We start from the raw sequence: 114,450 nt of genomic DNA, 5'->3' as shown, positions 1-114,450 counted from the left end.
CGCGGGGATCGTGCCACGCTCGAGGCATGCCTGGCCGAGGATCCGTTCAAGATCCACGACCTTGCGGATTACGAGATCGTCGAATTCGAGCCATCCATCGCGGCGCCAGGCCTGGAAGGACTGCTGGAATAAGCCGCTGTCCCCCACTACCCACCCCAACGCTTTGCATGCTAATTTGGATGGTCCGCTGCCTGGGGTCCCGGGCAGTTCCCAACCGAGGTCGTCGACCGCCTGCCGCCGCGCTCGCGTGGCCAGGCATCATGGACTGTCAGGAGAAGTCGCAGTGTCCACTTCAGGTTTCGAAGCCCGCCTTTCCTCCAACCCGCTCGATGCCACTCTGCGCAACGAGATTCTTGCCAACCCGGGCTTCGGCCGCTACTTCACCGATCACATGGTACATGTACGCTGGACCAGGTCGGACGGCTGGCAGCGCGGCGAGATTCGCCCCTACGGGCCGCTGCTGATCGACCCGGCCTCGCCGGTGCTGCATTACGGTCAGGAGATCTTCGAGGGCATCAAGGCCTATCGTCACGCCGACGGTTCGGTCTGGACCTTCCGCCCGGAGAAGAACGCCGCTCGATTCCGCGCCTCCGCCCGCCGCCTGGCGCTGCCGGAACTCGACGACGAGACGTTCCTCGGATCGCTCAAGACGCTGGTCGCGCAGGATGTCGCCTGGGTGCCGACCCCGCAGAGCGACGCCGAAGAGTGCAGTCTCTACCTGCGCCCGTTCATGATCGGCAACGGCAAGTCGCTGGGCGTCAAGCCGGCCGCCGAGGTCGACTACTACCTGATCGCCTCGCCGGCGGCCTCCTACTTCAAGGGTGGCGGCAAGCCGATCTCGATCTGGCTCTCCCAGCATTACAACCGCGCCGCGCCCGGCGGTACCGGCTTCGCCAAGTGCGGTGGCAACTACGCCGCTTCGCTACTGGCCCAGGCCGAGGCCGAGAGCCACGGCTGCGACCAGGTCGCCTTCCTCGACGCGGCGGAAAACAAGTGGATCGAAGAGCTGGGCGGCATGAACCTGTTCTTCGTCTACCGCGATGGCCGCCTGGTGACCCCGGCGCTGACCGGCACCATTCTCGAAGGCGTCACCCGTGACTCCATTCTGGAGCTGACCCGCGATGCCGGCCTGACGCCGGAAGAGCGCCCCATCAGCATCGACGAGTGGCGCGACGGCGTCGCCAGCGGCGAGATCGTCGAGGTCTTCGCCTGCGGCACGGCCGCCGTCATCACCCAGATCGGCGAGCTGGTGACCGAGAGCGACCGGATCGTCACGCCGCCAGTCGAGGGCGAGGCGATCAGCGCCAGACTGCGCAAGCGACTGCTGGATATCCAGTACGGTCGTAGCGAAGACAGCCGCGGCTGGCTGATGCGATTGGCCTGATGCGGGTGACCCGATTTCGTCCTAAGCTGCTGTAGGAACTGGATCGATCGCCGGTCCCGAAACGACCGCCCACCGGCGGTCGTTTCGTCTCGAGGCTCTCGAAGAACCTCGCACGAGACGACCCACTCACGAATTAAGGATGACGCAATGAAACCCGTGATGATCATTACCGGTGCCGGTCGTGGCATCGGCGCTGCCACCGCGATCATGGCCGCCCAGAAGGGCTATGCCGTCGCCGTGAACTACCGCAGCGACAAGGCCTCCGCCGACAAGGTGGTTGCCGAGATCGAATCCGACGGTGGCCGCGCCATCGCGATTCAGGCCGACGTCGTCGACGAAGCGGCGATCGTCGCCATGTTCGAGACCGTCGACCGCGAGCTGGGCCGGGTCGACGTACTGGTCAACAACGCCGGCGTGGTCGACCAGATCAGTCGTGTCGACGAGATGAGCTTCGAACGCGTCGACCGGATGATGAAGATCAACGTGGTCGGGCCGTTCATCTGCGCCCGCGAAGCGATCAAGCGCATGTCGACCCAGAGTGGCGGCAAGGGCGGCGCGATCATCAACGTCGGCTCCGCCGCCTCGCACCTCGGTGGGGCCGGCGAGTACGTCGACTACGCCGCCTCCAAGGGTGCCATCGACACCATGACCGAGGGGCTGGCAAAGGAAGTCGCCGGTGAAGGCATCCGCGTCAACACCGTCCGACCCGGCGTGATCCGCACCACCATCCATGCCAGCGGCGGCAACCCGGACAAGCCCGACGTGGCCGGCTCGGTGATCCCGATGGGCCGCATCGGCGAGCCGGAGGAGATCGCCAACGGCATCCTGTGGCTGGCCGAGGCCGGATTCACCACTGGGGCATTCGTCGACATCGACGGCGGCGTCTAGTCCTCCATCGATTGGCTGCGCGTCGCCCAGGCGGCGTTGAATCCAGCTTCGCGATGCTCATTGAAGAACCCTCAACTGCGCTCGCTTAGCTGGATTCGCCTTGCTTGGGGCTAGCTCGCTCAATCGCTCAGGTGTTGGGTCGTAGATCAAATAATTAGATACAATGCCCATCGCAGCTCGTAGCCGGGATTGTCTTTTCTCCCAGCTCCCAGACGCGAAGCGCCGCTCTTGCCGCTGACAGCTCCCCGAAGGGAATCATGACCAAAGTCGACTTCTACATCCTGCCCGACACCACGCTGGAAGCGCGGTTGAGCTTCGCCTGTCGACTGGCGGAGACGATCTATCGCAAGGGTTATCAGCTGCATATCCATACCCAGGACGAAACCATGGCCCGCGAGCTCGACGAGCTGCTGTGGACGTTCCGCGAGGAGAGCTACGTCCCGCATCGCGTCGCGGGGGACGCCATGGAGCCGCCTCCGCCGGTGACGATCGGCTGGGAAACCGTGCCGGAACCGGGCGTGCAGGCGATGCTCAATCTGAACGACGAGATTCCCGAGTGGTTCTCGCGGCTGGAGCGCGTCGCCGAGATCATCAACCAGCATCAGGACGTGCTGCGTACCAAGCGCGCCTGCTGGAAGACCTACAAGGATCGGGGGTATCGGGTCGAGGCACACAAGCTCTGACCCGAGGCAACGGCTGATGCCCTGCCCTCGTATCCGACACGCCGGCCTGACTCCGCGGCCATCGACAAGGTATAATCCCCGCCATTTTTCGCTACGCGGCATTTCGCCGTGCCGCGTGTCGTCATCACCGATTCGAGCCCGATAGCCGCCATGGACAAGACGTACCAACCCGATCAGATCGAAACCCGCTGGTATGAACGCTGGGAAGCCGACAACCGTTTCGCGCCGAGCGGCGAAGGCGAGCCCTTCTCGATCATGATCCCGCCGCCCAACGTGACCGGCAGCCTGCACATGGGCCACGCTTTCCAGGACACGATCATGGACACGCTGGTGCGCTGGAAGCGGATGCGCGGCAACAACACGCTGTGGCAAGTGGGAACCGATCACGCCGGCATCGCCACCCAGATGCTGGTGGAGCGCAAGGTCGCGGCCGAGGAAGGCAAGAGCCGCCACGATCTCGGTCGCGACGCGTTCACTGCCAAGATCTGGGAGTGGAAGGAGGAGTCCGGCGGCCATATCACCCGCCAGCTGCGGCGCATGGGCGCCAGCGTCGACTGGAGCCGCGAGCGCTTCACCATGGACGACGGCTTCTACCAGGCGGTACAGGAAGTGTTCGTGCGGCTGTTCGACGAGGGCCTGATCTATCGTGGCAAGCGCCTGGTCAACTGGGACCCGACGCTGCACACCGCAATCTCCGACCTCGAAGTGGAGAACCGCGAGCAGCAGGGCCAGTTCTGGCACTTCCGCTACCCGCTGGCCGACGGCGTCACCACCGCCGACGGCAAGGAGTACCTGGTCGTCGCCACCACGCGCCCGGAGACGCTGCTCGGCGATACCGGCGTGGCGGTCAATCCGGAAGATCCGCGCTACGCCTCGCTGATCGGCAAGTTCATCGAACTGCCGCTGGTCGGCCGCCGGATTCCGGTGATCGCCGACGAGCACGCCGACATGGAGAAAGGCTCGGGCTGCGTCAAGATCACCCCGGCCCACGACTTCAACGACTATGAAGTCGGCAAGCGCCACGACCACGCGCTGATCAACGTCTTCTCGCAAGACGCGACCATTCTCGAGCGCGCCGAAGCCTTCGACCTGCAGGGCCGGGCGCTGCCGCATGTCGACGTCACGCTGCCCGCCGCGTACGCCGGACTGGATCGCTACGTCGCGCGCGAGCGGATCGTTGCCGACATGGACGCCGCCGGCCTGCTCGAACGGGTCGAGACGGTCACCAACACCCTCCCCTACGGCGACCGCTCCGGCGACGTCATCGAGCCGCTGCTGACGGATCAATGGTTCGTCGCGGTCGAGAAGCTGGCCAAGCCGGCGATCGAGGCGGTCGAAAATGGCGATATCGAGTTCGTGCCCAAGAACTACGAGAACATGTACTTCGCCTGGATGCGCGACCTGCAGGACTGGTGCATCTCCCGCCAGCTGTGGTGGGGCCACCGCATTCCCGCCTGGTACGACGCCGACGGCAACGTATTCGTCGCCCGCACCGAGCAGGAAGCCCGCGACAAGTACGGGATCGCCGCCGACGTCACGCTGACCCAGGACGACGACGTGCTCGACACCTGGTTCAGCTCCGGACTGTGGACCTTCGGCACGTTGGGCTGGCCCGAGAAGACATCGGAACTCGAGACCTTCCACCCCACCAGCGTGTTGGTCACCGGCTTCGACATCATCTTCTTCTGGGTCGCGCGGATGATCATGCTGACCGGGCACTTCACCGGCGAGGTCCCGTTCAGGACCGTCTACGTCCACGGCCTGGTACGCGATGCCCAGGGTCAGAAGATGTCGAAATCCAAGGGCAACGTGCTCGACCCGATCGATCTGATCGACGGGATCGAACTGGAAGCCTTGGTGGCCAAGCGTACGGGCAACATGATGCAGCCGCAGAAGGCGCGCGCGATCGAGAAAGCCACTCGCAGCGAATTCCCGGAAGGCATCGAGGCCCACGGCACCGACGCCCTGCGTTACACCTTCCTGTCGCTGGCGACTACCGGGCGTGACATCAAGTTCGACATGGGCCGCCTCGATGGCTACCGCAACTTCTGCAACAAGCTGTGGAACGCCTCGCGCTACGTGCTGATGAACGCCGAAGACCAGGATGTCGGTCTGGGGGGAGAAAGCGTCGAGCTGTCCTTGGCCGATCGCTGGGTCATTTCACGTCTGCAGCAGACCGAAACCCAGGTCACCAGGGCACTCGAAGAGTATCGCTTCGACCACGCTTCCCAGGCGCTCTACGACTTCGTCTGGAATGAGTACTGCGACTGGTATCTGGAGCTCTCCAAGCCGGTACTGTGGGACGAAAACGCCTCGACGGAGGCCAAGCGCGGCACCCGTCGCACGCTGGTTCGCGTGCTAGAGGTGATTTTACGTCTGGCCCATCCGATGATGCCGTTCGTGTCCGAGGAGATCTGGCAGCGCGTCGCGCCGCTGGCCGGAACCTGGTCGAGGGAAGGCGACAGCCTGATGACACAGCCGTGGCCGGAAGCGGATGCATCACGCATCGACGAGCAGTCGATTCGCGACATCGAGTGGCTCAAGGGCGTGATCGTCGCGGTCCGTAACATCCGCGCCGAGATGAACATCGCTCCCGGCAAGCCGCTGGATGCCCTGCTGACCAAGGGCGCCGCCGGCGATCGCGAGCGTCTCGACGCCAACCGCCTGTTCCTGTCCAAACTCGCCAAGCTCGAGAGCGTGACCTGGCTCGACGATCCGGACCAGGCGCCGCTGTCGGCGACGCAACTGGTCGGTGACATGGAGGTGCTGGTACCGATGGCCGACCTGATCGACAAGGAGGCCGAGCTTGCGCGCCTCGCCAAGGAGATCGACAAGCAGGACAAGCTGATCGCTGGCATCGAGAAGAAGCTTGGTAATGAAAGCTTTACCGCCAAGGCGCCTGAGGCAGTGGTCGAGAAGGAACGCGGCAAGCTCAAGGATTACCTGGCAGCACGCCAGCACCTGGTCGAGCAGCGCAACAAGATCGCCGAGCTCGGCAGCTAGGTTCTTCCGATCTCGCGACTCTGCAAGACTTCGACGCCGGCCCTTTTCGAGGGCCGGCGTCGTTTCGTTCAGAGCGATGACCAGCACAGAGCCGGCACCAGAGAATTGGAATTAGTTTAGAAACACTGTTCCTTATTCTTGGCTTAAATTATAATGCCGAAAACTCACATCGAGTCTTCGACATGGATATTCGCCGAATCCTCTTCTACAACCTGCTCGCACTCGTGCTCGTCATCAGTTGGTGGCTCCCGACCGTACTGTTCTGGACCCGACTGGACGACGATGTGTTTTTTTTCTTCAACCAGTTCATCGGGCCCGTTTATCCACACTGGACGGAAGTTCTGGCGGTTCTCAACACGCGAGCATTCGACAAGATCATGTTCGGCGTGCTGCTGGGAATACTGTGCATGGCCATGCTTCGCGACCGGAATGGCGGTTGGCCGAAGTGGTTGGCCATTGGCCTGGTCATGTCGGCCACTGCCGCGACGCTCGGCGCGCTATTGCACGAGCATCTGTTGATGGTGCGCCCCAGCCCGACATTGTGGCACGGCCAAGTCAACCTTCTGAGCGATTACACCTCGCTGCACGCCAAGGATTCGGCATCCGACAGTTTCCCGAGCGATCACGGACTGATGGCAATGGTCTTCGCCAGCTTTATGCTGCGCTTCGCCGACCGACTGACTGCAGCGCTGGCCGTCACGCTGACGGGGTTGGTAACGCTGCCGCGAATCATGGTTGGGGCGCACTGGGTCAGCGACGTCTACCTGGGATCGCTGGCGATCGCCCTGGTGGTCTTGCCATGGGTACTTTGCAATGCCTGGATCGTGCGGTTGATCAGCGGCATGGCGTCGGTGTTCGACACTATCTATCGGCGCTTTCGTCCGAGCCATTACTGAGGAGTTCGTCATGACATCGACGCGGATGGATCTCAAACGCATCATCGCCTTCAACCTGACCGGGCTGCTCCTGCTGCTGAGCTGGGCACTGCCCCACGGGCTGCCCTGGACCGACCTGGACGACAGGATATTCTGGGCCTTCAACCAGTGGATCACGCCGGAAAACGGGCTATGGGACAATCTACTGGCACTGCTCAACACGCGCTTCTTCGATGCCGCGTCTTTCGGCGTCATGGGGGTGTTGTTCACCATCGCCATGCGCCGGGATCCGCGTCCCGACCGCCTGCGTCGCTGGTTTGGCATCGGCGTGACGATGCTGCTGACCGCCGGCGTCATCGCGATCGTGACCAACAAGGCCATCACCTATGGGCACCCCAGCCCGACACGATTCTTCGAGCATGCCGCTCGCCTGACGGATATCGTCTCGATACCCACCAAGGATTCGGCGTCGAACAGTTTCCCCGGTGACCATGGGCTGATGTTGATGATCTTCGCCGGATTCATGCTGCGCTTTGCCGATCGCCGCACCGCCGGCTGGAGTATTGCCTTCGTGCTGCTGCTGAGCGCACCTCGGATCATGGTCGGAGCGCACTGGTTCAGCGATGTCTACATGGGCGCGCTCAGCATTGCTCTGCTTGCCCTGCCGTGGGTTCTGTGCACGCCGGTAGCGACCACCATGACGACGCTGGTCCAGCGCGGGCTGTCGCGACTGCCATTGAACCGCTGACCTGAGCCGGTGGCGCTCCATCACCGTGTCCTGAAGAAAAGCGTCCATCCGAGGATCCGGCCACGGTTTCATTCAGCCGCGGTCCGCCTCCAGCGCCCGCTCGACCCCCTGGGCAAGGCGCTGCGAATTTCGCGATGTCGCGGCATCGGCGTGCCCTTCGGCCACCACTTGATCGCGTCCAGCGGATTTGGCGGCGTAGAGTCGCCGATCGGCCAGTTCGATCAGGTCCCGCAGATGCAATCCCTCCTCGGAGGTAGCGATTCCCATCGATAGCGTCACCGACAGTTCGATGCTGTCGAGCCGACAGGGATAACGCGCCAATCGATCACGAATACGCATGGCGGCTGCGATGCCCTGGCTTTTGCCTGCACCGGGCAACAGCATCAGAAATTCCTCTCCGCCGACTCGCCCGACGCTGTCGTCACTGCGCAGCGACTCTCGCAGCAGGCCGGCCAAGTGGCGAAGTACGGCATCGCCGGCTGAGTGCCCGTGGTTATCGTTGATCTCCTTGAAGCGGTCGGCATCCACCAGCGCCACAGCAAATTCACGGTTAGCCTTCCAGTAGATGGAGGCCCGTTCGAAGATCGCACGTCGATTGAGCACCCGCGTCAGCGAGTCGTGCATGGCATCACGTCGGTAGCGATGCTCATGGTGGTCGGTGATCGCCAGCATGCGCAGGATGACGATGCACAGCATGACGAAGACCAGCCCGAGTCCCAGGTCGGCAAGAAACGTGTCCACGCCCGAAACACTCTGGGTCACGCCATGCAGCGGGGGCAAATGGAGGACGCCGAGAGAGAGCGTGACGAGACAGCCGGTCGCGACGATCTTGGTGCGACGCCGTAGGTCGGCAAGCATCATTTCGACTTCGGCAAACAGGAGGAAGTAGACCAGACTGGCCTGATTGGCGGTGATGACGACGCCGACCACAACGACGAAGACGAGAAAGACGCAAAGCTTGACTGCCAGCGCGGTCGCCACGAACAGCCGACGATGCAGAACCAGCGCCACTACGTAGCCTGCAAGGCAGATCAGGTTGAGCCAACCAAGAATCGGGCGACCGACGAGAAACAACACGGGAGCGAGCATCAACTGCACACATAGCGCCAGCAGATAGATTTCGGCCATGATTTCGAAGCTGCGCCGACGCTCCGCCGGGAGGGAATCGGGTGCCTCGGTGCCTTTCCGCCAAAGAGAGAAGAACTGGCTCCGCATTTGCGACTCGTTGCTGTGCTTGGGTAAGACCCTTTTACGGGAACTCCGCTCGGGCCAGCGCCAGAGGAAACGTTAGTCCCACTGGCAAGGTTCGATATCAACAGAGACTCGACTCAAGTATCACCGTTTTCGACGAGAGAGGACATTGTCAGAATCGCCATTGCTCGTGTAGTCCCGCGCTTACAAAGCAATACCAATATCCTCGCGCCACGAATCTCGCGCAAGTTCTGTTAGCCTATGCTCGCCGGTAAGGCACTGGAACCTTGGACAATACGGAACCCTTTATGCGCTTCCTGCAAAACGACGATCTGGGAAAGCTTCTACTACGTCTGTGCGTCGGCATCCTGATACTGCTGCATGGCGTCAGCAAGCTGATGGATCCGACCAGCCTCAATGGCATCGCCCATCAGCTGTCGGGGATGGGGCTGCCCTCCTTCATCGCCTACGGGGTCCTGGTGGGCGAGATCGTCGCGCCGCTGATGGCGATCGTCGGCTGGCAAGCGCGCATTGGCGGGCTACTGATGGCAGTCAACATGATCGTGGCGCTGATACTGGTCCACACCTCGCAGCTGTGGACGCTGAACAGCCAGGGGGGATGGACGCTGGAACTGCAGGGCATGTTCCTGTTCGGCGCCCTGGCGATCATGTTCTTGGGAAGCGGACGCATGGCGGCCCGCCCGGACTAGGCAGCGGTTCAGGCCCCCAGCGCCGACAGGCGCCGGTCCAGCAGCTCGGGGAAGCGCTTGAACCAGCGCTGGTTGAGTGGCGAGGGGTGTGGAAGCGGCGCGAGGGTGAAGCGTCTGGACTCGCCGGTCGATAGCGTCAGCTCCGTGACGCAGGTCGCGGTGAAGCGATCCTCCCGGGACCAGAAGGCCTCCAGCCCATCGCGAATCTCGCGCGACTGGCCGATCCCGAACCAGTGGAATGCTTCCCGTCCGAGCGTGATGACATGCTCGCCGGACCACTGCTGCGTCAGCAGTGCCGCTATCAGCGGCTGGAACCGCCGCTTCACCGCCATCGGCCAGGCCTTGTTGCCCAGCGGCTTGTAGGGGACGGTGTTAATCCAGTAAAGATCCTCCCCCACCTCCAGCGAAGCGTCGAAATCCGGCATCGGCCGTCCATGCCGGTGCCGGTAGAGCGCCTCACGGACCTTCTGCCCACCGGCACCGACGAACGGCAGCCCCATCTCGACCTCTCGCTTGCCGGGGTCGCGCCCGAAGACGGCCAGCCTCGCCTGCCTGGGCCCCAGGCCGACGATTGGCGCCAGAGGATCGCGGTCGTACTGGCGATAAACCTCCCGATCCAGCCGCTCGAGCTCGGCCGCCTCGCGGCGCATGGCGTGTTCGATATCGGCGGGTATCGATCGTGTTGCCTGGCTCATGATGGCTCCTGAAGCGTCCGGCCGCTGCGACGGGGAGCCGTGGCTGCCGGGGATCGCCGCGATATCAGTTCCATGGCGCGTTGAGTACCAGTACCCCCGCGTTGAGATAGGCGGCGAAGCTCACCCATACCAGGTAGGGCACCAACAAGCCGGCGGCGAAGCGTGAATAGCGGGAGAACGTCACGATCGTCCACACGATCAACCCCCACAGCAGCAGCAGGTCCAGCAGCCCGATCAGCATCCAGTGCGCGGCGAAGAACAGCCACGACCACAGGCCGTTGGCGACGAGCTGGAGGACGAATGGCGCCACGGCAGACCGACGTGCACCGGCCGGTGCCGCCAACGTCACTTTCGTCGCCGCGACCGCCATCATCAGGTAGAGCAGCGTCCAGGCCGCCGGAAACAGCCAGTCCGGTGGCGTCAGGGGCGGCTTGGCGAGCGCAGCGTACCACTCGCCGGGCGGCGCCAGGATGCCGCTGCTGGCAGCGATCGCCACCAGCAGCAGCCAGCCGAGGAAGATGCGTGTCGAGCGATTCACGGCGTCACCAGCTGCCGCTGTTTTCCATCGAAGCCCAGGGCTCCTTCGGGGCTTGCGCCTCGCCTTTCTGGAGCAGTTCGATCGAAATGCCGTCGGGGGAGCGGACGAACGCCATGTGCCCGTCTCGTGGCGGCCGGTTGATGGCCACGCCACCCGCCTGCAGCTTCTCGCAGAGTGCGTAGATATCATCGACCCGATAGGCCAGATGGCCGAAATTGCGACCGCCGGTGTAGGTTTCCGGATCCCAGTTGTAGGTCAGTTCGACCATCGGCGATTGCTCGGTCTTGGCGCGCGGCGTGTCGTTGGGCGTGGCCAGGAAGACCAGCGTAAAACGCCCCTTCTCGCTCTCCTTGCGTGATACTTCCTGCAGGCCCAGCAAGTCGCAGTAGAAATGCAGTGACGCGTCGAGATCGGCGACGCGAACCATCGTATGCAGGTATTCCATGAATTTGTTCCTGATTCGTCAGTGTGTTGGACCATCCAATGGTAGACCACCAGCGCCGATCGGTGAATGACGCCCCCTCGCCACGTTCGAGTCGACGTGGCAGCCAACCTCGCACAAACTGCGACGTTCGGCAGCTCCCTTCACTCACGAACGCCCCGACAAGGAGATCGTATGGACTCCGTTACCCAAGCCTGCCTGGGCGCCGCCATCGGCGGTGTGGTCATGCCTCGACTCGGCCGGCGCGCGCTGTTGATCGGGGCCGCCCTCGGGACCCTGCCGGATCTCGACGTGTTGATCGATTACGGAGACGCCGTTGCCGACTACACCCGCCATCGCGGCTTCAGCCACTCGCTGATCGTGCTGACCGGTGTCGCGACGCTTTGCGCCGGGCTCGCCGCGCGATGGTCACGCACGCGCGATCTCGCCTCATTCTGGCACTGGTGGTGGCTGTTCACCCTCTGCCTGGCGACCCACCCGTTACTCGATGCCTTCACGACCTATGGCACCCAGTTGCTGTGGCCGATCCCGCTGCGGCCGGTCAGCTGGCATACGCTGTTCATCATCGACCCGCTCTACACGCTGCCCCTGCTGATCGGGGTGATCGTCTTCGCCATACGCCCCGCTGCCCGTCGGCTCCTGGCCGCGCTACTGGGAGTCTCGTGTCTTTACATCGGTTTCAGCCTGGGTGCCCAGGCGTTCGTCGAGCAACGGCTCGCGCCCTTCCTGGCCCAGCGGGGCATGAGCAACGACCCCATCCTGGTTCAACCGGCCCCCCTCACCACCCTGCTGTGGCGCGTCACCGTCATTCATGACGGTGCGGCCTACGAAGGCTGGGTCAGCCTGCTGGACGGCGACAGCCCGCCGACGCTGGCACCCTGGCCACTGGGCGACGAATGGCAAGAGGCCGCACAGCGGACACGGGATGGCCGGCGCCTGGCCTGGTTCAGCGGCCCGTTCCTGCGTTATGAAATCCGCCGGGAGGCGGGAAGGGAGAGACTGCTGGCCACCGATATCCGCCTGGGCGTGCCGGGAACCCACCCCTTCACCTTCTCGATTGCCGAACGCGGTGATGACGGCAAGTGGCGGCCCATGGCCAGCGAGCGCTCGAGTTCGGGCCGGCCGGAACGGGCCGTCATGCAACGTCTGCTGGCGCGAATCACCTCGCCGCGAGTGGAGCCGATCACCGCCCCCGAGTGAAACGAGAACCGCCCGCTATCATCGATAACGGGCGGCTCTCCTCGACACAGGAAAGCGCGATCCGACGATCAGAAATGCGAGTCGACGTAGTGGCCGATCGCCTGCCTGGCTTCGGTCAGCGACTGCTGCTTGCGCTCGTCGCCCATGTTCAGGCCCTCGGCGTAGATGGCGTCGACGTCCTTGATGCCGATCAGGGCCAGCATGTGCCTGAGGTGGGGCGTCTGCGAGTCCATCTCGGTGCCGGCGTACATGCCACCGCGAGCCGCCAGAATCAGCCCCGACTTGCCCTCCAGCAGGCCTACCGGGCCATTGGCAGTGTACTGGAAGGTCCTGCCGGCGCGCAGGATGCGGTCGAACCATGACTTGAGCTGGCTCGGAATGCCCAGGTTGTAGAGCGGCACCGCCAGCACCAGGAGATCGCAGGCATCGATCTCGGACAGCAACTCGTCCGACACCTCGGCCAACTGCCGCTGCTCGTCACTGCGCTCGGCAGGATCGGTCATCCAGCTCGCCATCTCGGCACCGGTCAGGTGGGGCAGCGGCTGCTCGACCACGTTGCGCTCGGTCAACTCGACGTCACGCCCCTGCAAGGCAGCCTTGAACGATTCCGCCAGCGCCCGGGACTGGCCACCCTCGCCGAAGATGGAACTGGTGATGAGAAGAACACGTCGTGTCATGAAGCCGTCTCCAATGCTGAAGTCATACCCAACCAAGATGCCGTCGATGACCGGCAAGCGTTGCTGGGATTATTCATTGCACTCCATGAAATGAAAATCGCTAAAAATAGCATTGAGCGTTCGATAATTTCGTTCGTTGTCGCCGCATGACCCTGGTCGCTCAGCGGCTGGCCTCGACACCCTGCCCGCACCCCTGGAACTCGCGCTCCCCGTAACGCAGCGTCACCCTGACCGGCCATGGCTGGCCGCTCATGTCATCGAAACAGGCGCCGGCGCGCAGATCGAGCTCCATGGGATACCGGCCGCTGTCGCTGACCAGGATCATGCGCGCATCGCCGCCGTTCTTCACCGAGGCGACACGATAATCGAACGCATCGGTGGCCTGGCCGTAATCGGATACCAGCGTCAGCGAATGGCTGTTGCGGTCGAGGGACACGTTCCAGCCGGGCTCGTTGCCGCTGGCGTAGAAGATGGTGTCCGGATGCGCTTTGCGGGTCGTCGTCTGGCGCTCGCTGGCCAGCGTGCAGACCAGCCGGCCGTTGTCGCTCTCGACACGGGCATCGCGCCCCTGACGCCAGAACGAGACCCCGCCGAGTTCGTAGCGGGAGCCGGAGCCCACCACGGCGCTCGGCAGTTCCGTCTCGCCCAGGGCGGTCCACAATCGCAGTCGGCTGTCGTCGGGCGTGGTGGTGACCAGATCCTGGGACGGCGTGCAGCGCCAGGCGGTGAACGTCTCGCCGCCATCGGCGAAGAAGGCACTCGGCATCAGCGGCGACTTGAGCGCAGCCAGGCCCGAGGGCGCGGTGGGCTTCATCTCCTGGTGCTGCCCGCCGCCGGCACACGCCGTCAGCAGGAGCGAAGCGGCCGGCAACGCCAGCCAGCGGAGCGATGAGCGATAACGACCGAGGAAGGCGCGGCGGTCTTTGCCAGCCTGAAGCGCGTTGGACATGAGCAAGGTTCCCGAGAGGTGTCTGGACACGAAGAGAGTGTTTACCAAAGGGCTGCACTCGACAATGCGGCGTTGAAATTGACCTCACCGAACTTCAGTTCAGAACGTCCGCAGGACGGCCCGAAGGGCGAGCGGTGCGAGTCAAATACTCATTTACGCCCTGTAAATTCCGCTTTCTCGTCCAATTTCGCCTTGCCTTGTCTTCGTTCGCCTGTTTTGTAAACACCCTCGGATAGCCGTCATAAAAAAAGCGCCGCGAGGTCGTCTCGCGGCGCAACGTCCAGCCTAACATGCCAGGCGTACCGGCGGGCCAGACCATGAACCCGTTCATCCCTCGACACTCGCCTCAGGCGTAGCGCTGCCTCAGCTCCCGGGCCGCCTCGACCATGTTGGCCAGCGCCGGTTCCACCTCGGCCCAGCCGCGCGTCTTGAGGCCGCAGTCCGGATTGACCCAGAGTCGCTCGGGCGGAATCTTCTCCGCTGCCTTGGCCATCAGATCGACCATCCAGGCGCGCTCGGGGATGTTCGGCGAGTGAATGTCGTAGACCCCGGGTCCGATCTCGTTGGGGTAGTCGAAGTGCTGGAACGCATCCAGCAACTCCATGTCGGAGCGCGAGGTCTCGATGGTGATGACATCGGCATCCATGGCCGCGATGGCGCCAATGATGTCGTTGAACTCGGCGTAGCACATGTGGGTGTGGATCTGGGTCTCGTCGGCGGCCACGGCAGCGCTCAACTGGAAGCACTCCACCGCCCAGTCGAGATACGCCTGCCACTCGGCCTGGCGCAGCGGCAGCCCCTCCCGCAGTGCCGGCTCGTCGATCTGAATGATCGCGATACCCGCCCGCTCGAGATCGGCGACCTCGTCGCGCAGCGCCAGCGCGATCTGACGGCAGGTCTTGGCGCGCGGCTGATCGTCGCGCACGAACGACCACTGCAGAATGGTGACCGGACCGGTCAACATGCCCTTCATCGGCTTGTCGGTGAGCGACTGGGCATATTCGCTCCAGCGCACCGTCATCGCCTCCGGCCGCTCCACGTCGCCGAAGATCACCGGCGGCTTGACGCAGCGTGAGCCGTAGCTCTGCACCCAGCCGTTCTGGGTAAAGGCAAAGCCGTCGAGCTGCTCGCCGAAGTACTCGACCATGTCGTTACGCTCGGCCTCGCCGTGCACCGGCACATCGAGCCCCAACTGCGCCTGGCGCTCGACGACCAGCGCGATCTCCTCTCGCATGCGGGCTTCGTAGTCGGCCACGTCGAGGATGCCCTTCTTGAAGTCACGGCGTGCCGCACGGATCTCCTGCGTCTGCGGGAAGGAACCGATCGTCGTCGTCGGGAACAGCGGCAGGGCGAGGCGCTCTCGCTGGGCGGTGGCACGTATCGGGTAGACGTTGGCACGGCGCGTGTCCGCGGCGCCCACCCTGGCCAGACGCTCGGCGACCCGGAGCTTGTGGATACGCCGCGACTCCCGGCGCGCCGACAGGGCCCGGCTGGCGTCCTCGATGCGCTGGCGATCCGTTTCCGTTTCGGTACCGTCGAGCACGTGGGCAAGTGTCACCACCTCGTCGAGCTTCTGCCGCGCGAACGCCAGCCAGCTCTTCAGCTCGGGATCGAGCCTGGTTTCGTTGTCCAGGTCGACGGGGACATGGAGCAGCGAGCAGCTCGGCGCCAGCCACAGGCGGTCGCCCAGACGTGCCTTGGCATCCTCGAGCTCGCCGGCAAGTCGGGCCAGATCGGCGCGCCAGATGTTGCGGCCGTCGATGGCACCAACGGAGAGCACCTTGTAGGGCGGTAGCCGGTCGAGCACCGCGGTCAGTTGCTGCGGCGCCCGCACCACATCCACATGCAGCCCCTCGACCGGTAGCGAAACGGCCAACCCCAGATTGTCGCCGAGACCACCGAAGTAGCTTGCCACCAGCAGCTTGACCGGCGTCGACTGCAGCTTGTTGTAAGCCGACTCGAAAGCGCCCTGCCACTCGCCCGGCAGGTCCTGAACCAGCGCCGGCTCGTCGAGTTGCACCCATTCGACGCCCGCGCTTGCCAGGCGACCCAGGATCTCGTCGTAGGTCGCGACGAGATCATCGAGCAGCGAGAGACGCTCGAGCCCATCGCTCTTGGCCTTGGATAACCACAGCCAGGTGACGGGACCCGTCAGCGCCACCTTGACGGGATACCCTTCGGCCCTGGCTTCGGCGACCTCCTCGAATAGCCGCTCGCTGGCGATACGGAACGTCTGCCCCTGGTATAGCTCCGGCACAAGGTAGTGGTAGTTGGTATCGAAATACTTGGTCATCTCGCACGCCGCCGCCGGCTCGCCACTGGGCGCGCGTCCACGCGCCATCCGGAAACTGGTGTCGAGATCGACCTCACCATCGATGCGACCGAAGCGTGGCGGAACGGCGCCGATCAGCACGGAAACGTTGAGCACCTGATCATAGAAGGCGAAGTCGCCCACCGTCACGACGTCTAGGCCCGCATCGATCTGGTCCTGCCAGTGCGTCCTGCGCAGACGCGCACCTTCCTGTTCGAGTCCATCGCGGTCGAGCTCGCCTTTCCAGTAGGCTTCGACGGCTTTCTTCAGTTCGCGATGAGCACCGATTCGCGGGTAGCCCAAGGCATGCACCAGGGTGGTCATGTGTAGGGTCTCTCAGAGTTTAGCGGTTAGAATGACGAAGGTCAGCTTGACTGGCAGTGTCTCCGGCAACGCATCCTGAATCAAACGCGTTTACCTAATCCTCAACGTGAGCAAAATTCATAGCATGCTCGAACTTCGCCACCTCCGTACGCTGATCGCCCTGCGCGATACCGGTTCCCTGGTCGAAGCGGCGGAACGCGTCCACCTGACCCAATCGGCGCTCTCCCATCAGATCAAGGATCTGGAGTCGCGTCTCGGCATGCCGCTGTTCACGCGCAAGACGCGTCCGGTGTCGTTCACGCGTGCCGGAGAGCGTCTGTTGACGCTGGCCGAACAGGTTCTGCCTCAATTGCGTCTGGCGGAGCGGGATCTGGCTCGGCTGGCGGGTCATGAACAGGGACGCCTTCACATGGCGATCGAGTGCCATAGCTGCTTTCAATGGCTGATGCCGACCGTCGACCACTTTCGCGATCACTGGCCGGAAGTGGAGGTAGACATCCCCAGCGGCCAGAATTTCGACCTGCTGCCCGGCCTGACCCGCGAAGTCCTCGACCTGGTCATCACCGACAATCCCGAGCCGCTTCCGGGTGTGCACTATGCGCCGCTGTTTCGCTACGAGGGCCTGCTGGCCGTGGCCAAACAGCATTCCTTGGCGACCCGAAGCTGGGTCGAACCATCGGACCTGATCGAGGAAACGCTCATCGTCTACCCGGTGGACCATTCCCGGCTGGACGTCTTCACCCAGTTTCTCGACCCGGTCAGCGTGCGTCCGAGGGAAATTCGCAGCGCGGAGCTCACGGTGATGATGATGCAGTTGGTGGCCAGCGGACGGGGCGTGTGCGCCCTGCCCAATTGGGCGCTGACGGAATATCTGGAGCGCGATTACGTCAAGGCACTGCCGCTGGGCAAGGAAGGCGTATGGAGCACGCTATACGCGGCGGTCCGTGAGGAGAATCTGTCGCTACCGTGGATGGAGGACTTCATTCGCACCGCAAGAGATACGTCGTTTGCGGTACTTAGCGGCATCAAGCCAGCAGGCTCGACGGAACCCGCATGAACGAAGCTCCGCGACACGGGATTGAAAGGCGTGTCGTCGCTCTGTCTTCAGGACAATTCCTCGTCGAAGGTCAGCGGGTGAATCGCTTCTCTCCCATGCAGCGGTAGCAGCAGGCTGAACCGGGCGCCCCCCAGGCGGGCGCTGCGATCGACCACGACGTTCCCGCCGTGCCAGGCCATGATCTTCTGCACGATGGAAAGCCCTAGGCCGTATCCGCCGGAGCGGCGAGTTCGACTGTCGTCCAGTCGGGCGAATGGCTTGAAGATGGCGATACGCTTCTCTTCCGGCACGCCAGGACCATCATCCTCGACATCGATCCGGACAGCTCTCGGCTCGCGATGGACCGTCACCATGACCCGACTCTCGGCATGGCGGCAGGCATTGGCGACCAGATTCTGCACTGCGCGCTGCAAGTAGCGCGGTTCCGCTTCGACCTCGAGCTCCTCGCCATCGGCAACGCCGAGTTCAAGATGCGGATGCAATGGACTCAGCGTGTCCAGCACTCGCCAGGCGACCGCCCGGCACTCCATGCTCTCCGTCTTGAGCGTGACGCCTTGCGCATTCTCGCTGTCGAGCTTGGCATAGGTGAGGATTTCGTCGATCAACCGATCGAGTTCGGAAATATCCTCGTCGATCCCCGACAGCTGGCGCTGGGCGCTTTCATCCTTGCTGAGATCCTCGAGCATCTGGGCCGCAAAGCGAATACGGGCTACCGGCGTACGCAACTCGTGGGAAACGGCGCGAATCATCTCCTGCTGACTGCGCAGTAACGACTGCACTTGCGCGGCCATGCCATTGAGCGCCATGCCCAGACGGCCAACGAAATCGTTGCTGTCGACCCGCACCCGCGAGTTGAGATGCCCGGCCGCAATCCGCGTCGCGGCACGCTCCAGCCTTCCCACACGGCCCTCGACGCCCCATACGATGAGATAGATAGCCCCGGCCAGGGTCGAGAGCACCATGATCAGCAGCGCCAGCGCCAGCGACAGCGGCATCGATTCGAAACTGGGCAGAGGGCCGATTCGCAACCAGCGATCCGGCCCGACCCTGGCGTGAATGTAAAGCGCGCTGAGTCCTGTTTCGAGACGCACCACGACCTCGCCGGCGTCGAGTCGCGTCGCCTGGATGGGATCGACATCCGTCGGTGGCTCGGTATAGAGACCGAGCGGCACGTGGAACTGTCGTTTGACCCGCCCGAAGCGTCGAGCCTGGATCTCCTCCGTCTCGCCGCTCAGCCAACTCCGCAGCACCTCGGTGATGCCGCGAAGCTGCATCTCGTTGAGACTATTGATGCGTGCCGCCAGCACCCATTTGGAGTGCGGCAGTTGATAGAGAGAGCGCCAGCCTTTATCGGTCGACTCGATGACGGGGCGATTCTCGCGCAAGCGAGCCCGTTCGAAGTAATTGAGCGAAAGGTCCTCTAGCTTGAAAAGCCCTAAAGGCATGCCCAGCGTCGATGCCATCGATGCCAGCCAGTCGTCCCGCTGCGACAGCGGTTGGCGGGAGACGAGATCGGAAAGCAGCGCCAGCGGGCCGCTGACAAGATTTTCTCGGTAGTGCTCCTGGCGCACCTTGTCGACCATCAGGAAGCCGAAAAGGACCAACGCGAAGGTGATGACCAGTGCCGCCAGCAACGACACGTAGAACCGAAAGAAAGTGCTGTCGGTAAAGGAACGACGCATGTTGAATCTCGTGCGGCAATCGGCTTCGTGGATGGCCAGAAAGGCTAGTGTCGCCCGTCCCTCGGAAGAGACGGGAGCCTTCTGCAGGAGGCGATCGATGCCCGAGGCGCAGGAGACGAGGTCCCGCGCTCAGCCAGCGTTCCGGAAATCGGCCTTTCGCCCCCGCGTGGCGTGGAAAGCCGAGGCACGACAGTGCTGATCGCGACAGCCCGGGAACCGGCCGAGATCACGGCGCGGGGGGACTAGAGCGGACACCGTTGTCGGTTCGCTTCAGCTATCTCTCACGAACAGATACCCTTTGCTCCGCACGGTCTTGATACGGTGAGGGTGATTGGGGTCGTCACCGATCTTGGGGCGAATACGCGAAACCCGCACATCGATGGAACGATCCTGTCCATCGTATTTGATGCCGCGCAACTGGGAAAATATCTCTTCGCGAGTCAGCACGCGGCCGGCATTGTCGGCCAGCAACCAGAGCAGATCGAACTCGGCGCTGGTGAGATCGACGCGCTCTTCCTCCAGCCAGGCTTCGCGAGTGGCACTGTCGATGACCAGATTGTCGAACGTCAGGCGTGTCGCCCCACTGGAGGAGACCAGACTGTCGGCGCGGCGCATCAACGCCCTCATGCGCGCCAGCAGGACCCTGGGCTGAACCGGCTTGGGCACGTAGTCGTCGGCCCCCATCTCCAGGCCAAGGACCTGATCCATGTCGTCGGTGCGTGCCGTCAGCATCAGAATGGGGCCGGCATAGTGCGGACGCGCCCGCCGGCAGATGGACAGGCCATCCTCGCCGGGCAACATCAGATCGAGGATCACCATGTCCGGCTGCTCCTCGACGATACGCTCCACGCCATGCGCGCCATCATGCTCCAGCCCGACCTGGAATCCGTTCGCCTCCAGATACTCACGCGTCAGATGTGCCAGACGCTCGTCGTCTTCGATGATCAATACGCGATCTTGATGTGCAGTGCTGTCCAAGCTGTCATCCATCCCTTTGAGTTGGCCTCGATACCCTGCATACCACGGTGTTCATTTATTATTTGGCAATCGACGGCGTCCAATGACTCGATAAGTCAAACGAATATCACGCACCGTAACTGCATTAGTGTTCTGCGATACGATAACTGACGCTACGCTGAAATAAAGCAGATGGCGAATCAAACAGCATCATACCCGAATTATTCCCTTTGTAACCCGGTATCGTCAGCATGCAAACCTATGTAGGCCACATCCCGGTGCATTCGCAACCCAATGGAGGAGAAAAAGATGGCGGACGAGCCCTTTTCCGGCGAATCCTCAATCACAACCGCCACGTTGCAGATCGCCGCCGCCGTTATCGTCGATCAACATCAGCGGATCCTCTTGGTACGCAAACGCGGCAGCCGTTGGTTCATGCTAGCCGGCGGCAAGCTCGACGCTGGAGAGACGCCGGAACAGGCCTTGCGACGGGAAATTCGTGAAGAGCTAGGCGTCCAGGCTACGGACGCCGAGCTGATCGGAGAGGCCACGACGGTGGCCGCCAATGAAGCCGATCATCGGGTCCACGCCCATCTGTTCTGGACCGCAATCCAGGGTCAAGCTGGCGCACACGCCGAAATCGCAGAGATCCGCTGGGTCGACTGCGACGAAGCCGTGACACTACCGCTGGCTCCGCTGCTACGCAGCAAGGTACTAGCGATCGTGCGCTCTCGACTTGGCCTCGAACCTGCCTGTGCCTAATAAGCCAGACGCCCATAGAGTTCAGCGAACGGCCGCATCACATGGTTCCGATAGGCAAGCCGTTCCTGCAATCGTCGATACCAGGCTTCGACGTTAGGCAACCGCGGGCGCGGGATCTCGAGTTCAAAGTAACGATAAAGGGTGGTCCCGGCGGGAATGTCTGCCACCCCCAAAGCCTCGCCGCTCAGGAAGGGTCGGGTGACCAGTTGGCGATCCAGAATGCGGTAAAGGCGGTCGCACTTCATTAGTGCGCGTTCGATAGCCTTGGCGTCACGCTGAGCGGCAGGCGTACGATAGAAGCCCCAGAATACGCCGGTGAAGAAGGCGGGCTCCAGTTCGGAAAGCGACCAGTCCAACCAGCGGTCGACCGCCGACTGCTCGGCCGGTGTGGTGCGCAGGAAGGCGCTGTCGCCATGCTCGGCGGCCAAGTAGCGCAAGATCGCGTGTGTCTCCCAGACGACGGTCTCACCGTCACGAATGACCGGAATGCGGCCATTGGGATTCATCGCCAGGAACGCCTCGTCATCCAGGCCACCGGCGTCGCCGCCAGCCGGCCGATGCCGATAGTCGAGTCCTAGCTCGTCAGCGAGCCATAGCACCTTCTGTACGTTGTAGGAGGTGCGTCTACCCCAGATGGTCAGCACTGTTCGGCTCTCCTGCCCCTGCCATTGAATTCAGCGGCTCAGGTCAACGTCGCGCGTCTGACCTTTACCGAGCTCGATCTGCTTGATGATGATCGGGCTACGCGAGTTGCCGCCAGGCAGCAGCACGCTGCCGGCGACATAAAACACCCCAGCAGGCACGCCCCTGACGACGAAATAGCCGTTTTCGTTCGTCTTGGCATAGTGGCTGTATTCACGAGCGCGCGGATCCGCCGGTTCGATCTTGCGCCCAGAAAGCGCCACATCTGCCGCTTCAGCCGCATAACGTGTCGCCGGCGCCACGGACACCGTCTCACCGGAACCGACCAGAATCTGGCCATCCGTCGTTTTATAGGTCAAACGTCCCTGAACCGCTGAGGTTCCGGTTTTCTCGAGCCTGGCATATTCGTCGGCCGGAAAGGGAACCTGGCGCTTCACCACTGCCTCGTCACTGCCTGAGCGATCGAAGATATCGGGCATCTGAAACGAACCCGTCGATAGACTTTCACAACCCGCCAGCGTCAGTATCAGCAGCACCAACGCACCTACCCGAAGATTCCCCACCACCATCGATTGTCTCCCTGAATGTTGACCACCGACATCGGCCACAATGCCGACCGCACCGTCCCCCGCCGATTTTCGCGAATAACGATGATGGCTGTCGACATCGCCGCCCTTCAGGGCTAGCCACCGCCTACCGGGGGCCCATTTTGAATCAGTATGGCTCAAATCAAGCGTCGGGCGGGCCCACGATCATCTGACTGCCGCGTATCTGGATGTCGAACCGTCCCAGAAAGCTCATGCCGAGCAATACCACATCGTCACCGATACCCGCATGGATCGAACCGGGCACCTGCCGGGCGGTCAATCCTCCCAGTCTCACGCTCTCCAGCGTGGTCAGGTTGCCGCTGACCCGGCCGTTGGCCGTGGTGAACATCACCTCCGGCCCGGGTTCGATCTGCAGTGTGCGAGCGAGAGAGCGCGAGAGCGAGACGTAGGTGGCACCGGTATCGATCAGGAACGTCACTGCCTTGCCATCGACCTCCCCCGGGGCCACGAAATGCCCCTGCGCATTGCGCTCCAGCGTGACCGGCTTCTGATCCATGAACACCGCGGTCGCCAGTTCCGCATTGGGATGGCTACGCCGCTGTTCCACCCCACGAAACCACCAGCCCGCCAACAGCAGGAGCAGTACCCAGAACAGCACCATCATGCCGATGCCGGTGCGACGGACACCCCGAGAGTCGTCACCCATCGCGATGGGCCGGCGCCTGCAGCCGGATCGCCCCGTGCCAGGGCGCGTCCGGCGACAGCGTCCGCCCTCGCTGGAGCACGCGGAGACACCCCTCGCGGATCAACTCGCGCGAACAGGCGCGTATCGGCGCCATCAGCGGACGCCAGTCGTCATCCAACTGACGCGCGACCTCGGAGGGGCAGAAAGTCTTGGCCGGCCCACGCGCTTCGGCCAGCGCCAGGATCGCGCGACGCAGCGTCGCCGGATCGGTTGACGACGCCATGGCGGCTCAGAGCAGGTCCGGGTTGAGGGTGTAGATCCCGGTCACGCTGGATTCGGCCAGCACATGACCCGCCATCGCCTCGCGCACCTGTCCACCCGTGAACTCCCCTGCCAGTCCCAGCGTGGGAATGTCCAGCGCGAACAGGCTGAACGTATAGCGATGGACGATCTCGTCGTTCCAAGGCGGACAGGGGCCGTCGTAGCCACCATAGACGCCTGCCATGTCAGGGTCGTCGGCCAGGAATCCGGTATAGCCGTTGATGCCGCTGATACCCTTGGCGGTCTGCCCCGGCGACTTCCCCCTGGGCACCACGCCATCGGCCATCTCGCCCTCCTCCAGCAGATTGACCTCCGCCGGAATGTCGACCAGCACCCAATGGTAGAAATCGACCCGCGGCAGATCCGCCGGTAACGTCTTACCTTCCTGATTGACGTCGTCCGCGACACCGGGCACGTCGGGGTCGGTCACCAGCACCACAAAGCTCCGCGTCTCCGACGGCGCATCCAGCCAGCGCACTTCCGGGTTACGATTATCGCTGAGGCGTATGTGCTGCTCCGGGTCCGGAACGGCGAAAGCGAAGGTTGCCGGGATCGGCTTGCCTTCCTCGATACCCTTGATGGTCAAACGCATGGGCTACTCCTCTCGATCGAAAAACAGGGTCGGGTGACAACGAACGCCTTGTCAGTCTCGATGACAAGCGCATCCGCGAGAGATATCGACAACCTTAGGTGTCTCCGGGGGTTTTGTCATGACCAGAGCAGAGCGCTGCATGGAGCGAGGCGGTTAGCGGCAGAACGAGACACCCCGCATGCCGAGATGGAAATGGTTGGCATGGGCGGCGTTGTAGTCCGGGCCCAGGGTGGTTCCGAAGTAGTGGCAGGCGCCCTCCTGGGCGTCCTCGAGAAATCGGCCACGCTCGTCACCGTCCCGCCAATCGTCGAGCACGCTGATACTATGTCCATCCTCGAGCCCGAAGGCGGCGACATCCAGCGCCGACGCCGTGGCATGCTCGCTTCGCCTCGCGTTCTCCCGGTGATAGATGTTGCGACAGGCGAAGGAGCCATAGTGCCGGACGCTAGCGACCCGCTTGCCGAAGATCCGCTGTGACAGCGGCTGCAACTCGTGCTGCTCGTACAGGGTCCAGGCCAGTGCCAGGGAGCAACTGGCGACGAAACTGGCATTGAAGCTGACCTGGGTGTGGACCACGCGCACGACGTTCTCCAGCGGGCAGTCGGCGGCTGGTGTGTAGTCCGCGAGGGGGACGTAACGAATGTCGGGGGCGGTGTCGAGTGCATTCAGGCAAGCGTCGCGATCACCGGATAGCGCTTTAAGCTTCCAGCGCGTGACTGGCGTCACGGGATCGCTGACGACCAGTGGCGCCAGAGGATTCCATTCCCGCGGGATTTGCCAGATCCCTTTATCGAGAGCGACGCCCAGCGCGATCAGCAAGATAAGGAAGAGAGTGGCCGGAGACGGTTTCATGGACCTCGCGAATCGAAAAAGGGATTCATCGTCGGGCGGCAGTGCTCCAGCGGCACGACTGTCGTCGTTCGGCGACGTGCATTGCACCAGGATTCACACTTACCTACCAAATCACTGCTGTTCGATCATAGTCATCTATTCTAAGCTTAGTTAACTTGTCTAAGCTTAGTGACTTGTCGGACCGCAATGGAGTGCGTTGCTGGCGAGGCTCATCATGGCAGTGCATGTCGTCAGGGAGGACAACGATGCCAGGCTGCGCCAGACACCAAGACGTCTGCGGACGCTGCGACGCGCCGCTGGATTTCGATTTCACCATGCCATTCCAATCGCTCGTCGATATCGATGAGCGCCGCATCTACGGCTACGAGGTTCTGGTCAGAGGTCCCAAGGGAGAGCCCGCCGTATCCGTGCTGGCGAGAATCGACGACAGGACACGTTATCGTTTCGATCAGGCTTGTCGCGTCAAGACGATCGAAATCGCTCACCGGGTGGATGCCCCGGAGCGCACTGTCGATCAATTTTCTTCCCGATGCCGTCTACGAACCCGAAACCTGTATCCAGACGACGCTGGCAGCTGCCGAGCGCGTCGGATGGCCGGTCAGTTGGCTGTGTTTCGGGATCGTCGAGAGCGAGAGCGTTACGAATCGGCTCCACCTGCGAACGATCGTGGCCAGTTAGCGTGCCATGGGCATGAAAACGGCACTTGACGATTTCGGCACCAGGCATACCAACCTGGAGCTCCTGACCGATATCTCGCCCGACATGCTGAAAATCGATCGCCAGTTGGTCAGCAGCATCGATGCCTCGCCCCGAAAGCAGATAATCATCAGCCACATCGTCGCTTTGGCACGGCATCTGCTGGCGAAGACCTTGGAAGAAGCTCGCTGGCTCTACCGGCACGATATTGCAAGGCCGCAGGGATACTGGCTTGCCCGACCGGCCGCGGAACGACTACCCGTCTGCCCGGGCCCGCGCTTCGCGCTGATCAAGGGCCGGTACTAGCGACCGCATGACGTTCGGCAACTCTCCCCTCCGTACGAACTCACGGTATCCTGGCTTATGGTTGCATCGAAAAAGCGATTGTCACGACAGACCGTGGAAAGTCCCTCCACCCCGGATGGACTGGATACGCTGAATATCGCGGCACTGATCTACCGGCTCGACAGTGGCGTCCCGTTATTGGTCGAAGCCAATGAAACGGCGAAACGCCAGTTGCGCCTGGACGGGCGCTTCCCCATGGCCGATCCCTGGCAGTGGCTCGATGCCGGACGGTATCCGGCCGTCGGTCGCGACCATCCTGCCCTGCTGAGTGTCGCCTCGACCACTTCGCGTCAATGGCACAGCTTCCACATCCGCCAGTACCAGCAACCGCTGCTGGCCGTGAAGCTCAAGGTTTCCTCGCTGGAGGCGACTGGCGATACCGAGACGACGCGCCACGTGTTGATCGCCATCGGCGAGGTCGCTCCCGACGATGCCAAGCCGGAGCTGCTGGCTCAACACCAGCCTCAACTGCGCCAGGTCTTCGACAACCTGCCCATGGGCGTCTGCATGATCGACGCGGGCGGGTATCTGCGTCAGGTCAATCGCGCCTTCTGCAAGTTCTTCGGCTACGCGGAGAGCGACCTACTCAACGCCCATTTTCGCAAACTGCTGCCTCCCAAAAGCCGGCAGGCAGCCGAAAAGCGCCATGCCGCCAGCTTTCCCAATGCCTTGAACCTGCGCCGCTCGTTGGAGGTTCAGCTTCACGACGGCTCCACGCGAACCGTGATTCTCGAGGATACGATCAGCCGTGACGAGCAGGGCAATCCCCAGCGAATCGTCTTTCTGGTCGATATCACCCAACGGCGCGACGTCGAGCGTCGACTGGAGGAAAAAAACCGTCGCCTCGAATATCTGGCGACGCGCGACGACCTGACGGGCCTGCACAACCGCCGCATGGGCAGGGAGTTGCTCGAGCGAGCACTGGAGCGCGGCAAGCGGCTTGGCGACAAGGTCGCCGTCGCGATGCTGGACCTGGATCATTTCAAGGCGATCAACGATCGCTACGGTCACGCCGTCGGCGATACGGTGCTGAAGGAGTTCAGCCATTTCGTGGTCGGCGCGCTGCGCTCGAGCGACACGCTGATTCGCTGGGGTGGAGAAGAATTTCTAATGATCCTGCCGGGCATCGACCGCTTGTCGGCACAGACGACGGTGAACCGTGTGCTGGCACAACTGCGACATCGTGCCTTGAGCTCGCTGGAGCTGCGCCTCAGCTTCTCCGCCGGTGTTGGCGAGCACCGCCACCAGACGTCCAAGGGGCTGCTGGAGGAGGTCGATCTGGCGCTCTATCAGGCCAAGTCCGCGGGTCGCGGCTGCGTCGCCATCGTACCGGTCCCGGCCTCTCGATCGGGACGGTGTCTCAATCAGGCGTTCTCGTCGCTGTAGTAAGGCGACCGGCTCCTGGCCGGCCGCCCTTTTCTCAGAAGATCGCCCGCACGGCGAGAAACAGCACTGTCGGGGCCAGCAGGATGCCGAGTCCCGTGTAGAAAGTCGCGGTCATCGCGCCGTAGGGGACCAGGCGCGCATCGGTGGCAGCCAGGCCCGCCGCCACGCCACTGGTGGTCCCGATCAGGCCGCCGAAAATCATCGCCGAGCGCGGATTGTCCAGGCCGATCAATCTGGCGGTCAATGGTGTCGCGATCATGGTGAGAATCGATTTCACCAGACCGGCGGCAATCGACAGCGCGATCACTTCCGAACTCGCTCCCAGGGTGGCACCGGTCACCGGTCCGACGATGTAGGTCACCGCTCCGGCCGCAATGGTGGTGATATCCACCGGGTCGGTGTAGCCGAAGCCGATCGCCACTGCCGCCCCGGCGACGAACGACACCAGGACACCGAGGAACAGCGCGATCACGCCGCGTAATCCGGCTTTCTTGATCTCCTGGAAACGCACGCCATAGGCGGTCGCAATGATGGCCAGGTCCCGCAGCATGCCGCCGCCCATCAGACCGAGGCCGGAAAACAGCGTCACGTCGGAGAGCCCCTTGCTGCCGCCAGTGGACACGCCACCGACATACGCCAGCGCCAGGCCAATGATGATCGCGATCGCCGAGCCGTGCAGACGGCCGGCAGTCAGATGCCGGCTCAACCAGTAGGCGACGTACATGGTCAGGCCGACCACCGCAAACGCGGCGATCAGGTGGTATTTGTCGACCAGGGAGACGATGGAATCGTTCATGTCGGCATCCTCTCTCAATGGCCACTAGGGGTTGTCGTGGCCGACTCGAGCGGGCTCGCGTCGTCGACTTTCTTGCCGGTCAGCACCGGGACCAGCGCCAGTCCCAGCACCACCGCGAGGACACCGGCGAGAATCGCCACCATGCCGCCACTGAAGGCCGCGGCCACGTTCTGGCTCGCCGCCATGGCGACGACGATGGGAATGTACATCGCGTTCCAGAAGTTGATGCCACTTTCGGTCGTTTCCGGCAGCTTGCCGCGATCCTTGAGATATCCGGTCACGAAGATCAGTAGCAGCATGGCGATACCCACGCCACCCAGGTTGGCGTCGATGCCCAGCAACTGGCCGAGTACGTCGCCGATGATTAGCCCGGCCAGCATGCAACCGGCCAGGAGTGCTACACCGTAAATCACCATCGTTATCACCTCATGGGGCGTTATTATAGAAAATGGTCATGATCAGCCCGGCTATCGGAGCTTGGCGTGTGTCGGGACAGCCACTCACGGCGTGGCTGCCCTGCCGCGTTACCCACGCGGCAGGGGACAACAGTGAAGCGGCAGGCTACTTGCCGACCGTTTCGGCACTGCGGTAGATATCGGCGTAGCGGTCGCGCAGCGCATTCTTCTGCACCTTGCCCATGACGTTGCGTGGAAGGCTGTCGATGAAGAACACGCGCTTGGGCTGCTTGTAGCGCGCCACCTTGTCCTCGAGCGCCGCCAGCACCTGGGATTCGTCAAGCGACTCGCCGGGTTTCAGTACCACCGCGGCGGTCACTCCCTCGCCAAGATCGGGATGGGCCACGCCGATGACGGCCGACTCGGCGACCTGTGGTATCTCGTCGATCCACTGCTCGATCTCCTTCGGATAGACGTTGTAGCCGCCGGAAATCACCAGGTCCTTGTCGCGCCCGACGATATGCAGGTAGCCGTCCGCATCGATCAGTCCGAGATCGCCGGTGATGAAGAAACCGTCGTCGCGAAATTCGGCGGCAGTCTTTTCCGGCATTCGCCAATACCCCTGGAAGACGTTCGGGCCGCGAACCTCCACCAGCCCCGTCTCCCCGGCCGCCAGTGCCTTGCCGCTCTCGCGATCCGTGATGCGGACCTCGCTACCCGGCAGCGCGAAACCGACCGTGCCCGGACGACGTTCGCCGTCGTAGGGGTTGGAAGTGTTCATGTTGGTCTCGGTCATGCCGTAGCGTTCGAGAATGGCATGGCCGGTTCGCTCGGAGAATTCGCGATGGGTTTCCGCCAGTAGCGGCGCGGAACCGGAGACGAACAGCCGCATGTTCGCGGTTGTCGTCCTGTCCAGGCGCGGGCTGGCGAGCAGGCGGGTGTAGAATGTCGGCACACCCATCAAAGCCGTCGCTCGCGGCATCAGGTCCAGCAGTTGTTCGGCGTCGAGCTTGGGCAGGAAGGTCATCGACGCACCCACGGTCAGGACGATGTTGCAGGCCACGAACAGTCCGTGGATATGGAAGATGGGCAGTGCATGCAACAGATGGTCGTCGGCGGTAAAGCGCCAGGTCTGTGCCAGCGCCTGACTGTTGGCCGCCAGATTGCCATGGCTGAGCATGGCGCCCTTGGAACGCCCGGTAGTGCCGGAGGTGTAAAGAATCGACGCGAGCTCGTCGGCTTCGAGTTCGGCAACGCGTGTCTCCTCCCCGGCGCTCTCCACCCGATCCATCAGAGAACCGTCGGCCCCGCTGCCCAGGCTCTCGACGGCCGCCACACCACAGCGCTGCGCCAGGCTCCGGGCGGTCTCGACGTCGGCCGGACAACAAACATATAGCCGGGGCTCGGCGTCGCTCAGGAAGTACTCGACTTCGGCCTCGGTGTAGGCGGTGTTGAGCGGCAGATAGACCGCCCCCGTCTGCAGGCAGGCCAGATAGAGCATGATCGCCTGCGGGCTCTTGTCGACCTGGACGACGACCCGGTCGCCCCGCTCGACGCCCGTGTCGCGCAACACTCTCGCCATCCGCCGCGACGTGGACAGCACGTCGCGATAGCGATACGTCTCGCCACTCGGCGTGTCGATCAGCACCTTGTCCGGATCGTGCTCGAAGTTGCCCAAGAACTGCAGATACAAGTTGTGATTCATTCCACCTCTCCTGCTTTGAAAACGCCACCGATCAGGCATCGGTGCGGGAGCCATGACGGCAACGTGAGCGCCCCTGCTTGGCATCGCGACGAATGTCGCTGGTACAGACCACCGTACCCTCGCGGCTGAACGCTTCATGGTTCTGCTCGATCCGGTCGAGCTCATAGAGATAGTTGACCATCAGGCCGTGGGACTGACGGCGGCCATTTTCGGACGTATCGCCGGGCCAGTTGAGCCGATGCAGACTGGCGCCATTGCCCAGATGAAAACGGGCGACCGGATCCAGCGGCAGGCCGTTGTCGCGCTTGGCATCGATCAGGTAGTGCGCCGCCAGGCCGCGTACCTCGGGCGTGAGCTTGTCGCGCAGCTTGGCGTTCTCGACCCAGCCGCCTGCATCGAGGCCGCCGGCGACCTCGTCGGTCAGCTGGCAGGCGCCGCTTTCGCGCTCGGCCGCCAGCCACTTGGCGAAACCGGGGACCGGTGACAGAGTCACGAACTTCTCCAGATTGGGCAGTTCACGCTTGAGCTCCTGAACCACCTGCTTGATCAGGAAGTTGCCGAACGAGATACCCCGCAAGCCGGCCTGACAGTTGCTGATGCTGTAGAACGCCGCGGTATCGGCCTCTTCCGGGCGTACTTCGTCGCCCCCTTCGAGAATCGTCTGGATGCTGTTGGGAATGCCCTTGCACAGCGCCACCTCGACGAAGATCAGCGGCTCGTCTCCCGTGGCCGGGTGAAAGAAGGCGTAGCAGTGACGATCTTCCGGATCCAGACGGCGGCGCAGGTCCGACCAGTCGCCGATGGCATGGACGGCCTCGTAGTGAATGATCTTCTCGAGTACTGCCGCGGGCGTGTTCCAGTCGATACTCTCGAGGACCAGAAAACCGCGATTGAACCAGGAGGCGAAAAGGTGCTCGAAGTCGGAATCCAGCGGCGCCAGCTCGGGATGGGGCTTGAGACAGCGCAACAGGTCCGCACGCATCTTGACCAGTTCGTAAGTGCCGCCGGGGCACAAGTTCAATCGGCGTAGCAGATGTTGACGTCGCGGCTCGCAGGCAGAGAACAGCCGCTGCAGGCTGGCGTTGTCTCCCGTGTCGCGATAAGCGGCATAGGCTTGGTGGATGGCATCGGGCTCGGCGGCGTAGCGCTCCCCCAGCAGTTGGAAAAAGGCGACGCGATCGCTGTCGCCCAGCGAGGCGTAGCGCTCCAGTGCCTCTTGGGCGATCAGGATCTGGGAGGCTTCCCCGCCAGGGTGCATCAAGGTCTCGCACACCGAGGTCAATCTCGCCAGACTGCTCGGCTTGCCACTGCCCTCGCCACCGAAGAGATGCTGGCCTCGGGTTCGGCGGCCAATACTGGAGAGAAGATCCTGCAGAAAATTCATGTTGACGTTCATGCCGGCCCTCTCGGATCTGAGGCTGAAGCTTCCACCGATGTCGCACGGCGTCACCGGTGAGCGTGAACGGAGCGAGGCAGTTGGTCGGGGAACCATCGATATAACGCGAACTGGAAATCGACAGTTAACATACATGTCATCGCTCTGTTATATATAACAGTTATGCCCTCACAGACCGGGTGTCAATATAGGAGAAAGTCTAATATGGCCCGCATCCCGCATGCCCAGCGGCTTCGCGACCTGCTCGAGGATGCCATCGTCGACGGTCATTACGCGCCGGGGGACAAACTGGACCCGGAAGCCTTGGCAAGGGAGTACGACTGCTCGCGCACCCCGATTCGCGAAGCGCTGCAGCAACTGGCGGCATCGGGCATGGTGCGCGTTCTGCCGAAACGCGGCACCTTCGTCGCTCAATTGAGCGTGACCGAACTGGTCGAGCGATTCGAGGTGATGGCAGAACTGGAAGGCATGTGCGCTCGTCTGGCGGCCCGCCGCGCGACCCCCGAGGAACTGGCGGCGCTGCACCGTGCCCAGGCAGCCTGCCGGGCGTGCATGAGGTCAGGAGACGCCGACGGTTACTATTACGAAAACGGCATCTTTCATCATCTGATCTACGAGGCCAGCCACAACGACTTCCTGACCCAAGAGGCGGCACGCCTGCATGCCATTCTGAAGCCCTATCGTCGTCTGCAACTGCACGCCCGCCACCGCCTCGCCACCAGCTTCGACGAGCACGAGGCCATCGTGGCGGCGCTGGAGCGCGGTGAAGCCGACGCTGCCGAGGCAGCGATCAAGGCCCATGTGCAGGTTCAAGGGGAACGGTTCAACGACCTGGTCGCGTCAATGCAGCGCCTGCAGGTCAGACGCCGCGAGGGCTAGCGAGTCGCGTGGCAGGATGGCCGACGACGCGCCTCGCGCCGGATGCCTCGAGCTGGCGGGCCGGGCCCGGTACGAGCCCGAGCGATTCAGAACAGCAGGGTCACGAGCAGCGCCGCACCGCCGACGATCAGGGCCGTGACCACGGCCAGGCTGACCAGCGCGTTGAGCCATCGGTCGATCCTGGACTCGGCAGGCGGCATCCCGCGGCGAGTGGCGCCGTGGCGCGATTGTCGTGAAGACTTCAAGGCCGGTGGCATGGATGAGCTCCGCAATGCTTCATCGTCCTATTGAATGCTTTATCGTCCTATTAACGGCGGCATGGAGAGGAAATCCAGTCATAAATTAAGCCGTTTCACGATTTTTCTCCATCTGCCCCAGCGCCGCTCGACCTCCGCCTCGCTCGTGCCAGCCGCCCTCATCCCCTGACGAAAACGGCCCCGATCCTTGCAGACCGGGGCCGGGACTTCCCACGCCGATGATCAACGCGGGTTGATGCGGCGGTTCTTGATGTCGGGGGCACGCCGATAGCGATCTTCTTCTCCCAGTTCCTCGGCCTCGAAGGCGTCGGCACCCACCGGAGTATCGCTATGGCGTCGATAGAGCGCGGTCAGCATGGCCTTGCGATCGGCGCGCAGCTCTTTCAACGTCACGAATATCATCCCGTAGAGGATGAACGTGAACGGCAACGCCGCCAATACCGAGGCCGACTGCAGCCCTTTCAGTCCGTTCTCGCCACCGGCGGAGAGCAATGTCAGGCAGATCGCCGCGATCAACACCCCCCAAATGATGCGCTTTACCAGCGGCGGGTTGAGCGAGCCGTTGTCAGTCATCTGAGAAACGATGTAGGTCGCCGAGTCCGCCGACGTCACCAGGAAGATGAAGATCAGACAGAGTGCAACGATCGACAACACATTCGAGAACGGCATCAGATCGAACATCTGAAACAGCGCGGAAGTGATGTTGTCCGCCGTAGCCTGGGCAAGCCCTGCGTCGCTGTTCATCTCCATCTGAAGGGCGGCGCCACCGAAGACACCGATCCAAAGGCAAGCCAACAACGGAGGCACGACGAGTACCCCGAAAACGTACTGCTTGATGGTTCGGCCACGCGAGATTCGCGCCACGAAAGTCCCCACGAACGGCGACCAGGCGATGACCCAGGCCCAGTAGAAGATGGTCCAGTTCGATGCCCACTGACTGTCATCGTAGGGTGACATTCGTAGACTCATGCCGATGAAGTTCTGCAGATAGTCGCCGATACCCAGCGTGATGGTCTCGAGAATCGCGATGGTCGGTCCCGTGAACAGGATGTAGAACATCAACGCAAAGCAGATGATCAAGTTGAGGTTGGACAGGTTCTTGATGCCCTTGTCCAGACCCGAGGTGGCCGAGAGCATGTAGCAGACAAACATCGCCCCCATGATGATGAACTGCCACATCATGTTTTCCGGCACGTCGAATACCGAATGCAGGCCGCCGTTGATCTGCAGTACCGCCAGACCGATGGAGGTCGCCACCCCCATCACCGTTGCGACGACCGCGAAGATATCGAGGACCGGCCCGAGGCGGCGTAGCTTCGGACGTTTCGCGGTGACCGACGACAGCACGTTGGAGACCATGCCCGCCTGCCCCTTGCGAAACTGGTAGTAGGCGATGATCAGACCGACGACCGAGAACGCCGCCCACTGGTGAATACCCCAGTTGAAAAAGGCGTACTGAATCGCATAACGCGCCGATTCGGCGGATTCCGGTTCCACATCGCCATAGGGCGGCGTCATGTAGTGCGTCATGGGCTCAGCCATGCCGTAGAACACCAGGCCAACCCCGAACCCAGCCGCCAGCAGCATGCTCACCCAGGAAAAGAAACCATAGGTTGGCTTGCTGTCTTGCGGCCCCAGGCGAATCTTCCCGTATTTACTGAATGCCAGACCCACCAGAAAGATGACGAACCCGAACACGGAGATCAGATAGAACCACCCGAAGTAGCGTGTGGTCGCCCCCAGTGCCGCGTTGGCGATATTCCCGAACCCTGCCGGAAAGATGGCACCTACGGCCACGATCGCTGCGATCACCACCGCCGAGACGATGAATACGCCTTGCTTACCGAGTTTGGGCATGTCGTCCCCTTTTGTTTGTGCTGATTTCCTTTGACGTCAATAGTATAGACGACGACACCACTTTCTGCGGAAGCCCCCCTATCGCCCGCGCCATTCGGGATGGGTGAGAGATTACCCCCCCTCGTGTTCCTGCGTAAGACTTCGTTAAGCCCTCACTCTTCAATCTGGCCCCCATCATCTTGCCGGAGGGCTATCGATGTCGGGTTTACCTGCCTCAGCGGCGAATACCATCTGGCGTGAAAGTCGCGACAATCGGGAGCGAGCCACGCTAGAGAGCTTCATTACCGACACCTACCGGCAGCAGCATGGCGCCTCGATCGCCCAGTTCGCGCCCCGGCTCTACGGTGCTATGTTCCGCAATCTTGGGCGGGATGCCGACGACGTTGCCAGTCACGAGGGTTTTAGCCATGCGCTGGTCTGATCGCCGCATCCTGATCACCGGCGCCAGCGGCGGTATCGGACGGGAACTGGTGACACTGCTGGCACAGCGCGGCGCGCGGCTGCTGATCGTGGGGCGTAATGCCAGCGTGATGAAAGAACTGACAGCGCTGGAGCCAGAGCGCATTCGTGCGCTGTCCGCCGACCTGACGACGCGCGAGGATCGTCGCCGAGTGCTCGAGGCTGCAGACGACGTGCGTATCGACATGCTGATCAACGCAGCCGGGGTGAATCACTTCGGTCTGTTCGACGAGCAGTCCCCAGCGGCGATCTCGTCGATGGTTGACCTCAACGTGACAGCAACCCTGTTGCTCACTCAAGCGCTGCTACCGCGACTGCTGCACGAGAACAGCGCCTGGATCGTCAACCTCGGCTCCGCCTTCGGCGCCATCGGTCACCCCGGCTACACCGCCTACTGCACGACCAAATTCGCCCTGCGCGGATTCAGCCAGGCGCTACGTCGGGAACTGGCCGATACGCCGGTCCATGTGCTCCACATCTCGCCCCGGGCCACCCGCACCGGCATGAACAGCGACCGAGCCAATGCCCTCAATACCGCGCAGGGCAACCACGTGGACGAACCTGCCCGCGTCGCGGCGAGCGTGATTCGCGGCATCGAGACACGTGCTCGTGATCGACAGCTCGGTTGGCCGGAGTGCCTGTTGGTCAGGTTGAACGGGATTCTGCCCGGAATCGTCGACCGCGCGCTCAAGAAGCGGCTTCCGACGATCCAGCAGCATGCGCGTCGTCCTTCCCCATCGTCTTGATTCGCATATGGAGATCACCATGACAGCACACCGCGCCTTGAAGGCCCTGGCCGCTGCGCCACGCCCCGGCCGAGAGACGGCCGATGCCGGGCGTCATCAGGACATTCAGGCCCTGCTGGCAGATATCTAGACGCACACCTCGTTAGAACGTTCGAGGAACCCAGAGACAGAGTGGAGACCGACAGCGAGTATCGGTTGCATTCATCGCAACAGCCCTCATGATGGAGATCATGAGGGCGCTAACGAGCGTCCATCCATTTCCTGACGGGAACGCTCATGTCACGACTTGCCGATACTCCTCTCTCGGTGCTGGATCTGGCGCCGATCACGCGCGACGGCACGGCGGCGGAGACTTTCCGCCGCAGCGTCGACCTGGCCCAGCAGACCGAGCGTCTGGGCTACAACCGCTACTGGCTGGCCGAGCACCACAACATCGACGGGATCGCCAGCGCGGCGACCAGCGTGCTGATCGGCCACATCGCCGGGGCGACCTCGACCATGCGCATCGGCAGCGGCGGGATCATGCTGCCCAACCATCCGCCGCTGGCGATCGCCGAGCAGTTCGGCACGCTGGCGACGCTCTACCCGGATCGCATCGACCTCGGCCTCGGCCGTGCGCCGGGCTCCGACGGCATCACCATGCAGGCGATGCGTCGCGACCCCCGCGCCGGAGTCAACGATTTTCCCGATCGCCTCGACGAACTCCGCCGCTACCTGGGCGACACCGTGCCCGGCCAGCGGGTACGGGCAATTCCCGGTGAAGGCACCCATGTGCCGATCTGGCTGCTCGGCTCCAGCGGCTACAGTGCCCAGCTCGCGGCCAGACTGGGGCTGCCGTTCGCCTTCGCCGGTCAGTTTGCCCCCGGTTACATGATCGAGGCGCTGCATCTCTACCGTGAAGGCTTCCAGCCAGGCGTGCTCGACAAGCCCCACGCGATGATCGGCATCCCGCTGATCGCCGCCGACACCGACGAGCATGCACGCTTTCTCGCCACCACCCAGCAGCAGAAGTTCCTCAACCTGATTCGCGGCAAGAGCACGCGGACCCAGCCGCCGGTGGAGAACCTCGACTGGTCGCCCCAGGAACGGGCCATGGTGGCCCAGAACCTGGGTGCCGCGGTGGTCGGCGGGCCGGAGAGCGTGCGACAGCAACTTGACGAGCTGCTGGAGCAGACCGGCGCCGACGAGATCATGGTCAACACCGACTGTTTTGATCACGCCGACCGGGTGAAATCCTACGAGATTCTGGCGGATGTCTGGAGGAAGGCGTAACCGACCCACGCCGTGACTCGCGGCTTTAAAACGCTCGACCCACTCCTCGTTACAGAGGACATCTCTGGTCAGGGCGACGCGACGGCGTCTTCAAGACAGCGCTGAGCGGAGGGCGCCAAGCCGGGTCGCGCAACATGGATGTCCGTACGCACCGACCCTAAGCGCAGGCGCTTTCCGCTCAGGAATTCGCGGTCTTGCGACGCCAGTAGAGGGGGAGCGGCAAGGGGGCGAGCGTTAAGCCCCCTCGTCAATCAACGACGAGGATGGCTGATTCACGGTCAGTGATACGGTCCTCGACCGGTAATCAGCCAGCCCCTTTACCAACAAAAAAACACCCGGCACATGGCCGGGTGTTTTCATTTCGAGACAGCGGTGAGAAGTCAGTCCAAGGGCTATCAACCCAGACGCTTGGCCAGCAGGCCTTCCAGCTTCTTCTGGTCAGCGGCGAAGGTGCGGATACCCTCGGCCAGCTTCTCGGTCGCCATGGCGTCCTCGTTGTGCTCCCACCGGAACTGCGCTTCGCCGATCGGGTCGAGACGCTGGGTGCCGCTGCCCTGGTCGGTGATCTTGCGCGTCACTTCCCCGTCCGTCGAGGCCAGCTCCTCGAGCAGCGCCGGCGAGATGGTGAGGCGATTGCAGCCGGCCAGCGCCCGGATCTGGTCGGTGTTACGGAAGCTGGCACCCATGACCACGGTGTCGTAGCCGTACTGGCTGGCGTAGTCGCACACACCGCGCACGAACTTGACGCCCGGGTCCTCGTCCGGCGCGTAGGACTCGGTGCCGGTGGCCTTCTTGTACCAGTCGGTGACGCGACCGACGAAGGGCGAGATCAGATAGACACCGGCCTCGAAGCAGGCCCGGGCCTGGGCGTCGGAGAACAGCAGCGTCAGGTTACAGTTGATGCCTTCCTTCTCGAGCTTTTCGGCGGCGCGAATGCCTTCCCAGGTGGAGGCCAGCTTGATCAGCACCCGATCCTTGGAGACACCCTGCTTCTCGTAGAGGTCGATCAGGTGATGGGCCTTGTCGATGCTCGCCTTCTCATCGAACGAGAGCTTGGCCGCCACCTCGGTAGAGACCCGTCCGGGCACCAGCTTGGTGATCTCGGTGCCGATGGCCACCGACAGGCGATCCACGGCCTCCTCGACGCGGGCATCGACGTCGCTGACATCGGACTTGACCGCCGCCAGTGTCTCGTCGATCAGGGCCTGATAGCCCTCGAGATCGAAGGCCTTGAGGATCAGCGATGGGTTGGTGGTCGCGTCATGCGGCTGGTAGCGACGAATGGCATCCAGGTCGCCGGTATCGGCAACCACCATGGAAAGCTGTTTGAGAGAGTCGAGTTGCTGTGTCATGAATCGCTCCATCGTTGTGGCGTGTGATTGCATCCCGTCGCAATCCTGATTCTGAAAGCATAACACCGATGTGTGGCCGTCGCCGTGCCCCACGCCGTGTTTCCGGTCGTCGATGATCAGGGTCGCTCCTGGTCGGACAGGATGCCCGCGAGGTGGAATTCCAGCGAAGAATCACCGCCCAGGTCCTGTCTTCATGAGGGGGAAATGCGATGATTTCAATGCCCCCCCCCTCATGGAATGGAGGGACTCAGGCGATCCCGTACTCCCGGCTCAGCGCTTCGCGATAGCGCCGATAGATGCCATCGTAGCAGGCGACCGCTTCCGGCCTTGGCCGGGTCAGTGTCCCTTCGTCCAGCCGCACCCAATCCCGGCAGAGCTTGTCCAGAGCCACCTCGGACTCGCGGTCATCGCACCAGCGCGCCTGAATGGCGCCCCCGAAAGCCGCGGCCTCGGTGACTTCTGGACAAACCACTTCGAGATCGAGCACATCGGCGACGATCTGACGCCAGACCGGACTTTTCGCGCCACCACCGACGAGACGAATCTGGGTCGCCTGACTCGCCAGCGGGCCGAGCAGCTCGAGGCCGTAGCGCAACCCGAACGTGGCACTCTCGACCGCCGCGCGACACAGGTTTTCCGGCGTCGTATTGAAGCTGGTCATGCCGCTCATGCTTGCCTGCGCCTGCGGCAGCGCCGGCACCCGCTCGCCGCTGAAGAACGGCAGCAGCGTGATGCCACCCGCGCCCGGTTCCGCCTTGGCCACGGCGCGGTTGAAACCGTCGATGTCGAGCCCGACCAGTTCCCGCAACGTCGTCGTGGCCGAGGTCACGTTCATGGTGCAGATCAGCGGCAACCAGCCGCCATGACTGGCACAGAAGTTCGCCACCATGGCGTTGTCCGGCACCACCGGTTCGCCGGCATGAACGGCGATGGTGCCCGACGTGCCGAGACTGATCGTGACCCGGCCCGGCTCGATGTTGCCAGTCCCGATGGCGCCCATCATATTGTCGCCACCGCCACTGGAGACGATGACGTCGTCGCTGAGGCCCAGTTCACGGGCCAGCGTCGGTCGCACCTTGCCCACCGCCTCGCGGGAGTCGATCAGCCTGGGCAGCACGCTGTCGAAGTCGAGCTCCGGGGCGATGAGTTCGAACGCATCGCGCCGCCAGGTGCGCGCCCGGGTGTCGAAGTAGCCGGTACCGGAGGCATCGCCGGGTTCGGCCACGCGCTCGCCGGTCAGCCAGAAGTTGAGGTAGTCGTGGGGCAGCAGCAGCGTGGCGATCCGGCGATAGGCCTGCGGATGGGTCTCGCGCAGCCAGGCGATCTTGGAGGCGGTGTAGCCGGTCTGCAGCACCAGCCCCAGCTTGTCGATGCAACCCTGCTCGCCGCCGAGCCGATCGATCAGCCGTTCGTTCCACTCCGCGGTCTCGGTGTCGTTCCAGAGCTTGGCCGGGTGCACCGGTACGCCATCGCCATCCAGTGCCACCATGCCGTGCTGCTGTCCGGAGATACCGATCGCACGGATGGTCTCGGCACCGATGCCGGCATCCTTCAACGCCTCGTCGAGCGCGCCGCGGAATGCCTCGGTCCACTCCTCGACACGCTGCTCCCGCCGTCCGTGGTCGCCCTGCTCCAGCTTGTGGGATCGCGAGGCTTCGCCGACGATACGACCGTCGGTGCCATCGACCACCACCACCTTGGTGCTCTGGGTGCCACAATCCACACCGATATACATCACATCCATCCCTTGATCAGTTCCGTCGAGACCGGCGCCAGCGCCGGCCTTATCCTGTCGGCTGCCGAGGTCAATTGGCGACCAGATGCTCGACGCAGGCCCGTGCACCATCGCGGTAGAGACGATCCAGCGCATCGAGATAAGCCGAGCGGAACCGCTCGTCATCGGCCAGATCTCCGAACAACTGACGATTCTCGATGAAGGCGGTCGGTTCGTCGCGGTTGCGCTTGGCGATCGCCATCAACTCGTCCTTGAGGCGATCGACCACCGTGATCGGCTCGCCCTGTTCGTCGGCTCCCTCGGCATAACGCGCCCAGCTCGCGACGACCGCCGCGCTGCGATGGATCTCCCCTCCCTGGGCCAGTTGCTCCCGAATCACCGGCAGCAGCCACTTGGGAATGCGATCGGAACTTTCGGCGCACAGCCGCGCCAGGGTGTCCTTGATCTCCGGATTGGCGAAGCGCGCGATCAGGGTGTGCTTGTAGTCGTCGAGATCGACCCCCGGCACCGGCCGCAGGGTCGGCGTACCCTCGCGGTTCATGTAATCGAGCAAAAAATCGACGAACAGCGGGTCCTGGCATACTTCATGCGCGTAGCGATAGCCGGCCAGGTAGCCGAAGTAGGTCAGCGCCTGATGGCTGGCGTTGAGCAGGCGCAGCTTCATCAGTTCGTAGGGCATGACGTCTTCGACCAGTTGCACGCCAACCTGGTCGTAGGCCGGACGGCCAGCGTTGAAATGGTCCTCCAGCACCCACTGGGTGAAGGGCTCGCAGACCACCGGCCAGCGATCCTCGACACCGAAACGGCTTCCGATCTCCTCGATGTCCGCTTCGGTGGTCACCGGCGTGATGCGATCGACCATCGAATTGGGGAAATGGACGTTGGCATCGATCCAGTCGCCCAGTTCCACGTCCCGCGCTCGGGCATAAGCCACGAACATCTTGTGCGCGACTTCACCGTTGCCCTGAATGTTGTCGCAGGACATCACCGTGAACGGCTCGACGCCACGCTCGCGACGTCGGGCCAGCGCTTCGACCACGATCCCGAAAGTGGTCCTGGGCGTCTTCGGCGAGGCCAGGTCGTGCTCGACATCGGAGTTGCCGAGATCGAACTCGCCGGTGACGTGGTGGAAGTTGTAGCCGCCTTCGGTCACTGTCAGCGAGACGATGCGAATCTTCGGATCCGCCAGCAGCTCCAGGGTGCCTTCGATATCGTCCGGCGCGTAGCGATAGTCGATGATCGAACCGATGATCCGCGCCTGGTACTCGCCCTCGGGGTGCTTGATCACCAGGGTATAGAGATGATCCTGGGCGGAGAGCGCCGCCTGCATACGACGATCGCCGGGCATGACCCCGACGCCGACGATTCCCCAATCCAGCGCCTCGCCCCGATTCATGAGGTCATCGAGATACATCGCCTGGTGGGCGCGATGGAAGCCGCCGACACCGAAGTGCACGATGCCAGGCGTGACCTGGCCCCGGTCGTAGGATGGCTTGGCGACGCTGCTATCGAGCTGATCGAGCGCCGCCGAATTCAACGATGCCATAACGTTTCTCCTGAAAAAGTCACTGCCGCGGGTGATCTCCCGAGCACGCCACGGTATCGGTCAGGCTTCCGCGGCCGAAGACGCCGCCGTCGGCTCGCGGGCGATGGCCAGCTCGCTCTCGTTGTCGAACAGATGCAGCTTGTCGCTGTCGCAGGTCAGCGTCAGCGTGTCGCCGAGTTGCACCTTCCGATGGCCCGGGAGCTGGGCCGAGACGGCGTGTTCGCCCACGCTGAGTTGCACCATGGTCACCGCGCCCAGCGTCTCGACGACATCCACCGTGCCCTCGATGCGATTGGTCGCGGCCGCATCGCTCAGGCGAAGATGTTCCGGGCGGATACCGGCCCAGACGTCCGCCGCGCCCCGCGACGCCATGGCGGCACGATGGGCAGCGTCGAGGGACAGCCGATAGCCATCGCCACTCACGACACCATCGACATGCTTGGCGGGCAGGAAGTTCATCGAGGGATTGCCGATGAATCCAGCCACGAAACGGTTGGCCGGAAACTCATAGAGATTGATCGGCGTGTCGATTTGCTGGATCTTGCCATCCTTCATCACCACGATGCGTTCGCCCATGGTCATTGCCTCGACCTGGTCGTGGGTAACGTAGAAGGTAGTGACGTTGAGACGCTTGTGCAGCTTGACGATCTCGGCACGCATGTCGACGCGCAACTTGGCATCCAGGTTGGAGAGCGGCTCGTCCATCAGGAAGACCTGCGGATCGCGCACGATCGCCCTGCCCAGCGCGACACGCTGGCGTTGCCCGCCGGAGAGTTCACGTGGCTTGCGCTCGAGCAGATGCTGGATGCCCAGCGTCTGGGCGGCCTCGTCGATCTTCTGCTTGATCTCCTCGGCGGGGCGTTTTTTCAACCGCAGGCTGAACGCCATGTTCTCGGCCACGCTCATGTGCGGGTAGAGCGCGTAGCTCTGAAACACCATCGCGATGTCGCGCTCCTTGGGCGGCACCTGACTGACGTCTCGGCCGCTGATCAGGATTTCGCCTTCGGTGTTGCGCTCGAGCCCAGCGATCATGCGCATGGTAGTCGACTTGCCACAACCCGAAGGCCCCACCAGGACCACGAACTCGCCGTCACGCGTGACCAGATTGAAGTTATCGACGGCGTTGCTGCTGCTGGCGCCCTTGATTTGCGAACCATAGTTCTTGGCGACGTTCTTGAGTTCGACGATAGCCATGTCGTTAACCCTCTAGATGAAATCCGTTACCAGCACGATCGCCGGTCATTTGACGGCGCCGAAAGTCAGGCCTCTGACCATCTGGCGTTGCGTGAACCAGCCGAGCACGATAATCGGCGCTATCGCCAGCACGGAGGCGGCGGACATCTTGGCCCAGAACAGCCCCTCGGCACTCTTGAACGAGGCGATGTAGACCGCCAGCGTCGCCGCGCGGTGGTCGGTCATGGTGATGCTCCAGAACGACTCGTTCCAAGCCAGAATCAGCGCCAGCAGCCCCGTCGAGGCCAGCCCGGGAAGCGCCAGCGGCAACACCACCTTGAACAGGGTCTGCATGATGCTGGCACCGTCGATGTCGGCGGCCTCGACGATGTCCTTGGGAATGTCGCGGAAGTAGGAGTAGACCATCCATACGATGATCGGCAGGTTCATGGCGGTGAACAGCAGCGTCAGCCCCAACGCGTTGTCCAGCAGCCCGACCGCGCTGTAGACCAGGTAGATCGGAATCAGCACGCCCACCGCCGGAATGAACTTGGTCGAGACCATCCATACCAGCAGGAAATCGGTGCGCTTGTTGGGATAGAACGCCATCGCATAGGCGGCCGGCACCGCCAGTGCCAGCCCGATGACGGTCGAGGCGACGGCGATCAGCGCAGAGTTCCAGGCGTAATGCCAATAGCCGCTGCCCTGCGCCAGGGCCATCTTGAAGCTCTCCAGTGTCGGCGAGAAGAAGAAATTCGGCACTACCGTGAAGGCCTGCTGCTCGGTCTTGAACGAGGTCAGCAGCAACCACAGGATCGGGAAGAAGATCAATAACGCCACGCCCCACGCGAGCACGCCCAGGGCGCCATTGGTAAACCGGTTCGAATTCATCGTGCGGCTCCCGCGTTGAGGTTTCCGGCAATGAAGCGAATCAGCATGATGGCGAAGATGTTCGCCAGGATCACGGCGCCGATGGCGGCCGCCGAGGCGATGCCGATGTCGTTCTGTTGGAACACGGTCTGGAAGATGTAATACGGCAGGTTGGTGGTCGCGGTGCCCGGACCGCCGCTAGTGGTGGTGTAGATCTCGGCAAACGAGGTCAGGAAGAAGATGCTCTCCAGCATCACCACGACGTAGAGCACCTGCCCCAGATGCGGAATCACGATATGCCGGAACTCCTGCCAGGCACTGGCGCCGTCGAGTTTGGCCGCCTCGATCTGGTCTTCCGGTAGCGATTGCAGGCCCGTCAACAGTACGAGCAGCGCGAACGGTGTCCATTCCCAGGTAATCATGATGATCACCGACAGCATCGGATAGTGGGCAAGCCAGTCGACCGGCTCCAGCCCCAGCTGTCGAGCCACCCAGGCGAACAGACCGTATACCGGATGGAACAGCATGTTCTTCCAGATCAGCCCGGTCACGACCGGCATCACGAAAAACGGCGCGACCGCCAGAGTACGTGCCACACCACGACCGACGAAGGTTCGGTTGAACAGCAGCGCCAGCGCCAGCCCCAGGCAAACCGTGATGACCAGGCTGGCGGCGACGATGATCAGGGTATTGGCCAGCGATTTCCAGAAAGTGGGATCGCTCAACAGGATGGCGAAATTGGTCAACCCGGCAAAGCCGTTGTACATCGGCATGATCAGGTTGTACTGCTGGAACGAGTAGTAGATGGTCATTGCCAACGGCACGAGCATCCAGATCAGCAGGAAGATGACCGCCGGAGCCATCAACAGTCGCGTGGTGCGAGCGAACGAGCGCGCACCGGTCACTTCGGCGGATGGCGCGGTGGTCGAGGCGGTTCGAGAAATGGCTTTCATGCGTGATTCCCGTGGCTTTGGATTGCGTCATGCAACCACTGGTCCGACTTACGCAGCGACACCGCCGATCACCTGGCGGATCGGCGGTGTCCGTGGCGAATCGCTTACTGCGGTTTGCCGGTCTGCTGCATGATGCGGTCGGTAAAGGTCTGCCCCTGCTGCAGCGCTTCATCGACGCTGCTCTGACCGGAAAGCATCGCCGCCATCAACTGGCCGACCCGCGTACCGATCGCCTGGAACTGCGGGATGGTGACGAACTGCACGCCGGTATAGGGTACTTCCTGCGCGCTGGAGTCATTCGGGCTGGCACTCTTGATCGCCGTCTCTACCAGCGGGGCGAACGGTGCCGCCTTGACATAGTCTTCGCTGGCGTAAGTCGATTGGCGCGTTCCCGGCGGCACCGCCAGCCAGCCCTTGTCATCCGCGACGGCCTGGATGTAGTCCTTGGAGGTCGCCCAATCGACGAAGGTCTTCGCCGCTTCTTGATTCTTGGAAGACTGCGGCACGGCCAACGCCCAGGTGAACAGCCAGTTGGATCCCTTCTCGGTCGTCTCGTAAGGCGCCTGAGCGAAGCCTACCTTGTCGGCGACCTTTGAGGTTTCCGGGTCGCTTACGTAGCTGGCCGCCACAGTGGAGTCTACCCACATGCCGCACTGGCCGTTGGCGAACAGCGTCTCGGACTCGGTGAAGCCGTTGGAGGTTACGCCCGGGGGGCCGTAGTTGTTGAGCAGGTCGACGTAGGCGTTGGCGGCGTTCTTCCACTCATCGCTGGTTAGCTGTGGTTTCCAGTCCATGTCGAACCAGCGTCCGCCGAAGCTATTGACCATGGTGCCGAACAGCGCCATGTTCTGACCCCATCCGGGCAGTCCGCGCAGACAGATGCCATAGACACCATCCGAGGGGGAGTGAATCTTGGAGGCGAACTCCTCGATCTGGCTCCAGGTCGGCTTGTCCGGCATCTCGATACCGGCCTTCTCGAACAGATCCTTGCGGTAATAGGTCACCGAGGATTCCGCGTAGAACGGCAAGGCGTAGAGCGTGCCATCGACCGACAGGCCGTCCTTCACCGGCTTGAGCAGATCATCGACGTCATAGCTCTCGGGCAGATTCTCCATCGGCGTCAGCCAGTCGTTCTGCGCCCAGATCGGCGTCTCGTAGTTGCTCACGGTCACCACGTCGTACTGGCCGGCCCCGCTGGCGATATCGGTCGTGACCTTCTGCCGCAACTCGTTCTCCGGTAGCGTCACCCAATTGACCTTGATATCCGGATGCGCGTCCTTGAATGCCGACATCATGCTCTGCATGGTCACCATATCGGGATTGTTCACGGTGGCGACGGTGATTTCCGTGCTCTGCGCCATGGCCGCGGAGCAGGCACTCAAGCCTGCGATCCCGATACCTGAAATAAACAAGGCAAGTCTCATCTGGAATTCCTCTCGTAGCGCTCGTTATTGCTATGGTTTTCGACGGCGGTCGCATTCGACGGCTGTCACGCCGAGCATCGAACGATCCCACGGATACGATCCGACCCAATCTATCCAGGCTGGCGTTATGGGGAAGAGGATCGACCGTGCATTCTTGGATGCCTGCCCTTACGCACATGACATCAAGAAGAAATCATAGCGTTAACACTGAAGGAATCAAGCGGATGGCGATTTAAATTATCCATTAAAATCAGCTGTTTATTTATTATTAGACCAATGTTTAATGCCTTGAATAGACCTAAGTAGTAGAGAAAAAGCCACCTCCCACCGACAATATCGATGTTATAAAATGACACAAAATGATATCAGTTGCTCATGATATTCACTGAGCCAGGCCGGCCGCCCGGCCTCGCCAACCACCTTCTCGACAGGTCGAAAAACCAAGAGTGTCACCAGGGAGATGAGGTCGATGCCTCGAACCACGCTCGAAGATATTGCCCGACAAGCCGGCGTCAGCAAGATCACGGTCTCACGGGCCTTCTCTTCTCCGGAGAAGGTGCACACCGAGACCCGCGATCAGATATTGCGAATCGCCCGCGAACTCAACTACGTCTCCCAGTCGCAGGCGGTCAACCGCGATCCCGCGATCACGCGTACACTGGGCGTCGTCAATCCCAACATGAGCAACCCGTTCTTCGGCCGGATGACCCGGGAGATCACGCTGGCAGCCAGGGCCCGGGGCTATACGGTGCTGGTCTTCGATTCCTACGAGTCGGAAACCCTGGAAGACGAGGCGATCGGCAAGTTGATCGAATTCTCCGTCGATGCCGTCATCCTGTCGGTCATTTCCTCGGACATCGACTACCATCCGGCCTACCTGGATCGCCTCGAGGCGGCGGGCATTCCGGTCGTGCTGGTCGATCGCGAACTCAAGGCCGCTCACTACGGCGGCGTCTACATCGACAATCTCGACTGCGGCTATCAGGCCGGGCGCTACTGTCTGGAGAGGGGGATGGAGCAACTGCTCGCCGTGTCGGGCCCGGCCGACTCGATGGTCTCGATCGGACGCATGTCCGGGCTGCGTGAAGCGATCGGCAGCCGACCGGTATCGCTCGAGGTGATCTACAGCGATTTCAGCTTCGAGCCGGCCTACCGCGCGCTGCGCGACTATCTGCGCGATCACCCCTGGCCAGAAGCCATCATCGGGGCCAATAACCAGATCACCATGGCGGTGCTGAAGCTTTGTCACGAGCAGGGCATCGTGCCGCAGCAGGACATCCAGCTATTCAGCATCGACGACATCGAGCACAGCGACGTGTTCGGCGTGCATATCCCTTGCATTCACCACAATCTGCCGGAAATCGCGCAGCAAGCGCTGCAATTGGCGTTGGCGGCGATTCAATCGCCGGAACAACGTGGCTTCCGAACCGTGGTCCGGGGGCAACTCCGTGCTCACTGAATCCACTGAGGCGTGTAATGATGATCGGGTGTCCCGGGCGCCACGACATCAACGCTCAATCGGACGACGACGTCTCGCTGCCCGCATTATCCGCCTGCGCGGAAACCGGTGAGGCAGGCAACCAGACATCGGCCGCCAGGCCGCCCAGAGCGGCACGCTCCAGGCGCAGCGTGCCGCCATAGAGCATCATCAGATCCTCGACGATCGCCAGTCCCAGCCCGGACCCCCCGGAGCCGGAACCAGAGCCACGAGCATCCAGCCGTACGCCTCGGGCCAAGGCGGATTCACCTTGAGCGCGGGTCATCCCCGGACCGTCATCCTCGATCCGCAGGCGCACCCCCTGGGGTACCCGGGAGACTCGGAACATGACGCGACCGTCCGCCCAACGCAGCGCGTTCTCCAACAGGTTTCCCGTCAGTTCCTGAATATCCTGTGGGTCGATGCGCGCCGCCGCCCTGGGGTCGATATCGACATCGAAGCGTATGCCGCGGCGTTCGGCCAACTTGGCCAGCCCCTGGACGACAGGGGCGATCGCGTCGCGAATCGACACCCGCCCCGAGAACGCCACCCCGCCCGCTGCCGACGCTCGCGCCAGATGATGGCGCACCGCATCGTCGATACGTGTCAGTTCGGTATTGATTGGCTGGCGCTGCGCTTCAGGGAAACGCTCGGAGAGGGTCTTGAGCACGCTGACGGGAGTCTTCAATGCATGCGCCAGATTGCCTGCCGCCGCACGACCGCGCTCGATCAAGCGTCGGTCGCGTTCCAGCACCCCGTTCATGGCCAGCGCCAACTCCTTCAGCTCCACCGGCAACTGCGTGTCAAGCCGTTCGCTCTCGCCCTCCTCCACCGCCCGTAGATTGGCGGACATCCGCCTCAGTGGCGCGAGCCCCCAGCGCATCTGGAGCGCCAGACCCGCAAGCAGCAACACGCCAAAGGTGGCCAGCGACAGGATCAGCAGTCGCTCGAAGCGCCCGACCTCGTGATCCAGCTCCGCGGTCGAACCCGCCAGCGCCACGTGGATAACGTCGCGATAGCCCGGCAGCCGGAGATCACGTTCGATCATGCGAAGCGCGTCGTCACGCGGACCGCTGACTTCATAGATATTGACCCCCTCGTGGTGCCCGGGGACGGGCAGACGCTGGTCCCACAGCGAGCGCGAGGTCATGGTGAGATCGCCACCGTCGCTCACCTGCCAGTACCAGCCGGAATAGACGCGGTCGAAGCGAGCGTCGCCCAGTGAGCGATTGAGTTGAAGACGTTGACCGACGTTGTCGACCTGGATCCCGGCCAGCAGCGCATTGAGCTGGGATTCGAGCCGGCTGTCGAAGGAAGCGGTGGCGGACTGGCGAAAGTTGTAACTCAGCCCGATGCCGGCCAATGGCAGGAGCACGATGACCAGCATCAGTGACGCCACCAGCAGACGCGCGCCCAATGGCGCCAGGCGCAGGCGCTCGCCCAATCGCACCAGCCACCGAGGTTGCCACGCTTTCATGCCTTTGCCCTTCAAACGCCGGCCTCGAGATCGACCAGACGATAGCCCTGGCCTCGAAGCGTCTCGATCCGGGCGCGGCCGAACTTGCGGCGCAGTCGACTGATCTGCACGTCGATGACGTTGGAGTCGGGCTCATGGTCGCGGTTGTAGACATGCTCGACCAGTTCGGCCCGACTGACGATGCGTGGCGAGGCGTGCATCAGGTAGGAGAGCAGTCGGGACTCCTGCGCGGTCAACGTGATGGGGCGACCCGCCAGGGAGACGCTGCCGGAGTGTGTGTCCAGGGTCAGCTCCCCCACCCGAATCACCGGATGGGCATGACCGTGACTGCGCCGGACCAGCGCGCGCAGGCGAAACAGCACTTCCGCGGTCTCGAACGGCTTGACCACGTAATCATCGGCACCCGCGGAAAAACCCGCGGCCTTGTCGGACCAGCGCTCCCGCGCCGTCAGGACCAGGACAGGCAGGTCGATATCGTCCTCTCGCCACTGGGAGAGCCAGCGCGTACCGTCGCCATCGGGCAGACCCAGATCCAGGATGACCGCATCGTAACGTTCGGTGCGGACCAGATAGTCGGCCTCCCGCCCAGTGGTCGTCGACTCGATCAGCAACCCGGCCTCGGCCAGCGCATCCGCCAGCGCCTCGGCGAGAGCCGCATCGTCCTCGACCAACAGTACCTTCATTACCGACTCCGTGTTCAAGGCTTCGCTGGCGTCATCGCCAAGCGATGGTCCACGTCTGACATCACTTGCATGCAACGTCACCGATGCCAACGTGGCTGATGAAAAATAACTCAGGGCGACTTCTTCATCGCCTCGATATTGACTCCCTCGATGCTCAACAACTCGCCGTTGGTAGCGTCGAATTCGAATTCGACGACCTGTCCTCGAGGCCCGATCATTTCCACCTCATATTCGATCTTGCCATCCTCCTGCTCCAGCTCGACCTCGAGAATCTGCCCCTCATAGCGGGCTTCCAGCCAATCCATGATCTCGTCGATACCGACCAGATGGCCTTCCTTGACCTCCTTGTGGAGATCCCGCCAATTGTCGCCATCGGCACTCACGGGTACCAGTGCCCCGCTCATCATCAGCGGCATGGTCACGAGCAGCAGCATAAGAGGGTCGCGAAGTTTCATGCTATCAGTGTGCCGCAGTTGCCATGAATCCGACATGAACATTCAGTCGGACGAGCTCGGTTCGACATTCCGGTCATCGACGGGCGATTAACGCAACATGAATGTCGTCGTCAGTTCGACGCAAGGTCCTCGCGCGTATCGTATAACGGGTGACAGGGTCGGCTACGGCCGACTGGCGCAACCAGCGCCTACCGGAAAACGCTCCTCAGGAGGTCCGTCATGAAAAATCGTCTATGGGTACTCCCTGCCGTCGCGCTCGGCGGAGGCTTCGGCGCCAACGCCCTGGCGGGTGACACCACACTCTCCTACGGTCAATTGGAGAAGCTGCTCAACAGCGCCGAGGATTACGGTTTCAATCGCTACGAGAAACTGGATGCCGATCACGATGACAATCGATTCGAGATCGAAGGCTGGCGCGCCGATGGCTGGGAACTCGATGTCGCGATGACGCTGAACGAGGGCACGTTGATGCGCGAGAGTCAGCGGAAGTCGATCGCCCCCGACTGGGGTCTGACCAAGGAGGAGTTGAATGCCGCACTCTCGAAAGCCCGGGCCGAGGGGATGCAACATTTCGCGGAGCTCGAGGTCGATAGTGATGGGCATGTCGAGATCGAGGGCTACAATGCGCAGCAAGGGCAGTTCGAACTCGACCTGCACCGCGAGGAGCTGAATTCCGAACATCGCGACACTGGGAGTGCCAACGGATGACCGACAACCGCCAGAAGGACAACGCCGCCTGGCGCACCGCCCAGCAGTGGCGCGAGCGCGTTCAGCAGGCCCGCCCCAGCCACGGAGCCAGTGGCATCCGACTGCTACTGACCTGGCTGCTTTTCGGCGCAATGCTGATTATCGGCACCCTGCTCGGCCTCTTCCTGCTGATCATCGGCTGGGCGATGCTGCCGTTTCTCCGCCATCGAATGAACAAGCGCGCCGAGCAGGTTCGTGCGTCCCAGGCTCAGTACGCCGGCGGCAGCGCCGATCACGGCGGCGACGCCTCCCCCGGGCGCTCTCAGCGCGTGCTCGACGGCGAATACGAAGTCCGTTCGAAGAGCGACTGATCACGCCAATCCCGGCTGGCCCCCGCCGCCCTCGTCATTGATCGAACCGTCTCGCGGCGAACACGGAGCCGTCTCGGCCTCGATCCGTCCGCAATTCCAGCCCCTTCCAGAGACCTGACCGCGTGCGCCTCCTCGGCGTACGCGGTAGAGTCGGTTACGACCTTGGTAGAATTCGCGAGAACGATAGCACCGGCAGCGCATCGGCAAGATGACTCCGACAACAATAATTCGACACAGGGCTCCGTGACCCATGGAAGCGATCGACCGGCTGCTGCGTGCGGCCAAGATTTCCGAGATCGAGCAGTTGACCGGCCTGGCTGAAACCGCCGCCGTCGTTGGCGATATCAGCCATTTCGTGCATGCGCTGCAGCGCGAGCGCGGCGCCTCCAGTATTTATCTCGGCTCACAAGGCCGACGTTTCGCCACACAACGCCGACAGCGTATCGCCGACAGCCGGCAAGCCGAGATCACGCTTCGCCAGCGCCTCGAAGAGTGGGCAACCCCGCAAACCGACCGAGCCCCGCACCGGCTCGCCAACACCCGCCTGCTGATCCGGGTCGCCGCGGTCTGGCACGGGCTCGATGCGCTCCCCGGCATCCGCCTGGAGATCGACGCACACCGCCTGACCGCGGACGACGCCGTGCGGCTGTTCAACCGCCTGATCAGCAACCTGCTATCGGTCATCTTCGAAGCCGCGGATACCGCCGGCGACATCGAAATCACCCGCGTGCTGGTGTGTCTGTTCCACTTCATCCAGGGCAAGGAACTCGCCGGACAGGAGCGCGCCTGCGGCGCCTTCGGCTTCACGCTGGGCGCCTTCGACGAGGCCCATCGCCAGACGCTACGCCAATTGATCGATGCCCAGCAGCGCTGCTTCGAGACCTTCGCCGAATTCGCCAGTGCCGACCTGGCCTCTCGTTGGCGCCGGGAGCTCGACCAGCCGGTTCACGGCGCCATCGATCGGCTGCGTGAACTGGCGACGCAGGAGACACCGCTACCTGGCGATCTCGACGATCCCGGCGAGCAGTGGTTCGCGATCGCCACCCAGCGCATCGACGCCATGAAGGGGATCGAGGATCGTCTGGTCGAGGAGCTTCAGCACAGCTGCCGCGAGCGCATCGTCCAGACCGAACGCGACATCGAAAATGGCTCGGGTCCGCAGGAGGCATTGAATGGGGAGCCGTGGGCGGCTCCGCTGAACCTGCTGCTGGAGGTACCGGCCTCGGACCAGGCAGCGGGGCTTGGCGCCCTGACCGCCAATACGATGGATTCACGCTTCAGTCGCTCGCTGATCGACCTGGTACAGCTGCAGAACGCCAGGCTGCAGCAGATCAGCGACGAGCTCGAAACTACCCGCCGGACACTACGCGATCGCAAGCGGATCGATCGCGCCAAGGGGTTGCTGATGACGCACCGGCAGCTGTCCGAGGACGAGGCCTATCGGCTTCTCCGCAAGACCGCCATGGACCAGAGCAAGCCACTGATCGAGGTCGCCCAGAACGTGATCGACCTGGTAGAGATGCTCTCCTCGAAGCACCTCTGAACCCAGGCGAGCCTGAACCAGGATCTCGAACCGCCCGCCAGACGTTGTTGGTGCAGTGAGCGGGGTCGTTGCACCGACCTGAGGCTCCATCCGCTCGCGCTTCCGTCGTCGTGCATCACGGGATCGGGCTTATGTTGTTGAATCTCGTCGCTAACGGCGATTCTGGTACGCCTTCTGCTTGACTCGATGAGTTCGGACCAACGGCGGCCCGACCGGGGTGTCGTCAGACGACTCCCGACCCAATCATCGCCGGCGCCCGGCCAACGACGGTCGAGGCCCGCAACGGACAACGGCGTCCATCGCTTCTCATGCCCTGCATGACGAGCGATGGACGCCGTTTTTTCATGCCCGTCACCATCGGAGAGTGATCTTCATGGACATCCGCCACAAAGCCAACAAGATCCGCCTGTTCAGTTTCTTTACACCGCAGATGCGCGCCTTCCACCTGTCCTGGTTCGCCTTTCACGTCTGTTTCTTCGGCTGGTTCGGCATCGCGCCACTGATGGCCGTGGTGCGCGATGACCTGGATCTCTCCAAGACACAGATCGGCAATACCATCATCGCTTCCGTGGCGATCACCATCGCCGTCCGACTGGTCATCGGGCTGCTCTGCGACCGGCTCGGTCCACGCAAGACCTACACCTGGCTGCTCTGCCTGGGATCGCTGCCGGTCATGCTGATCGGTCTGGCCGATAGCTTCGAAACTTTTCTGCTGGCTCGACTGGCAATCGGCGCGATCGGCGCCTCTTTCGTCATCACCCAGTACCATTCGACCGTCATGTTCGCGCCCAACGTGGTCGGGACCGCCAACGCCACGACCGCCGGCTGGGGCAATCTCGGCGGCGGTACCACCCAGATCCTGATGCCGTTGGTGTTTTCCGGCGTGCTGATGCTGGGTGTCAGCGAAACGCTGGGCTGGCGACTGGCGATGGTCGTGCCGGGGATCGTGCTGTTCCTGACCGGCCTGGCCTACTACCACTTCACCCAGGACGCGCCCGACGGCAATTTCAGCGACCTGCGTGCCCGCGGCGAACTCCCTCCGGCCGCACGGGAACACGGCGCCATGCAAAGCTTTACCGCCGCCGCCAGGGATACTCGCGTCTGGGCACTGTTCGTGGTCTACGCGGCCTGCTTCGGCGTGGAACTCACGATCAACAACATCGCCGCGATCTACTTCTTCGATACCTTCTCACTGGACCTGGCCACCGCGGGGTTGATCGCAGGCCTGTTCGGCTTGATGAATCTGTTCGCCCGCACCCTCGGCGGCATCTTCTCCGACCTGTTCGCGCGTAACGGCGGGCTCAAGGGACGCGTACGCTGGCTGTTCATCGCGTTGTTGTGCGAAGGCATCGCGCTGATCGGCTTCGCCCAGATGCAGACCTTGGCCGTGGCGATCGGCATCATGCTGGTGTTCAGCCTGTTCGTGCAGATGGCAGAGGGTGCCACCTTCGGCGTCGTGCCGTTCATCAACAAGCAGGCGCTGGGCGCGGTGGCGGGGATCGTCGGTGCCGGCGGCAATGCCGGTGCCGTGGCCGCCGGCTTCCTGTTTCGCTCGGAATCGCTCTCCTATCAACAGGGTCTTTTCTATCTGGGTCTGGCAGTCATCGCCGCCTCGCTATTCGCGCTCGCGGTCAGGTTCTCCACGGAGACAGAAGCGACCGAAGATGCGGCCTATCGCCAGGCCGAGGGCGAGCGCCATGTCACTAGGGATGCCGAGCGGGGGCTGCTGTCGGCTGAGCGCGCACCCCTGCGATGACGCCTTGTCATCACGCCCCTCTCCATCGCGAGTCCATGCGATCTTCGCCGCTGCCTTCGGGTAGCGGCTTTTTTCAGAGGTCCTGGTGCATCAACGTGACGCGCTCGCCACGATAGATCACGGATTCGAAGGGCACCCAGCCCAGCCGCGCGTAGAGCGCCACCTGGTCGGGTGTGTAGAGATAAAGTCGCCGACAACCCGCTTCCCGGGCCTCGGTCTCCACCGTCGCCACCAATGCCGAGGCGATACCGCGGCCGCGCCAAGCCGGCAGGACGAAAACGGAGGCGAGCCAGGGCCCCATGGCGGGCCGAGTGCTCATGTCGCTGAGTGTCAGGCTCGCGGTAGCTATCGGCTCGCCATCGTTCATGACCACGAATACCGAAGGCACGCCTCTGGCACCGCAATCCTCGCGGGTGTCGTCCCGCCATTCGTCGAACGTCGTGTGCGGGTGGAGTCCGCCCCAGGCGTCGAAGGTCCAACGCGATACCGTTTCTATATCGAGCGTGTCAGCGCGGTCCAACCGAGAGATCTTCCAGTCCATCATGGCCCCACCCGTGATGCTGAATCCCAAGCCGATCGACGGCCTCGACGACTAGAGAGCCCGATAGATCCAACGCCGGAGCCGGCGTCGATTCAATGTCAGAGCTTCTTGATGTCAGACCCTGTTGATGTCAGACCTTCTTGACGAACTCGGACTTGAGCTTCATCGCTCCGATACCGTCGATCCTGCAGTCGATATCGTGATCGCCACCCACCAGACGAATGTTCTTGACCTTGGTGCCCACTTTCACCACCTGTGAAGAGCCCTTGATCTTGAGGTCCTTGATCACGGTGATGCTGTCGCCATCGACGAGCGGCGTGCCATGGGCATCGGTAACCCGTCGGTCGTCGGCATCACTGCTCGTGGCCTCGGAGAGGGTCCACTCGTGGGCACATTCGGGGCAGACGAGAACGCTGGCATCTTCGTAGGTGAATTCGGAACCGCACTGCGGGCAGGGAGGCAACTGGCTCATGGTCGTTCCTGATGGCTGGCTCATGGTCGTTTCCGATCGAGAGGAAGGCGCGGAGTTTACGCGCCGGCGGCCACCCTGCCCAGTGCCGTTCAGCGAGTCGTGGCCGTCGCGTCGCGTCCGACCCAGGCGCTGGCCATTGTCACCACGCTACCCACCACGATCAGGCACGGCGACGGCAAGGGGCTGGCGGCGAGTCGCTCCGGCATGTCCGCCAGCGTACCGACCAGGGCTTGCTGCTGCGACAGCGAGGCGTTGGCGGTCAGCATGATCGGCCAGTCGGAGGGCAGCCCGGCGCCAGTCAGACCTTGGCAGATGGTCTCGACACGACTCAACCCCATGTAGAACACCAGCGTCTCGTCACGCCGGGCCAAACCACGCCAATCGAGAACCTGGTCTTCGCGACAGGCCTGCGCAGTGATGAAGCGAACCTGCTGGGCATGGGCGCGATCCGTCAGCGGCATCCCCATGGCCGCTACGGCACCGGACGCGGCGGTGATCCCGGGGACGATCTCCGCCGGGATCCCGGCTTCGGCGAGCGCGGCAAGCTCTTCCCCCAGGCGACCGAAGATGCCCGGATCACCGCCCTTCAGCCTCACCACGCGTTTGCCGGCCTGGGCCAGGCGCACCATCAGGCGGCCGATCTCCGCCTGGGGCACGCTGTGGTGGCCGCGCGCCTTGCCGACGTAGTAGCGCTCGCAACCCCGTGGAAGCAGCGCCAGGATATCCTTGCCCACCAGCCGGTCGTAGACGATCGCCTCGGCGCGCTCGATCAGACCCGCGGCACGCAGCGTCAGCAGATCCGCCGCCCCCGGGCCGGCCCCGACCAGGTAGACGTGACCGCGCTCGGCCGACGACGTGCCTGTCGTCGAACGTCGGCCTTCGTTCGTCAGGCGCTCCCGGCCGGTCTGCCAGACGCGAGCCATCCATTGGCCCACCTTGATCGATACCGGGCGTGACGGGTTATACGCTGACATGGGCGCTCTCCTCTTCGAGCAGGGATTTCAATTCCGGCAGGCAGGAGCCGCATTGGGTACCGCAGGCAAGCCGCGCCCCCAGCGCCTCCACGCTGGTATCGCCGGCACGGATCGCCTCGACGATCGAACGCTGGCCGACCTGGTGGCAGCTGCAGACGATCGCTCCCTGATCGCGGGCACCGCTGGCACAACCGGCCAGGATGCGTCGGCGCGTGGCCGGGTCCAGCGACGCATCCGGCCCACGGGCGAAACAGGCATCCAGCCAGTGCAGGGCCGGCAACGCCGCCGGTGGCCCCACCATCAGCCACCACCGCAGTCGGCCCGCCTCGAGGCCGCTGGCGCGCAGCCGCTCCCGAGCGCTGTCCCGGCTCCACTGTGTCGCCGGTAGCGGCAGCCGGCTCTCGGCCCAGGCCAGCCAGTCGCGATTTTCCAACGCCGGCTCGCCGGCGAGCTGCCAGCGCAGGCTGTGAGCCATGGGAATGCGTGTCCAGTACGCGCAGTCGTCGCGTGGATCTACCGTCCCGGCGAGATCGCCGGCAACGATCAATGTCGCCTCCCAGGCCGTCTCGAGCGGTTTCAGGCTTACCGCGCCCTGTTTCGATTCGGGCTGACCGGAGATCGGATCGGTCATCGGCGCGATCAGCCCGCCGATCTTGGCCTGGCCGCTGAAGGCGTCGTTCCAGTGCATCGGCGCGAACAGCTCGCCACGTCGCTGGCCCTTGGCCAGTCGTGCTCGCGCCCGATACCGTCCCCCGATACCGTCGAGCTCGACCAGTTGCTGGTCAGCGATTCCATGGCTTTCAGCATCGGCGGGATGCATCTCGACGAAGGGCTCCTGCCGATGACTCATCAGACGAGACGCGCGCCCGGTACGGGTCATGGTGTGCCACTGATCGCGGATTCGTCCGGTATTGAGCCGCAGTGGTCGCTGAGCGCTGACCTCCTGCTGCGGGGCTCGCGGACGCACCGGCAGCAGTTTCGCCAGGCCGTCCGGCGTGGCGAAGTGGCCATCCTCGAACAGCCGGGCGGTGCCCCCGGGTGCGTGGCGGCCGACTGGCCACTGGATCGGCGCCAGTGCCTCGTAACTGGCCCGATCGAGCGCCGCTAGGCCGGATATGTCGAACAACCTGGCACCCTCGCCCGGTTTGTCGGATGCGTTCTCGAAACCCGAAAGCCGCGCATGTTCGGCGAAAATATCGGCGGGATGCGTATAGGCAAACGCCTCGCCAAAACCCAGTCCGGCCGCGACCTGGCTCATGATCCACCAATCGTGGCGAGCATCAAAGGGCGGCGGAAGCAACCCTCGCTGGCGCGAGATCCGACGTTCGGAATTGGTTACGGTGCCATCCTTTTCCGCCCAACTACTGGCCGGCAGCACGATATCCGCCACTCCCAGCACTTCGGCATTGGCCATGCAGTCGGAGACGATGACCAGCGGGCAGGCCGCCAGGATGCGCTTGATACGGTTGGCGTCGGGCATGCTGACGACCGGATTGGTGGCCATGATCCAGATCGCACGAATCTCGCCGCGTTCGATGGCGTCGAACAGCTCGACGGCCTTGTGCCCCGGCTCATTCGGCAACGTCGGCACGAGCGAGGCCGTCTGCCAGAAACGGGTGACCCGATCGATGGCGCCCGGCGTGTGGTAGTCCATGTGTGCGGCCAGCTGGTTGGCCAGCCCGCCGACTTCACGACCGCCCATCGCATTGGGCTGTCCGGTGATCGAGAACGGCCCGGCGCCCGGCAGGCCGATCTTGCCCCCGGCCAGGTGGCAATTGATGATCGCCTGGCACTTGTCGGTGCCGCTGCTCGACTGATTGATGCCCTGGGAGTAGAGCGTCACCACGTGCAGATGGGTCGCGAACCAGTAGAAGAAGGTCTCCAACCGTTCGGGATCGACATCGCAGTCGCGGGCGATGGCCGCGAGGCGGGTGTCGTCCTCGCGGGCGGCGTTCAGTGCCGCCTCGAATCCTTGGGTGTGGCGCTCCAGATAACGGCGATCGACCCGACCTTTCTCCTCCATCCACGCCAGCAGGCCATTGAACAGCCGCGCATCGCTACCCGGCGCGAGCCCCAGGTAGAGATCGGCAATCTCGCAGCTGTCGGTCACGCGCGGATCGATCACCACCACCCGCATCAATGGATTACGCGCCTTGGCCGCCTTCAGGCGTTGATAGAGTACCGGATGGTTCCAGGCCAGATTGGAACCCGCCAATACCACCAGTTCGGCGCACTCCAGGTCCTCGTAGCAGCACGGCACGGCATCGGCCCCGAAGGCACGCTTGTAGGCCGCCACCGCCGAGGCCATGCAGAGCCGTGAATTGGTATCCACGTGCGGCGTGCCGAGAAACCCCTTGAACAGCTTGTTGGCGACATAATAGTCCTCGGTCAGCAGTTGGCCGGACAGATATGCCGCCACCGCGTCTCGACCATGCTCGCGCTGCGTCGACGCCAACCGGCTGACCACGGCATTCAGCGCCGTCGTCCAATCCACCGGCTTGCCATCGACACGGGGGCGCAGCAAGCGCCCTTCCTCGCCCAGGGTTTCGTGCAGGGCGCTGCCTTTGACGCAGAGCCGGCCGAAATTGGCCGGATGCGTGCGATCTCCCTCGACGGCGCTCACCCGTTCGCCGTCATGCTCGACGACGACCCCACAACCGACGCCACAATACGGACAGGTAGTGGTGTCCTTAAAGGGAGGACAGGGGGTGGTGTCCCTAGAAGCCGGACAGGTAGAGGTGTCTTCGATAATCGAGCAGCCCTTGGCCTGCTGATCTGACATACGAGCCTCCAAAAACGCAAAAAGGCCTGACATCACCCAAGGTGACGTCAGGCCTCGTTGCCTGCTGACGGCGAATCAGATGACCCGCCGGCGCGTTATCGATAGGGTCATCGCCCCGAAGAAACCGATACCGCCGTTGGCATCGATGGTGTCGATCGAGACGAGAAATCTCTGATCAACTGCGTTGCATGCTCCAAAAAAAGCAAGAATGGGGCCAATATCGCCATGGAGACCGCAGAATAAGGTTTTGCCGCATTCGAACCAGGACGTTATCGGCGTCGCCCCAGCGCTTCGATGGATGACATGGCACGCATTGGTGCAATAGTCGCCGATTGCGCACCGATGTTGCGCAAATGCGGGAGTCAGGCATCTCTCGGAAACAGAAGACATTCCTCATCACACTGAAATGTCAGTGTCGAGGCTGCGTTGGCACGCTTTTCGCTTCGTCTAACATGACGACGACCAACGGCGGTCGCGTCGACGCGAAACGATGCCCGCAACGCTGTTGGCATCCATCGCATGACAGCGAGATAGACACTGTTCGAATTTCAGGCAAAGGCGCCTGATGCCGCGAAGCCCCGCTTCGTGTCATCAGGCGCCTTTTTCGTTGCTGGCCATCATCAGAAGGATAGCCACGACGGCGAATGGGAGAGACTTCATGTCCCAGAAAAGTAGCCAAGACAGGTTCCCGAACGCTTCCCGGAACTTGCCCTCGGATCCCTGCAGCGCTCCGACGCACCTGGTGATCGTCGGTAACGGCATGGCTGGCCATCGCCTGCTGAGCGCGTTGTTGAAACACCCGGAACGGCCAGAACGCATCACGGTCCTCGGCGAGGAATCCTCGGCGGCCTACAACCGCATCCTGTTGTCGTCGTGGCTGGCCGACGAGATCGAACGTGACGCACTCGATCTTCCCCTCGAAAATATCGCGACAGCGGGCGTGACGTGGCGGCTGGGCGAGCGCGTGGTCACGATCGACCGACAACGACGCCGGATCCACACCGACCGCGGCGAGCCGGTGGATTACGACCGCCTGGTGCTGGCGACCGGGTCGCGCCCTGCCCTACCGGACGTTCCCGGCATTCGACTGGGCAACGTGGGCGGGTTTCGCGATCTCGTCGATACGACCTGGCTCACATCTCGGCCCGCTGGCAGCCGTGCGGTCGTCCTCGGCGGCGGACTGCTGGGACTGGAAGCGGCGGAAGGTCTGCGCAAGCGAGGTCTGGCCGTGACCGTCCTTCAGCGCAGCGAGCGCTTGATGAACCGACAACTGGATGAGACCGCGGCGAGCTGGCTACGTAGCGAGCTGGAAGGTCGCGGCCTAGCCATCGAGACCCACGCGCGACTCGCCGCCTGCGAAGGCGATGCCGATGGCAACGTGACCACGGTGCGGCTGGAAGATGGCCGCCGACTGCCTGCCGCCTGCGTGGTGGTCGCCACCGGTATCACACCCCATACGGCGTTGGCCCGACAATCCGGGCTGAATGTCGCCCGCGGTATCGTCGTCGATGCGACGCTGACGACCAGCGATCCCGCCATTCACGCCCTCGGCGAATGCTGCGAGTTCGAAGGGCGCACCTACGGCCTGGTCGATCCCATCTGGCGACAGGTGGAGGTGCTGGCCGCTCGGCTCTGCAGTCAGCCCACCGGCGGCTATCGCGAAAGCCCGTGCGCGACCCGGCTCAAGGTCGCGAATATCTCGATCTATGCGTTTGGCCCGGTCGAGACCCCGCCCGGGCACGAAACACTCGTCTACGCCGATCCCGAGAACGGCGACTATCGCCGACTGCTGCTGCACGACAATCGACTCGTCGGCGCGGTGCTCTACGGCGACACCACCGCCGGGCCCGGTTACTTCCATCACGCCCGTGAAGAACACGATCTGAGCGCCTGCCGTGAAGTACTGCTGTTCGGCGCCGATGACGCCACACGACTTCTGGCCGAAAGCGCCACTCGGAAATTGGAGGAAGCGGCATGACACACGCTCCTGCCACGACGCATACCCCTGTCGCGACGACCGACAAGCCCCGCCTGCTGGTGATCGGCAACGGCATGGTCGGCCACTACTGCCTGGAACAACTGGTAGAGCGCGGTGCCCACCATCGCTACACGATCACCGTCTTCGGCGAGGAGCGCCATCGAGCCTACGACCGCGTGCACCTGTCCGACTACTTCAGCGGCAGCGACGCCGATGCGCTGGCGCTGGGCGAAGCGGATTTCTGCGCACGTCACGGTATCGACCTGCGCCTGGGCGAAGCGGTCACCGCGATCGACCGCAGCGCCCGCAACGTCGTCACCGAGTGCGGCCGCTACGCTTTCGATCAGTTGATCCTGGCAACCGGCTCTTACCCCTTCGTGCCGCCGATCCCCACGCCCGAGACAGACGACAGCGGCCATGCCCGTCTGGTCTATCGAACGCTGGACGATCTCGACCGCATCCGCGAGGCGGCGCTGTCGCTGGAAGATCGGGAAATCCGCCGCGGCGTCGTGGTCGGGGGTGGCCTGCTGGGCCTCGAGGCCGCCAACGCGCTCACGTCGCTGGGGCTCGAAGCCCATGTGGTCGAATTCGCCCCTCGCCTCATGCCGGTGCAACTGGACGCGGAAGGTGGCGACGCTCTCAAGCGCCAGATCGAAGCGCTAGGCGTGCAGGTACATCTCGCCCGTGCCACGAGTGACATCGGGACCGGCGATACTCACCGCTACCGCATGAACTTCGCCGACGGCGAGTGGCTGGAGACCGACATGATCGTGTTCTCGGCCGGCATCCGCCCCCAGGATCGGCTGGCACGGGAGTGCGGTCTCGAGATTGGAGAGCGTGGTGGTATCGTGATCGACGACACCTGCCATACCTCCGACCCGGGCATCTTCGCGATTGGCGAATGTGCGCTGTGGAACGGTCAGGTCTTCGGCCTGGTGGCCCCCGGCTACACCATGGCGCGCACCGCGGCCGGCTGTCTGCTGGATAGCTGCGAGCCGTTCGGCGGTGCCGACATGTCGACCAAGCTCAAGCTGCTTGGCGTCGACGTCGGCTCCATCGGTGATGCGCATGCGGCAACCGAAGGCGCCGTGAGTTACCGCTTCATCGACGAAGCCGGTCACGGCTACCGCCGCCTGGTGGTCTCCGCCGACGGCAAGCGCGCCCTGGGCGCCGTGCTGGTGGGGGACAACAGCTACTACGATACGCTGCTGCAGTACGTGCAGAACGGCATCGCGCTGCCCGCCGACCCTGCCAGCCTGATCCTGCCCCAGGGCGAGGGCGCGCCGCTGCTGGGCGCGGATGCCCTGCCGGAAAGCGCCACGATCTGCTCGTGTCACAACGTCTCCAAAGGGGCTGTCTGCCAGGCGGTCGACGCCGGCTGTACCGACCTCGGCGCGCTCAAGGGGGAAACCAAAGCGAGCACCGGTTGCGGCGGCTGCACGGCACTGCTCAAGCAGGTCTTCGAGCATGAACTCGAAAGCCGTGGGGTCGAAGTCGACCGCAGTCTGTGCGAGCACTTCGCCTACACCCGCCAGGAGCTCTACGGCCTCATCCGGGTCGAGGGCATTCAAAGCTTCGAGGCGCTCCATGCCCGTCACGGCAAGGGGCGGTTGGGCTGCGATATCTGCAAACCGGCCATCGCCTCGATCCTCGCCTCGTGCTGGAACGCGCCGATCACCAATCCCTCGCTGGTGCCACTGCAGGACACCAACGATACCTTCATGGCCAACATGCAGAAGAATGGCACCTATTCGGTGGTGCCGCGCATTCCCGGCGGGGAGATCACTCCGGACAAGCTGATCGCCATCGGCGAAGTGGCCAAGAAGTACGACCTCTACACCAAGATCACCGGCGGCCAGCGTATCGACCTGTTCGGCGCCCAGTTGCATGAACTTCCGGACATCTGGAGCGAGCTGATCGCCGCCGGCTTCGAGACCGGCCACGCCTACGGCAAATCCACCCGCACCGTGAAGTCCTGCGTCGGCAACACCTGGTGTCGCTATGGCGTTCAGGACAGCGTCGCCATGGCACTGACCATCGAGAATCGCTACAAGGGGCTGCGCTCGCCTCACAAGCTGAAGTTCGCCGTCTCCGGCTGCACCCGGGAATGCGCCGAAGCCCAGAGCAAGGACGTCGGCGTGATCGCCACCGAGAATGGCTGGAATCTCTACGTCTGTGGCAATGGCGGCATGCGTCCGCGCCATGGCGAGTTATTCGCCACCGATCTCGACGATACCGAACTGCTGCGCATCATCGACCGGCTGCTGATGTTCTACATTCGCACCGCCGACCGCCTGCAGCGCACCTCGGTGTGGCGCGAGAACCTGGAAGGCGGGCTCGATTATCTCAAGGCGGTCATCCTCGAAGACAGCCTGAGACTGAGTGGCGAACTCGAGGCCCAGATGCAACACGTGGTCGATCAGTACGAGTGCGAATGGGCCAACGCGCTCAAGGATCCGGACAAGCTCAAGCGCTTCCGCACTTTCGTCAACGACAAGCGCAGCGATCCCGACATCATCGCCGTCAGCGAACGCGACCAGCCCCGGCCTGCGCGCCCCGAAGAGATTGCCGCACTGGCGGTGGAGGTAACGTCATGAGCGAACTCATCCTGGAAACCGAGGCAGCACGGTCTGCCTCCTCTTCACACCCCGTTCGCCTGTGCAGCCGGGCGGACCTGGTTGCCGGCTCCGGCATCGTCGCCTGGCATGATGGCCATCAGATAGCGCTTTTCTTTCTACCGGGTCGGCCCGAAGCCGCCGACAGGCTTTCTCACTCGCCCGAAGCCGCGGGAGAGCCTATCAAACCGCCCGAGGCCGCGGGAGAGCTGTACGCCCTCGACAATCGCGATCCGTTTTCCGGCGCCAACGTGATCGGCCGCGGCATCATTGGCGATCTCAAGGGCGAGCTGGTCGTCGCCTCCCCGATCTACAAGCACCACTTCCGGCTGACGGACGGCCAGTGCCTCGAGGATCCTTCGCAACGCCTGCGCACATGGGTCGTGCGCTGGAACGGTGACGATGTGGAGCTATTGCTGTAGGAGAACCCATGTTCAGCCTAACCGGATTGGCCGATAAGTGCCGACTCTGCAAAGGAGTTATTCCCCGCACCTGCAAAGTCACGTCTTGCCTCAGCCCGGACGGGGCACCGCGCTCAATGTCAATTCTATGGCATCATGTCGCCAGTATTCGTCATCACAGTCGACGATCCGGCCATTCTGGTCGCGATTGACTCGCGTAATTCGTTGCGCCGGCGTGCCTGGCGCTGCGTATAGCGCCTCCCCCGCCGGCCCGCCAAAGACAGTGGAACCAAGTTCGTAGTCTACCCGCGAAATACGAATGGCGTACTCCTGCCGATAGAGTGCGGTCAGTGACATCCCCTCGAGATCGAAGGACAGGATCCCGGGGAAGCAGTCAGGCCGCAGATGATGCTCAACGTATAGCACCCGACGGCCATCGATGGCTCGGGCCCGTACGATTCGATAAACAGGAGCGCTTTCGGGCAGCCCCAATCGTTGTGAAATCCCTCGTGACGCGGCAACGGTTTCGGCTGATAACAAATGCGTCATGGCCTGCCGCTGCTGCGACTCGACCATTTCATGGAACGGCAGGCCCGCGAGCAATTCATAGCGCAGTCTTGGCGCCGCCGCGAACCAGCCACGACGACTTTCCCGGTAGATCCGACCGGCATTCTCCAATTGGCCAAGCGCTTCCCGCAACGTGATTCTCGTGGTTGAAAACGCCAGCATCATCTGACGTTCCGATGGCAGGCGACGGCTCCCCTTTTCTGGCAGTCCATGAACCAATTCGAGTAGCGCCTCCCTCAGACGGCTGGCCTGAGGCGACAACGATTGCTCCGCAGAGGCGTTGTCGGAAGCGTCGTATTGAGCCATCGAAGTCATCCAGCAATCCTGGTCTAGTTCAGTTCTTTGCCTAGAAGGTATCCAGCCATCATGTCTGTTCCATGACAAATGAGCACCTGAATTCCGACTCAATCACGTCACCACACTGCCATCCCGCTGACACCTCTTCGTCACATGCGACCTTTAGCCTGACTTACGCCTAATCTGGACTAGACCATGATCCTTTGACTCTTGCCTCGATGTTTATCCAAGGAGCCGCCGTCTTGAGATCGCCTCGTTTTCCATTCGCTCGTTTATCAGTGACCGGACTAATCGGTCTGACGTTAATTTCTGGCCAAGCCCTGGCCGACCAATCCGACATGGACGCACTGGTCACCGCCGCCAAACAGGAAGGTCGTGTCGACAGCGTCGGCATGCCCGATAGCTGGGCCAACTGGAAGGACACCTGGGCCGACCTGAAACAGCAATATGGCCTGGATCACGCCGACACCGACATGAGTTCCGCCGAAGAGATCGCCAAGTTCAAGGCAGAGGGAGACAACGCCAGCGCCGACATTGGCGACGTGGGTATCGCTTTCGGGCCGATTGCCGTACAGCAGGGCGTCACTCAGCCCTACAAGCCTTCCACCTGGGATCAGGTTCCCGACTGGGCCAAGGATAAAGACGGCCACTGGGCACTGGCCTATACCGGCACCATCGCGCTGATGATCAATAAGGAGCTGGTGCCGGAGAACGAGCGACCGCACGCCTTCGCCGACCTGCTCGAAGGCGACTATAGCGTTGCCGTCGGTCCGGTGGGCCAGGGGGCGCAGAACAACAGCGCCGTGCTGGCCGCGGCCTACGCTCGTGGCGGAGACGAGAGCAACCTGAAGCCCGGCTTGGAGCTATTCGCCGAACTCGCCAGGCAGGGTCGCCTGTCGCTGGCCGACCCCAATATCGCGGCACTGGAAAAAGGAGAAGTCGAGGTCGGACTGCTATGGGACTTCAATGCCCTGAATTACCGTGACCAAATCGACCCCGATCGCTTCGAGGTGGTGATCCCGTCCGATGCATCCGTCATCTCCGGCTATTCCACCATCATCAACAAGTACGCCAAACACCCCAACGCGGCCAAGCTAGCGCGTGAGTACATCTTTTCCGATGCCGGTCAGGCCAATCTGGCCAAGGGTTACGCTCGCCCGATCCGCGCCGAGCATTTGAATTTGGACACAAAGACCGCTGCCAAACTTCTGCCCAACAGCGAATACGCCAACGCGCGACCAATCGAGAATTTTGACGCCTGGGAGCAGAGCGCCCATCAATTGCCACAGCTGTGGCAATCCGAAGTCCTCGTACACCAACACTGACCCCTCTGTGTCACCGCCGCCCCACGCGGGGCGGCTCGGAGCCATTCACATGTCCAACCGCGTCATCCTGGTCATTCTCGATGGCCTCAGTCATACCGTGGGCCATCATGCCATGGGGCATCTCAACGCCTTGTGCGAGGTGGGCCGCGGCACCTATCACTCGCTGGATTGCGAGCTGCCGGCGATATCGCGACCGCTCTACGAATGTCTGCTGACAGGAGATCGCCCGGTGGACTCCGGCGTGGTCAACAACGACGTGGTACGGCGCTCTCTCGGTACCAGCCTATTCGATCTTGCCACCCAGCAAGGTCGCCGAACCGCCGCTGCGGCGTATCATTGGATTAGCGAGCTCTACCTCGAGGCACCGTTCGATCGCACTCGGCACCGCTTCCGACACGATGCCGACGTCGCCATTCAGGCCGGTCTTTTCTACTGGCGCGACCACTATCCCGATGATCATCTGTTCAGCGATGCCGAGATGTTGCGTCGACTGCATGACCCGGACTTTCTACTGGTACACAGCATGAACATCGACGATACCGGCCATCGTCATGGCGGTGACTCTCCGCAATACCGCAACGCTGCCCGCCAGGCGGACATCGCCCTCGCCGATTACCTTCCCCGCTGGCTGGCTGCGGGATACCAGGTGATGGTGACCGCCGACCACGGCATGAATGCCGATCGCTCCCATTCCGGCACACTGCCCGAGGAGCGTCACGTCCCCCTCTGGACACTGGGTAGCGGCTTCTCGTCGCAACGCGTGACCGACCTCAGGCAAACCGAGGTCTGCGGTACCCTGGCGACCCTATTGGGGCTACATCACGACAAGACACTCAATGCCGCACTACTGAGCGATGAGAGCACCGCGCAATGATCCGAGGACACCGCTGGTCGCCCGCGCTGCTGTGTCTTCTGCCCTTTGCGCTGGTATTCTGCGCGTTTCAGCTCGCACCACTGGGTTACGTCGCCTTGAGCGCCTTCCGCGTTGGCACGGGCTGGGGGTTCGATCACTTTCGTGAGATCGCGGCATCGACGTTCTACCGTCAAGCAATGTGGCGAAGCATCGAAATCGCCCTGGTATCTAGCCTCGCTGGTCTGCTCATCGCTACGCTCGCCTGCTACGGCCTTTCCCGCGTCGGCGGCGGCACGCGAAGGGTGCTCATCGCCTTCACCAACATGACCAGCAATTTCGCCGGCGTGCCACTGGCCTTCGCGTTCATCATCCTGCTGGGCGCCAACGGCGCATTGACGCTGGCGCTCCAACGCTTCGGACTATTCGAATCGTTCAGCCTCTACTCCCGGACCGGCTTGATGATCATCTACACTTGGTTCCAGGTTCCGCTCGGCATGCTACTGCTACTGCCTGCCTTCGCCGGACTCCGTTCGGAGTGGCGAGAAGCCGCCAGCCTGCTCGGCGCGGGGCGAGTCGCTTACTGGCGCCACATCGGGCTCCCCGTGCTCTGGCCGAGCATGATGGGGACGCTGACGATTCTGCTCGCCAATGCCATTGGCACCTACGCCACGGTCTTCGCGCTGGTCGGCAACAACTACAACCTGTTGACGATCCGCATCGCCAATCTGGTCTCGGGAGACTTGTTCCTGCAACCCGAGCTGGCAAGCGCGTTGTCGCTGATCACGATCGCCCTGCTGACAGCGATGACACTCGTGCAGCAGCACCTGCTCCGGGGAAGAACCCATGTCGAGTAACGCTGATCGCCGTCGGTCGGCCACGGGTGGCGGGCTACCCCTGCACTGGTGGATCCTTGCCCCCATCTTCGTCTCGCTCTCTCTGCCACTTGCCGCCACACTGTTATATGCGCTGGCCACACGCTGGGGAGCGACGCTGCTACCCGATGGGCTGACCCTCGACTGGATGCTGAGACTCTGGCATACGCCACGCTTCCTGGAAGCCTTCGGACGCTCGATGTTTGTGGTAGCGAGCTCGCTGTTGCTCTCGCTCGTACTGATTCTGCCGGTGGCGTTTCTCGCTCGTACTCGCTTTCCGTGGCTGGAGCGCTGGATGGACGTGCTCGTCCTGACCCCGTTCGCGGTACCGCCGGTGGTCTCTTCCGTGGGGTTGCTGCAACTCTACGCCGGCGGCCCGCTTCCCCTGGTGGGGACGCCGTGGATTCTGATCTTCACCTATGTGTCGATCGCCCTGCCCTTCATGTATCGCTCGCTGATCAACAGTCTGCGTGGATTCGATGCCGCCGAACTGATGGACGCCGCACAATTGCTCGGCGCGAGCCCGCTCGTCGCCTTCCTGCGGGTGGTGCTTCCCAACATGCGCCTGGGCATTCGTATCGCGGTCTTCCTGTCGTTCTCGTTTCTCATCGGCGAGTTCGTCTTCGCCAATCTGCTCGTCGGCACGCGCTTCGAGACGCTTCAGATCTATCTCTTCAACGTGCGCCGTGAAAGCGGTCATTTCACCAGCGCGCTCGTCATCACTCTGTTCCTGTTCATCCTCATTCTCACTTGGCTCGGCAATGGCCGAAGTGAGGTCGCCGCCCCGAAGGACCGCAATCGATGACTACGACCCATGCCCCCCAAAATCTCGTGACGTCGATCAGCGATACGCCCGTCCCCTCTCCGACGACCTCCGACAACGCACCGAACTATCTGCGCCTGCGGGGCCTCTCCAAATCGTTTGGCGACACTCCGGTCTTCCAGAATATCGATGCCGATATCGTGCAAGGCGAGTTCGTGACCCTGCTGGGCCCCTCCGGCTGCGGAAAGTCGACACTGTTGCGAGCAATCGCCGGACTCACCGATATCGACGCCGGCGAGATCGAGGTCGATGGCGAAATCATTACCCGGCTCCCACCGCAGAAGCGCGATATCGGCATGGTCTTCCAGCACTATGCGCTGTTTCCCAACATGAGCGTGCGCGACAACGTCGCCTTTGGCCTGAGGATGCGTCGCGTGGCGCCGCGATCCCGTCGCGAACGCGTCGAAGAGACGCTGGCACTGGTCGAGCTGGGCGACCACGCACACAAGTATCCGCATCAGCTTTCCGGTGGTCAGCGCCAGCGTGTCGCGCTGGCGAGGTCGCTGGTCACACGTCCACGCATTCTGCTGATGGACGAGCCCCTCTCCGCACTGGATGCCAAGATTCGCCAACATCTGCGCGACCAGATTCGCGAGATACAGCAGCAACTGGCGCTGACGACTCTGTTCGTGACCCATGACCAGGAAGAAGCGCTGATGCTTTCCGATCGCATCTTCCTCATGGGCCAGGGGCGCATCCTGCAGCAGAGCGATGCGGAATCGCTCTATACCCGCCCGGCCAGCGCAGAGGTCGCCGAGTTCGTCGGCGCCTACAACCGGCTCGATGCTCGTGCGGCGAGACGTCTACTCGGGCAGCACGTCGACGGCAGGAAACTCGCTCTGCGCCCCGAAGCACTCTACCTGATGGAGGAAAATGGCCAAGGTTACCTTCCGCCCAACCCGGGCCCGGCTTGCACGGGATTGATCGTCAAGCGCCAGCTTCTGGGCAACGTCATCCGCTACCGTGTGGACTGCGATGGCATGACTCTGAATGTCGACACGCTCAATCGAGGTCGGCGTTTTCTTCGACCGGAAGGAAGCCAGGTCGTGGTCTACGCCGATGTTGACGAAGCACGAGTGCTTTAGACGTGGCAGTTGAACCAGCAACGCTGCCAACTGGGCCGGCCAGGAGCGATTGTTGACGTCGCTACGCGACGGCCCGGAGGGTGACGTGACTATCAGGGATCGCAGGTACAAAAAAAGCCCGCGCAAGAGGGGGGATGCGCGGGCGAGGCGGGGTGTTACTAGGAGACGCGACTCGAACGACTGCTGCGAAGGATCTCTGCATTCGATGCCAAATATGTTAGCACCCTTATATTTCCCTGACAATGCAATATGGCAATCGCTTTTATCGTTCCGTGCTATCGCCGTCTCGCTCGCGCCCATGGCGCTCGGCCAACTCCTGACGATGGCCGCGCAGCTCCTGCCGCAACGACTCGATCTCCTCCTGAAGCTCGCTCACCTGCTCGATCATATGGCGCATCATTCGCCGGTTTGCCTTGTGCTGGCGTGACTCGGATTCGCCCTGATCCTCGACGAACAGCGAGCTGACGTAAGCGGCGAAACTACCGAACAGGCCGACGCCGCAGACCATCAACATCACGGCAACCACGCGCCCCATCGTCGTGATCGGATAGTAATCGCCGTAGCCCACCGTGGTGACGGTCACGATGGCCCACCACAGCGCCTCTTCGGCGGTATTGATCGGACTGTCGGGATTCGGTGTTTCCACCATCAGCACCGTCATCGCGCCGAAAACCACCAGCAGCACGGTGGCGGTCGCGGCCGAAGCCAGAACGCCCTCGGCGCGATTGCGGAATAGCAGTTGCCAGATCAACTCCAGCGATCGCAATGCACGCAGCACGCGAATGACCTGAACGACTCGCACCAACCGCGCCGCCTGCAACCACCCCGCGGGTATGCACGCCAGCAGATCCAGCCACCCCCATCGCATGTAGCGCCATTTACTGGGCGCCCGATAGAACCGCTGGCAGAAGTCGATGAAGAAGAAGAAGCAGACCAGGTAATCCAGATAGCCGAAGAGCTGGCGAATCTCGGGGGGCAAATCGAGGAATATGTCGGCGAGCATGGCCCCCAGGACATAGAAAGAGAGCGCCAGGATAAAAAACTGAAACGGCGTAACGTGTTCTTTCACGACAAGTCCCATTCACGTGGACGGCCCGCACCAGCAGCCATTGGATCGAGGCAGGGTCGGAGTGAATGACATTATCAGCGGTTTGGTCGGTAAAACGCGAATCGTCTGGCTCGACGTGATGTCAAGCGCAACGTGGCGGCGGCAATGCAGCACTCATCGGGGACCGGCATCAGGCCGAGCAGGGATTGGCGGCTTTCAACTGGGCGAAATTGGTCACGAAGGTATCCATCTTCTCCGCGTCGTAATCCTGCAAACCGCTGATGACCAGCTTCTTGGAACCGATACCCACATCACGCCCATTGCAACTCATGCGAAACTCTAGGTGCGCTTCTCCGCGCTTGCCCTTCACGTCCAGATTGGCACCGGCAAAATCGAGGTCCAGATCGCAGGGGTCGTGATCCTTGAGCGAGAACCCCATGCTGTCGTAGATCACCAGCGGACGCCGGGGATTGAACATCACGCCTTTTTCCTCGAGCAGCGGCTTGAGGTAATGCGGGAAGTTGCGACCCGAAAAGGCGACGTAACGACGAGTGAAAGTCTCCACCGTGGCGGGGTCGCGGATCGTCCAACCGCCTCGTTTGACGCTCAGATACCGCTTGCCGTTTTCGTCCACGACACTGACGGTTCCCGTCTCCTCCTCGCGAAAGCTCAGTGCTACACGATCGCCCACCATCCCGCAAAAATGGAAGGTCATGTGCTGTGACAATCCATAGCGAGACAGTACCAGTGCGAACAGTAGATCGCCCGGAACACAAAAACGGCGCGCGCAGGGATCGTGAATCGGGTTGTAATCGCCCGCGATCTGTCGCGCGAACCGACTGGCCTGTTCCGCCGTGATACAGATACGGTTCGCGTCGGTAGAATGGAACTCGTCGAGAAACATAGGTGGTCGACCCACATGTCGAATGACTTGGCGTTGATTCTGGCTTGACGATGGTTCTGACAATCGGCGCCGCTCTTTTACCACATGTCCGGTCAAAGCGCAGTGCACCATTAACACTTAGCGACAAATGATAGCGTAGTTTACCCAAATGAATGTTCCAACCACAGTCACCGAAGCGCCAGATTCCCGTTCGTGTCCCTGCGGCAGTGGTTGGCACTACGATCGCTGCTGCGGGATCTACCATCGCTCGGAGCAAACCGCACCGACGCCGGAGGCGCTCATGCGCTCCCGCTATTCGGCCTTTGCGCTGGGCGGGCTGGGCAGCTACCTGGTCAGAACCTGGGATCCCGGCGCGCTCGAGCCGACCCTGACGAGCGCAGAGCTCGACCGGCGGGACAATCAATGGCTGGGCCTCGAGATCGTCGACACCCGCACGACCGGCGCGAGGGCCACGATCGAATTCAAGGCGCGCTTTTGCCCATGGAATGCAACGCCCGCCACACGGGTCCAGACGCTTCACGAGCGTTCTCGTTTTCGGCGTCACCGGGGCGACTGGCTCTATATCGATGGCATCATCGATCCATCTCCCGCCGGGAACTCGTCACGTAACGCCCCCTGTTCGTGCGGAAGCGGCAGAAAAGCCAAGCGCTGCTGCCTGCGTTGATACCACTCTAACCCGCCGCGCGCCCTGCACGCGAGTGGACCGCTCCGCAGCACACCGCTACGCTTTTCTGCAGTCGATGCACCGCTCGCGAGACAGACACCGGTGTGCTCACCAATCCTTTCGCTGCGCCACGGCGCATCGATGTGCGAACACGAAAAGCAGGTGAATGGAAATTCCCGACAGAGCCACCACCCTCCTCAGCCAATCGCAGGAAGCGCTCGGCCAGTGGCTGCATATCCCCGGCTGGATAGTGCTCCCGGCACTGATTCTCCTTGTCGCTTTTCTCATCGATCTCACGCTGTACTTCACTCTCAGCCGGATGGAGCGTCGTCTCCGCGACTCGCCACGCCGCTGGGACGACCCCATTCTCCACGGTCTGCGTCTGCCGCTGCGTTGGTGGGTCTGGATCACGGCCTTGATGGTCGACCTGGGAATCATCGGCACGCACTTCGAGATCGAGCGCCTGACCACCTTATTCTCGCGTCTCGGCGCCTTGATCACGCTCCTGCTAGTCGCCTGGGGCGGCATTCGCCTTTTCCGGCGGCTGGAGCAGCGGCTGGTGTTCCCGCCGGTCAAATGCCATGCCAAGCCCGTCGACCCCACTTCGGCATCGGCGCTGACCAAGATCGTCGGCGCCGTGCTGATCGTCACACTGCTACTGATCGGGCTGCAGATCCTGGGCGTGTCTATGTCGAGCATCCTGGCCATGGGCGGTTTCGGCGGTCTGGTCATCGGGTTTGCCGCACGGGACGTCATCGCCAACTTCTTTGGCGGCATGGTGGTCCATCTGGACAAGCCCTTCGTGGTCGGCGACTGGATCCGATCGCCCGAGCGCCAGATCGAGGGAATCGTCGAGGATATCGGCTGGCGCCTCACCACCGTGCGGACTTTTGCGGGGCCACCGCTGTATGTCCCCAATGCCTGGTTCAGCCAGATTTCCGTCGAGACCCCGACGCGGATGGTCAGCCGTCGCCTGTGGGAGACCATCGGTATCCGCTATCAGGACATCGACAAGATCGAAAACATCACCCACGATATTCGCGACCTGCTGCAGCAACACGAGGAGATCAACCAGGACGAGCTGATCACGGTCAATTTCGTCACTTACGGTCAGTACTCGCTGGATATCATGATCTACGCCTTCACCCTCGAGACGGATTGGCAGCGATTCCACGAGATCAAGCAGGCCATCCTGCTGAAAATTCGTGACATCATCGACCAGCACGGCGCCCGCCTGGCCATTCCGACGTCCCGGCTCTACCTTCCCGAAGGCCTGGATCGCGAGGATGGTGAACGAGACGGGACCCAGGTGGACCGTGAGCGGAAATCGGGTGACAGCGACGACAGCGCTCCCCGCTCTTCCCGCGGTAAACGCCAACACTCCAGGGCCCCAGGCTCTACCGACGATTCCCGGGGAGAGGGCGACGCCTGACCCCAGGTTCCGCCGGCGGCCTTGGGGCTACGCCCCGTCACGATGACTCAGTGTGCACCAGGTATCGCTCAGCCAGCGGCCAGCCTCGGCGATCTCAATGTCGGTGGCGCCGGCGTACCCCAGCACCAGGCCTGGCCGGGCGGGAGCGCGCAGGAAATAGCGCGAGAGCGGCGACAGTAGCACCCCCGCCTGCTCTGCCCGAGAGACCAGTTCGGCCTCCAGCGCCGGGCTTTCCAATTCGGCAACCAGGTGCATGCCCGCCGTTCCCGCCGACAGCACGAGGCCATTCGCCACCGCCGGGGCCAGCGCATGGCGCAAGGCTGCCTGGCGTAGCCGATAGAGCTCCCGCATCCGCGAGACGTGGCGCGCGAAATGCCCCTCGGTAATGAATGTCGCCAGCGCCGCCTGTGCCACGTACTGCCCCTCACGGTGAAGTCGTGCATTGGCCCGTTTGAACGGCTCGACGAGCGGGTCCGGCAGTACCAGATAACCCAATCGCAACCCCGGATACATCACCTTGCTGAAAGTGCCAACGTAGATGACCGGCGCGTCGTCGACGAGCCCCTGTAGCGAAGCGATCGGCGCGCTGGCATAGCGGAACTCGCTATCGTAGTCGTCCTCGATGATCCAGGCACCGCGACGCTGGGCCGCTTCGATCAGCGCCGTGCGTCGCTTGAGGCTCATCGTCACGCCGCTGGGATACTGGTGCGAGGGCGTCACGTAAATCAGCCGAGGCGTCGCCACCGAGGACGGCAGTGTCGCGATTGCCATGCCCTCGTCATCCACCGGTACCGGCACGATGTCGAGCCCGGCTGAGAGAAAGCAGGCGTGCGCACCGCCATATCCCGGCTCCTCCATCCAGACCGCCTCCCCCGTATCGGCAAGCAACCGGGCGATCAGTTCGAAGCCCTGCTGAGCACCCTGGGTCACCAGAATCTGATCGGGCCGACAGCGCACCGACCGCGACAGCCGCAGATAGTCGCAGAGCGCCTCGCGAAGTGCCGGCACGCCTCCCCGATGCTGATAGTCATGCCACTCCAGCGGCGCCTGCTGCTGGTGACGACGCAGCAACCGTTGCCAGCGCTCACGCGGGAACCGGTCCAGCGCGGGCACGCCCGGCACGAAGGCAGAATGACGATCGCCCAATAGGCTGCTGACATCGAGAATGCGCTGGCCACGGGCGGAAAGCGGCGGTGATACAGCCGCCCTCTTCGGCACCGGACTCGCCCCGGCGACGACCTCCGCGCCCCACTCGGCGACGAAGACGCCCGCGCCGGGGCGACTCTCGAGGAACCCCTCTGCGGTCAATCGATCGACCGCGCCCAGTACGGTATTGCGCCCAAGCCCGAGCTCGCGTGCCAATTGCCGCGACGAGGGCAGCGCGCTGCCCGGCTTGAGCTGCCCCTGCTGGACCCAGTCTCGCAGCGACTGGTATAGGCGCTGGGTCAGGGTCAGTGACGACGGCGTGGCGAGTCGCATCGTCAACGCTTCGACGATCCACGGGCGATGCGCATTGGGTTGTCTCACTGGTTCTCTCGCTCTTGCAAAAACTGGCTCTTATCGAAGAACCAGCATGACGCCAGACTGCTGGCAAGTCACGCTGATCCTGCTGGAGTCCCGCATGCCCGACATTCGCGTCGCCACCCCCGAAGATATCGACGATATCGCACCGCTGGTCGATGGCTACCGCCAGTTCTATCGACAGCCAAGCGATCTCGAGAGCGCCCGGGCCTTTCTGGGCGAACGCTACCGGCGTGGAGACGCTCACCTGTTGGTGGCTCATGACGCTGGCGGCGGCGCCGTCGGCTTCGCCCAGCTGTTCCCGATACCCTCGACGACCACCCTCGGTTCGCGCTGGATCCTCAACGATCTCTTCGTCGTCCCCGAGGGTCGTTGCCGCGGCATCGGCAGCGCCCTGCTGCAGGCCGCCAGGGAACTGGCGTCCGAGTACGGCGTTGCCCAGCTGATGCTGCGCACCCAGGTCGAAAACAACGCTGCCCAGTCCCGTTACCACGCACTCGGCTGGAAACGCGACGACGCCTTTTACACCTTCCTATTGAGTGTCTGATGCCATGACGACAACCAACGAATACGGCCAGCCCGTGGGCGGCGATATCCCGAACTGGCGCGAGCCACCTTTTCCGGACGCGAGCGTCCGGGAAGGTCGCTTCTGTCGTCTGGAGCCGCTCGATCCAAGCCGGCATGCGCCGTCGCTATGGCAAGCGTGGCAGATGCCGGATCCCGGTATCGCCAACGATCGCGAGGCCAGGGCACGCTGGACCTACCTGGGCGGCCGTGCTTTCGACGATCAGGCGGGATGCGAGCGCTGGCTGGAGACGATGAGTGGCGACAGCGATCCGATCTGCTACGTCATCATTGATCTGGCCGACGGCCGGGCCGTGGGCATGGCAACCTACCTGCGCATCGCCCCGGCCGACGGCACGCTGGAGATCGGTCATCTCAACTTCTCGCCACGCATGGCACGAACGCCGATCTCCAGCGAAGCGTTGATGTTGCTGATTCGATACGCCTTCGAGCTCGGCTACCGCCGCGTGGAGTGGAAATGCGATGCTCTCAATGTCCCGTCCCGACGCGCGGCCGAGCGGCTGGGCTTCCGTCCGGAGGGCGTCTTCCGCCAGCACCGGGTGGTCAATGGACGCAACCGCGACACGGCCTGGTTCTCGATCGTCGACGGCGAGTGGCCGGCGCTCCACGCCTGCCACGAGCAGTGGCTCGCAGCCGAGAACTTCGACGCCAACGGGCGCCAACGACGATCGCTGTCGAGCATGACCGAGCAACTGACGAGAAGTGAGCGCTAGCATGTACCAACCGAGCCATTTTCGACTCGACGATGCCGAAACCCTGCAGTTGACCATCGAGCAATCGCCGTTTGCCACGCTGGTCACCCACGGCGCCGAAAGCGGGCTAACCGCCGATCATCTGCCGCTTTTGTTCGAACCCGCCGAGGGCGACCTGTCGGGGGGTAGGCTTCGCGGGCATATCGCTCGGGCCAACCCGTTGGCATCGCGCGCGTTCGATCATCGGGCGCTGGCGATCTTTCACGGCCCCCAGGCGTATATCACGCCTAGTTGGTATCCGGCCAAGAAAGCGCACGGCAAGGTCGTCCCCACCTGGAACTACGAAGTGGTTCATGTCCATGGCAGACTGCATCTGATCGACGACCCCGCGTGGCTGTATGGCGTGGTAGGCGCACTGACCGAGCGCTTCGAGCGCGAGCGCGCCTTGCCTTGGTCGATCGACGACGCGCCGGCGGATTTCATCGCCAAGATGTGTCGGGCCATCATCGGTGTCGAACTAACCGTCGAGCGCATCGAGGGCAAGCGCAAGGCGAGCCAGCACAAGCCGAGGGAGGAGCGCGAGGCGATCTTCCAGGGCCTTCGCGGCGAGTACGAGCATACGGTCGCCGACGCAACGATCCTCAGCGGGATCGAATAGGAAGGAGGATTTCATGTCCCACTACACGGCCACCGTATGCTGGCGACGCCAGCCGACGGAGAGGTTCACCGACGGTTGCTACAGCCGGGGGCACGAATGGCATTTCGACGGTGGCGTCACCGTTGCCGCCTCCTCCTCTCCCCACATCGTCCCTCTCCCCTACTCGGCCGATGCCAACGTCGATCCCGAGGAAGCCTTCGTCGCGGCGCTCTCCAGCTGCCATATGCTGGTGTTTCTCGGTATCGTTGCCAAACGACGCTTCGTCGTCGAGCACTACGAGGACAACGCCGTCGGCGTGCTGGAAAAGAACGACGCCGGCCGGTTGGCGATGACGCGGGTCACGCTCCGCCCGGCGGTGACGTTTTCCGGCGAGCGCCGACCGACGCGTGAACAGCTCGAGACGATGCACCACCAGGCCCACCGGGGCTGCTTTATCGCCAACTCGGTCAAGACCGCCGTCGTCACCGAGATCGTCGAACCCCGAGAGACCCCATGACCCGACTCATCACCTATACCGAAGCCCGCGACCGGCTCTCCTGGGCCGGCGCCGTGGAGGCCCTGCGCCAAGGCCATCTCGCGGCCCGACCGGAGATCGACGACACCTTCCTGGGGCCTGCCGACAGGACGCTGCTCAATCGCTCCTGTTTCATCCCCGGCATCGGCTATGGCGCTAAGGCGGTCACTGTCTTCGACGGCAATGCCGCCCGCGGCCTGGATACCGTTCAGGGCGCCATGCTCTATTTCGCCCCGGATGATGGCCAGTTGAAGGCGATCATCGAAAGCCGGCTGGTCACCGAGATCAAGACGGCCAGCGACTCCGTGCTGGGCGCGCTGCTGCTGGCCCGGCAGGACAGCCGCCATCTGCTCATCTGTGGTGCCGGCAACGTCGCGGCCAGCCTGATCGACGCCTACACCGCCCTGTTTCCCGACCTCGAGCGCATCAGCCTGTGGAACCGGACTCACAGCAAGGCGCGGGCACTCGCCGGCGCCTGTGAGGCTCGCGGCCTAGACGTGGTGGCGGTGAGCGACCTGGAAACGGCGGCCGGATCGGCGGATATCATCGCCAGCGCCACCATGGCGCGAACCCCGTTCCTCCGAGGCGAGTGGATCCGCGAAGGCACCCATGTCGACCTGATCGGCGCGTTCAAGGCCGACATGCGTGAAGCGGACGATACGCTACTGCAGAAAGCCCGGCTGTTCGTGGACAGCCGCGAGACCACGCTCGGCCATATCGGCGAGTTGAAGATTCCCCTCGCCGCCGGCGTCATCGCCGAGGCCGACGTCCTCGCCGATTTTCGCGACCTGCTCGCCGGCGCCCCGGGCCGCGAGGCGGAGAGCGATATCACCGTGTTCAAGAATGGCGGCGGTGCCCACCTCGATCTGATGATCGCCCGTTATATCGCCGCAACCGCGCGGTAGCCCGCACCGCCCGCTGCGACGGTCGGTCACTGGACGCCGACGCTCAGCGGCGTAGAATGCGCGGCGATCACCGGCGCCTCCGTCGCGCCATCCAACCCGGTCCGCCCTTTGCGAGGGCGACTACCAGGAGTCTGAGCATGTCATCAAGCGATCCCGCGATCGTGGTCGCGGCGTTGTATCAGTTCGTCACTCTCGACGACTTCGAAGCCCTGCGCGAGCCGCTGTTCGCCCAGATGCAGCGCCTCGATGTCAAGGGCACGCTGCTGCTCGCCAACGAGGGCATCAACGGTACCGTTTCCGGCACCCGCGAGAGCATCGACGCGCTGCTCGGCTGGCTCAAGCGCGATCCCCGCTTTGCCGAGCTGGGCCACAAGGAATCCTACTGCGACGCGCATCCGTTCTACCGCACCAAGGTCAAGCTCAAGCGCGAGATCGTCACCATGGGCGTACCCGACGTTGACCCGAACCGTCGGGTCGGCACCTATGTCGAGCCGGAGCAGTGGAACGAGCTGATCGACGATCCCGAGGTGCTGGTCATCGATACCCGCAACGACTATGAAGTGGCCATCGGCAGCTTCGAGGGCGCGGTCGACCCCAGGACCAAGTCGTTCCGCGAGTTTCCCGAGTACGTCAGGCAACATTACGATCCCAGCCGCCACAAGAAGGTGGCGATGTTCTGTACCGGCGGTATCCGCTGCGAGAAAGCGTCGAGCTTCATGCTCAATGAGGGATTCGAGGAAGTCTTCCACCTCAAGGGGGGCATCCTGAGCTATCTGGAGCGGGTGCCGGAGGCGCAGAGCCGCTGGCGCGGCGACTGCTTCGTGTTCGATAACCGGGTCACCGTTCGCCACGACCTGAGCGAGGGCGAATTCGAGCAGTGCCACGCCTGTCGCATGCCGATCTCCACCGCGGACCAGTCGTCGGACAAGTACACGCCGGGGATCAGTTGCCCCCACTGCTGGGATTCGCTACCGGAAAAGACGCGTGCCAGTGCCCGCGAGCGGCAGAAGCAGATCGAGCTGGCCCGAGCCCGCAACCAGCCGCATCCGATCGGCCGCAACCCGCGGACCGAGCGCTAATCTCCGGATACCGAATGCAAACGGCCTCCCGATCGAGTCGAGAGGCCGTCATCCGAACTCCGGCAATGTCCCGCGCCGTGGAGTGCACTGCGATCACTCAGTGTGCGCTGCGTACTAGCTCTTCCCTCTCGGGCTCGGGCAGCAAGCCGTAGTCGCTCAACTTGGCAAAGAAACGTCGCATGCGACGATCGACTTTCTGACGCGCGAACCAGGGCCAGACATTGGCCAGCGGCATGAAGTCCGGATTGGAGACGCCGTCGATCAACCACAGACGGCGTGAACCATCGGCCAGGCGCTGGCAGACGATGTTGCGGTCGTTGATATCGGACGGCACGATCCAGTTGTCGCGGAGATAGTGATACAGCCCCTGCAACTCGTCGGCGAACGCACGGGTGGCGAACCAGGCCGTCTCGCCCCGATCACGGTACTGTCGAATGGTGGAGGAGATCTGGCCATCGGCATCGGTCACCAGCCCAAACACCAGCCCCGGACCATGATCGGTCTCCACCGCTCCGAAATATTCCGGGACATGGCGCCAGTCGTCGAGGCCGCGCGCCTTCAGAACGTCGAAGTAGACCTGTTCCCGCTCGTTCTGGTGGCTGCCGCGCTCGGGAAAGCGGGGCACCTTGATGCAGCGCTCGGGCCGATCCGGATGCCGGTAGATCGCCCGATCGTTGCCGTGGGCAATTTCATTGAGATGGGAAAGTCGATACACGGTGGGCCACTCCGAACCGTAACGCAGGCGTCATGACCCGTTAATGTTATCTTAATCAAACGGTGTTTTCAGTGATCTTTCGTCTCATCGTCTGACGCCGGGCGCATCCAGCGATCCCACAGCCGGGAGACCGTGTCGCGATGATCGGCGAAGACCTCCCCCGACACCAGGCTGCGCCCCTTGGCCAGTGCCGCCCGGTGACTGGCGTCGCGATAGGCCAGATAGGCCGCCTGCAGATCGCGGGCATCCTGCTCGGGTAACCTGCCGCTCTGGGCCAGCGCATCCAGCAGCCGCATGTTGTCGGTAACCTCGAGCAGGGCCGGCGTCGTTGCCGACAGGGCCAGCACGGCGTACTGGTTCATGAACTCGATGTCCACCAGGCCACCGGCATCCTGCTTGAGGTGGAACTGCCCCGCCTCTCTCGCCTCGGCACCGCTACCCAGATGCTCGCGCATCTTGTGCCGCATCCCGACCACTTCCCGACGCAGCTCATCGCAGTCGCGCTCTCGTCCCAACACTTCCCGACGGACGGCCTCGAAACGCTTGCCCAGGGCATCGTCGCCGGCCACTGCCCGCGCGCGCACCAGCGCCTGATGCTCCCAGATCCAGGCCTCCTTGCGCTGGTACTCGGCGAACGCGTCCAGCGAGGAGACCAGCAACCCGGCATTGCCCGAAGGGCGCAGGCGCATGTCGACCTCGTAGAGCGTGCCGCTTGGCGTGGTGGCGGTGAGCAGATGAATGATGCGCTGGCCCAGACGGGTGAAGAACACCAGGTTGTCGATCGACTTGGCACCGTCGGTGACGCCCCGCGGAGCGGCATCGTAAAGGAACACCAGGTCGAGATCGGAGCCGTATCCCAGCTCGATGCCACCCAGCTTGCCGTAGCCGACGATCAGGAAACCCGCCTGATCCGCCGAATCCCGGGCGCTGGGTTGGCCGTATCGTGCCGTCAGCGAGCGCCACGCCATCCGCAATACGCTATCCAGCACCACCTCGGCGATCGCGGTCAGGTAATCGCTGACCTTCATCAACACGCGCCCCCCGGCGATGTCGGAGGCGGCCACGCGCAGCACCTGGGTCTGCTTGAAGACCCGCATCGCCTCCAGCCACCCCTCCTCGTCGTCTTCGGGAATCCGCGCCAGGGTCTGGCGCAGTTCATCCGCCAGCCGCTGCTTGTCGGCCGGCGAGTAGAGCGTCGCGGGGGTCAGCAGCTCGTCGAGCAGGATGGGATGGCGGGCCAGCTGTTCGGCGATCCAGGGGCTGGCCGAGCAGAGCCGGACCAGCGACGGCAACACCTGCGGATTCTCGCGCAGCAGCGACAGATAGGCGGTACGCCGCAGCACCGCCTCGATCAGCGGCAGCACGCGCTCCAGGGCCACGCTCGGCGCTTCGCTCTCCGCCGCCGCTTCCAGCAGCAGCGGCATGACGGCATCGAGACGCTCGTAGCCGATCCGCTGCATCGACTTCACGCCGCGGGAGTCCCGGAAGGCGCCCAGTCGCCGCAGCGACTCGGGCAGCTCGAAGCCTGCCGCCGCCATCGTTCGCTCCGCCTCGGCGTCGTCCACCTCCCCCTGCCACAGCTGCCGCCAGGCGACGTCGTGCCGGCCCGTCTCGTCCTCCGGGGACGGCGATTCGTCATCGGGATCGGCGATCACCGCGTCGAAATGACGTCTCACCCGCTCACGACAGGCCGCGAGCGCCTCTCTCAACGCCCCCCAGTCCGGCATCCGCATGGCCATTGCCAACCTCGCCTGGTTCTCCGGGTCGCCCGGCAGCGTCTGCGTCTGGCGGTCCTGCTGCGCCTGCAGCGCATGTTCCAGATCGCGCAGGAAGACGTAGTCCTCGCGCAGCTCGTCGACCACCGCCTGCGGCAGCAGCTCCAGCGCGACCAGTTGCGACATCGCATCCCGCAGCGAGGTCACCTGAAGTTCGGTGTCCCGGCCGCCACGTATCAACTGAAACGCCTGGACCACGAACTCGACCTCCCGGATCCCCCCTCGCCCCAGCTTGATGTTGTCGTCCCGCCCCAGCCGCTTGACCTCGCGATGGATCATCGCCTTCATCTCGCGCAGCGACTCGATCGCACCGAAGTCGAGATACTTGCGGTAGATGAAGGGCTTGAGTTCACCGAGCAGCTGGTATCCGGCATCGATGTCGCCGGCGACGGGGCGCGCCTTGAGCATGGCATAGCGCTCCCACTCCCGCCCCTGGTCCTGGTAGTAGCTGGTGAAGGTGTTGAAGCTGCCGACCAGCGGCCCGCCATCGCCCAGCGGGCGCAGTCGCATGTCGACCCGGAACACGAAGCCGTCGGCGGAGATCGCGTCCAGCGCGGCGATCAGCTTCTGCCCCAGCTTGGTGAAATATTGCTGGTGCTCGTACTCTCGCGCTCCCCCCTGGGTGGTGCCCTTTTCGGGAAAGGCGAAGATCAGGTCGATGTCCGAGGAGAGATTGAGTTCGCCGGCGCCGAGCTTGCCCATGCCCAGCACGATCAGGCGCTGGGCCGCGCCGTCGGCGCGTGGAGCCGGCGTCCCCCAGCGGGCCGCGAAATGCCCCTCGAGCCACCCCAGCGCCCCTTCGAGGCAGATTTCCGCCAGTTCGGAGACGGCGCGGGCGGTCCGCCACATGTCGCCACCGTTGAGGTCGCGCCAGACGATGCCGAGCATTCGCGCCTGGCGGAAACGACGCAAGACGCGGTGAAGCGTCTCCTCGCTGTCCGCCATCGCCAGCGCCTCGCGCAGTACCTCCTCCAGCAGCGCCCGGTCCGGGGCCGCTTCAAGCTCGCCCATCTCCAGCGCGGCGGGCAGCAGCGCCGGGCGCGTAGCCAGGGCATCCAGCGCGAAGTCCGACAGCAGCACCAGACGGGCGAGCTCGCCTCCCCGGGTTCCGTCCAGCGAATGCCACGCCTCGGCGACCGCCGGCTCCACGCCGGCGCCTACCGCCTCCTCCAACCGCTGCCTGGCTTCGCGGCTGGCACTTTCCAGCTCCGCGGGGACATCCATCTCGGCAAACCAGCACTCGGGTAACGGCATCAGGGGCTCCAGACAGGCGATGGGCGGGTCAACGCGGATAGGCCCGACCAGCATAACGAAAGCCTCTAGCGAGACCCAAGCGACGAAGGTCGTTGCCTACGTGCCGATGCCTCGACCGACTGGTGCCGTCGCTCGGCCAGATGCACGGTGTCAAACCAAGGTTGTATTACATCGTACGAATAAACCGACTACAAAGGCACAAGCCAATCAGCCGGGTCCAGGTGCACTCCTCCAACCACAAGCGCTCCTCGATCTGCCGCCCCCACTCTCGAAGTCCACCCACTGCCAAGGATTACCTCATGACGTTCAAGAAAACCCTGCTGGGAATCGCCTGCCTGGCATCACTGACGGTAGGCACCGCCCAAGCCGACTTCCCGAATCGGGATATCCGCGTCATCGTGCCGGCAGCCGCCGGCGGCGGTACCGACGCCATCGTTCGCAAGGCCTCCAACATCGCCGAAGAGTCGCTGCCCGTCTCGATGTATGTCGAGAACGTGGAAGGCGGCATGACGGCAACCGGCCTGCTCCAGTTGATGAAAGCGCGCCCGGACGGACAGACCATCGCCGCGATCACCTATGACAGCATCATCACGATCCCGTGGAAGAACATGCTGCCCGGCTTCGACATGGACAAGATGCGCATGATTGCGCGCATCACCAGCGAAGCCGATGCGATCACCGTGCCGGAAAACTCTCCTTACAAGACGCTGGATGACCTGATTGCCGCGGCCAAGGAAAAGCCCAACAGTATCCGCGTCGGCATCCAGAACATGGGGGCCAGAACCCATCTGACGCTGCTGCAGCTCCAGGAACAGACCGGCGCCAAGTTCAAGATCGTCTCCTACGACAACAGCGCAGCGTCGCAAAAGGAAGCCCTGCTCAACGGTGAAGTCGATGCCGTCGTCACCAGTCTCGGCGATCTGGCACCGCTGATCGAGTCCGGCCAGGCGCGCGGTCTGGTCGAATTTTCCGACACCCAGAATGAAGGCTTCCCCAATGTACCGCCGGTCACCGAGACCGAGACCGATACCGGCCTCGACCTGCAGATGGGTAGCTTCATCATCATGGTGGCCCCGGCGCGTACGCCGGACGACGTGATCGAGAAGCTGGAAGCCACGTACCACAAGGCCTATGAGAGTGACGAATTCCAGCAGTGGCTGAAACAGATCGGCGTGACGCCCGCCTGGCTGGGAGCCGACGACGTGACCCAGTGGGCGAACGATACCCAGCAGCAGCTCTTCAACACCATGGATGAGCTGGTCGACCAGGGCGTGCTGGAAAAATAGACCACTCGCGTTCGTTCCTATCCACACTGCGCCATGCCGTTCGCATGGCGCAGCGCTGCGACTTCAGGTGCCCTATGTCGTTGAAACCGTCATCTCCGCACTCTTCCCGACGCGCTGGACTGAGTGGTGAATTCTTCGTGCCGGCGGTGCTTGCGCTCATCACCCTGGTCTATCTGATCTCGGCGATCCAGCTTGGTCCGCCGATGAAGGCCGGCAACATGACCGCGTCCTTCTTCCCCATCGCGACCGCGATCATCATGCTGATTGCGCTCTCCTGCGCCATGATTCATGCGCTGCGCGGCAGGGCCAGGGCATCCGCCGAATCGTCGTCCATCGACGCGGAAAGCCACGATGAGATTCCCAGCGGCCGCCAGTACGCCGGGCTCTCCCTCGGCGCGATCGGCGTCGTCGTGCTGACGGCGGGCTATCTGCTGGCGTTCGATCTGATCGGCTATTTCGTCGCCACATTCGTCTACGTACTGCTGCTTTGCTGTCTGTTCGGCGGCGGCTTCCGCGATAAATGGCTGACCAAGCTGATCGCCGCCGCCGCCATCACCCTGGCGGGCTATCTGCTGTTCGAGGTCGTCTTCCAGGTCCGCCTGCCCACTCTCTGGAGTCAATGATCATGGACGCGATCTCCGGGCTGCTTGGTGGCTTCGCCGCCCTCGCCAATCCCGAAACCCTACTCTACATGATCGGGGGTTTCCTGATCGGCACCTTCTTCGGCGCGGTGCCGGGGCTGACCTCGGTACTGGCCATTGCCCTGCTGTTGCCGCTGACCTACAGCCTCGACGTGACCACGGCACTGGTGGCTTGCGCCAGCATCTTCATGGCGGGAATGTGCAGCGGCAGCATCACCGCCACCACCATCAACATCCCCGGTGCGCCATCCTCGATGATGACCGCCCTGGAAGGTTACCCGATGCAGCAGCGCGGCGAGGGTGCCAAGGCGCTCGGTCACGCCGCACTAGGCTCGATGATCGGCGGTTCGCTGGGCGCCCTGCTGCTGATGGTGATGGCACCGCTGGCGGCGGACGTGGCCCTGCTGATCCGCACGCCGGGCAAGTTCTCGCTGATCGCCTTTGCGCTGATCGTGATCATCATTTCCCAGCGCGGATCGATCACCAAGGGCATGATCGCGACCCTGTTCGGCGTCATGATCGCCACCATCGGCATCGACGTGGTCCAGCCGCTGGCCCGCTTTACCTTCGGCACCGGCGTGCTGGTTCAGGGCATCGACATGATGCCGCTGATCATCGGCACCTTCGCCATCAGCGAGCTCCTGGTCCAAGCCGACAGCCGTAGCACCCGCACCGTCGACCCGAGCATGATCAAGGCGGCCAAGGTGAGACGTCGCGATTTCATCCCGCCGCTATCTGAAGTCCGCGAGATCGGCGCACTGCGCTACCTGAAAAGCGCGGTCATCGGCTACGCGGTCGGCATTCTCCCCGGCGCCGGCGGCTCGATGGCGGCTTTCGTCTCCTACGCCGAATCGATGCGCTCCTCCAAGCATCCGGAGCGTTACGGCAAGGGCAACCCGGAAGGTATCGCGGCGGCAGAATGCGCCAACAACTCGATGTGCGGCGGCGCGTTCGTGCCGATGCTGACGTTCGGCATCCCCGGCGATCCGACCACCGCCATCGTGCTCGGCGTGCTGGTGATCAACGGCCTCCAGCCCGGCCCGCAGTTCATGACCCAGCAGCTCGACCTGATCGCGCCGATGTTCGCCTCGCTGTTCGTCAGCGCCCTGATCCTGATTCCGCTGACGCTCTACCTGCTCGGTCCCTACTTTCTCAAGATCGTGTCGATCCGCCGTGACGTGCTCTACTCGAGCATTGCCATCGTGGCACTGGTGGGCAGCTATGTGGCCACCTACTCCACGTTCCAGATGGCGCTGGCATTGGTGTTCGGTGTGCTGGCCTACTACCTGCGCAAGCAGAAGTATCCCACCGTCTGCCTGCTGCTGGGGTTCGTGCTCGGTCCGAGCCTGGAGGAGTACTGCCGTCGAGCGCTTTCCATCAACGACGGTAACCCGCTGATCTTCTTCACCAGCCCGGACAGTCTCTTCTTCATCGCACTGACCGCGGTGTTCTTCTACTTCATGGTGATCCGCAAGCCCAAGGACCGTGGGCTGGGGACGCCACCGGCCTAGTGCCCTGTCCCCTCCTGGATGGCCGGTTTTGTCGTCCTGCCCACAGAGCGCCGCCATCGAATCCAGCGATGACGGCGCCCTACCTTTTCCGTCTTCGATATCCGCCCTATCGCAAAATTGAAAAATAATCACATTATCCAATGCCGACCTATGACGAGAACCAATCGCGTCATGTTCGAAAAGGGTTACGCGGGCGCGGCAACAGCATCAGAGAGGAAATTAACTTTAGCCTGTTAACTAAATGATGTATTTTTACGCTCGCTGCACAGCGGCCTTAGACTTTAGCCGTAGCTGTAAAACGATCACGGCCTGAGCCATTCGATCCTCCGAGGGAGACATTCATGAAAACGCGCGGGGCGTTGAGCAAGACACGCCTGTTGCCCAGCCTGGTCGGCCTGATCCTGACCCTGCTGGGTCTTGCGATGCTGATTGGCGGCATCAAACTGAGCCAACTTGGCGGTTCCTGGTACTACCTGATTGCCGGAATCGGCGTCGGCCTGACCGGGTTGTTGTTGATAGCCGCCAGACGCGCCGCGATCTGGCTTTTCGCCCTTTTCCTGCTGGCCTCCACGGTCTGGTCGCTCCGGGAAGTCGGGCTGGACTGGTGGCAACTGGTGCCCCGCCTGGCCATGTGGTTCGTGTTGGGTATCGTGTTACTGCTGCCCTGGGTTCGCCGCCCGCTGGGCATCACACGCATGAAGAGCGCCAGCGCCGCTGCGCTCTCGATTGCCGTCGTCCTCGCCGGTCTGACTGCCGTCGCCAGCCAGTTCACCCACCCGCACGACGTCGACGGTACGATCACCCGCGATGCACCCGGCCAGAACGATGCCGTGGCGGACACCATGAATGGCGACTGGCCCTCCTATGGGGGCACCGAACGCGGCCAGCGCTACTCGCCCCTCGATCAGATCACTCCGCAGAACGTCGGTAAACTGGAAGAAGTCTGGCGCTATCGGACCGGCGACATTCCGGGCCCCGACGACCCGTCGGAGACCACCGCCGAGAACACCCCGCTCAAGGTCAACGGCAAGCTGTACGTATGTACCCCGCACAGCCAGGTGATCGCCCTCGATCCGGATAGCGGCAATGAGCTATGGCGTTTCGACCCCAAGCTGAGTACCCAGAGTGCCGACAGCTTCAAGGGCTGGGCGCACATGACCTGCCGTGGCGTCGCCTATTACGAAGATGACGGCGATGCTGCCGAACCGGCCTATGCCAGCGCCGATGTCGACGCCAGCGAAAACGCCGCGAATGGCGACGATGGCATACCTGCCAGCGTGGAAGACGAGCCCACGGCTACCTGCCCGCGTCGGTTGTTTCTGCCGACCGCCGATACGCGTCTGATCGCCTTGAATGCCGACACCGGTGAAATGTGTCCCGGTTTCGGTGATAACGGGTCTATCGACCTGACCCAAAATATCGGCAGTTTCACGGCCGGCGGCTACTACTCCACGTCACCGCCCTCCGTGGCCCATGGCCTGGTGATCATCGGTGGCCACGTGACCGACAACGAGTCCACCAACGAGCCTTCCGGCGTCATTCGCGCCTACGATGCCAAGGACGGCCACCTGGTCTGGAACTGGGACAGCGGCAACCCGGACGAGACCACACCGATCGGCTTCGACGAGACCTATACCCGCAACTCGCCCAACATGTGGTCGGTGATGAGCGTCGATAGCGAACTCGGCCTGATCTACCTGCCGATGGGCAACCAGATGCCAGACCAATGGGGCGGCAACCGCACGCCGGAAGCAGGGAAGTACAGCGCCGGCGTCACCGCGCTGGATATCGATACCGGTCAGGTTCGCTGGACTCACCAGTTCACCCATCACGATCTGTGGGATATGGACGTGGGCGGTCAGCCGTCGCTGGTCGATATCCAGACCGACGAAGGCGTCAAGCCGGCGCTGATGGCCTCCACCAAGCAGGGCAGTATCTACGTACTCGACCGACGCACCGGCGAGGCGATCGTGCCGATCCATGAAATCGAGGCACCGCAGGGCGCCGTGGAAGGCGACCGGACCGCAGCGACTCAGCCGCACTCTGAGCTGAACTTCTCCCCGGATATGCTGCATGGCAAGGATATGTGGGGGGTGACACCGCTGGATCAGATGCTGTGCCGCATCCAGTTCCAGTCATTGCGCTACGAAGGTATGTACACGCCGCCATCACTGCAGGGTTCATTGGTCTACCCGGGTAACTTCGGCGTGTTCGATTGGGGCGGCATCGCGGTCGACCCCGAACGTCAGATCGCCTTCGCCAGCCCGGCCTACATGGCATTCACCTCGCAACTGGTGCCGCGCGAGCAGGCCGATGGCGGCGAACGCATCAGCGAGACCGAAGGCGTTCAGCCCAATGCGGGTGCGCCCTACGGCGTGATCATGGGAGCGTTCCTGTCCAGGCTCGGCCTCCCCTGCCAGGCGCCGCCCTGGGGTTACGTGGCGGGCGTCGATCTGAACAACCACCAGACCGTCTGGCAGCACAAGAATGGCACGGTTCGCGACAGCGCGCCGGTGCCGATGCCGCTGCCGATGGGTGTGCCCGCGCTGGGCGGCCCGATCATGACCGGCGGCGGCGTAGCCTTCCTCAGCGGCACGCTGGACCAGTACCTGCGCGCCTACGACGTCACCAACGGCAGCGAGCTGTGGAAAGGCCGGCTGCCCGCCGGCGGCCAGACTACGCCGATGACCTACGAAGGCCAGGATGGACGCCAGTATGTTCTGGTCATGGCCGGTGGTCATGGCTCGCTGGGCACGAAACAGGGCGACTACGTCGTAGCCTATGCGCTACCCGAAGGCGACGATTCGAACTGATTCCATCGAAGCGTCACCATTGAAAACGGCTGCCCTCGGGCAGCCGTTTTTGCGTTGTTCCGATGCGTTCATCGGCCATCGGTTGCGCCGGCAAGACTAGAAACTCGCCTTGATCGTGGCACCCGCGACCACACCACATACTGCATCGCACGCCAAATGACCGGAATGCGTTATCAGGCAGTTATCAGGTCACTTCGTCTCGACATCCCAGGGCGTCACATCACCAATCTGGGCAATGGCCAGCGCCGCCATCAATGCTCCCCAGGAATAGAAGGTATCGGTATCCGGCTGATCTGTGACGGCCCCAGTCTCAGCGTGGAAATTCTCGCCACAGATTCGATTTTTCCAACCAACCTGGAACAACCGCCAGCTTTTTTCCGCGAGCGCTCGAGCCTGGTCGTGCAGCCCGGCACGGTGTAGGCCACGCTGAGTCCAAAAATTGAGCGTCGGCCAGACGCGACCGCGCCAGTAGACGTTGTCCGCGTAACAGGGATCGTCGCGAGCGACCGAAGGCAGCGCGACATCGCCGCCAAACTTTTCCCATGGCATCAGATAATTATCCACCAGTGAGGTAATTTGCTCGGGCGTCGCCGCGGCGGCCACCAACGGATAGAACGAGGTCGGCGCCAACTGGCGTACGAAGCTGCCGTCACGCAGCCGGTTGGCGAACACGCCACGTTCGCCATCCCATAACTGATCGCGTATTCGCGCAACGTGATCCGTGTGCCGCGCTCTCAGGCGGGCGGCAACATCCTTCTCTCCCAACAGATCGGCCATCAGCACCAGCATCTCGTTGTCCAGCGCCAGCAGGCTGTTGGCGCCGACATCGAAAGCCTGAAGCAGTCCCGTCTCGGGATCGAACGGCGCATCGTCGTGGATCGGGCTGTTATCCATCGCGGACTCGTTCTTGGCGCCCAGCTTGGTGCCGCGATACAAGCCCCGCCCCACACCCGGTGTGGTGCCGTAAGCCACCAGCCCCGCGCCGCCCAGCTCACGATGGCGCCACCACCAGTCGAAGTTGGCCAACAGCTTGTGGAAGGCCCAGTGGATCAAGGATTCGTCGCCGCTACGCTGATAGAGATTCCACACCACATAGCCGAGAATCGGCAGTTGGGTCCGGTCGACCCAAGCGTCGTTGCCGGTCACCAGGCAGGGGAAATTACCCGCCTCGGTCTGGAAGGCGAAGATCGCCGCCAAATTGTCCTTGGCGCCTTGAAGATCGACATGCCCCCAGAGCCAGGCGTTGAAGGCGACATCGTCAAGCCATACGCCGAAACCGCCGAATTTCCGCGCGCTCCAGAAGCGGGTCAACCCGGTATAAGGCCGCCGATTGATGGCGTCATAGACATGATTCCAGCGCATCACATCGTTGATCGCCTGCAGCGCCTGCTGCGCGCTGCCGGACGGATGATCATCGGCGAGCGTCCAGTCGTCCTGAGTCAATTCAGGGGTACCGCAGGGCCAGGCCCGACAAACGATACGCTGCCGGGACGCCTCTTCCAGATTGAAGCGTAGAGCCGCGACGGGGCCGCTCGTTCCCCGCGAACCGAGATAGAAGTAGCCTTTGTCGACGAACTCGTCGCACAGCGCGTCGAGATTCTCATGAAACGTGGTCAATAGAGGTGCGTTGGCTGCTCTTATACGCAGTCGCCCACTCGCTTTATCTCCGAGTCCGCCGCTTGCTTCGGCCTGCAGCTCGCTGGTCGCTTCGTCGAAATACCAGCCACTGCCGCCGCTGGCAACCAGGGCAACCCAGAAGCGCAAGCCCCATTCGCCGCTCTTTCGGGTCCGCCATTCGATCTCGACACCGCTCTCGCCGAATCGGAACCGCCAGTCGAGCACCGTGCCGTGGAATTCACTGCGCAGGCGTGCTTCCCGTCCGTCCAGCGAGCGCATACCGAGTCGGGTCTCACCAGGCGCCAGCAGCGAGACGTCGTTGGCGCTGGCCGCATAAAGCACTGGCGTCAAACGAATGTCGAGTTCCGGATGCACCAGTTCCGCTGGCCGATCCGGGTTCCAGGTTCCCCATCCAAGACGTCGCTTTCTTTCCCTGCTCATGCTTCGACCGGGATGGTATCTGCCGAGCACCAGGCCAGGCGCACCCGCTGGCCGGGCTGCAAGTCAGCCGCCGCACGATTCTGGGCGAAGACGCGCAGGCTGGTATCGCCATGTCGCAGCAGATAGCTCAGGCTGTTGCCAGCGAAAATGGTCTGTTCGAGTTCGGCCTCCAGGACGTTGCTGTCGCTGGAAAGCTGTGCGCTGTCCTCGACGATGGCGATCTTCTCCGGGCGTACCGCGCAAGTCATCCGACCCGATCTAGCCAGCGGCTCGAGGGTTCGCAATCGCGTGCCATCGGCAAGCGCCAGTTCGCCGTCGTCGGCAATACCGTTGAACAGATTGGCATCCCCCAGGAACGTTGCCGCAAAGGCGGTCCTCGGTCGCTCGTAGAGTTCGCGAGGCGTGCCTTCCTGGAGCAGCTTGCCATCCTTGAGCACACCGACCTTGTCGCTCAACGTCAACGCTTCTTCCTGATCGTGAGTGACGAAGATCGTGGTGATTCCCACCTCGCGCTGGATACGTTTCAGCTCTACCTGCATGCCAAGTCGCAGGGCTTTGTCGAGTGCGCTGAGCGGCTCGTCGAGCAGCAGCACTTGCGGGCGGAAAACGATCGCGCGGGCCAGCGCCACGCGCTGGCGCTGGCCACCGGAGAGTTGATGCGGCTTGCGCTCGTCATAGCCGGAAAGCCGTACCAGCTCCAGTGCCTCGCCAACGCGCGCCTTGATCTCGCTCCTGGGGGTGTCGCGCACCATCAGCCCGAAGGCGACGTTGTCGAACACGCTCATGTTGGGAAACAACGCGTAGTTCTGGAACATCATGCCGATGTTGCGCTTCTCCACCGGCACGGACTCCACCGCTTCGCCACCGATGCGGATTTCGCCGCTGTCGGGGAAGCTGAACCCGGCGATCTGGCGCAAGAGCGTGGTCTTGCCGCTACCGGAAGGCCCCAACAGCGCGTAGAAGCCGCCATCAGCGAACTCGATCGAGACATCCGACAGCGCCTGGAAGTCGCCGAAGGATTTGCTGACGTGGGAAACGGTGACAGATGCCATCAGCGATCGCCTCCAAAGCGGTAGAAACGGGACACGATCACCAACAGGGTGATGGAGAAGACGATCACGATGGTGGAGATGGCGTTGATCTCCGGCGTGAAGCCTTTCTTGATCGCGGTATAGATCTCCACCGGCAGCGTGCTGACGCCGGGCACGGAGAGGAAATAGGAAATCACGAACTGATCGAACGATACCGCGAAGGCGAACAGCGCCCCGGCGATGAAACCGGGCGCAAGGTACGGCAGTGTGACGTGACGAATCACCTGCCACGGACTGGCGCCCAACGAGCGTGCCGCAGCCTCCAGGTCGGGATCGAAGCCCTTGATCCGCGCCGACACGACGATGATCACATAGGGCAACGCCAGGGCGACGTGGCCTAGAATCATCGCATGCAGCCCCCTCCCGATGCCGCTCCAGAAGAAGAACAGCAGCATCGCCGTGCCGGTGATCAACCACGGAATGGCGATCGGCGGGAACAGCGCCGCCTGTAACACTTTCTTGAAGCGAAAGTCGTAGCGGAAAAAGGCAATCGATGCTGCCGTACCCAACACACTGGCGATCACCGTGGTGACCAGCGCCACCAGAATGCTGTTGCGTGCAGCCTCCAGCAAGCGATCGTTGTGAGCCAGCTTGACGTACCAGTCGAAGCTCCAATCGATCGGCAGCATGTAGAACTGCGACGAGTTGAACGACATCGCTGCCATCACCAGGATCGGCACGTACAGAAACACTAGCACCAGGCCGAGATAGACTCGCCCCAACAGGTTGACCGGTCGCGCTTTCATGACGCCCTCCTCAGGATCGGCTGGAAGACGGCGAAGATGACCATCACACAGGCCAGCAGAATGAACGACAACGCCGCCCCCAGCGGCCAGTTGAACACCGAGGTGAACTGATCCTCGATCACCGTCCCCAGAAAGGTGCCTTCCCGGCCACCGAGTATGCGCGGCTCCATGAACGAACCGATCACCGGCACGAAGATCAGCACCGCGCCGGCGACAATGCCCGGCATCGACAGCGGTAGAATGATTCGACGCAGCACCGTCAATCGGCTGGCGCCCATCGAGCGCGCGGCATCGATCAGATCGTCGTCGATGGTCGACAGCGAGATGTAGCAGGTAAGGATCATGTACGGCAGATAGGAGTGGACCAGTCCGATCACCACCGCCTCATAGGTAAACATCAGGTTGAGCGAACCGAAGCCGGGAATCAGCCAGTCGAGAAAACGCTCCAGAATACCGTTGCCGCGCAGCACCATGGTCCAGGAAAACACACGGATGAGCGCATTGCTCCAGAACGGGATGATCACCATCAGAAACAGCGCTTCGCGCCAGCGCCCCTTGATCGTTTTGGCCAGCACATAGGCGCAAGGGAAGCCAATGACGAAACACCACAATGCCACCTCGAAACCGAGACGTAGCGAACGCAGCATCAGCGTGCGATAGAAATCCTGCTGGAAAAAGGCGGTGTAGTTGGACAGCGTCACCTGCCAATCGCGCCCCGGCAGCGGCACGTCGCTCAGGAAGCTAAAGTAGAACATCGCCGCCAGCGGCAGGAGTATGGTAATGACCAGCCATAGATAAGCCGGGCCGGTCAGCCCTAGAATGCTTCTGGCATTCGAGGGTCGATGGCGACGTATCGGCGCAGTCGTGGTGTCGGAAACAGCCATCGCCGTGAATTACTCCTGGTAGAAAGTCTTGGTTTCCTGCCACACCTCGAGCATCTTCTCTCGCGTTTCGTCGCTCATGGGCCCCATGAACGGCAAGTTCTCGACCTCCTTGAGCTGCGCGATCAGTTGCTTGTTGAATGCCCCGTCGGGCAGTTGTGCGACCGCCTGCTCGTTGGCCGAGATCGGCGCGCCCACTTCGGTATCCCACTGCACGTAGAATTCAGGGTCGATCATCCAGTCGATGAACTGCTTGGCGGCTTCGGGATGCGGCACATCGGTCGGCAGCGAAAGGCCATCGAGCCAGGCAATGGCACCCTCGCGAGGCACCACGAACTCGATCGGCAAACCGAAGTTCTGCTTCGAGCGCGCCGCTGAACCGCTCCAGTAGGTCGCGAGGTCGAACTCTCCGGAAGACATGTACTGGTTCCACTCGTTCTCGGAGTTCCAGAAGGTACGAATCTGCGGCTTGAGCGCGTGCAGGCGTTCGCGGATAACGTCGTAGTCGCTCGGATCGTTGATGTCCTGCCCGGTCGCCAGCGCGGCGAACTGGCAAGACTCCACCGCATCGTCGCGCCAGCCGAGACGACCCGCGTGCTCGGGATTCCAGAGTTCCATGATGGAATTGGGCTTCTCGTCGAACGCCCCGGTATTGATCGCGAATGAAGTGACGCCCCACAGCCAGGCGACGCCATAGAGTTTGCCGTCGTACTCGAGGTTGGGATTGTGGGCGAGGCGTGGTTGCAGACCGTCGCTGTGCGGATAGTCGGCCAGATCGAGCGGCTGGATCAGCCCCTCTTCGGCCGCCTGCCGAGTGTAGGCAGAGTTGATCAGCACGACATCGTAAGTGCCAGGATTGGTACGTAGCTTGGTCAACATCTCCTGCTCGGAGTTGAAATATTCGTGTTCGACGGTATTACCAGTCGCTTTCTCAAATTTCTCGAGAGACCAGTCCTCGTCGGTCCCGTATCCTTGCCAATTGAGCACACGAATCGTGTCGGCCTGTACGAGACCGGAGGCCAAGGCCAAGCTCACGGCCAGCACGATGGAACGGATGCAGCCATATCCTTTCATGGTGTTGCCTCTTCATTGTCAGATTATTTTCAGGCCACTGCCACAATGCTTCTCGATCACTCACCTCTTGAGCGTCACTTGTCACGGTGACTTTGGCATCACGCCTCACCCGGCTGAACGCCTAACAGACCGCACTATCGTTGATGGCCACGTCATGTTGCCAACATCGACGCAAATCGCTTGAACGACGTTTCGCTTCACTGTACAAGAACAAACATGCACAAACCTGTTCGATTTGACAAGAAGCAACGCGTTATTGATGAGCTGACCCGACGGATTCGTAGCGGCCGGTTGCATCGTGGCAAGCGGTTACCCGGTGAGCACCAACTCGCCGAAGAACTCAAGGTCAGTCGTGGCACTCTGCGCGAAGCGCTGCTCGAACTAAAACGTCAACGCTATATCGCAACGCAGACAGGCGTCGGCTCCATCGTGACCTATGATGGGGTGGAAATTGACCAGCAGCGGGGTTGGGCTCGGGCACTGGCCGACTCGGGCGCTGGGCTCGAGGTGGAGCTGCTGCGGCTGGCGACGATAAAGGATTCCAGCTTGCAGGCTCACCATGGTATCGAACGATGTATTGCCGTGGATCGTCGGCGCTTCACCGGCGACGGCCAGTTCGTCTCGCTGGAACGCTCGCGCATACCCGCTTTACCAGCGCTGGCAGATCTTCCGCAACGCGGCCTGATTGATGGTTCTTTGACCGCCACACTCAAATCCGCAGGGCTAGAGGTCGAACGCGGCGAGCAGAGTGTCGATATCGCTTATCTCGACACCGAAGACGCCACCCTGCTGGCACGTGACGTCGGCGCGCCTTTTCTACGCTCCACGCGAACGACCTTCAGCCATGACGGCTCACTGGTCGAGCACGTGGTGAGCCTGCTCGATCCGACCCATTTTCGACTTCACCTGCATTTTGGAATCTGATCATGCCCGACGCCGCCGATCACGCTAACTCGACTCGCCAGCGCGCGCTCGGCGCTTTCTACGGGCTCGCCTTGGGCGATGCTCTGGGCATGCCGACCCAATCACTGAGCCGCGCTCAGATCGTCGAAACATTCGGCGAGATAACCACGCTGGTCGATGCCCGCGCCGACCAACCCATCGCCCCCGATATGCCGGCGGGTAGCATTACTGACGATACCGAACAGGCAATGTTGGTGGCGGATCTGTTGATCGAGGGCCGTGGAAGCATCGCCCCGCTTGATTTCGCCCGGCGCCTTATCGCCTGGGAGGACGACATGCGCACGCGCGGATCGCTGGATCTGCTCGGCCCGTCCACCAAGCGCGCGCTGGAACGTATCACCGAAGGGATCGCGCCCGAAGAAGCAGGACGCTTCGGCGCCACCAACGGCGCGGCGATGCGCATCACGCCGGTCGGCATCGCATTTGATGTGCGCGCACCCGAGCTTTTTCTCGCGGCTGTCCAGGCTGCGAGTAGCGTGACTCACAATACCGGGCTCGGTATCGCCAGCGCCGCGGCGGTAGCAGCGACGATTTCCGCCGGACTCAACGGCGCGAGTTTGTCCGAGGCGATTCAAGTCGGCATCGACTTCGCCGAACGGGGCGGAGCCTGCGGTCATTGGTTCGCCGGCGCGCGTATCGCGCCCCGCATTGGCTGGGCGCGGCGGCTACTGGAGGAAACCAGCGATGCCGAAGCCATCACTTATCTCAACGATCTGGTCGGCACCTCGGTACTCGCGCAGGAATCGGTGGTGGCCGCCTTCGCCCTTGCCGAACATGCCGGTGACGACCCGGAACGCGCGCTCTGCCTTGCCGCTAGCCTGGGCGGCGACACCGATACCATCGCCGCCATCCTCGGCGCCATGTTGGGTGCCTGCCTAGGCCTGAACGCGCTGCCGAGCAATCTGATCGCTCAGGTCCAACAGGTCAATCGACTCGAGTTCGAGCCAACAATCGACGCCCTGCTTGCCCTGCGTGAAGGTGCATAAAACATGACCGACACCTCGCCCAAGCTATGGCACACCGGCCAGGCAATCGTCGATATCGTCATGACCGTCGAGGCTGTTCCGACGCCCGGCAGCGACGTCATGGCCAGTTCGACCGAACATCACGTTGGCGGTGGCTTCAACGTGATGACGGCCGCGCGTCGTTATGGCATGCGCGTGGTCTATGCCGGCGGTCACGGTATCGGACCGATGGGAGAGAGGGTTCGCGAGGCGCTACGCAGTGAGGACGTGATACTCGCCAGCGATACCGACCAGCATGGCGACAGCGGCTTCTGCGTGGCGCTGATCGATGGCCAAGGCGAGCGCACCTTCGTTTCCCAAGCGGGAGTCGAGAGTCGAATCGACATCGAGACGCTCGACGCCGTTCCACTCATGGCGCAGGACTGGATTTACGTCAGCGGATATAGCCTGGCATATGCCGACAAGGCTGCACCACTGCTCGACTGGCTCGACAGTCTGACCCGAGACATTCCCGTCGTCTTCGATCCTGGCCCGATGCTGGCCCGGATCGTTCCCACGCTGCTCGAGCAGCTGCTGCCACGCATCACGCTATGGAGCAGCAATGCCGACGAGACACGTCAGTTCACCGGCATCGTCGGCCTCGACGAATCATTGTCGATGATCGCCCATCGTTTATCCGAAACGGCGAGGATCGTCGTGCGCGACGGTCCGCGTGGCTGCTGGCTTCGCGAAGCAGGAAAAGCCGAATTGATCGCTGGATTCCCTAGCGAGGCCATCGACACCAACGGTGCAGGAGATGCCCATACCGGCGTTCTGATAGCCGCGCTGGCCGAAGGCGTGAGCCTTCATGACGCTTGTGTCGCCGCCAATGCCGCGGCCGCTATTGCCGTTTCTCGCCGAGGACCGGCAACAGCCCCCCATCGCGAGGAGCTGGAGCGCTATCTCATGACCCACCGCGCAAGTTAGTCGAAAAACGTCATCGAAACGAAGCTGTCGAACAGGACCATCGAGTCACTTCTGAGGCCAAAGTCGAGCATTGACCTCATCCTTGAATACCGACCATTGTCTACATGCTCAGAAACTCGCCTTGACCGTGGTACCCGCGACCCAGGCATTGTCGACCGAATCCACGGCCGACGGATTGGCCACGTACTGCAGGTTGGGCCGCAGCGTCAGGTAGCCGGTCAGGTTGAAGCTGTAGTAGACCTCGGCGTCGTACTCGTGGCCCTGACGCGGCAGCGGCGAGAGCGAACCGCTCGTCGTGGCGTTGTAATAATCGACGTAGTCGTTGACGTGCAGATAGGCCAAACCGATGCCGGCATCGTCCTGCGGACGCGCATCGAACGGCCCCTGATAGGTTGCGCCGACCGAGACATAGCGATCGATACCCGCGGTATCGCCATGGTTGGTATTGCCCATGCTGAACAGCGTCAGCCCGCGATCGGGGCTGCCATCGCGTGTCGTTACCTGCTGCTGGACCACGTAGTAGAGCCCGGTATTGGTATCGCTGGTGCGATCCGCCGGACCATCGCCATAGGCGCGGTTGTCGACGTTCTGGGTGTAGAACCCGAGCTTGTAGGCGCCGGCCATGCCGTTCAGCGTCGGGGTATAACCCAGTTCCACCGGGAACAGGGTGCCCTCGGTGCCGCTGGTGCGCAGATCGAAGCCGTTATCGTTCTCCAGATTGCTATCGTTGATGTTGAAAGCCCCGACCTGGGCATACCACTCGGGCGTGACATTGGCGCGGATCACCGCGGCCCACTGGGCGATCGGCCAGTTGTAGATATTGTTGCCCCAGTTACCGGGTTGCGCGCCACCGAAAGCCAGGTTCTGGAAGTTGCTGTCGATGGTGGCGAAGTCATCGCCGAAAGGAATTCGACCCAGCTTGACGGCCAGCGCATCGTCGAAGAAGCGCTGGCGGTACCAGAACTGTGTCAGCCGCGTCACCGGCCCGCGCCCCTGTACTTCCTGCACATTGGATCCCCCGACTGTCGCACCGGGATCCCCAAGGCGGTCGTTGACGCTGTGTCCGTTACGGTTGGTAACGGTGACCTGAAATTCCGCATCCGGAATGCTCAGCAAGCGATCCAGATCGAAATTGGCCCCGACCGCGAACTGGTCAGCGTATTTGCTCACGTGGCTGTCGTGATAACCGCCATCGAGAATGGTCGCCGCTTCACCCACGTAGTCGAAGTCGAAGGATACCCCGGCCTCTTCCAGCGCGGTGCGCTCCCCGCCCCAATCTCCCAGCATGTAGGGGGAATCCGGAGAAAAAGCCGAGTACGCCTGCGCGGAACCCATCACCCCAAGACTGCCCAATAAAATCGCCGACAAGCCGCCGATTCCGATAACCCGTGACGTGGCATCTGCCATGGCCTGGCCTCCCAAAATATAGTTAGCATGTTATTAATGCGCAGAGAATAATAATCCTAATCCACACGCCTCGATAGCCGATAGGCGCTCAGGAGGCGACTCAGGAGGCGACTCAGGTAGACCAAAGGATGAGCCATGACGACATCGGCCCAACCAAAATAGCAAATTACTATCGAAATTCTATTATCATTTAATTTCTATAATAATAACTCCCGCAGTAGTCTCCTGTTCCAGCCCTACCGCCATCAAGCCGACCGACGGATCTTGAACGAAGGCTCGGCAATCGTGGCGCTGGGGAACGACGGGATTGACGAGACGAACAGGTGAGATAAGAGATGTCGCACGAAACCGAATCCAGATGCCCCTTCGGACACTCAGGCCCCCCCGTATCCGAGGGCGCCAAGACATACGTCGCCGGCGGCGGCACCGTCAATGCCGAATGGTGGCCCAATCAACTTCGCGTGGACCTGCTGAACCAGCATTCCGAGCGCTCCAACCCGCTGGATAGCGATTTCGACTACCGCGAAGCGTTCCGGCAGCTCAACTACGCAGCGCTGAAAGCCGATCTAGAGAAGACACTGACCGAGTCTCAGGCCTGGTGGCCGGCTGACTGGGGCACCTACATCGGTCTGTTCATTCGGATGGCCTGGCATAGTGCAGGTACCTACCGTCTCGCCGACGGTCGCGGTGGCGCCGGTCGCGGCCAGCAGCGTTTCGCCCCACTCAACAGCTGGCCGGACAACGTCAGCCTGGACAAGGCCCGCCGTCTACTGTGGCCGGTCAAGCGCAAGTATGGCCAGAACATCTCCTGGGCCGATCTGATCGTTCTCGCCGGCAACGTGGCATTGGAGTCCTCCGGTTTGCGCACCTTCGGCTTCGCCGGTGGCCGCGCTGACGTCTGGGAACCCGACATGGACGTCAACTGGGGCGACGAGAAGACCTGGCTCGAACACCGTGACCCGACCACGCTGGCCGACCAGCCGCTCGGCGCCACCGAGATGGGCCTGATCTACGTCAATCCGGAAGGCCCCAATGCCAGCGGCGATCCGCTCTCCGCCGCACCAGCCATTCGCGCCACCTTCGGCAACATGGCAATGGACGATGAAGAGATCGTTGCGCTGATCGCCGGCGGCCACACCCTGGGCAAGACTCACGGTGCCGGCCCCGCCGAAGGGATCGGTGCCGATCCAGAAGCCGCCTCGATCGAGTCACAGGGGCTTGGCTGGGCCAATGCCCACGGTAGCGGCGCAGGTGCCGATGCCACCGTCTCCGGCCTCGAAGTCATCTGGACCCAGACCCCGACGCGCTGGAGCATCTACTTCTTCGAGAACCTGTTCAAATACGAGTGGGAACAGGTACGTAGCCCGGCCGGAGCGATCCAGTGGCAAGCCAAGGACGCCGAAGCGTCGTTTCCCGACCCGTTCGACCCGTCGAAGATGCGCAAGCCGACGATGCTCACCACGGACCTGACGCTGTGCTTCGATCCGGCGTTCGAGAAGATCTCCCGGCGTTTCCTCGAGGATCCGCAGGCCTTCGACGACGCCTTCGCTCGCGCCTGGTTCAAGCTGACCCATCGTGACATGGGGCCGAAGGCCCGTTACCTCGGCCCGGAAGTGCCGCAGGAAGACCTGGTCTGGCAGGATCCGCTGCCGGCCTCGACGCACCAGCCTAGCGCCAGTGACATTGCCGATATCAAGGCGCAGATCACCGGCTCGGGTCTCTCGGTCTCGCAACTGGTGGCGACCGCCTGGGCTTCGGCTTCGACCTTCCGCGGCGGCGACAAGCGCGGTGGCGCCAACGGCGCCCGGCTGGCGCTGGCACCGCAGAAGGACTGGGAGGTCAACCGGATCGCGAGCCAGACACTGCCGACGCTCGAGCGCATTCAGGAAACCTCCGGCAAGGCATCACTCGCGGACGTGATCGTGCTGGCCGGTAACGTGGGGGTCGAGCAGGCAGCCAGGGCGGCAGGGGTGGAGATCGAAGTGCCATTCGCGCCGGGTCGTGTCGACGCCACCCAGGAGCAGACCGATGTCGCCTCCTTCGCGGTGATGGAGCCGCGGGCGGACGGTTTCCGCAACTACAAGCGCGGCCGGCTAGGCGCACCCACCGAGTCGCTACTGGTCGACAAGGCACAACAGTTGACCCTGACCGCCCCGGAGATGACCGTTCTCGTTGGTGGCCTTCGCGTCCTCGGCGCCAACTACGACGGCTCCGACGTTGGTGTACTGACAGACAATGTCGGCGTGCTCAACAATGACTTCTTCGTCAACCTGCTGGACATGAACACCGTCTGGGCACCAGCGGACGCAGCGTCCGAGCGCTTCGAAGGACGTTCGCGCGACACTGAAGCGGTGAAATACACCGCGACGCGCAACGACCTGATCTTCGGTTCGCACTCGGTACTGCGCGCCCTGGCCGAGGTCTACGCCAGCGACGACGCCAAGCAGAAGTTCGTCGAGGACTTCGTGGCGGCCTGGGCCAAGGTCATGAACCTGGACCGTTTCGACCTCGCCTGATCGGCCGCTCCCTAGCCAGACCGACGCCGCCGGAGCCACTCCGGCGGCGTTTTTTCGTCCGTATTCTCCTCCACGACTCCCGTTGCCATTCGCCATTCGTGATGCCGTCACGCAATGACGCTTTCGGTGGGATCCTCGTCGTTGCCGACATGGCGTCGTTCTCGCAGACTGACCTTCAGCCTTCGAGGATGATTCCATGCCGCATACCGTCGATCTCTTTATCTATCCAGACTGCCAATTGCTGGATGCCAGCGGACCTTGGCAGGTCTTCGCCAGCGCCAACACCCTGCTGGGTCGACCTCACTACGAGCTGCGGCTCAACGCCGTCGAACCCGGTGAAGTCCGCACCAATGGCGGCATGACGCTGGTCGCCACTCATGCATTGAGCACGCTCACATCGACCAGCCGTTCGTCGGTCACGACGCACCCCGCCGATACGCTGCTGGTAGCCGGCGGTCACGGCGTTCACGATCTCGACGACGAGGTCATTCAGATGCTTGCCGAGCGGGCGGCAGCCACGGCGCGTGTCGGATCGATCTGCACCGGCGCTTTTGCACTGGCCCGAACCGGCCTGCTCGATGGTCGCTGCGTCACAACGCACTGGCGCCAGGCCGAACGGCTGGCGCGGGAGTTTCCCGAGATCGACGTCGCCGCCGATGCGCTCTACCGGGAAAGTGCCGGGATCTATACCAGCGCCGGCGTCACCGCGGGCATGGATCTGGCGCTCGCACTCGTCGCGGCAGATCACGATCACCGCCTTGCCGGAGAAGTGGCACGCGAACTGGTGATGTTTCTGCATCGACCCGGTGATCAGGCGCAGTTCAGCGAAGGGTTGCATTGCCAGATCGCCAGTCAAGGCAGGCTACGGACGCTGATCGACCAGGTGCTGAACGATCCACTGGCCAACTGGAACAGTGAACGCATGGCGCAAGCGATAGCAGTGACCCCGCGCCACTTCCAGCGGTTGTTTCGCCAGCAGTTGCAGATGACGCCGATCGAGTTCCTGACCCGCCTGCGGCTCGAGTCCGCTCGTCGGCTGCTGGCAGAGAGCGACGCCCCGCTGACACAGATCGCCGAGCACTGCCGCATCGGTGGCACCGAGCAACTGCGCCGCCAGTTTCAACGTCGCTACGGCTTGGCCCCGAGTGCCTATCGTGCCCGGTTCGGCCGTGCCGTGGGCAACCTTGAAACGCGAGATGCCTCATGACGACCGCCATTTCTCGGCGTCTGCCGCTCACCGTCTGGGGCCTGGCGCTATGTCAGGCCTTGTTGGTCAGCGGCAACATTCTGCTCATCGCCGTTTCACCGCTGGTGGGTAATCAACTATCAGGTAGTGCCGACTGGAGTACGTTACCCGTGGCCATGCAACTCCTCGGACTGACGGCGGCAACCCTGCCGTCCGGTTGGCTGACCGCCAGACTGGGGCGCAAGCGAACTTTCATCATCGCCAACGGCATCGGGCTCGTCGGTATCGCCATCTGCGTGCTGGCGCTGAAGCTCTCCGCGTTCTCTCTATTCAATCTCGGCACCTTCGCCATCGGCATGAGCATCGGCGCCGGCATGCTGTATCGTTTTGCCGCCATCGACGCAGCCAGCCCCGTTCAGCGTGATCGCGCGCTCGGCCTGGTGATGGCCGGTGGCGTCATCGCAGCTTTTCTCGGTCCCTGGTTGGCACGTGCTTCACAGCAAGGCTTCGAGATCCCTTTTCTCGGCTGCTTCGTCGGTCTTGCCGGGCTCTATATGCTGGCGCTGCTATTGCTCTCGATGCTGAAGCTTCCTTTGCCGCGAGGCGCCGCCGGTCACGAGCCTGCTCGCCAGCTCGGCGCCCTGCTACGCGAGCCAAAGCTGGTGACGGCAATCGTGATCGCCACCTTGAGCTACGCCACCATGAACCTGGCGATGACCGCGACACCACTGGCCATGACGCATGCAGGGCACACCTTCGGTGATGTCACCAATGTCATTCAATGGCACATCCTGGCAATGTTCGCGCCCTCGTTCATCACCGGTGACCTGACCCGGCGTTACGGACACCAACGGATGATCATCGTGGGTTCGCTGAGTCTACTCGCCAGCCTGTTTTGTGCCTTGCTGCCCACGTCATTCTGGACGTTTTCCATCGGGCTTTTCCTGCTGGGAGTGGGCTGGAACTTCACCTTCCTGCCCGCCAGCGCCTGGCTGACCACCACCTATCGACCCGGCGAGGCACCCCGCGTCCAGGCCATCAATGACTGCGCGGTCTTTTCACTGACGACCCTCTCCGCACTGCTGGCCGGCCCACTGAATGCCTGGCTCGGCTGGCAGACCCTCAACCTGATGCTGATACCGCTGGTCATGAGCATGTGGCTCGTGTTGCTGGTGCTGCGACAGAACATGCACCAGGAAAAAGCCCGGCGCGAAGCCGGGCTCGAAAGATGAAAGGCAAGCTTCTATGGGTTAGATGCGACTGTCGGGCGAGACGCCGGAACTGACGTCAGCGCGGCTACTCACACCAGTCAACGTGGCCGTGCCCGCTGTTCTCATGAACTCAGCGGCCGACTCTCGGTTCGAATTGGTCATCAGGCTCACGACCACGAACAGCACCACGGCGACCGGTAGCGCCCAGATGCCCGCCGGCAGCCCCAGCGGTGTGGCGCCACTCACGTAGAGACCGATGACGACCAGGCCGCCGATCACGATGCTGGCCAGCGCACCGGCCGACGTCCCACGCTTCCAGTAGAAGGCGCCGATGATCGCCGGCACGATGACGACGAGGCCAGTGGACGCCGCCACGGAGAGCACCGCGATCAGGCTGAGCTGCAGCTCCGCGAACAGAAAGGCGAGAATCGCGATGATCGGCAGTACCCACTTGCCTACCTTGAGCTGTTTCGCCTCGCTGGCGCCGGTCGCCACATTGGCGTAGACATCCCGCGACAGCATCGAGGAGAGCGTCAGCATGATCGAATCGATGGTCGACACCGCGGCCGCCAGAATACCCACCATCACGATCACGCCCAGCACCGGCGGCACGTGCTCGGAGGCCAGCAGCGTTGGCGTCGCCAGATCAGACTTGGCCAGATCGGGGAACGCCACCAGCGCAGAGAAGCCCCACAGCACCGAGACCAGGGTGTAGATGAAGCCGAAGATCAGAAAGCCGATCAGCATCTGGCGCATCGATCTGAGCGACGCCGGCATGAACAGCCGCTGACTCACCTGAGGGTTAGAGAGGCTGAAGAAGAACCACGGAATCGTTAGCCCCAGAAACGTCGTGAAGCTGAACAGCCCCGGCCCGGGCACGGTGAGAGAGGTCGGATGCTCCGTGGCGAGCGTATCGAACAGCGCCGAGAAGCCGCCAAGCGAGTGCACCACCAGCAGCGCGACCAGCGTCGAGGCGACGATCATGAACAGCGCCTGCAGCGAGTCCGTCCACATCACCGAACGAATCCCGGCAATATAGGAAAACAGGATCGCCAGGATCGTCGCCACCACCACGCCGGTGGTGAACGAGATCGCCCCGCCACTCATCCCCGCCAGCAGATAACCGACACCTGCCAGCTGCACCGCCGCGTACGGGATAAGAAACAGGCAACTGGCGACGGCGGTCGCTACCGCGACCTTCTTATCAGCGTAGCGGTGTCCCAGCATTTCACTGGGGGTGACGTAGCCAAAGCGCTTGCCCACCGCCCAGAACTTGGGCCCGAAGATCGCCACCAGCGACACGCCGGCGAAGTAGACGATCTCGAAGCCGAACGCCCCGACGCCACCGGCATAGGTCAGCCCTGCCAGCCCTACCATCATGAAGGCGCTGTAGGTCGTCGCGCTGTAGCTCAACGCCGAGACGAAGCCGTTCATCTGCCGGTTGCCGAGAAAATACCCGGACATGTCGACGCCTTTACCGTTGGTCGCTTCGCCCCGCGACAGATAGGCGACCACCACGGCCACCACGAGATAGATGAGGACTGCCCCCCAGATCAGACCGGTACTCATGGCTCAGCCCTCCGACTCGTCTTTGAAACCCTGGGTGATCATGATGTTGGCGACGATGACCAGTACGCCGACGACACACCAGAACAAAAAACTGCCGTACCAGGCCTGCACCTGTCCGAGCAGCCCGTAGGGCACCACGTAACACAGCAGGACCAGCGCCCAGACAACCCATATCCAGCGGCGGGGATTCATTGCGTCACTCCTTTGTTGCTATTGTTGTCGAAATCATCGTTGTCAAACTCATACTGCCGAATTCACGCGGCTGCACTCACGCCACTAAACGCATGCTGTCTACTGCCGTCGAATCCTCGGTGCGGGCATCGCTCACGGTACTGCCTCGCCGCGCAGTTCGCCGATTCTCTCGGAAAGATGCTCCCAGGCCGGCTGATCAGGTGCGAAACGGCCACGTAAATAACTCACCAGTGCTGTCAGTTGGCTATCGCTGAAATCGGCACGAAACCCCGGCATGTCGCCAGCGTTGCCAGCGCGTGAATGGGGCGCCACGACACCATCGAGAATCGTCTGGATGACATTGTCCGGGCGATCGCTATGCAAATTCGTGTTGAGCGCCAGCGACGTCTCCGCCCGGGAATAAACCGGCACGTCGCCACCTTCATGACAGGAGGCACAAGCGCCACGATAGAGCCGCTCTCCGGCATCAAAACCCGGCGGCGCAGCAGCCGTGAGCGCCACATGTTCATCAGCCAGATCGGACGCCTGCGCGGCATCGATCGCAGTCGGCATGAACGACGCCACGTAGTGGGCGATAGCGCGGACATCACTCTCTGGCAATTCCCCCAGACCGGCCACCACCGGCGCCATCGGCCCAGCGGCAACACCATGCTGCGCCGCGCGACCCGTGCGTAGGTAATCGTACAAGGCACTTTCGCTCCATGGCACCGGCGACTTCGACAACTGACTCAGCGCCGGCGCCTCCCAGCCGTCGATCAGCGCACCGGCAAAGTAGTCATCGCCACGCTTTTCCGCCCCCATGGCATTACGCGGCGAATGGCAGGCGCTACAGTGCCCTACGCCCTCGGCCAGATAAGCACCGCGATTCCACAGCGCGCTCTGCGTCGGGTCCGGCGTGAATGGTTTGGGATCGTGGTTCAACAGATTCCAGCCCGCCATCAATCCGCGGATATTGAACGGGAAGCGTATATCGTTTTCGATGGACCTGGATGGAACCGCCGGCTGCGTCATTAAGTAGGCGTAGAGCGACTGCATGTCTGTATCGCTCAATTTGGCGAACGCTGTGTAGGGAAAGGCCGGATAGAGATGATGTCCGTCGCGACTAATGCCGTGGCGCATGGCACGCTCGAACGCACCAAAGGACCAATTGCCGATACCCGTCGCTTCGTCGGGGGTGATATTGGTGCTGAAGACGGTACCAAACGGCGTCTCGAAGGCTCGACCACCTGCGTTGGCCACCCCATCTTCATCAGCGGTATGGCAGACTGCGCAGTCACCTGCCTCGGCGACCAATCGGCCGCGCTCAATGGCAGCCTCGGAGTAGAGATCCGATGCGGGGCGCGGAATCGGAGCGATCGATGCCTTCCACGGCAATACCGTCGCCGCCGCACCGCCAAGCGTTAGCAGCGAGGCCACGACAGCGCTGGTCCACCTTCTCCGACGCCGTCGTCTCGTACCAAAGAGTGTCGATTCAGGCCGTCGACCAAAGTCGGGGGCTTGATCAGAATCAGCGGCCGCCTGCTCACGCAGCCCCGCTCGGATTCGCGCTGCAGTGAAAGGTGGCTCACGAAAGCGCAGCCCCGTCGCATCGCACAGTGCGTTGGCGATGGCCGCCGTTCCCGGAGCCAGGGTCTGTGCATTGAAGTGGGCCCTTGCGTCAACCCATCCGCTGTCAACGCCACCGGGCGTCAAGGCGTCGGTCGTGACAGCGGGAGGCACACCGGAGGTATTCAGCGTTAGGGTATCGATGGCCGGCAGCATCGAACGGGGAGTGACGGTTGGATCCCCCCATTCGTCGATGCCTCCATCGTGCCGGAGAAGCAATGATGACTCAGGCAGTAATTGCTGCCGCAGCGCTGAAGTCAGCGCCTCACTATTGACCGACTCACCGGCATCCTGTCCCACCACTAGACGGGTCAGTTGCACGTTTCCCGTTACCGGATCGACGGTGACATCGGCAATCCAAGCGGAACGGGTCCCGCTTTCCCACTCCCCATTCGTATCTGGCAAATGACAGTAAGCAAAGCCCCGGCCTGTCAGCGGCGTCGAGCAATCAATGGTTGCGCCGGAGGTCGGTACAGGACGCCATTCAGCACGCTGACGTACCGCCTCGATCAGGGCCTGACCGCGACTGTCATCGAGATGCCGCAAGCGTAACTCGAGCGGATCGCTGGTTTGCTGCCGACTCCATTCGTCCAAGAATGACTCTTCGGCGAAGACACGCATGCCATCGCTTCCGCCGCCTTGATCGCCGACTTTTACAACGGGATTGGCACGCCGATAGGGGGATTCTGCTGGCCGACTGGCGGGTGCCGGGCTTCTTTCGAGCTCGGTGAGGCCGGTCAGCAACAGTGCCATGGCGGGTGCGTGCCTCGCCATTCCGTACTGCTGCGACACAGCATCCAGGGCATGCGCACCGCTGGCCTCCACGTCCCACGTCTCGGCCAAGCCAAGAGCGTCGACGTCACGTTGATAATCGGCATCCAGCCAGATCGCGATCGGCGCCTCGATGTGTCGCGAGATCAAAGCGGCATCCGCCGCGGCATCGTCACAGGCGAGACGGCCAAGGCTCAGCCCGCCATGATCGCTGCGCTCGCTGAACAGAGAGATCGCCGCCGGTGCCAACGCCAGCAATGTAGAGAGATCATCGCGTAGCGCGTCCGACGTGGCAGTGTCAACCCAGAGACTGGCCCGAGTCGGCAACACATCGGCGACGACCCAGCCGGCACGCTCACCCCAACGCAATCGATTGGGCCAGCCGTAGCGCCTTGCCATCGTACCCGGCCGGTGAGCGTTCAGCGTCGAGCCATTCTCGCCTTCGTTTCTATCGGCCTGACCCGCGACATCGGCCAGTGCAGACGACGCCTCCCAGTGCAAACGCAGACGTCGAACCGCATGTCGCGCTAGATCCGGATCGGCCGCAACGACCGCCACAAAATTGCCGAGCTCGACAACGGCGACTTGGGCCGACCATTCGCCTAGCGAGGCGTGGTCGATATCCAGCAACCTCGAGCAGTTGAAGTCCCCTTGGTGAAAACTGACCGAGGGTGGTCGAATGACCACGGCGTAGCGCAGAAGACCGAGCCGATCGTCGAAGTGACCAGGAAGTGGCGGACGCCCGGCACGCGAAGCAGACGGCGACCTCATTCGACCTCGCTCGGCGCCATGCCGGCTGCATCGAGCTCGGCAGCCAGCATGGCGGCTTCAAGAATTTCGACATGGGTTCCACAGCGACAGAGATTATAATTGAGCGCACTGACAATCTTTTCACGCGACGGTCGCATGCAGTGATTGAGCAGACCTCGCACCGTCATGATCATACCGTTGAGGCAGTAGCCACATTGCGCCGCCTGACAATCGATGAAAGCGGTCTGCACCGGATCGAGCTGCCCCGATTCACCTAGGCCCTCGAGCGTGACGACATCGCGACCAGCCACGGCGCCCAGAGATATCACACAGGCGCGGGCCACGCGCCCTTCGATCAGAACGCTGCAGGCACCGCACTGCCCCAGACCGCAACCGTATTTAGGGCCATTGAGACAGAGGTCGTTGCGTAAAACTTGAAGTAATGGCGTCGCAGGGTCGAGCGGCAGATGCCGCATTTCACCATTGACCCGCAAAGCAATGCTGTCCGTCATGCCGCTCTCGATTGGGATTGTTCGTAGATTTGGCACTACCGTGGTGCAAACTCGTAAGCACTGTGCATTTATAGTGCTTACGCCTTAAATGACGCGTTTTGAATTTATACCATCCTCCAGGAGCGTAAAACAAGGTGTTTGAAAAACTCGCAATTTTTTATATTTAACAACAAAAACAGCAATTTACACAAAACCCAATGTTCAAACCGACTCCCGTAACGCTCTGACAAGGAATTGTTGACTTATAAAAAACCAGCGTATACGTTCTTTTTAGAAAGTAAAACGCTTGCTGCACAAAACAGTAATCGCAAGAGCTGAGTCTTGTCGGGCGCTCGACCAAGTCATGCCTGACCGCGAAACATTGCCTAACGACAAAATATCGAGGACAGAACAATGAGCCAGAAACCGATGTCACCGAAACTCCGCGTGGCGGTCATCGGCGCCGGCCTGGGTGGCGCAGCCGCTGCAGCGCTGCTTCAGAAAGCAGGTTACCCAACCCAGGTCTACGAACAGGCACCTGAATTCTCACGCCTGGGTGCCGGCATCCACCTGGGCCCCAATGTCATGAAAGTGATGCGTCAGATCGGCATCGAAGGACAGCTTGAGTCGATGGGCTCACATCCGGATTACTGGTTCAGTCGAGATGGCGTAAGCGGCGACTATCAATCGCGCATTCCGCTGGGAGAATTTGCGAAACGGGAGTACGGCGCCGCCTATATCACCGTCCATCGCGGCGACCTGCATGCACTGATGGTCGAGGCACTCGATCCGAGCCAACTGCATTTCGACAAGCGCCTGACGAGCGTCGACGACACCGGTCGCGAAGTGATCATGCGCTTCGCGGACGGCAGCACGGAGACGGCGGACTTGGTCGTCGGCGCCGACGGGGTCAACTCACGCATTCGCGAGACGCTGCTGGGCGAAGAGGACCCAACCTACAGTGGCTGGATTGCCCATCGCGCCATCATCGATGCGGAAAAGCTAAAGGCCTACGATCTCGATTTCGAGCAGTGCGTGAAGTGGTGGTCACCTGATAAGCACATGATGGTCTACTACGTCACCGGCGATCAGCACGAGTACTACTACGTCACAGGCGTCAAGACACCCGACTGGGATCACGCCGCGTCGTTCGTCGATAGTTCGAAAGAAGAGATGCGCGAAATCTTTCACGACTACCACCCGGTGGTTCAGGCGTTGATCGACTGCACCGAATCGGTAACCAAATGGCCATTGCTCGAACGCAACCCGTTGCCGATCTGGCATAAGGGGCGTCTGGTGCTACTCGGCGACGCCTGCCACCCGATGAAACCTCACATGGCACAGGGTGCGGCCATGGCGATTGAAGACGCCGCCGTGCTGGTTCGCAGCCTGGAAGCGATCGGCGCCGAGCATTACACCGACGCTTTCGAGCTCTACAAGACCAACCGTTTCGAGCGCGCATCACGGGTGCAGCAGGTCTCTCATGACAACACTTGGCTGCGGCACGACGAAGATCCTGCATGGGTCTTCGCGCATGATGTGACCACTCAGGAACTCAAGTCGCCCTGATCGCCTTGCCCCACAGCCATGGCTGAAACCCAGGCAAAATAACATCGGCCAGAGCATCGGCGATCTCCAGGCTCTGTACGAAAAGTCCGGGAGCGATGACCGGACAAGGCAGGAAAGGTACCAACAAGAACAAATGACAACGAAGATTCGATGCCGCCCGAAGCTCTCATGGCAGCACGATGAAGATCCGGCGCCACGGCTGCCAGCTCGACGATCGCATCAGATTGGCGGTGGCAAACAACAATAGCAACAACAACGATTGGGAATCGCTATGTCCATCCCCTCCTCGGTGGGCGGCACTGCAGAGGTGTCATCCCATGACGAACTCTACCAACGCGTGATCTGGCGCCTGATTCCGCTGTTGGGATTGTGCTATCTGACGGCCTATCTCGATCGGATCAACATCGGTTCCGCCAAGCTGCAGATGGCCGAGCAGCTTTCGTTCAGCGAGACCGCCTACGGTCTCGGCGCCGGGTTGTTTTTCGTCGGCTACATCCTGTTCGAGGTGCCAAGCAACGTCGTGCTGGAGAAGGTCGGCGCACGGCTATGGCTCGCCCGCATCATGATCAGTTGGGGCATCCTCTCCGGTCTGACGATGCTGGTAACCCAGGCTTGGCAGTTCTATCTATTGCGCTTCTTGCTGGGTGCGGCGGAAGCTGGATTCCTGCCCGGTGTGCTGTTCTATCTGACCGGCTGGTTCCCCTCTTGGCGCCGAGGCCGCATCATCGCCCTATTCATGATCGGTCTGCCACTCTCAAGCCTCGTCGGCGGGCCGGTCTCCGGCTCGATCATGGCCCATGCGGATGGCTGGCACGGGCTGTCCGGCTGGCAATGGCTATTCCTGCTGGAAGCGATTCCCACCGTTCTACTGGGACTGATATTGCTGATCGCGTTACCCGATACCCCGCATCGGGCCAAATGGCTAAGCGACGACGAGCGCGACATCCTGGCGCGGGAGCTGGCCCGCGACAATGCCACCAACCCGAGCCAGCAGACCACCTTTCACGACGGTTTCTTCAATCTGAAGGTGTGGATGCTGGGTGGTATCGATTTCGCCATTCTGCTGAGCGCCTACGCCATCGGTTTCTGGCTACCAACGTTCATCCGCAACGCCGGCGTGACCGAAGCTTCGACCATTGGCTGGCTGACCTCGATTCCCAGCCTGGCCGGACTGATCGGCATGCTGCTGGTCGGCTTCAGTTCGGACCGCCACCGTGAACGCCGTTGGCACATCATCGTACCGTTTCTGATCGGCGCGACGGCGATGTCACTGAGCACGCTATTTGCCCACGACGCCGTGGCGACCGTGATCGTGTTCGCCATCGCGTCCTGCGCGATCATGGGAGCGATCCCGGTCTTTTTCAGCCTGCCGGCGACCTTCCTCAAGGGGCAAGCGGCGGCGACGGGGTTCGCGCTGGCCTGCTCGCTGGCCAACATTGCCGGCCTGGTCAGCAATTCGCTGATGGGCTGGATTCTCGACCTCACCGGGAGCAACGTGATCGCCCTGCTTTGCTTCGCGGCGACTCTGCTGCTGGCCTGCCTGCTGGTCATTGCCCTGCCCAAACATCAGGTCAACCGTTGAACCGCTCGTTCTGTTCTTACTCCGTGCCGCGAGGAGTACCATCTCCTACCATGCCATATCGACGGCCTTGACACCGCCCTAGATGGCACGCTGCCAAGTCGCGTTTTGGAGATAGCGCAGGCCTCCGTGCCACTCTGGTAGCCCGGTTGCGTGACGGTACTCTCAGCGCCCGCGCTCAAAGTGCGCTATCTCTACGACGAAACCAGGACAAAAACCAATAAGGACATTCGAGCCATGACCCCAGAAAATCGCAACGTCCCCCAAGCCTGGCAGCTCGATCCTTTGGTATTGGACGACCAGATCCGCGCTTTCCTGCGCGAAGACATCGGCTATTTCGATCTCACCGCCACGCTACTGATCGACGCCGAGCTGCCCGCCCGCTTCGAGATGCGCGCCCGCGAGCCGATGACGCTGGCTGGCCTTGCTGCTGCCGCTCGCGTGTTCACCTTCTACGATGCCAGCATCAAGGTCGAAGTGCTGGCGAAGGATGGCCAGCAGGTCGACAAAGGCACCACGTTGCTCAAGATCGAAGGACCGGCGCGCAGCATCCTGACCGCCGAGCGTACGGCACTGAATCTGGCCCAACACCTTTCCGGCATCGCCACCGTCACCACTACCTACATCGAGCGTATCGCCGGCACTAGGGCGCAACTGATCGACTCACGCAAGACCACGCCGGGCCTGCGTGCCATGGAAAAGCATGCCGTGGCCTGCGGTGGTGGGCGCAATCACCGCCTGGGTTTGGACAACGGCATCATGCTCAAGGACAACCACATCGCCGTCTGCGGCAGCATCACCGTCGCCGTTGCCCGAGCCAAATCCAGCGTGCCGGTACTGACCAAGGTCGAGGTCGAGTGCGACCGTCTCG

102 protein-coding genes (2 of these 102 cut by a window edge) are annotated in these 114,450 nt (G+C 62.7%); 51 read left to right on the top strand and 51 right to left on the bottom strand.

Going from position 1 to position 114,450, the window contains the following annotated elements; translation table 11 throughout:
* From F0A16_RS01300 to F0A16_RS01270, 7 genes are all read left to right on the top strand, one after another.
* Positions 1-132 carry the final stretch of a YciI family protein gene (locus F0A16_RS01300; RefSeq protein ID WP_149433590.1) on the top strand. Its footprint begins 153 nt before the window's first position, so only the last 132 of its 285 coding nucleotides appear in the window; its start codon lies beyond the left edge, outside the window; it ends in the stop codon at positions 130-132.
* A gap of 151 nt (positions 133-283) precedes the next feature.
* Positions 284-1,384 carry a branched-chain amino acid aminotransferase gene (locus tag F0A16_RS01295; protein ID WP_149433589.1) on the top strand — a complete coding sequence of 367 codons (1,101 nt, stop codon included), beginning with the start codon at positions 284-286 and terminating at the stop codon, positions 1,382-1,384.
* A 147-nt stretch (positions 1,385-1,531) separates the two neighbouring features.
* Complete coding sequence (locus tag F0A16_RS01290) at positions 1,532-2,272, top strand: SDR family oxidoreductase (RefSeq protein ID WP_149433588.1); 741 nt, start codon at positions 1,532-1,534, stop codon at positions 2,270-2,272.
* Between the two features lie 257 nt (positions 2,273-2,529).
* A complete protein-coding gene (locus F0A16_RS01285) occupies positions 2,530-2,955 on the top strand; it encodes a DNA polymerase III subunit chi (protein ID WP_149433587.1) in 426 nt (141 codons plus the stop codon).
* A gap of 150 nt (positions 2,956-3,105) precedes the next feature.
* The gene (locus F0A16_RS01280) at positions 3,106-5,958 is read left to right on the top strand and encodes a valine--tRNA ligase (protein WP_149433586.1); all 2,853 of its coding nucleotides are present in this window, start codon (positions 3,106-3,108) and stop codon (positions 5,956-5,958) included.
* 182 nt (positions 5,959-6,140) lie between these two features.
* A complete protein-coding gene (locus F0A16_RS01275) occupies positions 6,141-6,854 on the top strand; it encodes a phosphatase PAP2 family protein (protein WP_149433585.1) in 714 nt (237 codons plus the stop codon).
* A gap of 10 nt (positions 6,855-6,864) precedes the next feature.
* A complete protein-coding gene (locus F0A16_RS01270; RefSeq protein ID WP_239023671.1) occupies positions 6,865-7,581 on the top strand; it encodes a phosphatase PAP2 family protein in 717 nt (238 codons plus the stop codon).
* Between the two features lie 72 nt (positions 7,582-7,653).
* On the opposite strand, the gene F0A16_RS01265 is transcribed toward F0A16_RS01270, so the two are convergent.
* The gene (locus F0A16_RS01265) at positions 7,654-8,796 is read right to left on the bottom strand and encodes a GGDEF domain-containing protein (RefSeq protein WP_149433584.1); all 1,143 of its coding nucleotides are present in this window, start codon (positions 8,794-8,796) and stop codon (positions 7,654-7,656) included.
* Positions 8,797-9,080: 284 nt separating this feature from the next.
* Between F0A16_RS01265 and F0A16_RS01260 the strand changes: the two genes are divergently transcribed.
* A complete protein-coding gene (locus tag F0A16_RS01260) occupies positions 9,081-9,482 on the top strand; it encodes a DoxX family protein (RefSeq protein WP_149433583.1) in 402 nt (133 codons plus the stop codon).
* A gap of 8 nt (positions 9,483-9,490) precedes the next feature.
* Here F0A16_RS01260 and F0A16_RS01255 read toward each other — a convergent pair whose 3' ends face one another.
* From F0A16_RS01255 to F0A16_RS01245, 3 genes are all read right to left on the bottom strand, one after another.
* Entirely contained in the window at positions 9,491-10,177 is a 687-nt protein-coding gene (locus F0A16_RS01255) for a uracil-DNA glycosylase family protein (RefSeq protein ID WP_149433582.1), read from the bottom strand.
* 64 nt (positions 10,178-10,241) lie between these two features.
* Positions 10,242-10,715 (bottom strand): TspO/MBR family protein, encoded by a 474-nt coding sequence (locus F0A16_RS01250; protein ID WP_149433581.1) that lies wholly within the window; start codon positions 10,713-10,715, stop codon positions 10,242-10,244.
* 4 nt (positions 10,716-10,719) lie between these two features.
* Entirely contained in the window at positions 10,720-11,160 is a 441-nt protein-coding gene (locus F0A16_RS01245) for a VOC family protein (protein WP_149433580.1), read from the bottom strand.
* A 171-nt stretch (positions 11,161-11,331) separates the two neighbouring features.
* On the opposite strand from F0A16_RS01245, the gene F0A16_RS01240 reads away from it, so the two are divergent.
* Entirely contained in the window at positions 11,332-12,357 is a 1,026-nt protein-coding gene (locus tag F0A16_RS01240) for a metal-dependent hydrolase (RefSeq protein WP_187775875.1), read from the top strand.
* Positions 12,358-12,425: 68 nt separating this feature from the next.
* Here F0A16_RS01240 and F0A16_RS01235 read toward each other — a convergent pair whose 3' ends face one another.
* The 3 genes from F0A16_RS01235 to metE form a co-directional block, all read right to left on the bottom strand.
* Positions 12,426-13,034, bottom strand: coding sequence for an FMN-dependent NADH-azoreductase (locus F0A16_RS01235; RefSeq protein ID WP_149433578.1), 609 nt, complete (start codon positions 13,032-13,034; stop codon positions 12,426-12,428).
* A gap of 160 nt (positions 13,035-13,194) precedes the next feature.
* Positions 13,195-13,983, bottom strand: a complete 789-nt coding sequence (locus tag F0A16_RS01230; protein ID WP_149433577.1) for an MliC family protein — start codon at positions 13,981-13,983, stop codon at positions 13,195-13,197.
* 346 nt (positions 13,984-14,329) lie between these two features.
* Positions 14,330-16,618 (bottom strand): 5-methyltetrahydropteroyltriglutamate--homocysteine S-methyltransferase, encoded by a 2,289-nt coding sequence (metE, locus tag F0A16_RS01225; RefSeq protein ID WP_149433576.1) that lies wholly within the window; start codon positions 16,616-16,618, stop codon positions 14,330-14,332.
* Positions 16,619-16,742: 124 nt separating this feature from the next.
* Here metE and F0A16_RS01220 point away from each other — a divergent pair, with 124 nt between their 5' ends.
* Positions 16,743-17,675, top strand: a complete 933-nt coding sequence (locus F0A16_RS01220) for a LysR family transcriptional regulator (RefSeq protein WP_149433575.1) — start codon at positions 16,743-16,745, stop codon at positions 17,673-17,675.
* A 47-nt stretch (positions 17,676-17,722) separates the two neighbouring features.
* Here the strand turns inward: F0A16_RS01220 and F0A16_RS01215 are convergent, their stop codons facing one another.
* The gene (locus F0A16_RS01215) at positions 17,723-19,357 is read right to left on the bottom strand and encodes an ATP-binding protein (RefSeq protein WP_149433574.1); all 1,635 of its coding nucleotides are present in this window, start codon (positions 19,355-19,357) and stop codon (positions 17,723-17,725) included.
* A 270-nt stretch (positions 19,358-19,627) separates the two neighbouring features.
* A complete protein-coding gene (locus tag F0A16_RS01210) occupies positions 19,628-20,347 on the bottom strand; it encodes a winged helix-turn-helix domain-containing protein (RefSeq protein WP_110598559.1) in 720 nt (239 codons plus the stop codon).
* A 276-nt stretch (positions 20,348-20,623) separates the two neighbouring features.
* Between F0A16_RS01210 and F0A16_RS01205 the strand changes: the two genes are divergently transcribed.
* Positions 20,624-21,076, top strand: coding sequence for an NUDIX hydrolase (locus tag F0A16_RS01205; protein WP_149433573.1), 453 nt, complete (start codon positions 20,624-20,626; stop codon positions 21,074-21,076).
* On the opposite strand, the gene F0A16_RS01200 is transcribed toward F0A16_RS01205, so the two are convergent.
* The 6 genes from F0A16_RS01200 to F0A16_RS01175 form a co-directional block, all read right to left on the bottom strand.
* A complete protein-coding gene (locus F0A16_RS01200) occupies positions 21,073-21,720 on the bottom strand; it encodes a glutathione S-transferase family protein (protein WP_149433572.1) in 648 nt (215 codons plus the stop codon). The genes F0A16_RS01205 and F0A16_RS01200 overlap by 4 nt on opposite strands.
* Positions 21,721-21,750: 30 nt before the next feature.
* Positions 21,751-22,287: a carboxypeptidase-like regulatory domain-containing protein gene (locus F0A16_RS01195; protein ID WP_149433571.1), complete on the bottom strand. Its 537-nt coding sequence runs from the start codon at positions 22,285-22,287 to the stop codon at positions 21,751-21,753.
* A 160-nt stretch (positions 22,288-22,447) separates the two neighbouring features.
* On the bottom strand, positions 22,448-22,972 hold the full coding sequence (locus F0A16_RS01190; protein ID WP_149433570.1) for a retropepsin-like aspartic protease family protein: 525 nt from the start codon (positions 22,970-22,972) through the stop codon (positions 22,448-22,450).
* A complete protein-coding gene (locus F0A16_RS01185) occupies positions 22,965-23,234 on the bottom strand; it encodes a DUF3253 domain-containing protein (protein ID WP_149433569.1) in 270 nt (89 codons plus the stop codon). Before F0A16_RS01185 ends, F0A16_RS01190 begins: the two co-directional genes overlap by 8 nt.
* Before the next feature lie 6 nt (positions 23,235-23,240).
* Positions 23,241-23,864, bottom strand: a complete 624-nt coding sequence (locus F0A16_RS01180) for a YbhB/YbcL family Raf kinase inhibitor-like protein (protein WP_149433568.1) — start codon at positions 23,862-23,864, stop codon at positions 23,241-23,243.
* Positions 23,865-24,017: 153 nt separating this feature from the next.
* Entirely contained in the window at positions 24,018-24,716 is a 699-nt protein-coding gene (locus F0A16_RS01175; RefSeq protein ID WP_149433567.1) for an extensin-like domain-containing protein, read from the bottom strand.
* 684 nt (positions 24,717-25,400) lie between these two features.
* On the opposite strand from F0A16_RS01175, the gene F0A16_RS21950 reads away from it, so the two are divergent.
* Both F0A16_RS21950 and F0A16_RS01165 read left to right on the top strand, forming a co-directional pair.
* Entirely contained in the window at positions 25,401-25,718 is a 318-nt protein-coding gene (locus tag F0A16_RS21950) for an EAL domain-containing protein (protein ID WP_239023670.1), read from the top strand.
* A gap of 93 nt (positions 25,719-25,811) precedes the next feature.
* On the top strand, positions 25,812-27,143 hold the full coding sequence (locus tag F0A16_RS01165) for a GGDEF domain-containing protein (protein WP_187775874.1): 1,332 nt from the start codon (positions 25,812-25,814) through the stop codon (positions 27,141-27,143).
* Between the two features lie 34 nt (positions 27,144-27,177).
* On the opposite strand, the gene madM is transcribed toward F0A16_RS01165, so the two are convergent.
* The 4 genes from madM to F0A16_RS01145 form a co-directional block, all read right to left on the bottom strand.
* On the bottom strand, positions 27,178-27,939 hold the full coding sequence (gene madM, locus F0A16_RS01160; protein ID WP_110717497.1) for a malonate transporter subunit MadM: 762 nt from the start codon (positions 27,937-27,939) through the stop codon (positions 27,178-27,180).
* Positions 27,940-27,953: 14 nt separating this feature from the next.
* A complete protein-coding gene (gene madL, locus F0A16_RS01155; RefSeq protein WP_149433565.1) occupies positions 27,954-28,355 on the bottom strand; it encodes a malonate transporter subunit MadL in 402 nt (133 codons plus the stop codon).
* Between the two features lie 145 nt (positions 28,356-28,500).
* Complete coding sequence (locus F0A16_RS01150) at positions 28,501-30,039, bottom strand: malonate--CoA ligase (protein WP_149433564.1); 1,539 nt, start codon at positions 30,037-30,039, stop codon at positions 28,501-28,503.
* A gap of 31 nt (positions 30,040-30,070) precedes the next feature.
* Positions 30,071-31,435, bottom strand: a complete 1,365-nt coding sequence (locus F0A16_RS01145; RefSeq protein WP_239023669.1) for a malonyl-CoA decarboxylase — start codon at positions 31,433-31,435, stop codon at positions 30,071-30,073.
* A gap of 204 nt (positions 31,436-31,639) precedes the next feature.
* On the opposite strand from F0A16_RS01145, the gene F0A16_RS01140 reads away from it, so the two are divergent.
* The gene (locus F0A16_RS01140; RefSeq protein WP_149433563.1) at positions 31,640-32,314 is read left to right on the top strand and encodes a GntR family transcriptional regulator; all 675 of its coding nucleotides are present in this window, start codon (positions 31,640-31,642) and stop codon (positions 32,312-32,314) included.
* Positions 32,315-32,400: 86 nt separating this feature from the next.
* On the opposite strand, the gene F0A16_RS21650 is transcribed toward F0A16_RS01140, so the two are convergent.
* Together F0A16_RS21650 and F0A16_RS01135 are read right to left on the bottom strand one after the other, a co-directional pair.
* Positions 32,401-32,571 carry a hypothetical protein gene (locus tag F0A16_RS21650; protein WP_187775873.1) on the bottom strand — a complete coding sequence of 57 codons (171 nt, stop codon included), beginning with the start codon at positions 32,569-32,571 and terminating at the stop codon, positions 32,401-32,403.
* Between the two features lie 222 nt (positions 32,572-32,793).
* Positions 32,794-34,428, bottom strand: a complete 1,635-nt coding sequence (locus F0A16_RS01135; RefSeq protein WP_149433562.1) for a BCCT family transporter — start codon at positions 34,426-34,428, stop codon at positions 32,794-32,796.
* Positions 34,429-34,624: 196 nt separating this feature from the next.
* Here F0A16_RS01135 and F0A16_RS01130 point away from each other — a divergent pair, with 196 nt between their 5' ends.
* From F0A16_RS01130 to F0A16_RS01120, 3 genes are all read left to right on the top strand, one after another.
* On the top strand, positions 34,625-34,849 hold the full coding sequence (locus F0A16_RS01130; protein WP_149433561.1) for a thermostable hemolysin: 225 nt from the start codon (positions 34,625-34,627) through the stop codon (positions 34,847-34,849).
* Positions 34,836-35,633: an SDR family oxidoreductase gene (locus tag F0A16_RS01125; RefSeq protein WP_149433560.1), complete on the top strand. Its 798-nt coding sequence runs from the start codon at positions 34,836-34,838 to the stop codon at positions 35,631-35,633. Before F0A16_RS01130 ends, F0A16_RS01125 begins: the two co-directional genes overlap by 14 nt.
* 276 nt (positions 35,634-35,909) lie before the next feature.
* Positions 35,910-36,905 carry an LLM class flavin-dependent oxidoreductase gene (locus F0A16_RS01120; protein WP_149433559.1) on the top strand — a complete coding sequence of 332 codons (996 nt, stop codon included), beginning with the start codon at positions 35,910-35,912 and terminating at the stop codon, positions 36,903-36,905.
* Between the two features lie 395 nt (positions 36,906-37,300).
* Here the strand turns inward: F0A16_RS01120 and tal are convergent, their stop codons facing one another.
* The 7 genes from tal to F0A16_RS01085 form a co-directional block, all read right to left on the bottom strand.
* Positions 37,301-38,257, bottom strand: coding sequence for a transaldolase (gene tal, locus F0A16_RS01115; protein WP_149433558.1), 957 nt, complete (start codon positions 38,255-38,257; stop codon positions 37,301-37,303).
* A 247-nt stretch (positions 38,258-38,504) separates the two neighbouring features.
* Positions 38,505-39,992, bottom strand: a complete 1,488-nt coding sequence (gene xylB / locus F0A16_RS01110; RefSeq protein ID WP_149434075.1) for a xylulokinase — start codon at positions 39,990-39,992, stop codon at positions 38,505-38,507.
* Between the two features lie 70 nt (positions 39,993-40,062).
* Positions 40,063-41,538 carry a mannitol dehydrogenase family protein gene (locus tag F0A16_RS01105; RefSeq protein WP_149433557.1) on the bottom strand — a complete coding sequence of 492 codons (1,476 nt, stop codon included), beginning with the start codon at positions 41,536-41,538 and terminating at the stop codon, positions 40,063-40,065.
* Positions 41,539-41,598: 60 nt separating this feature from the next.
* Positions 41,599-42,732 carry an ABC transporter ATP-binding protein gene (locus tag F0A16_RS01100; protein WP_149433556.1) on the bottom strand — a complete coding sequence of 378 codons (1,134 nt, stop codon included), beginning with the start codon at positions 42,730-42,732 and terminating at the stop codon, positions 41,599-41,601.
* Between the two features lie 45 nt (positions 42,733-42,777).
* Complete coding sequence (locus F0A16_RS01095) at positions 42,778-43,602, bottom strand: carbohydrate ABC transporter permease (RefSeq protein ID WP_149433555.1); 825 nt, start codon at positions 43,600-43,602, stop codon at positions 42,778-42,780.
* On the bottom strand, positions 43,599-44,534 hold the full coding sequence (locus F0A16_RS01090) for a carbohydrate ABC transporter permease (protein WP_149433554.1): 936 nt from the start codon (positions 44,532-44,534) through the stop codon (positions 43,599-43,601). Before F0A16_RS01090 ends, F0A16_RS01095 begins: the two co-directional genes overlap by 4 nt.
* A gap of 104 nt (positions 44,535-44,638) precedes the next feature.
* Complete coding sequence (locus tag F0A16_RS01085; protein ID WP_149433553.1) at positions 44,639-45,958, bottom strand: ABC transporter substrate-binding protein; 1,320 nt, start codon at positions 45,956-45,958, stop codon at positions 44,639-44,641.
* 469 nt (positions 45,959-46,427) lie between these two features.
* On the opposite strand from F0A16_RS01085, the gene F0A16_RS01080 reads away from it, so the two are divergent.
* The gene (locus tag F0A16_RS01080; protein ID WP_149433552.1) at positions 46,428-47,417 is read left to right on the top strand and encodes a LacI family DNA-binding transcriptional regulator; all 990 of its coding nucleotides are present in this window, start codon (positions 46,428-46,430) and stop codon (positions 47,415-47,417) included.
* 55 nt (positions 47,418-47,472) lie between these two features.
* Here the strand turns inward: F0A16_RS01080 and F0A16_RS01075 are convergent, their stop codons facing one another.
* The 3 genes from F0A16_RS01075 to F0A16_RS01065 all read right to left on the bottom strand — a co-directional run bounded on the left by F0A16_RS01075 (position 47,473) and on the right by F0A16_RS01065 (position 50,029).
* The gene (locus F0A16_RS01075; RefSeq protein ID WP_187775872.1) at positions 47,473-48,912 is read right to left on the bottom strand and encodes a sensor histidine kinase; all 1,440 of its coding nucleotides are present in this window, start codon (positions 48,910-48,912) and stop codon (positions 47,473-47,475) included.
* Between the two features lie 11 nt (positions 48,913-48,923).
* Positions 48,924-49,595, bottom strand: a complete 672-nt coding sequence (locus F0A16_RS01070; protein WP_149433551.1) for a response regulator — start codon at positions 49,593-49,595, stop codon at positions 48,924-48,926.
* A 110-nt stretch (positions 49,596-49,705) separates the two neighbouring features.
* Positions 49,706-50,029, bottom strand: a complete 324-nt coding sequence (locus tag F0A16_RS01065; RefSeq protein WP_239023668.1) for a PepSY domain-containing protein — start codon at positions 50,027-50,029, stop codon at positions 49,706-49,708.
* 240 nt (positions 50,030-50,269) lie between these two features.
* Here F0A16_RS01065 and F0A16_RS01060 point away from each other — a divergent pair, with 240 nt between their 5' ends.
* The 4 genes from F0A16_RS01060 (at position 50,270) to F0A16_RS01045 (ending at position 54,407) form a co-directional block, all read left to right on the top strand.
* Positions 50,270-50,758, top strand: coding sequence for a hypothetical protein (locus tag F0A16_RS01060; RefSeq protein ID WP_149433549.1), 489 nt, complete (start codon positions 50,270-50,272; stop codon positions 50,756-50,758).
* A complete protein-coding gene (locus tag F0A16_RS01055; protein WP_149433548.1) occupies positions 50,755-51,108 on the top strand; it encodes a hypothetical protein in 354 nt (117 codons plus the stop codon). The genes F0A16_RS01060 and F0A16_RS01055 overlap by 4 nt, the downstream gene beginning before the upstream one ends.
* A 250-nt stretch (positions 51,109-51,358) precedes the next feature.
* The gene (locus F0A16_RS01050; protein WP_149433547.1) at positions 51,359-52,651 is read left to right on the top strand and encodes a nitrate regulatory protein; all 1,293 of its coding nucleotides are present in this window, start codon (positions 51,359-51,361) and stop codon (positions 52,649-52,651) included.
* A 373-nt stretch (positions 52,652-53,024) separates the two neighbouring features.
* Positions 53,025-54,407, top strand: coding sequence for a NarK family nitrate/nitrite MFS transporter (locus F0A16_RS01045; protein WP_149433546.1), 1,383 nt, complete (start codon positions 53,025-53,027; stop codon positions 54,405-54,407).
* A gap of 73 nt (positions 54,408-54,480) precedes the next feature.
* Here F0A16_RS01045 and F0A16_RS01040 read toward each other — a convergent pair whose 3' ends face one another.
* The 4 genes from F0A16_RS01040 to F0A16_RS01025 all read right to left on the bottom strand — a co-directional run bounded on the left by F0A16_RS01040 (position 54,481) and on the right by F0A16_RS01025 (position 59,176).
* Positions 54,481-54,951: a GNAT family N-acetyltransferase gene (locus tag F0A16_RS01040; protein ID WP_149433545.1), complete on the bottom strand. Its 471-nt coding sequence runs from the start codon at positions 54,949-54,951 to the stop codon at positions 54,481-54,483.
* Positions 54,952-55,078: 127 nt separating this feature from the next.
* Positions 55,079-55,420 carry a zinc ribbon domain-containing protein YjdM gene (locus F0A16_RS01035; RefSeq protein WP_149433544.1) on the bottom strand — a complete coding sequence of 114 codons (342 nt, stop codon included), beginning with the start codon at positions 55,418-55,420 and terminating at the stop codon, positions 55,079-55,081.
* Between the two features lie 89 nt (positions 55,421-55,509).
* Positions 55,510-56,394 (bottom strand): uroporphyrinogen-III C-methyltransferase, encoded by an 885-nt coding sequence (gene cobA / locus F0A16_RS01030; RefSeq protein WP_239023667.1) that lies wholly within the window; start codon positions 56,392-56,394, stop codon positions 55,510-55,512.
* On the bottom strand, positions 56,381-59,176 hold the full coding sequence (locus F0A16_RS01025) for a nitrate reductase (protein WP_149433543.1): 2,796 nt from the start codon (positions 59,174-59,176) through the stop codon (positions 56,381-56,383). The genes cobA and F0A16_RS01025 overlap by 14 nt, the downstream gene beginning before the upstream one ends.
* A gap of 658 nt (positions 59,177-59,834) precedes the next feature.
* Here F0A16_RS01025 and F0A16_RS01020 point away from each other — a divergent pair.
* The 3 genes from F0A16_RS01020 to nirD are packed head-to-tail and all read left to right on the top strand — an operon-like array spanning position 59,835 to position 64,191.
* Complete coding sequence (locus tag F0A16_RS01020; protein WP_149433542.1) at positions 59,835-61,154, top strand: NAD(P)/FAD-dependent oxidoreductase; 1,320 nt, start codon at positions 59,835-59,837, stop codon at positions 61,152-61,154.
* Complete coding sequence (gene nirB, locus F0A16_RS01015) at positions 61,151-63,751, top strand: nitrite reductase large subunit NirB (protein ID WP_149433541.1); 2,601 nt, start codon at positions 61,151-61,153, stop codon at positions 63,749-63,751. Before F0A16_RS01020 ends, nirB begins: the two co-directional genes overlap by 4 nt.
* Positions 63,748-64,191, top strand: coding sequence for a nitrite reductase small subunit NirD (gene nirD / locus F0A16_RS01010; RefSeq protein WP_149433540.1), 444 nt, complete (start codon positions 63,748-63,750; stop codon positions 64,189-64,191). Before nirB ends, nirD begins: the two co-directional genes overlap by 4 nt.
* Positions 64,192-64,281: 90 nt before the next feature.
* Here the strand turns inward: nirD and F0A16_RS01005 are convergent, their stop codons facing one another.
* Positions 64,282-65,043, bottom strand: coding sequence for a UTRA domain-containing protein (locus tag F0A16_RS01005; RefSeq protein ID WP_149434072.1), 762 nt, complete (start codon positions 65,041-65,043; stop codon positions 64,282-64,284).
* A gap of 329 nt (positions 65,044-65,372) precedes the next feature.
* On the opposite strand from F0A16_RS01005, the gene F0A16_RS01000 reads away from it, so the two are divergent.
* Genes F0A16_RS01000 through F0A16_RS00980 form a run of 5 tightly spaced genes read left to right on the top strand, consistent with a single transcriptional unit; the run spans position 65,373 to position 69,992 of the window.
* On the top strand, positions 65,373-66,359 hold the full coding sequence (locus F0A16_RS01000) for an ABC transporter substrate-binding protein (protein WP_239023665.1): 987 nt from the start codon (positions 65,373-65,375) through the stop codon (positions 66,357-66,359).
* 49 nt (positions 66,360-66,408) lie between these two features.
* On the top strand, positions 66,409-67,233 hold the full coding sequence (locus F0A16_RS00995) for an alkaline phosphatase family protein (protein WP_149433538.1): 825 nt from the start codon (positions 66,409-66,411) through the stop codon (positions 67,231-67,233).
* Positions 67,230-68,066 carry an ABC transporter permease gene (locus tag F0A16_RS00990; protein ID WP_149433537.1) on the top strand — a complete coding sequence of 279 codons (837 nt, stop codon included), beginning with the start codon at positions 67,230-67,232 and terminating at the stop codon, positions 68,064-68,066. Before F0A16_RS00995 ends, F0A16_RS00990 begins: the two co-directional genes overlap by 4 nt.
* Positions 68,056-68,889 (top strand): ABC transporter permease, encoded by an 834-nt coding sequence (locus tag F0A16_RS00985; protein WP_149433536.1) that lies wholly within the window; start codon positions 68,056-68,058, stop codon positions 68,887-68,889. Before F0A16_RS00990 ends, F0A16_RS00985 begins: the two co-directional genes overlap by 11 nt.
* Entirely contained in the window at positions 68,886-69,992 is a 1,107-nt protein-coding gene (locus tag F0A16_RS00980) for an ABC transporter ATP-binding protein (RefSeq protein WP_149433535.1), read from the top strand. The genes F0A16_RS00985 and F0A16_RS00980 overlap by 4 nt, the downstream gene beginning before the upstream one ends.
* Before the next feature lie 262 nt (positions 69,993-70,254).
* Here the strand turns inward: F0A16_RS00980 and F0A16_RS00975 are convergent, their stop codons facing one another.
* Entirely contained in the window at positions 70,255-71,061 is an 807-nt protein-coding gene (locus F0A16_RS00975; RefSeq protein WP_223119680.1) for an ion transporter, read from the bottom strand.
* Between the two features lie 169 nt (positions 71,062-71,230).
* Positions 71,231-71,944, bottom strand: a complete 714-nt coding sequence (locus F0A16_RS00970; protein WP_149433533.1) for a DUF3581 family protein — start codon at positions 71,942-71,944, stop codon at positions 71,231-71,233.
* 280 nt (positions 71,945-72,224) lie between these two features.
* Between F0A16_RS00970 and F0A16_RS00965 the strand changes: the two genes are divergently transcribed.
* The gene (locus F0A16_RS00965) at positions 72,225-72,608 is read left to right on the top strand and encodes a YchJ family protein (protein WP_239023664.1); all 384 of its coding nucleotides are present in this window, start codon (positions 72,225-72,227) and stop codon (positions 72,606-72,608) included.
* Positions 72,609-72,774: 166 nt separating this feature from the next.
* Positions 72,775-74,040 carry a mechanosensitive ion channel family protein gene (locus F0A16_RS00960; protein WP_149433531.1) on the top strand — a complete coding sequence of 422 codons (1,266 nt, stop codon included), beginning with the start codon at positions 72,775-72,777 and terminating at the stop codon, positions 74,038-74,040.
* Between the two features lie 27 nt (positions 74,041-74,067).
* Here the strand turns inward: F0A16_RS00960 and pdxR are convergent, their stop codons facing one another.
* On the bottom strand, positions 74,068-75,567 hold the full coding sequence (gene pdxR, locus F0A16_RS00955) for a MocR-like pyridoxine biosynthesis transcription factor PdxR (RefSeq protein WP_420853052.1): 1,500 nt from the start codon (positions 75,565-75,567) through the stop codon (positions 74,068-74,070).
* A gap of 46 nt (positions 75,568-75,613) precedes the next feature.
* Between pdxR and F0A16_RS00950 the strand changes: the two genes are divergently transcribed.
* The 6 genes from F0A16_RS00950 (at position 75,614) to trhO (ending at position 79,994) form a co-directional block, all read left to right on the top strand.
* A complete protein-coding gene (locus F0A16_RS00950) occupies positions 75,614-76,108 on the top strand; it encodes a GNAT family N-acetyltransferase (RefSeq protein WP_239023663.1) in 495 nt (164 codons plus the stop codon).
* A gap of 4 nt (positions 76,109-76,112) precedes the next feature.
* Positions 76,113-76,859: a GNAT family N-acetyltransferase gene (locus F0A16_RS00945; RefSeq protein WP_149433530.1), complete on the top strand. Its 747-nt coding sequence runs from the start codon at positions 76,113-76,115 to the stop codon at positions 76,857-76,859.
* A gap of 1 nt (position 76,860) precedes the next feature.
* A complete protein-coding gene (locus F0A16_RS00940) occupies positions 76,861-77,496 on the top strand; it encodes an FMN-binding negative transcriptional regulator (protein WP_149433529.1) in 636 nt (211 codons plus the stop codon).
* Between the two features lie 13 nt (positions 77,497-77,509).
* Complete coding sequence (locus F0A16_RS00935) at positions 77,510-77,992, top strand: OsmC family protein (RefSeq protein ID WP_149433528.1); 483 nt, start codon at positions 77,510-77,512, stop codon at positions 77,990-77,992.
* The gene (locus tag F0A16_RS00930) at positions 77,989-78,915 is read left to right on the top strand and encodes an ornithine cyclodeaminase family protein (protein ID WP_149433527.1); all 927 of its coding nucleotides are present in this window, start codon (positions 77,989-77,991) and stop codon (positions 78,913-78,915) included. Before F0A16_RS00935 ends, F0A16_RS00930 begins: the two co-directional genes overlap by 4 nt.
* 137 nt (positions 78,916-79,052) lie before the next feature.
* Positions 79,053-79,994: an oxygen-dependent tRNA uridine(34) hydroxylase TrhO gene (trhO, locus tag F0A16_RS00925; RefSeq protein ID WP_149433526.1), complete on the top strand. Its 942-nt coding sequence runs from the start codon at positions 79,053-79,055 to the stop codon at positions 79,992-79,994.
* Between the two features lie 97 nt (positions 79,995-80,091).
* Here the strand turns inward: trhO and F0A16_RS00920 are convergent, their stop codons facing one another.
* Positions 80,092-80,709, bottom strand: coding sequence for a YrbL family protein (locus tag F0A16_RS00920; RefSeq protein ID WP_187775871.1), 618 nt, complete (start codon positions 80,707-80,709; stop codon positions 80,092-80,094).
* 68 nt (positions 80,710-80,777) lie between these two features.
* Entirely contained in the window at positions 80,778-83,738 is a 2,961-nt protein-coding gene (gene glnE / locus F0A16_RS00915; protein WP_149433524.1) for a bifunctional [glutamate--ammonia ligase]-adenylyl-L-tyrosine phosphorylase/[glutamate--ammonia-ligase] adenylyltransferase, read from the bottom strand.
* Positions 83,739-84,037: 299 nt separating this feature from the next.
* On the opposite strand from glnE, the gene F0A16_RS00910 reads away from it, so the two are divergent.
* The 4 genes from F0A16_RS00910 to F0A16_RS00895 all read left to right on the top strand — a co-directional run bounded on the left by F0A16_RS00910 (position 84,038) and on the right by F0A16_RS00895 (position 89,989).
* Positions 84,038-85,024 carry a Bug family tripartite tricarboxylate transporter substrate binding protein gene (locus F0A16_RS00910; protein WP_149433523.1) on the top strand — a complete coding sequence of 329 codons (987 nt, stop codon included), beginning with the start codon at positions 84,038-84,040 and terminating at the stop codon, positions 85,022-85,024.
* An 80-nt stretch (positions 85,025-85,104) separates the two neighbouring features.
* Positions 85,105-85,647 (top strand): tripartite tricarboxylate transporter TctB family protein, encoded by a 543-nt coding sequence (locus tag F0A16_RS00905; protein ID WP_187775870.1) that lies wholly within the window; start codon positions 85,105-85,107, stop codon positions 85,645-85,647.
* A gap of 2 nt (positions 85,648-85,649) precedes the next feature.
* A complete protein-coding gene (locus tag F0A16_RS00900) occupies positions 85,650-87,176 on the top strand; it encodes a tripartite tricarboxylate transporter permease (RefSeq protein ID WP_149433521.1) in 1,527 nt (508 codons plus the stop codon).
* 341 nt (positions 87,177-87,517) lie between these two features.
* Positions 87,518-89,989, top strand: a complete 2,472-nt coding sequence (locus F0A16_RS00895) for a glucose/quinate/shikimate family membrane-bound PQQ-dependent dehydrogenase (protein ID WP_149433520.1) — start codon at positions 87,518-87,520, stop codon at positions 89,987-89,989.
* A 189-nt stretch (positions 89,990-90,178) separates the two neighbouring features.
* Here the strand turns inward: F0A16_RS00895 and F0A16_RS00890 are convergent, their stop codons facing one another.
* Genes F0A16_RS00890 through F0A16_RS00870 form a run of 5 tightly spaced genes read right to left on the bottom strand, consistent with a single transcriptional unit; the run spans position 90,179 to position 95,839 of the window.
* The gene (locus F0A16_RS00890) at positions 90,179-92,047 is read right to left on the bottom strand and encodes an MGH1-like glycoside hydrolase domain-containing protein (protein ID WP_149433519.1); all 1,869 of its coding nucleotides are present in this window, start codon (positions 92,045-92,047) and stop codon (positions 90,179-90,181) included.
* Positions 92,044-93,099, bottom strand: a complete 1,056-nt coding sequence (locus tag F0A16_RS00885; protein ID WP_149433518.1) for an ABC transporter ATP-binding protein — start codon at positions 93,097-93,099, stop codon at positions 92,044-92,046. Before F0A16_RS00885 ends, F0A16_RS00890 begins: the two co-directional genes overlap by 4 nt.
* Entirely contained in the window at positions 93,099-93,884 is a 786-nt protein-coding gene (locus F0A16_RS00880) for an ABC transporter permease (protein ID WP_149433517.1), read from the bottom strand. Before F0A16_RS00880 ends, F0A16_RS00885 begins: the two co-directional genes overlap by 1 nt.
* Positions 93,881-94,768: an ABC transporter permease gene (locus F0A16_RS00875; protein WP_149433516.1), complete on the bottom strand. Its 888-nt coding sequence runs from the start codon at positions 94,766-94,768 to the stop codon at positions 93,881-93,883. Before F0A16_RS00875 ends, F0A16_RS00880 begins: the two co-directional genes overlap by 4 nt.
* Before the next feature lie 9 nt (positions 94,769-94,777).
* Positions 94,778-95,839 carry an ABC transporter substrate-binding protein gene (locus tag F0A16_RS00870; protein WP_149433515.1) on the bottom strand — a complete coding sequence of 354 codons (1,062 nt, stop codon included), beginning with the start codon at positions 95,837-95,839 and terminating at the stop codon, positions 94,778-94,780.
* 180 nt (positions 95,840-96,019) lie between these two features.
* Here F0A16_RS00870 and F0A16_RS00865 point away from each other — a divergent pair, with 180 nt between their 5' ends.
* Genes F0A16_RS00865 through F0A16_RS00855 form a run of 3 tightly spaced genes read left to right on the top strand, consistent with a single transcriptional unit; the run spans position 96,020 to position 98,733 of the window.
* Positions 96,020-96,763, top strand: coding sequence for a GntR family transcriptional regulator (locus tag F0A16_RS00865; protein WP_223119679.1), 744 nt, complete (start codon positions 96,020-96,022; stop codon positions 96,761-96,763).
* Positions 96,764-96,765: 2 nt separating this feature from the next.
* A complete protein-coding gene (locus F0A16_RS00860; protein ID WP_149433514.1) occupies positions 96,766-97,788 on the top strand; it encodes an ADP-ribosylglycohydrolase family protein in 1,023 nt (340 codons plus the stop codon).
* A gap of 3 nt (positions 97,789-97,791) precedes the next feature.
* Positions 97,792-98,733, top strand: a complete 942-nt coding sequence (locus F0A16_RS00855) for a PfkB family carbohydrate kinase (protein ID WP_149433513.1) — start codon at positions 97,792-97,794, stop codon at positions 98,731-98,733.
* Positions 98,734-98,841: 108 nt separating this feature from the next.
* On the opposite strand, the gene F0A16_RS00850 is transcribed toward F0A16_RS00855, so the two are convergent.
* Positions 98,842-100,140, bottom strand: coding sequence for a carbohydrate porin (locus tag F0A16_RS00850; RefSeq protein WP_149433512.1), 1,299 nt, complete (start codon positions 100,138-100,140; stop codon positions 98,842-98,844).
* A 335-nt stretch (positions 100,141-100,475) separates the two neighbouring features.
* On the opposite strand from F0A16_RS00850, the gene katG reads away from it, so the two are divergent.
* The 3 genes from katG (at position 100,476) to F0A16_RS00835 (ending at position 105,074) form a co-directional block, all read left to right on the top strand.
* Positions 100,476-102,656 (top strand): catalase/peroxidase HPI, encoded by a 2,181-nt coding sequence (gene katG / locus F0A16_RS00845; protein WP_149433511.1) that lies wholly within the window; start codon positions 100,476-100,478, stop codon positions 102,654-102,656.
* Positions 102,657-102,852: 196 nt separating this feature from the next.
* Entirely contained in the window at positions 102,853-103,863 is a 1,011-nt protein-coding gene (locus tag F0A16_RS00840) for a GlxA family transcriptional regulator (protein ID WP_149433510.1), read from the top strand.
* Positions 103,860-105,074 (top strand): MFS transporter, encoded by a 1,215-nt coding sequence (locus F0A16_RS00835; protein ID WP_239023662.1) that lies wholly within the window; start codon positions 103,860-103,862, stop codon positions 105,072-105,074. The genes F0A16_RS00840 and F0A16_RS00835 overlap by 4 nt, the downstream gene beginning before the upstream one ends.
* An 18-nt stretch (positions 105,075-105,092) precedes the next feature.
* Here F0A16_RS00835 and F0A16_RS00830 read toward each other — a convergent pair whose 3' ends face one another.
* The 4 genes from F0A16_RS00830 to F0A16_RS00815 form a co-directional block, all read right to left on the bottom strand.
* Positions 105,093-106,622 (bottom strand): sodium:solute symporter family protein, encoded by a 1,530-nt coding sequence (locus F0A16_RS00830; protein ID WP_149433509.1) that lies wholly within the window; start codon positions 106,620-106,622, stop codon positions 105,093-105,095.
* A 3-nt stretch (positions 106,623-106,625) separates the two neighbouring features.
* The gene (locus F0A16_RS00825; RefSeq protein ID WP_149433508.1) at positions 106,626-106,814 is read right to left on the bottom strand and encodes a hypothetical protein; all 189 of its coding nucleotides are present in this window, start codon (positions 106,812-106,814) and stop codon (positions 106,626-106,628) included.
* Positions 106,815-106,946: 132 nt separating this feature from the next.
* Positions 106,947-109,448, bottom strand: coding sequence for a cytochrome c (locus F0A16_RS00820; RefSeq protein ID WP_187775869.1), 2,502 nt, complete (start codon positions 109,446-109,448; stop codon positions 106,947-106,949).
* A gap of 509 nt (positions 109,449-109,957) precedes the next feature.
* The gene (locus F0A16_RS00815) at positions 109,958-110,452 is read right to left on the bottom strand and encodes a (2Fe-2S)-binding protein (protein ID WP_149433506.1); all 495 of its coding nucleotides are present in this window, start codon (positions 110,450-110,452) and stop codon (positions 109,958-109,960) included.
* 393 nt (positions 110,453-110,845) lie between these two features.
* Between F0A16_RS00815 and F0A16_RS00810 the strand changes: the two genes are divergently transcribed.
* The 3 genes from F0A16_RS00810 to nadC all read left to right on the top strand — a co-directional run.
* Positions 110,846-112,000 carry an FAD-dependent monooxygenase gene (locus F0A16_RS00810; RefSeq protein ID WP_275401739.1) on the top strand — a complete coding sequence of 385 codons (1,155 nt, stop codon included), beginning with the start codon at positions 110,846-110,848 and terminating at the stop codon, positions 111,998-112,000.
* Between the two features lie 271 nt (positions 112,001-112,271).
* Positions 112,272-113,582 (top strand): MFS transporter, encoded by a 1,311-nt coding sequence (locus tag F0A16_RS00805; RefSeq protein ID WP_149433505.1) that lies wholly within the window; start codon positions 112,272-112,274, stop codon positions 113,580-113,582.
* 234 nt (positions 113,583-113,816) lie between these two features.
* Positions 113,817-114,450 carry the 5' portion of a carboxylating nicotinate-nucleotide diphosphorylase gene (gene nadC / locus F0A16_RS00800; RefSeq protein ID WP_149433504.1) on the top strand. Its footprint extends 239 nt past the window's final position, so the window shows 634 of its 873 coding nt (coding positions 1-634); its start codon is at positions 113,817-113,819; its stop codon lies beyond the right edge, outside the window.

The sequence above is a fragment of the Salinicola corii genome (assembly GCF_008298015.1).
Taxonomy (GTDB): Bacteria; Pseudomonadota; Gammaproteobacteria; order Pseudomonadales; family Halomonadaceae; genus Salinicola; species Salinicola corii.
The sequence above is the reverse complement of the archived record's forward strand: the minus strand, read 5'-3'. Positions and strand labels throughout refer to the sequence as shown.

Excerpts from the sequence above, each read along its gene's own strand:
- F0A16_RS01255 (WP_149433582.1), bottom strand. The coding sequence starts at position 10,177 with ATGAGCCAGGCAACACGATCGATACCCGCCGATATCGAACACGCCATG.
- F0A16_RS00880 (WP_149433517.1), bottom strand. The coding sequence starts at position 93,884 with ATGAAAGCGCGACCGGTCAACCTGTTGGGGCGAGTCTATCTCGGCCTG.
- F0A16_RS01185 (WP_149433569.1), bottom strand. The coding sequence starts at position 23,234 with ATGGCGTCGTCAACCGATCCGGCGACGCTGCGTCGCGCGATCCTGGCG.
- F0A16_RS01055 (WP_149433548.1), top strand. The coding sequence starts at position 50,755 with ATGACCGACAACCGCCAGAAGGACAACGCCGCCTGGCGCACCGCCCAG.
- F0A16_RS00875 (WP_149433516.1), bottom strand. The coding sequence starts at position 94,768 with ATGGCTGTTTCCGACACCACGACTGCGCCGATACGTCGCCATCGACCC.
- F0A16_RS00930 (WP_149433527.1), top strand. The coding sequence starts at position 77,989 with ATGACCCGACTCATCACCTATACCGAAGCCCGCGACCGGCTCTCCTGG.
- F0A16_RS00965 (WP_239023664.1), top strand. The coding sequence starts at position 72,225 with ATGCGCTCCCGCTATTCGGCCTTTGCGCTGGGCGGGCTGGGCAGCTAC.
- F0A16_RS01215 (WP_149433574.1), bottom strand. The coding sequence starts at position 19,357 with ATGCGTCGTTCCTTTACCGACAGCACTTTCTTTCGGTTCTACGTGTCG.
- glnE (WP_149433524.1), bottom strand. The coding sequence starts at position 83,738 with ATGCCGTTACCCGAGTGCTGGTTTGCCGAGATGGATGTCCCCGCGGAG.
- F0A16_RS00990 (WP_149433537.1), top strand. The coding sequence starts at position 67,230 with ATGATCCGAGGACACCGCTGGTCGCCCGCGCTGCTGTGTCTTCTGCCC.
- tal (WP_149433558.1), bottom strand. The coding sequence starts at position 38,257 with ATGACACAGCAACTCGACTCTCTCAAACAGCTTTCCATGGTGGTTGCC.
- F0A16_RS01035 (WP_149433544.1), bottom strand. The coding sequence starts at position 55,420 with ATGAGCCAGTTGCCTCCCTGCCCGCAGTGCGGTTCCGAATTCACCTAC.
- F0A16_RS00890 (WP_149433519.1), bottom strand. The coding sequence starts at position 92,047 with ATGAGCAGGGAAAGAAAGCGACGTCTTGGATGGGGAACCTGGAACCCG.
- F0A16_RS01235 (WP_149433578.1), bottom strand. The coding sequence starts at position 13,034 with ATGACACGACGTGTTCTTCTCATCACCAGTTCCATCTTCGGCGAGGGT.
- F0A16_RS00935 (WP_149433528.1), top strand. The coding sequence starts at position 77,510 with ATGTCCCACTACACGGCCACCGTATGCTGGCGACGCCAGCCGACGGAG.
- F0A16_RS00830 (WP_149433509.1), bottom strand. The coding sequence starts at position 106,622 with ATGAGTACCGGTCTGATCTGGGGGGCAGTCCTCATCTATCTCGTGGTG.
- F0A16_RS00900 (WP_149433521.1), top strand. The coding sequence starts at position 85,650 with ATGGACGCGATCTCCGGGCTGCTTGGTGGCTTCGCCGCCCTCGCCAAT.
- F0A16_RS01135 (WP_149433562.1), bottom strand. The coding sequence starts at position 34,428 with ATGCCCAAACTCGGTAAGCAAGGCGTATTCATCGTCTCGGCGGTGGTG.
- F0A16_RS00815 (WP_149433506.1), bottom strand. The coding sequence starts at position 110,452 with ATGACGGACAGCATTGCTTTGCGGGTCAATGGTGAAATGCGGCATCTG.
- F0A16_RS00870 (WP_149433515.1), bottom strand. The coding sequence starts at position 95,839 with ATGAAAGGATATGGCTGCATCCGTTCCATCGTGCTGGCCGTGAGCTTG.
- F0A16_RS00835 (WP_239023662.1), top strand. The coding sequence starts at position 103,860 with ATGACGACCGCCATTTCTCGGCGTCTGCCGCTCACCGTCTGGGGCCTG.
- F0A16_RS01060 (WP_149433549.1), top strand. The coding sequence starts at position 50,270 with ATGAAAAATCGTCTATGGGTACTCCCTGCCGTCGCGCTCGGCGGAGGC.
- F0A16_RS00810 (WP_275401739.1), top strand. The coding sequence starts at position 110,846 with ATGAGCCAGAAACCGATGTCACCGAAACTCCGCGTGGCGGTCATCGGC.
- F0A16_RS00950 (WP_239023663.1), top strand. The coding sequence starts at position 75,614 with ATGACGCCAGACTGCTGGCAAGTCACGCTGATCCTGCTGGAGTCCCGC.
- F0A16_RS00885 (WP_149433518.1), bottom strand. The coding sequence starts at position 93,099 with ATGGCATCTGTCACCGTTTCCCACGTCAGCAAATCCTTCGGCGACTTC.
- F0A16_RS01260 (WP_149433583.1), top strand. The coding sequence starts at position 9,081 with ATGCGCTTCCTGCAAAACGACGATCTGGGAAAGCTTCTACTACGTCTG.
- metE (WP_149433576.1), bottom strand. The coding sequence starts at position 16,618 with ATGACCACCCTGGTGCATGCCTTGGGCTACCCGCGAATCGGTGCTCAT.
- F0A16_RS01205 (WP_149433573.1), top strand. The coding sequence starts at position 20,624 with ATGGCGGACGAGCCCTTTTCCGGCGAATCCTCAATCACAACCGCCACG.
- F0A16_RS00985 (WP_149433536.1), top strand. The coding sequence starts at position 68,056 with ATGTCGAGTAACGCTGATCGCCGTCGGTCGGCCACGGGTGGCGGGCTA.
- F0A16_RS01020 (WP_149433542.1), top strand. The coding sequence starts at position 59,835 with ATGTCCCAGAAAAGTAGCCAAGACAGGTTCCCGAACGCTTCCCGGAAC.
- F0A16_RS00840 (WP_149433510.1), top strand. The coding sequence starts at position 102,853 with ATGCCGCATACCGTCGATCTCTTTATCTATCCAGACTGCCAATTGCTG.
- F0A16_RS01075 (WP_187775872.1), bottom strand. The coding sequence starts at position 48,912 with ATGAAAGCGTGGCAACCTCGGTGGCTGGTGCGATTGGGCGAGCGCCTG.
- F0A16_RS00850 (WP_149433512.1), bottom strand. The coding sequence starts at position 100,140 with ATGGCAGATGCCACGTCACGGGTTATCGGAATCGGCGGCTTGTCGGCG.
- F0A16_RS01175 (WP_149433567.1), bottom strand. The coding sequence starts at position 24,716 with ATGAAACCGTCTCCGGCCACTCTCTTCCTTATCTTGCTGATCGCGCTG.
- F0A16_RS00860 (WP_149433514.1), top strand. The coding sequence starts at position 96,766 with ATGCCCGACGCCGCCGATCACGCTAACTCGACTCGCCAGCGCGCGCTC.
- F0A16_RS01210 (WP_110598559.1), bottom strand. The coding sequence starts at position 20,347 with ATGGATGACAGCTTGGACAGCACTGCACATCAAGATCGCGTATTGATC.
- nirB (WP_149433541.1), top strand. The coding sequence starts at position 61,151 with ATGACACACGCTCCTGCCACGACGCATACCCCTGTCGCGACGACCGAC.
- F0A16_RS01290 (WP_149433588.1), top strand. The coding sequence starts at position 1,532 with ATGAAACCCGTGATGATCATTACCGGTGCCGGTCGTGGCATCGGCGCT.
- F0A16_RS01220 (WP_149433575.1), top strand. The coding sequence starts at position 16,743 with ATGCTCGAACTTCGCCACCTCCGTACGCTGATCGCCCTGCGCGATACC.
- nirD (WP_149433540.1), top strand. The coding sequence starts at position 63,748 with ATGAGCGAACTCATCCTGGAAACCGAGGCAGCACGGTCTGCCTCCTCT.
- F0A16_RS00825 (WP_149433508.1), bottom strand. The coding sequence starts at position 106,814 with ATGAATCCCCGCCGCTGGATATGGGTTGTCTGGGCGCTGGTCCTGCTG.
- F0A16_RS01105 (WP_149433557.1), bottom strand. The coding sequence starts at position 41,538 with ATGGCATCGTTGAATTCGGCGGCGCTCGATCAGCTCGATAGCAGCGTC.
- F0A16_RS01000 (WP_239023665.1), top strand. The coding sequence starts at position 65,373 with ATGGACGCACTGGTCACCGCCGCCAAACAGGAAGGTCGTGTCGACAGC.
- F0A16_RS01285 (WP_149433587.1), top strand. The coding sequence starts at position 2,530 with ATGACCAAAGTCGACTTCTACATCCTGCCCGACACCACGCTGGAAGCG.
- F0A16_RS01180 (WP_149433568.1), bottom strand. The coding sequence starts at position 23,864 with ATGCGTTTGACCATCAAGGGTATCGAGGAAGGCAAGCCGATCCCGGCA.
- F0A16_RS01265 (WP_149433584.1), bottom strand. The coding sequence starts at position 8,796 with ATGCGGAGCCAGTTCTTCTCTCTTTGGCGGAAAGGCACCGAGGCACCC.
- F0A16_RS01085 (WP_149433553.1), bottom strand. The coding sequence starts at position 45,958 with ATGAGACTTGCCTTGTTTATTTCAGGTATCGGGATCGCAGGCTTGAGT.
- F0A16_RS01195 (WP_149433571.1), bottom strand. The coding sequence starts at position 22,287 with ATGGTGGTGGGGAATCTTCGGGTAGGTGCGTTGGTGCTGCTGATACTG.
- F0A16_RS01130 (WP_149433561.1), top strand. The coding sequence starts at position 34,625 with ATGTCGGGTTTACCTGCCTCAGCGGCGAATACCATCTGGCGTGAAAGT.
- F0A16_RS00940 (WP_149433529.1), top strand. The coding sequence starts at position 76,861 with ATGTACCAACCGAGCCATTTTCGACTCGACGATGCCGAAACCCTGCAG.
- F0A16_RS01120 (WP_149433559.1), top strand. The coding sequence starts at position 35,910 with ATGTCACGACTTGCCGATACTCCTCTCTCGGTGCTGGATCTGGCGCCG.
- F0A16_RS01145 (WP_239023669.1), bottom strand. The coding sequence starts at position 31,435 with ATGAACGTCAACATGAATTTTCTGCAGGATCTTCTCTCCAGTATTGGC.
- cobA (WP_239023667.1), bottom strand. The coding sequence starts at position 56,394 with ATGTCAGCGTATAACCCGTCACGCCCGGTATCGATCAAGGTGGGCCAA.
- F0A16_RS00895 (WP_149433520.1), top strand. The coding sequence starts at position 87,518 with ATGAAAACGCGCGGGGCGTTGAGCAAGACACGCCTGTTGCCCAGCCTG.
- F0A16_RS01140 (WP_149433563.1), top strand. The coding sequence starts at position 31,640 with ATGGCCCGCATCCCGCATGCCCAGCGGCTTCGCGACCTGCTCGAGGAT.
- F0A16_RS01280 (WP_149433586.1), top strand. The coding sequence starts at position 3,106 with ATGGACAAGACGTACCAACCCGATCAGATCGAAACCCGCTGGTATGAA.
- F0A16_RS00995 (WP_149433538.1), top strand. The coding sequence starts at position 66,409 with ATGTCCAACCGCGTCATCCTGGTCATTCTCGATGGCCTCAGTCATACC.
- F0A16_RS01150 (WP_149433564.1), bottom strand. The coding sequence starts at position 30,039 with ATGAATCACAACTTGTATCTGCAGTTCTTGGGCAACTTCGAGCACGAT.
- F0A16_RS01080 (WP_149433552.1), top strand. The coding sequence starts at position 46,428 with ATGCCTCGAACCACGCTCGAAGATATTGCCCGACAAGCCGGCGTCAGC.
- madM (WP_110717497.1), bottom strand. The coding sequence starts at position 27,939 with ATGAACGATTCCATCGTCTCCCTGGTCGACAAATACCACCTGATCGCC.
- F0A16_RS00980 (WP_149433535.1), top strand. The coding sequence starts at position 68,886 with ATGACTACGACCCATGCCCCCCAAAATCTCGTGACGTCGATCAGCGAT.
- katG (WP_149433511.1), top strand. The coding sequence starts at position 100,476 with ATGTCGCACGAAACCGAATCCAGATGCCCCTTCGGACACTCAGGCCCC.
- F0A16_RS01275 (WP_149433585.1), top strand. The coding sequence starts at position 6,141 with ATGGATATTCGCCGAATCCTCTTCTACAACCTGCTCGCACTCGTGCTC.
- F0A16_RS01095 (WP_149433555.1), bottom strand. The coding sequence starts at position 43,602 with ATGAATTCGAACCGGTTTACCAATGGCGCCCTGGGCGTGCTCGCGTGG.
- F0A16_RS01045 (WP_149433546.1), top strand. The coding sequence starts at position 53,025 with ATGGACATCCGCCACAAAGCCAACAAGATCCGCCTGTTCAGTTTCTTT.
- F0A16_RS00910 (WP_149433523.1), top strand. The coding sequence starts at position 84,038 with ATGACGTTCAAGAAAACCCTGCTGGGAATCGCCTGCCTGGCATCACTG.
- F0A16_RS00970 (WP_149433533.1), bottom strand. The coding sequence starts at position 71,944 with ATGTTTCTCGACGAGTTCCATTCTACCGACGCGAACCGTATCTGTATC.
- F0A16_RS00805 (WP_149433505.1), top strand. The coding sequence starts at position 112,272 with ATGTCCATCCCCTCCTCGGTGGGCGGCACTGCAGAGGTGTCATCCCAT.
- trhO (WP_149433526.1), top strand. The coding sequence starts at position 79,053 with ATGTCATCAAGCGATCCCGCGATCGTGGTCGCGGCGTTGTATCAGTTC.
- F0A16_RS01070 (WP_149433551.1), bottom strand. The coding sequence starts at position 49,595 with ATGAAGGTACTGTTGGTCGAGGACGATGCGGCTCTCGCCGAGGCGCTG.
- F0A16_RS00855 (WP_149433513.1), top strand. The coding sequence starts at position 97,792 with ATGACCGACACCTCGCCCAAGCTATGGCACACCGGCCAGGCAATCGTC.
- F0A16_RS01245 (WP_149433580.1), bottom strand. The coding sequence starts at position 11,160 with ATGGAATACCTGCATACGATGGTTCGCGTCGCCGATCTCGACGCGTCA.
- F0A16_RS00945 (WP_149433530.1), top strand. The coding sequence starts at position 76,113 with ATGACGACAACCAACGAATACGGCCAGCCCGTGGGCGGCGATATCCCG.
- F0A16_RS00960 (WP_149433531.1), top strand. The coding sequence starts at position 72,775 with ATGGAAATTCCCGACAGAGCCACCACCCTCCTCAGCCAATCGCAGGAA.
- F0A16_RS01125 (WP_149433560.1), top strand. The coding sequence starts at position 34,836 with ATGCGCTGGTCTGATCGCCGCATCCTGATCACCGGCGCCAGCGGCGGT.
- F0A16_RS01100 (WP_149433556.1), bottom strand. The coding sequence starts at position 42,732 with ATGGCTATCGTCGAACTCAAGAACGTCGCCAAGAACTATGGTTCGCAA.
- F0A16_RS01065 (WP_239023668.1), bottom strand. The coding sequence starts at position 50,029 with ATGCTGCTGCTCGTGACCATGCCGCTGATGATGAGCGGGGCACTGGTA.
- madL (WP_149433565.1), bottom strand. The coding sequence starts at position 28,355 with ATGGTGATTTACGGTGTAGCACTCCTGGCCGGTTGCATGCTGGCCGGG.
- xylB (WP_149434075.1), bottom strand. The coding sequence starts at position 39,992 with ATGTATATCGGTGTGGATTGTGGCACCCAGAGCACCAAGGTGGTGGTG.
- F0A16_RS01230 (WP_149433577.1), bottom strand. The coding sequence starts at position 13,983 with ATGTCCAACGCGCTTCAGGCTGGCAAAGACCGCCGCGCCTTCCTCGGT.
- F0A16_RS01190 (WP_149433570.1), bottom strand. The coding sequence starts at position 22,972 with ATGGGTGACGACTCTCGGGGTGTCCGTCGCACCGGCATCGGCATGATG.
- F0A16_RS21650 (WP_187775873.1), bottom strand. The coding sequence starts at position 32,571 with ATGCCACCGGCCTTGAAGTCTTCACGACAATCGCGCCACGGCGCCACT.
- F0A16_RS01040 (WP_149433545.1), bottom strand. The coding sequence starts at position 54,951 with ATGATGGACTGGAAGATCTCTCGGTTGGACCGCGCTGACACGCTCGAT.
- F0A16_RS21950 (WP_239023670.1), top strand. The coding sequence starts at position 25,401 with ATGGGCATGAAAACGGCACTTGACGATTTCGGCACCAGGCATACCAAC.
- F0A16_RS01025 (WP_149433543.1), bottom strand. The coding sequence starts at position 59,176 with ATGTCAGATCAGCAGGCCAAGGGCTGCTCGATTATCGAAGACACCTCT.
- F0A16_RS01050 (WP_149433547.1), top strand. The coding sequence starts at position 51,359 with ATGGAAGCGATCGACCGGCTGCTGCGTGCGGCCAAGATTTCCGAGATC.
- F0A16_RS01090 (WP_149433554.1), bottom strand. The coding sequence starts at position 44,534 with ATGAAAGCCATTTCTCGAACCGCCTCGACCACCGCGCCATCCGCCGAA.
- F0A16_RS01005 (WP_149434072.1), bottom strand. The coding sequence starts at position 65,043 with ATGGCTCAATACGACGCTTCCGACAACGCCTCTGCGGAGCAATCGTTG.
- F0A16_RS01240 (WP_187775875.1), top strand. The coding sequence starts at position 11,332 with ATGGACTCCGTTACCCAAGCCTGCCTGGGCGCCGCCATCGGCGGTGTG.
- F0A16_RS01270 (WP_239023671.1), top strand. The coding sequence starts at position 6,865 with ATGACATCGACGCGGATGGATCTCAAACGCATCATCGCCTTCAACCTG.